This window comes from Pseudomonas sp. KH_024_B2, from assembly GCF_057839965.1.
Genome location: NZ_CM174502.1, coordinates 1346875 through 1459808, shown reverse-complemented (window position 1 = coordinate 1459808; position 112934 = coordinate 1346875). Strand labels below are relative to the sequence as shown.

Annotated in this window: 105 protein-coding genes, 7 tRNA genes, 6 pseudogenes and 1 riboswitch (2 of these 119 only partly in view); of the genes and pseudogenes, 40 read left to right on the top strand and 78 right to left on the bottom strand. The window is 58.0% G+C overall.

The genetic code is table 11. From position 1 onward, the window contains the following. Both AC3I0A_RS06885 and AC3I0A_RS06880 read left to right on the top strand, forming a co-directional pair. A protein-coding gene (locus AC3I0A_RS06885; RefSeq protein ID WP_489376889.1) for a carboxy terminal-processing peptidase crosses the window boundary here: on the top strand, positions 1 to 1267 show its 3' portion. It extends 815 nt beyond the left edge of the window; the window shows 1267 of its 2082 coding nt (coding positions 816-2082); its start codon lies off the left edge, out of view; it ends in the stop codon at positions 1265 to 1267. A 134-nt stretch (positions 1268 to 1401) separates the two neighbouring features. Next, a complete protein-coding gene (locus AC3I0A_RS06880; protein ID WP_489376888.1) occupies positions 1402 to 3180 on the top strand; it encodes a bifunctional diguanylate cyclase/phosphodiesterase in 1779 nt (592 codons plus the stop codon). Between the two features lie 165 nt (positions 3181 to 3345). Here AC3I0A_RS06880 and AC3I0A_RS06875 read toward each other — a convergent pair whose 3' ends face one another. The 5 genes and pseudogenes from AC3I0A_RS06875 to bamJ all read right to left on the bottom strand — a co-directional run bounded on the left by AC3I0A_RS06875 (position 3346) and on the right by bamJ (position 6060). Next, on the bottom strand, positions 3346 to 3774 hold the full coding sequence (locus AC3I0A_RS06875) for a tetratricopeptide repeat protein (RefSeq protein ID WP_489376886.1): 429 nt from the start codon (positions 3772 to 3774) through the stop codon (positions 3346 to 3348). Beyond that, complete coding sequence (locus AC3I0A_RS06870; protein ID WP_003179080.1) at positions 3775 to 4146, bottom strand: hypothetical protein; 372 nt, start codon at positions 4144 to 4146, stop codon at positions 3775 to 3777. Continuing rightward, entirely contained in the window at positions 4143 to 4484 is a 342-nt protein-coding gene (locus AC3I0A_RS06865) for a helix-turn-helix domain-containing protein (RefSeq protein ID WP_489376884.1), read from the bottom strand. Before AC3I0A_RS06865 ends, AC3I0A_RS06870 begins: the two co-directional genes overlap by 4 nt. Before the next feature lie 117 nt (positions 4485 to 4601). Next, a pseudogene (locus AC3I0A_RS06860) lies at positions 4602 to 5054 on the bottom strand (YkvA family protein); the annotation flags it as partial. A 292-nt stretch (positions 5055 to 5346) separates the two neighbouring features. Continuing rightward, positions 5347 to 6060 carry a BamJ family beta-barrel-assembly machinery protein gene (gene bamJ / locus AC3I0A_RS06855; protein ID WP_489376883.1) on the bottom strand — a complete coding sequence of 238 codons (714 nt, stop codon included), beginning with the start codon at positions 6058 to 6060 and terminating at the stop codon, positions 5347 to 5349. A gap of 270 nt (positions 6061 to 6330) precedes the next feature. Between bamJ and AC3I0A_RS06850 the strand changes: the two genes are divergently transcribed. The 4 genes and pseudogenes from AC3I0A_RS06850 to AC3I0A_RS06835 form a co-directional block, all read left to right on the top strand. Further along, a complete protein-coding gene (locus AC3I0A_RS06850) occupies positions 6331 to 8139 on the top strand; it encodes a di-heme-cytochrome C peroxidase (protein WP_489376882.1) in 1809 nt (602 codons plus the stop codon). A gap of 28 nt (positions 8140 to 8167) precedes the next feature. Further along, positions 8168 to 9301: a catalase family protein gene (locus AC3I0A_RS06845; protein ID WP_489376881.1), complete on the top strand. Its 1134-nt coding sequence runs from the start codon at positions 8168 to 8170 to the stop codon at positions 9299 to 9301. Positions 9302 to 9690: 389 nt separating this feature from the next. Then, complete coding sequence (locus tag AC3I0A_RS06840) at positions 9691 to 10005, top strand: helix-turn-helix domain-containing protein (RefSeq protein WP_489376879.1); 315 nt, start codon at positions 9691 to 9693, stop codon at positions 10003 to 10005. Between the two features lie 79 nt (positions 10006 to 10084). Next, positions 10085 to 10396 (top strand): annotated as a pseudogene (locus tag AC3I0A_RS06835) (catalase family protein); the annotation flags it as partial. 133 nt (positions 10397 to 10529) lie between these two features. Here AC3I0A_RS06835 and AC3I0A_RS06830 read toward each other — a convergent pair. Beyond that, on the bottom strand, positions 10530 to 11264 hold the full coding sequence (locus tag AC3I0A_RS06830) for a hypothetical protein (protein WP_489376878.1): 735 nt from the start codon (positions 11262 to 11264) through the stop codon (positions 10530 to 10532). A 22-nt stretch (positions 11265 to 11286) separates the two neighbouring features. After that, positions 11287 to 12054 carry a sterol desaturase family protein gene (locus AC3I0A_RS06825; RefSeq protein WP_489376877.1) on the bottom strand — a complete coding sequence of 256 codons (768 nt, stop codon included), beginning with the start codon at positions 12052 to 12054 and terminating at the stop codon, positions 11287 to 11289. Positions 12055 to 12087: 33 nt separating this feature from the next. On the opposite strand from AC3I0A_RS06825, the pseudogene AC3I0A_RS06820 reads away from it, so the two are divergent. Then, positions 12088 to 12377 (top strand): annotated as a pseudogene (locus tag AC3I0A_RS06820) (catalase family protein); the annotation flags it as partial. A gap of 15 nt (positions 12378 to 12392) precedes the next feature. On the opposite strand, the gene AC3I0A_RS06815 reads toward AC3I0A_RS06820, so the two are convergent. From AC3I0A_RS06815 to AC3I0A_RS06765, 11 genes are all read right to left on the bottom strand, one after another. Beyond that, complete coding sequence (locus AC3I0A_RS06815; RefSeq protein ID WP_489376875.1) at positions 12393 to 13361, bottom strand: type II secretion system F family protein; 969 nt, start codon at positions 13359 to 13361, stop codon at positions 12393 to 12395. 25 nt (positions 13362 to 13386) lie between these two features. Next, entirely contained in the window at positions 13387 to 14373 is a 987-nt protein-coding gene (locus AC3I0A_RS06810; protein WP_489376874.1) for a type II secretion system F family protein, read from the bottom strand. Further along, positions 14370 to 15806 carry a TadA family conjugal transfer-associated ATPase gene (locus tag AC3I0A_RS06805; protein ID WP_489376873.1) on the bottom strand — a complete coding sequence of 479 codons (1437 nt, stop codon included), beginning with the start codon at positions 15804 to 15806 and terminating at the stop codon, positions 14370 to 14372. The genes AC3I0A_RS06810 and AC3I0A_RS06805 overlap by 4 nt, the downstream gene beginning before the upstream one ends. Positions 15807 to 15809: 3 nt before the next feature. Beyond that, complete coding sequence (locus AC3I0A_RS06800) at positions 15810 to 17027, bottom strand: AAA family ATPase (protein ID WP_489376872.1); 1218 nt, start codon at positions 17025 to 17027, stop codon at positions 15810 to 15812. Continuing rightward, a complete protein-coding gene (locus AC3I0A_RS06795) occupies positions 17021 to 17515 on the bottom strand; it encodes a TadE/TadG family type IV pilus assembly protein (protein WP_489376871.1) in 495 nt (164 codons plus the stop codon). The genes AC3I0A_RS06800 and AC3I0A_RS06795 overlap by 7 nt, the downstream gene beginning before the upstream one ends. Then, positions 17515 to 18009, bottom strand: coding sequence for a TadE/TadG family type IV pilus assembly protein (locus AC3I0A_RS06790; RefSeq protein ID WP_489376870.1), 495 nt, complete (start codon positions 18007 to 18009; stop codon positions 17515 to 17517). Before AC3I0A_RS06790 ends, AC3I0A_RS06795 begins: the two co-directional genes overlap by 1 nt. A gap of 8 nt (positions 18010 to 18017) precedes the next feature. Further along, positions 18018 to 19358 (bottom strand): TadE/TadG family type IV pilus assembly protein, encoded by a 1341-nt coding sequence (locus AC3I0A_RS06785; RefSeq protein WP_489376869.1) that lies wholly within the window; start codon positions 19356 to 19358, stop codon positions 18018 to 18020. A 150-nt stretch (positions 19359 to 19508) separates the two neighbouring features. Then, the gene (gene cpaB, locus AC3I0A_RS06780; protein ID WP_489376868.1) at positions 19509 to 20333 is read right to left on the bottom strand and encodes a Flp pilus assembly protein CpaB; all 825 of its coding nucleotides are present in this window, start codon (positions 20331 to 20333) and stop codon (positions 19509 to 19511) included. 12 nt (positions 20334 to 20345) lie between these two features. After that, positions 20346 to 21668, bottom strand: a complete 1323-nt coding sequence (locus AC3I0A_RS06775; protein WP_489378442.1) for a DUF8689 domain-containing protein — start codon at positions 21666 to 21668, stop codon at positions 20346 to 20348. Positions 21669 to 21685: 17 nt separating this feature from the next. Further along, a complete protein-coding gene (locus AC3I0A_RS06770; RefSeq protein WP_489376867.1) occupies positions 21686 to 22204 on the bottom strand; it encodes an A24 family peptidase in 519 nt (172 codons plus the stop codon). Positions 22205 to 22229: 25 nt separating this feature from the next. Next, positions 22230 to 22436 carry a Flp family type IVb pilin gene (locus AC3I0A_RS06765; RefSeq protein ID WP_489378441.1) on the bottom strand — a complete coding sequence of 69 codons (207 nt, stop codon included), beginning with the start codon at positions 22434 to 22436 and terminating at the stop codon, positions 22230 to 22232. A gap of 448 nt (positions 22437 to 22884) precedes the next feature. On the opposite strand from AC3I0A_RS06765, the gene AC3I0A_RS06760 reads away from it, so the two are divergent. After that, positions 22885 to 23778, top strand: coding sequence for a helix-turn-helix domain-containing protein (locus AC3I0A_RS06760; protein WP_489376865.1), 894 nt, complete (start codon positions 22885 to 22887; stop codon positions 23776 to 23778). A gap of 135 nt (positions 23779 to 23913) precedes the next feature. On the opposite strand, the gene AC3I0A_RS06755 is transcribed toward AC3I0A_RS06760, so the two are convergent. From AC3I0A_RS06755 to AC3I0A_RS06740, 4 genes are all read right to left on the bottom strand, one after another. Further along, positions 23914 to 23990, bottom strand: a tRNA-Asp gene (locus tag AC3I0A_RS06755). A 19-nt stretch (positions 23991 to 24009) separates the two neighbouring features. Next, a tRNA-Val gene (locus AC3I0A_RS06750) sits at positions 24010 to 24085 on the bottom strand. A gap of 170 nt (positions 24086 to 24255) precedes the next feature. Further along, positions 24256 to 24332, bottom strand: a tRNA-Asp gene (locus AC3I0A_RS06745). A gap of 19 nt (positions 24333 to 24351) precedes the next feature. Continuing rightward, a tRNA-Val gene (locus AC3I0A_RS06740) sits at positions 24352 to 24427 on the bottom strand. Positions 24428 to 24589: 162 nt separating this feature from the next. Between AC3I0A_RS06740 and rdgC the strand changes: the two genes are divergently transcribed. After that, the gene (gene rdgC, locus AC3I0A_RS06735; protein ID WP_489376864.1) at positions 24590 to 25510 is read left to right on the top strand and encodes a recombination-associated protein RdgC; all 921 of its coding nucleotides are present in this window, start codon (positions 24590 to 24592) and stop codon (positions 25508 to 25510) included. A 282-nt stretch (positions 25511 to 25792) separates the two neighbouring features. Beyond that, positions 25793 to 26107, top strand: coding sequence for a quaternary ammonium compound efflux SMR transporter SugE (gene sugE, locus AC3I0A_RS06730; RefSeq protein WP_489376862.1), 315 nt, complete (start codon positions 25793 to 25795; stop codon positions 26105 to 26107). A gap of 126 nt (positions 26108 to 26233) precedes the next feature. On the opposite strand, the gene AC3I0A_RS06725 is transcribed toward sugE, so the two are convergent. Beyond that, entirely contained in the window at positions 26234 to 28108 is a 1875-nt protein-coding gene (locus AC3I0A_RS06725) for an MFS transporter (protein ID WP_489376861.1), read from the bottom strand. A gap of 84 nt (positions 28109 to 28192) precedes the next feature. Next, positions 28193 to 29344, bottom strand: a complete 1152-nt coding sequence (locus AC3I0A_RS06720; RefSeq protein ID WP_489376859.1) for a TDT family transporter — start codon at positions 29342 to 29344, stop codon at positions 28193 to 28195. 387 nt (positions 29345 to 29731) lie between these two features. Between AC3I0A_RS06720 and AC3I0A_RS06715 the strand changes: the two genes are divergently transcribed. After that, complete coding sequence (locus tag AC3I0A_RS06715; RefSeq protein ID WP_489376857.1) at positions 29732 to 33202, top strand: hybrid sensor histidine kinase/response regulator; 3471 nt, start codon at positions 29732 to 29734, stop codon at positions 33200 to 33202. Between the two features lie 180 nt (positions 33203 to 33382). On the opposite strand, the gene ltrA is transcribed toward AC3I0A_RS06715, so the two are convergent. From ltrA to AC3I0A_RS06700, 3 genes are all read right to left on the bottom strand, one after another. Continuing rightward, a complete protein-coding gene (gene ltrA / locus AC3I0A_RS06710; RefSeq protein WP_489372898.1) occupies positions 33383 to 34615 on the bottom strand; it encodes a group II intron reverse transcriptase/maturase in 1233 nt (410 codons plus the stop codon). 587 nt (positions 34616 to 35202) lie between these two features. Then, on the bottom strand, positions 35203 to 36567 hold the full coding sequence (locus AC3I0A_RS06705) for a DNA recombination protein RmuC (RefSeq protein WP_489378440.1): 1365 nt from the start codon (positions 36565 to 36567) through the stop codon (positions 35203 to 35205). Positions 36568 to 36742: 175 nt separating this feature from the next. Continuing rightward, positions 36743 to 37066: a sel1 repeat family protein gene (locus tag AC3I0A_RS06700; RefSeq protein ID WP_489376856.1), complete on the bottom strand. Its 324-nt coding sequence runs from the start codon at positions 37064 to 37066 to the stop codon at positions 36743 to 36745. Positions 37067 to 37980: 914 nt separating this feature from the next. Between AC3I0A_RS06700 and AC3I0A_RS06695 the strand changes: the two genes are divergently transcribed. The 3 genes from AC3I0A_RS06695 to AC3I0A_RS06685 all read left to right on the top strand — a co-directional run bounded on the left by AC3I0A_RS06695 (position 37981) and on the right by AC3I0A_RS06685 (position 40374). Then, positions 37981 to 38205 (top strand): hypothetical protein, encoded by a 225-nt coding sequence (locus AC3I0A_RS06695; RefSeq protein ID WP_007898912.1) that lies wholly within the window; start codon positions 37981 to 37983, stop codon positions 38203 to 38205. A gap of 271 nt (positions 38206 to 38476) precedes the next feature. After that, the gene (locus AC3I0A_RS06690) at positions 38477 to 38959 is read left to right on the top strand and encodes a hypothetical protein (RefSeq protein WP_489376855.1); all 483 of its coding nucleotides are present in this window, start codon (positions 38477 to 38479) and stop codon (positions 38957 to 38959) included. 143 nt (positions 38960 to 39102) lie between these two features. Next, positions 39103 to 40374 (top strand): OmpP1/FadL family transporter, encoded by a 1272-nt coding sequence (locus AC3I0A_RS06685; protein ID WP_489376853.1) that lies wholly within the window; start codon positions 39103 to 39105, stop codon positions 40372 to 40374. A gap of 277 nt (positions 40375 to 40651) precedes the next feature. Here the strand turns inward: AC3I0A_RS06685 and AC3I0A_RS06680 are convergent, their stop codons facing one another. The 4 genes and pseudogenes from AC3I0A_RS06680 to emhR form a co-directional block, all read right to left on the bottom strand. Continuing rightward, positions 40652 to 41281 carry a CoA transferase subunit B gene (locus AC3I0A_RS06680; protein WP_489376851.1) on the bottom strand — a complete coding sequence of 210 codons (630 nt, stop codon included), beginning with the start codon at positions 41279 to 41281 and terminating at the stop codon, positions 40652 to 40654. A gap of 2 nt (positions 41282 to 41283) precedes the next feature. Continuing rightward, on the bottom strand, positions 41284 to 41982 hold the full coding sequence (locus AC3I0A_RS06675) for a CoA transferase subunit A (protein WP_489376850.1): 699 nt from the start codon (positions 41980 to 41982) through the stop codon (positions 41284 to 41286). A 52-nt stretch (positions 41983 to 42034) separates the two neighbouring features. After that, positions 42035 to 42169: pseudogene (locus tag AC3I0A_RS06670) on the bottom strand (DMT family transporter); the annotation flags it as partial. Positions 42170 to 42337: 168 nt separating this feature from the next. Then, positions 42338 to 42970, bottom strand: a complete 633-nt coding sequence (gene emhR, locus AC3I0A_RS06665) for an efflux system transcriptional repressor EmhR (RefSeq protein ID WP_489376849.1) — start codon at positions 42968 to 42970, stop codon at positions 42338 to 42340. Positions 42971 to 43233: 263 nt separating this feature from the next. Between emhR and emhA the strand changes: the two genes are divergently transcribed. From emhA to AC3I0A_RS06640, 5 genes are all read left to right on the top strand, one after another. Continuing rightward, on the top strand, positions 43234 to 44391 hold the full coding sequence (gene emhA, locus AC3I0A_RS06660; RefSeq protein WP_489376847.1) for an efflux RND transporter periplasmic adaptor subunit EmhA: 1158 nt from the start codon (positions 43234 to 43236) through the stop codon (positions 44389 to 44391). A 3-nt stretch (positions 44392 to 44394) separates the two neighbouring features. After that, positions 44395 to 47559 (top strand): efflux RND transporter permease subunit EmhB, encoded by a 3165-nt coding sequence (gene emhB, locus AC3I0A_RS06655; protein WP_489376845.1) that lies wholly within the window; start codon positions 44395 to 44397, stop codon positions 47557 to 47559. Continuing rightward, complete coding sequence (gene adeC, locus AC3I0A_RS06650; protein ID WP_489376844.1) at positions 47556 to 49016, top strand: AdeC/AdeK/OprM family multidrug efflux complex outer membrane factor; 1461 nt, start codon at positions 47556 to 47558, stop codon at positions 49014 to 49016. Before emhB ends, adeC begins: the two co-directional genes overlap by 4 nt. Before the next feature lie 371 nt (positions 49017 to 49387). Further along, positions 49388 to 49597, top strand: a complete 210-nt coding sequence (locus tag AC3I0A_RS06645) for a hypothetical protein (protein WP_489376843.1) — start codon at positions 49388 to 49390, stop codon at positions 49595 to 49597. Then, the gene (locus AC3I0A_RS06640; protein WP_489376842.1) at positions 49572 to 50600 is read left to right on the top strand and encodes a glycosyltransferase family 87 protein; all 1029 of its coding nucleotides are present in this window, start codon (positions 49572 to 49574) and stop codon (positions 50598 to 50600) included. The genes AC3I0A_RS06645 and AC3I0A_RS06640 overlap by 26 nt, the downstream gene beginning before the upstream one ends. Positions 50601 to 50834: 234 nt before the next feature. Here AC3I0A_RS06640 and AC3I0A_RS06635 read toward each other — a convergent pair whose 3' ends face one another. The 8 genes from AC3I0A_RS06635 to ltaE all read right to left on the bottom strand — a co-directional run bounded on the left by AC3I0A_RS06635 (position 50835) and on the right by ltaE (position 58006). After that, the gene (locus AC3I0A_RS06635; protein ID WP_489376841.1) at positions 50835 to 51455 is read right to left on the bottom strand and encodes a methyltransferase family protein; all 621 of its coding nucleotides are present in this window, start codon (positions 51453 to 51455) and stop codon (positions 50835 to 50837) included. A 581-nt stretch (positions 51456 to 52036) separates the two neighbouring features. Then, positions 52037 to 52113: transfer RNA gene (locus AC3I0A_RS06630), tRNA-Arg, on the bottom strand. Between the two features lie 71 nt (positions 52114 to 52184). Then, positions 52185 to 52261: transfer RNA gene (locus AC3I0A_RS06625), tRNA-Arg, on the bottom strand. A gap of 108 nt (positions 52262 to 52369) precedes the next feature. Beyond that, positions 52370 to 52460 (bottom strand) — tRNA-Ser (locus AC3I0A_RS06620). Positions 52461 to 52522: 62 nt separating this feature from the next. After that, positions 52523 to 52711, bottom strand: a complete 189-nt coding sequence (gene csrA, locus AC3I0A_RS06615; protein ID WP_002554426.1) for a carbon storage regulator CsrA — start codon at positions 52709 to 52711, stop codon at positions 52523 to 52525. Between the two features lie 184 nt (positions 52712 to 52895). Then, a complete protein-coding gene (locus AC3I0A_RS06610; RefSeq protein ID WP_489376840.1) occupies positions 52896 to 54137 on the bottom strand; it encodes an aspartate kinase in 1242 nt (413 codons plus the stop codon). A 93-nt stretch (positions 54138 to 54230) separates the two neighbouring features. Beyond that, positions 54231 to 56855, bottom strand: coding sequence for an alanine--tRNA ligase (gene alaS, locus AC3I0A_RS06605; RefSeq protein ID WP_489376839.1), 2625 nt, complete (start codon positions 56853 to 56855; stop codon positions 54231 to 54233). 143 nt (positions 56856 to 56998) lie between these two features. Beyond that, positions 56999 to 58006: a low-specificity L-threonine aldolase gene (gene ltaE / locus AC3I0A_RS06600; protein WP_489376838.1), complete on the bottom strand. Its 1008-nt coding sequence runs from the start codon at positions 58004 to 58006 to the stop codon at positions 56999 to 57001. Positions 58007 to 58225: 219 nt separating this feature from the next. Continuing rightward, a riboswitch (FMN riboswitch) is annotated at positions 58226 to 58397 on the top strand. A gap of 122 nt (positions 58398 to 58519) precedes the next feature. On the opposite strand from ltaE, the gene AC3I0A_RS06595 reads away from it, so the two are divergent. Next, positions 58520 to 59029, top strand: a complete 510-nt coding sequence (locus AC3I0A_RS06595) for a 6,7-dimethyl-8-ribityllumazine synthase (RefSeq protein WP_489376837.1) — start codon at positions 58520 to 58522, stop codon at positions 59027 to 59029. Positions 59030 to 59183: 154 nt separating this feature from the next. Here AC3I0A_RS06595 and astE read toward each other — a convergent pair whose 3' ends face one another. From astE to acs, 14 genes are all read right to left on the bottom strand, one after another. Further along, positions 59184 to 60194: a succinylglutamate desuccinylase gene (astE, locus tag AC3I0A_RS06590; RefSeq protein ID WP_489376836.1), complete on the bottom strand. Its 1011-nt coding sequence runs from the start codon at positions 60192 to 60194 to the stop codon at positions 59184 to 59186. Between the two features lie 12 nt (positions 60195 to 60206). Beyond that, a complete protein-coding gene (locus tag AC3I0A_RS06585) occupies positions 60207 to 60494 on the bottom strand; it encodes a topoisomerase II (RefSeq protein WP_419118869.1) in 288 nt (95 codons plus the stop codon). Between the two features lie 64 nt (positions 60495 to 60558). Beyond that, positions 60559 to 61905 (bottom strand): N-succinylarginine dihydrolase, encoded by a 1347-nt coding sequence (astB, locus tag AC3I0A_RS06580; protein ID WP_489376834.1) that lies wholly within the window; start codon positions 61903 to 61905, stop codon positions 60559 to 60561. 277 nt (positions 61906 to 62182) lie between these two features. Then, on the bottom strand, positions 62183 to 63649 hold the full coding sequence (gene astD / locus AC3I0A_RS06575) for a succinylglutamate-semialdehyde dehydrogenase (protein WP_489376833.1): 1467 nt from the start codon (positions 63647 to 63649) through the stop codon (positions 62183 to 62185). Further along, positions 63649 to 64683, bottom strand: a complete 1035-nt coding sequence (gene astA, locus AC3I0A_RS06570; protein WP_489376832.1) for an arginine N-succinyltransferase — start codon at positions 64681 to 64683, stop codon at positions 63649 to 63651. The genes astD and astA overlap by 1 nt, the downstream gene beginning before the upstream one ends. A 107-nt stretch (positions 64684 to 64790) precedes the next feature. Further along, entirely contained in the window at positions 64791 to 65810 is a 1020-nt protein-coding gene (aruF, locus tag AC3I0A_RS06565) for an arginine/ornithine succinyltransferase subunit alpha (protein ID WP_489376831.1), read from the bottom strand. Positions 65811 to 66048: 238 nt separating this feature from the next. Then, on the bottom strand, positions 66049 to 67269 hold the full coding sequence (locus AC3I0A_RS06560; protein ID WP_489376830.1) for an aspartate aminotransferase family protein: 1221 nt from the start codon (positions 67267 to 67269) through the stop codon (positions 66049 to 66051). A gap of 375 nt (positions 67270 to 67644) precedes the next feature. Next, the gene (argR, locus tag AC3I0A_RS06555; RefSeq protein WP_489376829.1) at positions 67645 to 68625 is read right to left on the bottom strand and encodes a transcriptional regulator ArgR; all 981 of its coding nucleotides are present in this window, start codon (positions 68623 to 68625) and stop codon (positions 67645 to 67647) included. Between the two features lie 122 nt (positions 68626 to 68747). Beyond that, entirely contained in the window at positions 68748 to 69512 is a 765-nt protein-coding gene (locus AC3I0A_RS06550; RefSeq protein ID WP_489376827.1) for an ABC transporter ATP-binding protein, read from the bottom strand. Positions 69513 to 69539: 27 nt separating this feature from the next. Continuing rightward, complete coding sequence (locus AC3I0A_RS06545; protein ID WP_489376826.1) at positions 69540 to 70652, bottom strand: succinylglutamate desuccinylase/aspartoacylase family protein; 1113 nt, start codon at positions 70650 to 70652, stop codon at positions 69540 to 69542. Positions 70653 to 70654: 2 nt separating this feature from the next. Further along, positions 70655 to 71353 (bottom strand): ABC transporter permease, encoded by a 699-nt coding sequence (locus tag AC3I0A_RS06540; protein ID WP_489376825.1) that lies wholly within the window; start codon positions 71351 to 71353, stop codon positions 70655 to 70657. After that, positions 71350 to 72039 (bottom strand): ABC transporter permease, encoded by a 690-nt coding sequence (locus AC3I0A_RS06535; protein ID WP_489376823.1) that lies wholly within the window; start codon positions 72037 to 72039, stop codon positions 71350 to 71352. Before AC3I0A_RS06535 ends, AC3I0A_RS06540 begins: the two co-directional genes overlap by 4 nt. Positions 72040 to 72129: 90 nt before the next feature. After that, on the bottom strand, positions 72130 to 72903 hold the full coding sequence (locus tag AC3I0A_RS06530; protein ID WP_489376821.1) for an ABC transporter substrate-binding protein: 774 nt from the start codon (positions 72901 to 72903) through the stop codon (positions 72130 to 72132). A gap of 736 nt (positions 72904 to 73639) precedes the next feature. Then, positions 73640 to 75595 carry an acetate--CoA ligase gene (gene acs, locus AC3I0A_RS06525; protein WP_489376820.1) on the bottom strand — a complete coding sequence of 652 codons (1956 nt, stop codon included), beginning with the start codon at positions 75593 to 75595 and terminating at the stop codon, positions 73640 to 73642. A gap of 417 nt (positions 75596 to 76012) precedes the next feature. On the opposite strand from acs, the gene AC3I0A_RS06520 reads away from it, so the two are divergent. From AC3I0A_RS06520 to AC3I0A_RS06510, 3 genes are all read left to right on the top strand, one after another. Next, positions 76013 to 76276, top strand: coding sequence for a DUF2790 domain-containing protein (locus tag AC3I0A_RS06520; protein WP_489376819.1), 264 nt, complete (start codon positions 76013 to 76015; stop codon positions 76274 to 76276). A gap of 235 nt (positions 76277 to 76511) precedes the next feature. Continuing rightward, positions 76512 to 76679: a hypothetical protein gene (locus tag AC3I0A_RS06515; RefSeq protein ID WP_489378625.1), complete on the top strand. Its 168-nt coding sequence runs from the start codon at positions 76512 to 76514 to the stop codon at positions 76677 to 76679. Positions 76680 to 77259: 580 nt separating this feature from the next. Continuing rightward, the gene (locus AC3I0A_RS06510; RefSeq protein WP_489376818.1) at positions 77260 to 78510 is read left to right on the top strand and encodes a ribonucleotide-diphosphate reductase subunit beta; all 1251 of its coding nucleotides are present in this window, start codon (positions 77260 to 77262) and stop codon (positions 78508 to 78510) included. 200 nt (positions 78511 to 78710) lie between these two features. On the opposite strand, the gene AC3I0A_RS06505 is transcribed toward AC3I0A_RS06510, so the two are convergent. Both AC3I0A_RS06505 and AC3I0A_RS06500 read right to left on the bottom strand, forming a co-directional pair. Continuing rightward, positions 78711 to 79082, bottom strand: coding sequence for a type II toxin-antitoxin system VapC family toxin (locus AC3I0A_RS06505; protein ID WP_489376817.1), 372 nt, complete (start codon positions 79080 to 79082; stop codon positions 78711 to 78713). An 11-nt stretch (positions 79083 to 79093) separates the two neighbouring features. Next, entirely contained in the window at positions 79094 to 79339 is a 246-nt protein-coding gene (locus AC3I0A_RS06500) for a type II toxin-antitoxin system Phd/YefM family antitoxin (protein ID WP_489376816.1), read from the bottom strand. 88 nt (positions 79340 to 79427) lie between these two features. Here AC3I0A_RS06500 and AC3I0A_RS06495 point away from each other — a divergent pair. After that, positions 79428 to 79691, top strand: a pseudogene (locus tag AC3I0A_RS06495) (ribonucleotide-diphosphate reductase subunit beta); the annotation flags it as partial. A gap of 73 nt (positions 79692 to 79764) precedes the next feature. On the opposite strand, the gene AC3I0A_RS06490 reads toward AC3I0A_RS06495, so the two are convergent. Next, positions 79765 to 80577 carry an HNH endonuclease gene (locus tag AC3I0A_RS06490; RefSeq protein WP_489376815.1) on the bottom strand — a complete coding sequence of 271 codons (813 nt, stop codon included), beginning with the start codon at positions 80575 to 80577 and terminating at the stop codon, positions 79765 to 79767. Between the two features lie 414 nt (positions 80578 to 80991). On the opposite strand from AC3I0A_RS06490, the gene AC3I0A_RS06485 reads away from it, so the two are divergent. Continuing rightward, complete coding sequence (locus tag AC3I0A_RS06485) at positions 80992 to 81975, top strand: hypothetical protein (protein ID WP_489376814.1); 984 nt, start codon at positions 80992 to 80994, stop codon at positions 81973 to 81975. Between the two features lie 3 nt (positions 81976 to 81978). Here AC3I0A_RS06485 and AC3I0A_RS06480 read toward each other — a convergent pair whose 3' ends face one another. Both AC3I0A_RS06480 and bglX read right to left on the bottom strand, forming a co-directional pair. Further along, positions 81979 to 82341, bottom strand: coding sequence for a hypothetical protein (locus AC3I0A_RS06480; RefSeq protein ID WP_489376812.1), 363 nt, complete (start codon positions 82339 to 82341; stop codon positions 81979 to 81981). An 82-nt stretch (positions 82342 to 82423) separates the two neighbouring features. Continuing rightward, positions 82424 to 84703: a beta-glucosidase BglX gene (gene bglX, locus AC3I0A_RS06475; protein WP_489376810.1), complete on the bottom strand. Its 2280-nt coding sequence runs from the start codon at positions 84701 to 84703 to the stop codon at positions 82424 to 82426. Here bglX and AC3I0A_RS06470 point away from each other — a divergent pair. The 4 genes from AC3I0A_RS06470 to AC3I0A_RS06455 are packed head-to-tail and all read left to right on the top strand — an operon-like array spanning position 84702 to position 85806. Further along, positions 84702 to 84953, top strand: coding sequence for a hypothetical protein (locus tag AC3I0A_RS06470; RefSeq protein ID WP_489376809.1), 252 nt, complete (start codon positions 84702 to 84704; stop codon positions 84951 to 84953). The genes bglX and AC3I0A_RS06470 overlap by 2 nt on opposite strands. A gap of 29 nt (positions 84954 to 84982) precedes the next feature. Then, positions 84983 to 85300 (top strand): helix-turn-helix domain-containing protein, encoded by a 318-nt coding sequence (locus tag AC3I0A_RS06465; protein WP_489376808.1) that lies wholly within the window; start codon positions 84983 to 84985, stop codon positions 85298 to 85300. After that, positions 85293 to 85493, top strand: coding sequence for a type II toxin-antitoxin system RelE/ParE family toxin (locus AC3I0A_RS06460; protein ID WP_489376806.1), 201 nt, complete (start codon positions 85293 to 85295; stop codon positions 85491 to 85493). Before AC3I0A_RS06465 ends, AC3I0A_RS06460 begins: the two co-directional genes overlap by 8 nt. Beyond that, positions 85486 to 85806 (top strand): helix-turn-helix domain-containing protein, encoded by a 321-nt coding sequence (locus AC3I0A_RS06455; protein WP_489376805.1) that lies wholly within the window; start codon positions 85486 to 85488, stop codon positions 85804 to 85806. Before AC3I0A_RS06460 ends, AC3I0A_RS06455 begins: the two co-directional genes overlap by 8 nt. A 249-nt stretch (positions 85807 to 86055) precedes the next feature. Here AC3I0A_RS06455 and AC3I0A_RS06450 read toward each other — a convergent pair whose 3' ends face one another. Together AC3I0A_RS06450 and AC3I0A_RS06445 are read right to left on the bottom strand one after the other, a co-directional pair. After that, positions 86056 to 87606 (bottom strand): amidase family protein, encoded by a 1551-nt coding sequence (locus AC3I0A_RS06450; RefSeq protein WP_489376803.1) that lies wholly within the window; start codon positions 87604 to 87606, stop codon positions 86056 to 86058. Positions 87607 to 87743: 137 nt separating this feature from the next. Next, the gene (locus AC3I0A_RS06445) at positions 87744 to 88796 is read right to left on the bottom strand and encodes an MBL fold metallo-hydrolase (protein ID WP_489376801.1); all 1053 of its coding nucleotides are present in this window, start codon (positions 88794 to 88796) and stop codon (positions 87744 to 87746) included. Positions 88797 to 88976: 180 nt separating this feature from the next. Here AC3I0A_RS06445 and AC3I0A_RS06440 point away from each other — a divergent pair, with 180 nt between their 5' ends. Continuing rightward, positions 88977 to 89585: a TetR/AcrR family transcriptional regulator gene (locus tag AC3I0A_RS06440; protein WP_489376800.1), complete on the top strand. Its 609-nt coding sequence runs from the start codon at positions 88977 to 88979 to the stop codon at positions 89583 to 89585. Between the two features lie 180 nt (positions 89586 to 89765). Here AC3I0A_RS06440 and AC3I0A_RS06435 read toward each other — a convergent pair whose 3' ends face one another. After that, entirely contained in the window at positions 89766 to 90710 is a 945-nt protein-coding gene (locus AC3I0A_RS06435; protein WP_489378439.1) for a LysR family transcriptional regulator, read from the bottom strand. A gap of 25 nt (positions 90711 to 90735) precedes the next feature. Here AC3I0A_RS06435 and AC3I0A_RS06430 point away from each other — a divergent pair, with 25 nt between their 5' ends. Next, positions 90736 to 91455, top strand: coding sequence for a CTP synthase C-terminal region-related (seleno)protein (locus tag AC3I0A_RS06430; RefSeq protein WP_489376799.1), 720 nt, complete (start codon positions 90736 to 90738; stop codon positions 91453 to 91455). Beyond that, a complete protein-coding gene (locus AC3I0A_RS06425) occupies positions 91452 to 91775 on the top strand; it encodes an antibiotic biosynthesis monooxygenase family protein (protein WP_489376798.1) in 324 nt (107 codons plus the stop codon). Before AC3I0A_RS06430 ends, AC3I0A_RS06425 begins: the two co-directional genes overlap by 4 nt. 163 nt (positions 91776 to 91938) lie before the next feature. Here AC3I0A_RS06425 and AC3I0A_RS06420 read toward each other — a convergent pair whose 3' ends face one another. Then, positions 91939 to 92274, bottom strand: coding sequence for a DUF2025 family protein (locus AC3I0A_RS06420; protein WP_489376796.1), 336 nt, complete (start codon positions 92272 to 92274; stop codon positions 91939 to 91941). Positions 92275 to 92513: 239 nt separating this feature from the next. Here AC3I0A_RS06420 and AC3I0A_RS06415 point away from each other — a divergent pair, with 239 nt between their 5' ends. Together AC3I0A_RS06415 and AC3I0A_RS06410 are read left to right on the top strand one after the other, a co-directional pair. Further along, positions 92514 to 93641 carry a glycerophosphodiester phosphodiesterase gene (locus AC3I0A_RS06415; RefSeq protein WP_489376795.1) on the top strand — a complete coding sequence of 376 codons (1128 nt, stop codon included), beginning with the start codon at positions 92514 to 92516 and terminating at the stop codon, positions 93639 to 93641. Positions 93642 to 93742: 101 nt separating this feature from the next. After that, complete coding sequence (locus AC3I0A_RS06410) at positions 93743 to 94060, top strand: PepSY domain-containing protein (protein ID WP_489376794.1); 318 nt, start codon at positions 93743 to 93745, stop codon at positions 94058 to 94060. Positions 94061 to 94210: 150 nt separating this feature from the next. Here AC3I0A_RS06410 and AC3I0A_RS06405 read toward each other — a convergent pair whose 3' ends face one another. The 3 genes and pseudogenes from AC3I0A_RS06405 to AC3I0A_RS06395 all read right to left on the bottom strand — a co-directional run bounded on the left by AC3I0A_RS06405 (position 94211) and on the right by AC3I0A_RS06395 (position 96513). After that, positions 94211 to 94915 carry a methyl-accepting chemotaxis protein gene (locus AC3I0A_RS06405; protein WP_489378438.1) on the bottom strand — a complete coding sequence of 235 codons (705 nt, stop codon included), beginning with the start codon at positions 94913 to 94915 and terminating at the stop codon, positions 94211 to 94213. A 228-nt stretch (positions 94916 to 95143) separates the two neighbouring features. Next, positions 95144 to 95254 (bottom strand): annotated as a pseudogene (locus AC3I0A_RS06400) (hypothetical protein); the annotation flags it as partial. Between the two features lie 818 nt (positions 95255 to 96072). Continuing rightward, positions 96073 to 96513: a multidrug/biocide efflux PACE transporter gene (locus tag AC3I0A_RS06395; protein ID WP_489376792.1), complete on the bottom strand. Its 441-nt coding sequence runs from the start codon at positions 96511 to 96513 to the stop codon at positions 96073 to 96075. A gap of 89 nt (positions 96514 to 96602) precedes the next feature. Here AC3I0A_RS06395 and AC3I0A_RS06390 point away from each other — a divergent pair, with 89 nt between their 5' ends. Further along, entirely contained in the window at positions 96603 to 97457 is an 855-nt protein-coding gene (locus tag AC3I0A_RS06390) for a LysR family transcriptional regulator (protein ID WP_489376791.1), read from the top strand. Positions 97458 to 97543: 86 nt separating this feature from the next. Here the strand turns inward: AC3I0A_RS06390 and flgE are convergent, their stop codons facing one another. The 6 genes from flgE to AC3I0A_RS06360 form a co-directional block, all read right to left on the bottom strand. Further along, the gene (gene flgE / locus AC3I0A_RS06385; RefSeq protein ID WP_489376790.1) at positions 97544 to 98860 is read right to left on the bottom strand and encodes a flagellar hook protein FlgE; all 1317 of its coding nucleotides are present in this window, start codon (positions 98858 to 98860) and stop codon (positions 97544 to 97546) included. A gap of 30 nt (positions 98861 to 98890) precedes the next feature. Beyond that, complete coding sequence (flgD, locus tag AC3I0A_RS06380; protein ID WP_489376789.1) at positions 98891 to 99616, bottom strand: flagellar hook assembly protein FlgD; 726 nt, start codon at positions 99614 to 99616, stop codon at positions 98891 to 98893. A gap of 15 nt (positions 99617 to 99631) precedes the next feature. Next, complete coding sequence (gene flgC / locus AC3I0A_RS06375) at positions 99632 to 100075, bottom strand: flagellar basal body rod protein FlgC (RefSeq protein WP_489376788.1); 444 nt, start codon at positions 100073 to 100075, stop codon at positions 99632 to 99634. Between the two features lie 3 nt (positions 100076 to 100078). After that, the gene (flgB, locus tag AC3I0A_RS06370; RefSeq protein ID WP_489376787.1) at positions 100079 to 100486 is read right to left on the bottom strand and encodes a flagellar basal body rod protein FlgB; all 408 of its coding nucleotides are present in this window, start codon (positions 100484 to 100486) and stop codon (positions 100079 to 100081) included. 368 nt (positions 100487 to 100854) lie between these two features. Continuing rightward, positions 100855 to 101682: a protein-glutamate O-methyltransferase CheR gene (gene cheR / locus AC3I0A_RS06365; RefSeq protein ID WP_489376785.1), complete on the bottom strand. Its 828-nt coding sequence runs from the start codon at positions 101680 to 101682 to the stop codon at positions 100855 to 100857. Positions 101683 to 101694: 12 nt separating this feature from the next. Next, complete coding sequence (locus tag AC3I0A_RS06360) at positions 101695 to 102660, bottom strand: chemotaxis protein CheV (protein ID WP_489376784.1); 966 nt, start codon at positions 102658 to 102660, stop codon at positions 101695 to 101697. Between the two features lie 78 nt (positions 102661 to 102738). Here AC3I0A_RS06360 and flgA point away from each other — a divergent pair, with 78 nt between their 5' ends. The 4 genes from flgA (at position 102739) to AC3I0A_RS06340 (ending at position 105332) form a co-directional block, all read left to right on the top strand. Next, positions 102739 to 103500 carry a flagellar basal body P-ring formation chaperone FlgA gene (gene flgA, locus AC3I0A_RS06355; protein WP_489376782.1) on the top strand — a complete coding sequence of 254 codons (762 nt, stop codon included), beginning with the start codon at positions 102739 to 102741 and terminating at the stop codon, positions 103498 to 103500. Between the two features lie 150 nt (positions 103501 to 103650). Next, on the top strand, positions 103651 to 103977 hold the full coding sequence (gene flgM, locus AC3I0A_RS06350) for a flagellar biosynthesis anti-sigma factor FlgM (RefSeq protein ID WP_489376781.1): 327 nt from the start codon (positions 103651 to 103653) through the stop codon (positions 103975 to 103977). Positions 103978 to 104025: 48 nt separating this feature from the next. Further along, positions 104026 to 104493, top strand: a complete 468-nt coding sequence (locus tag AC3I0A_RS06345; RefSeq protein WP_489376779.1) for a flagella synthesis protein FlgN — start codon at positions 104026 to 104028, stop codon at positions 104491 to 104493. 92 nt (positions 104494 to 104585) lie between these two features. Then, on the top strand, positions 104586 to 105332 hold the full coding sequence (locus AC3I0A_RS06340) for a flagellar brake protein (protein WP_489376777.1): 747 nt from the start codon (positions 104586 to 104588) through the stop codon (positions 105330 to 105332). Positions 105333 to 105397: 65 nt separating this feature from the next. Here the strand turns inward: AC3I0A_RS06340 and AC3I0A_RS06335 are convergent, their stop codons facing one another. From AC3I0A_RS06335 to AC3I0A_RS06305, 7 genes are all read right to left on the bottom strand, one after another. Continuing rightward, positions 105398 to 106762, bottom strand: coding sequence for an MFS transporter (locus AC3I0A_RS06335; RefSeq protein WP_489376776.1), 1365 nt, complete (start codon positions 106760 to 106762; stop codon positions 105398 to 105400). 71 nt (positions 106763 to 106833) lie between these two features. Continuing rightward, positions 106834 to 108075 carry a glutamine synthetase family protein gene (locus AC3I0A_RS06330; RefSeq protein WP_489378437.1) on the bottom strand — a complete coding sequence of 414 codons (1242 nt, stop codon included), beginning with the start codon at positions 108073 to 108075 and terminating at the stop codon, positions 106834 to 106836. Positions 108076 to 108373: 298 nt separating this feature from the next. After that, a complete protein-coding gene (locus AC3I0A_RS06325) occupies positions 108374 to 109066 on the bottom strand; it encodes a sensor histidine kinase (RefSeq protein WP_489376774.1) in 693 nt (230 codons plus the stop codon). After that, positions 109063 to 110667 (bottom strand): response regulator, encoded by a 1605-nt coding sequence (locus tag AC3I0A_RS06320; RefSeq protein ID WP_489376773.1) that lies wholly within the window; start codon positions 110665 to 110667, stop codon positions 109063 to 109065. Before AC3I0A_RS06320 ends, AC3I0A_RS06325 begins: the two co-directional genes overlap by 4 nt. A 301-nt stretch (positions 110668 to 110968) precedes the next feature. Continuing rightward, positions 110969 to 111424, bottom strand: a complete 456-nt coding sequence (locus tag AC3I0A_RS06315; protein WP_489376772.1) for an RES family NAD+ phosphorylase — start codon at positions 111422 to 111424, stop codon at positions 110969 to 110971. A 59-nt stretch (positions 111425 to 111483) separates the two neighbouring features. After that, positions 111484 to 111906, bottom strand: a complete 423-nt coding sequence (locus AC3I0A_RS06310) for a DUF2384 domain-containing protein (protein ID WP_489376771.1) — start codon at positions 111904 to 111906, stop codon at positions 111484 to 111486. A gap of 234 nt (positions 111907 to 112140) precedes the next feature. Beyond that, positions 112141 to 112311: a hypothetical protein gene (locus AC3I0A_RS06305; protein ID WP_489378624.1), complete on the bottom strand. Its 171-nt coding sequence runs from the start codon at positions 112309 to 112311 to the stop codon at positions 112141 to 112143. 592 nt (positions 112312 to 112903) lie between these two features. On the opposite strand from AC3I0A_RS06305, the gene AC3I0A_RS06300 reads away from it, so the two are divergent. Next, positions 112904 to 112934: the 5' end (the start) of a VCBS domain-containing protein gene (locus tag AC3I0A_RS06300; protein ID WP_489376770.1), read on the top strand. It continues 6560 nt past the right edge of the window; the window shows 31 of its 6591 coding nt (coding positions 1-31); it begins with the start codon at positions 112904 to 112906; its stop codon lies off the right edge, out of view.

Here is a 112934-nt window from a genome sequence, read left to right as displayed (position 1 = left end):
GGACAAAACCAAGCAAGTCGCACCGGCGGACAAGATCATCGGCGTCGCCCAAGGCGACAAGGAAATGGTCGACGTGGTCGGCTGGCGCCTGGACGAAGTGGTCAAACTGATCCGCGGGCCTAAAGGCTCAGTGGTGCGTCTGGAAGTGATTCCGGCCAGCAATGCGCCGAACGATCAGACCAGCAAGATCGTTGCCATCACTCGCGAAGCGGTGAAACTGGAAGAGCAGGCGGCGAAAAAGTCGATCCTCAACCTGAAACAGGACGGCAAGGACTACAAGCTCGGGATTATTGAAATTCCGGCCTTCTACCTCGATTTCAAAGCCTTCCGTGCAGGTGATCCGGATTACAAGAGCACCACCCGCGATGTGAAGAAGCTGCTGACCGAACTGCAAAAAGACAAAGTCGACGGCGTGGTCATCGACCTGCGCAACAACGGCGGCGGCTCGTTGCAGGAAGCCACCGAGCTGACCAGCCTGTTCATCGACAAAGGCCCTACCGTGCTGGTGCGTAACGCCGATGGTCGGGTCGACGTGCTTGAAGACGAAAACCAGGGCGCGTTCTATAAAGGCCCGATGGCAGTGCTGGTCAACCGTCTATCGGCTTCGGCCTCGGAGATTTTTGCCGGCGCCATGCAGGACTACCACCGTGCGTTGATCGTCGGCGGCCAGACCTTCGGTAAAGGCACCGTGCAGACTATCCAGCCGTTGAATCACGGTGAGCTGAAACTGACTCTCGCCAAGTTCTACCGGGTTTCCGGGCAGAGCACCCAGCATCAGGGCGTGCTGCCGGATATCGATTACCCGTCGATCATCGACACCAAGGAAATCGGCGAGAGCGCCCTGCCTGAAGCGATGCCGTGGGATACCATCCGTCCGGCGATCAAGCCAGCGCTCGATCCGTTCAAACCGTACCTGGCGCAGTTGAAATCCGAGCATGACGTACGCACGGCCAAGGATGCGGAGTTCGTGTTCATTCGCGACAAACTGGCCCTGGCCCAGAAGCTGATGACCGAAAAAACCGTCAGCCTCAACGAAGTCGAGCGTCGCGCACAGCACTCCGATATCGAAGCCAAGCAACTTGTCATGGAGAATATCCGGCGCAAGGCCAAAGGTGAGGAGCCGCTCAAAGAGCTGAAGAAAGAAGACGAAGACGCGCTTGCGGCCGAACCAGACAAGACCAAGCCGGAAGACGACGCTTACCTGAGCGAAACCGGGCGAATTCTGCTGGATTACTTGAAGCTCAACACTGCGGTAGCAAAACACTGACCATGATGGCAATTTAATGTGAATGCTCCCCGGAGCGTCATCAAATAGTCATCATTCTGTCGTGAAATACAGGACCGGGCCGCGCTTCTACAAAGGAGAGCGGCGCCGGTCCTTTTTTATCGACAGAGAACGCCATGACCACCACCGAACAGCTGAGCGCCTTGAGTTCAATCCTGGCTCAAAGCGGTTTACACAGCCTGTTCCAGCCAATCATTTGTCTCTCCGAAAGACGCATTCTCGGTTACGAAGCCCTCAGTCGCGGGCCTTCCAATAGTCCGCTGCACTCGCCCGTCCCGCTGTTCGCCGTGGCCCGCCAGGCCGGCCGCCTCAGTGAGCTGGAATTGGCCTGCCGTCACAGCGCCTGCCGACGTTTCAACGAACAGAAACTGCCGGGCAAACTGTTCCTCAACGTCTCCCCCGAATCCCTGCTCGAAGCGGCTCACCAGCCAGGCCGCACGCTGCAACTGCTGCAAGACTTCGGTATCGAGCCGAGCCAGGTCGTCATCGAACTCACCGAACAAACCCCGACCGACGATTTCCAACTGCTGCAAAGCGCCCTGCATCACTATCGGGCCATGGGCTTTTCGATTGCCCTGGACGATCTTGGTGCGGGGTATTCCAGCTTGCGGTTGTGGTCCGAGCTGCGCCCGGACTACGTGAAGATCGACCGGCATTTCATCGACGGCATCCATCAGGACGCGCTCAAGCGCGAGTTCGTCGGCTCGATCCTGCAAATCGCCAAGGCCTCACGGGCGCAAGTGATCGCTGAAGGTATCGAACTGTCGGAAGAGCTCGCGGTGCTGATCGAAATGGGCGTGGATCTGGTCCAGGGCTACCTGCTCTGTCGTCCGCAGGAACATCCACCGCAGGATGCGCGAACCCTGATGCCCAAACACGCCAGCACGGTGGTGGCCCTGAACGATGAAGCCAGCGACCTCAGTGCCCTGCTCAACGAGCAACCGGCCGTGGCCCGGGACACGCCGACCGCTACGGTGCTGGAAGCCTTCCGGCGCCAAGCCAACCTCAACTCCCTGGCGGTGCTGGATGATCAGGGGCACCCCTGCGGGATCGTCCATCGCCATTCGCTGTCGGATGCGTTGCTCAAGCCTTTTGCCACCGACCTGTTCGCGCGCAAGCCCATCAGCCGGTTGATGAACGATGACTTCCTCGCCGTCGAGCTGAGCCAGTCACTGCAGCAGGTCAGCCGACTGATCACCAGCCGCGCCCGGCAACGGATCGAAGAGGACTTCATCATCACCGAGGGCGGCGGCTACCTGGGGCTGGGACGAGTGATCGACGTCCTCAAGCTGATTACCGAGTTGAAGATCCAGCAGGCCCGCTACGCCAATCCACTGACCCTGTTGCCGGGTAACGTGCCGATCCAGCAGTGCCTGGCGCGGCTGCTGCAACAGGCTCGTGAGTCGGTGATCTGCTATGTGGACATCGACAGCTTCAAACCCTTCAACGATATCTACGGCTATGGCCGTGGCGACGAAGTCCTGCTGTGCCTGGCGCAGTGTCTGAATGATCGCGTCGACCCGAGCCGCGACTTTGTCGGGCATATCGGCGGTGATGATTTTCTGCTGGTGCTGGGCCCTGACGATTGGCGCAAACGTCTCAACCAGTTATTGGACGATTTCCACAGCCAATGCCGGCGCTTCTATCGCAGTGAACACCTGGAAGCAGGCTGCTTTATCGCGCCTAACCGCCAGGGGATCCGTCAGGAATTCCCGCTGCTGTCGCTGTCCATCGGCGTCGTGCATTTGTATCCACAGGCCTGTGGACAACTCGACTCCAGCCAACTGGCGGAGCTGGCTTCACAAGCCAAGCATCACGCCAAGAATGTGCCGGGGCACAGTATTTATGTGATCGACAGTCTGGAAATAGGGTTGCCGGTGGTGGAGGGGTTTTAAGTTATCTGGCGAGATTGGCGGTGATTGATCTGACGTCTTCGCGGGCAAGTCGGATCGCCGCACCGCCGCTCCCACATTTGCTCTGAAGTGATCACCCAATAGTGTTCACACCGGAGATCCCCTGTGGGAGCGGGCTTGCCCGCGAATGCAGGAAGCAAGGTCACATCAGATTGAATGATTGTCCTCGGCCCCAGAACCACCGTTCGACTCCAGCTCCTTGAGCTTGATCTCAGCCAACGGATGCCCAGCCTTGGCCGCCATCGTCCACCAACGGGCCGCCTCAGCCGCGTCAGGGGCCTTGCCGGGTGTTCCGGCCAGGCTGATCACGCCCACTTGATACGCCGCCTTGCCATCCCCAGCCAGCGCCGCCAGGCGCAGCAAACGCACGCCCTCTTCGCGAGCACCAAGGCCTTGGCCACGGAAGGTCAGGATATGACCGTAAAAGCTCTGGGCACCGACATCCCCCAGATTCGCCATGCGCGCGAACTGACCTTCGAGCCAGTGCCAGCCACGCGGCTGTCGCACGAACCACGACCAATGAAACAGCCTGCGCGCCAACCAGTAACTGGCGCGCGCTTTAAGTCGCCAAAGCACTCAGGCCTCCGCGGATTCGGGATACTCGTATTCGAAAACCCGCACCACTTCGGATGCATGCCAGGAAGCCGCAGCAACCCCGTCGGAAGGACCGGAAAAACGCCCGAGGCGCTCGACACACTCGAAGAAGCCAGTGCGCGGCAAGCGGCTGGCACCCTGGCTGATCACCAGCGAGCTGCGCAACGGCTGTTCTGCCCGGGCATCCAGCGCTGCCAGATGTTCCAGAGCGGCGGTCAGGGTTTGCATGGCCGGACTGGGTAACTGCAATCGCTCAAGCAAGGCCCTGTAAGTCAGTAGATGACGCTGGCGGCGAGCTTGATCGAGCTCCCCCAGCAACCCGTCCCAATGTTGTCGACTGATGCGTACGCTCACGTTTCGTCCCTCCATCCCGGCACCGCCAACTCCCAGGCCAGGCTGCGGCGAATCGCGGCGTCGGGTTGACGCTCACCGCTTTCAATCAAGGCCAGATAAGACGGGCTGATGCCTACCGTGCGGGCCAGCGCCTCAATGGCGATGCCCTTCCCTTCGCGCAAACTGCGTAGTTGATCCAGACCTGGAAGAATCTGGTCGGGTGCTGCCGCGGGACGGACTGTTGCTTCTCGCGGCGATTGTTCGGTGACGCCTGCAGCTTTTAACAAAGCTTGATATTGAGCCCATGGCAGAACCGCATACTCGGGCTCCCCATCGCGTGCAATTATCTGAATATCCATTACTACCCCGTAGGACAACAACACTTAGCAAGTCGGCACTTTTCCTTTGAAGTGTAATCCTAACAGCCGCCAAGGTCGCGATGGGGTATCAATCTGCGGATGAGCCTGAATCGGCTCGTTTTTTTTCGGACCTTGCAGTTGGAGTTGCTCCGGTGTGTCCGGCAACCGCTCAACCACTGCCAGCTTTTCCGGCGCCTGACGGGCGCGCCAGGTACGGAAGGCGTTCAGTTCATCGTCGAGGACTTTCATCAGCCAGGCCAGCACGGCAATGTCGTCGAGCATGCCGAACAGCGGAATGAAATCCGGGATGGCATCCAGCGGGCTGAGGAAATACATCAGGCCCGCGACGACCGACAGCAGCGCCTTCGGGCTGATGGCCCGGTACTCGCCACGCCAATAGGCCAGACACAGCGCCTGTAACAATCGCAGGTCATCCTTGAGCTTGCCCAGACGGTTGCCTTGACTCGCGCCTTTGCTCGCCACGGCAAAGAGCAAGGTCGGCAAACGTCCTCGGCTGAGCAGTCTTCCCGCCATTGGCAGGAAACGAGCGAAATTCCAGGGTGCTTTCATCATCCCTCCCACTGAAATGTTATCCACACAAATTGTGGATAACCTTGTGAACAGAGCCGCTTTTAACGCCTGAAAGGCCCATTGCATAAGGGCTGAACTCAGATCGGGCGTTTTTTACTCACATAAAAAAACCCCATTATTTCATTGACTTGGCTACCCGACTGAGTCTAACACCGGCAACCTCAATGTATGACTCTAGCCTGTGGAGTCCGTTCGCTTTCTTGCCCGCCTCCAATCGCCAGATGCAACAACGCCCCGTATGGACGGGGCGTTGTTTTATAGCAGACGCCAGTTACTTGGCGGCGCCTTCTTTGGCCGGATCCTTGATCGCGATCAGCTCCAGATCGAATACCAGCACCGAGTTGGCCGGAATCGTCGGGCTTGGGCTTTGCGCGCCGTAAGCCAGTTCGCTAGGGATGTACAACTTGTACTTCTCGCCAACGTGCATCAATTGCAGGCCTTCGACCCAACCCGGGATCACACCGCTCACTGGCAAGTCGATCGGGCTGCCGCGCTCGACGGAGCTGTCGAAAACGGTGCCGTTGGTCAGCTTGCCGGTGTAGTGAACAGTCACTACGTCAGTCGACTTGGGCTGAGCGCCATCGGCTTTCTGCACCACTTCGTATTGCAGACCGGAAGCGGTGGTAGTGACACCCGGCTTCTTGGCGTTATCTTCGAGGAATTTCTTGCCGGCGGCTGCCGACTCTTCACTCATCTTGACCATGCGCTCTTCAGCACGCTTCTGCAGTGCAGCGAAGGCTTCGACCAGTTCGTCGTCTTTGAGCTTCTGTTCTTTCTTGCCGATGGCATCTTCAATGCCCTGGGCTACAGCTTTGGAGTCCAGATCATCCATGCCTTCCTGAGCAAGGCTTTTGCCCATGTTCAGGCCGATACCGTAGGAAGCTTTTTGCGCCGGGGTTTTCAGCTCTACGCTGGTCTGCGAGTCACAACCCGCGAGTACCAGGCCAACCAGGGCCACCGCCGCCGCCAACCGATGCTGTTTCATGCTATTTCCTTGTTCATGCGCCTAAAGGGCAATCGAGAGTAAAGTCGCGAGCTTATCAGGCGGCCACGACCAATGGCTACCGGCATGAGAGCCGGAGATTTCCGATAAGTTCAGGTCTTTAAACGCATTTTGCCGCATTGGCCAACTTTGACCGTCGGCCCGAACGCACAACCAGACAGGTCGCTTCGCACAGCATTCGCGGTAATGGCCACTTGCCGCACGCCTTGAGCTAAGGCATAAGGGGACCATAAACCGACAAGGATGTTTATCTTGCGCCAGCTATCCCGCGTGTTACTGCTGATCGTCGCCCTGCTCTGCCTCGGCCTGGTCATCGTGCTGTATTACGTCGCCAACCCGAAACTGCCCGGTTATGTACCCGTCAAACAGGTGCATTACCTTGAACAGTGGAACGCCGCCGACCGCCAGACCTATTACTTCACGCCCCAGGGCACTCAGGTCAAAGGCCTGCGCTACGACTGGTTCAGCGCGCTCGAACTGCCGTTCTCCGAACAGCGTTTCGCCGCCCCGGAGTACCTCGCCCGTTTCGGCTTTCTCGTCGACCCGGCGCAGAAAGCCAACCCGAACAATCCCGGCAACCTGCCGGTCGGCTTCGCCCGCCATCAGAATCCTGGCAGCAAAGAAGAGTTTCTGGATATTACCTGCGCCGCCTGCCACACCGGTGAGCTGCGCTATAACGGCCAGGCTGTGCGGATCGACGGTGGTTCGGCCCAGCATGTTCTACCGTCCAGCGTTCCCACGCTACGCGGCGGAAGCTTCGGCCAGGCCCTGGTGGCCAGCCTCGCTTCTACCTATTACAACCCATGGAAGTTCGAACGGTTTGCACGCAATGTCCTGGGTGAGGACTACGATGCGCAACACCCGCAACTGCGCACAGCGTTCAAAGAGTCGCTGGATACCTTCCTGAGCGTTGCCTGGAACGACACCCATCGCGGCCTCTACCCGACCGAAGAAGGCCCCGGTCGCACCGATGCGTTCGGGCGCATCGCCAACGCCAGCTTCGGCGATGCCATTTCTGTGGATAACTATCGGGTCGCCAACGCCCCGGTGGATTATCCACAGCTGTGGGAGATGTGGACCTTCGACTGGGTACAGTGGAACGGCTCGGCTCAACAGCCGATGGCACGCAATATCGGCGAAGCCCTTGGGGTCGGCGCTACGCTGAATTTCTTCGATGCCGCAGGCCAGCCTCTCAAAGGCGACGCTCGTTACCCCTCAAGCGTGCGCGTGCGCGACCTGCACCTGATCGAAGAAACCCTGCAACGGCTCAAGCCGCCGGCCTGGCCCGAAGCGCTGCTCGGCAGCATCGACAAGCCTTTGGCCGCCCAAGGCCGGACGCTGTTCACTGAAAACTGTGCTGGCTGCCACGTACCCTCTGTGACGCAAAGCAATGGCCGTCCCCTGCAAACCTTGAAAATGTTGCCAGTGAACGTGATTGGCACCGATCCAGGCGCCGCCAACAACATCGCCGACCACCGCTTCGATCTGACAGCCCTGCAATGGGATCCGGCGGAGCTGGCGAGTCTGGATGTCAAACTGCATCCAACCCCCACCGAGCCTCTGGACCTGAGCCAACTCTCAGTGGCCAAAGGCCTGGCCTACGTCACCGCCTTCGTCGAGAACCGCGCTTACCGCGATGCGAATGTCACACCTGCGCAACGCCCGGCTCTGGATGGATTCGGCCTGCCGATCGGGGTTCGTGAATTGCGCGCTTACAAGGCTCGACCGCTGGCGGGCGTCTGGGCCACTGCGCCGTTCCTGCACAACGGTTCGGTCCCGAGCATCTATCAACTGCTTTCGCCGCAGGATGAACGGGCGACCAGCTTCTATAAAGGCACGTTCGAATACGATCCACGCCATCTGGGCTATCGCACCGAAGCCTTTACCAATGGTTTCGTGTTCGACACGCGGATCACCGGCAACCACAACAGCGGTCACGAGTTCCGTGCCGGTGAGCGTGGTAACGGGGTCATCGGACGCTTGCTGCAACCCGAAGAGCGCTGGGCCTTGCTTGAGTATCTGAAGGTGCTCGGCGGCCCGCTGGAATCGCAATTGCCATGACTATCGCTTGCGTAAAAAGGACTTTCCCATGTTGACCACCCTCTGGCTGCGTATCGGCGCTCTGTTGGGCAAAATCCTGCTGTTGCTGCTGTGGTTCGGCCTGCTTTGCTGGGCGCTGGCCAGCGCCTGGTTCGCTTGGCATCACAGCGGCGCGGTCTCGACCGAAGAGCAAATCCCGCCGGGCGAAGCGGCGATGACCCAGGACATCATCCAGACCGCCGTGCGCATCGTTGACCAGCACCGTGAAAACACGCGCTATCTGCGTGACGCCCATGCCAAGGCTCATGGTTGCGTCAAAGCCGAAGTTCAGGTGCTGCCCGATCTGCCAGCGCCGCTGCGTCAGGGCGTATTCGCCGAAGCCGGCAAGACCTGGCAGGCAACCCTGCGCCTGTCCAACGGCAACGCTTATCCGCAGTTCGACAGCATCCGGGATGCCCGGGGCATGGCGATCAAATTGTTGGATGTTCCCGGTAAGCAGCTGTTGAAAGAACAGCAGAGCCGTGGCGAGCAGGACTTCGTGATGTTCAATCATCCGAACTTCTTCGTCAGCGATGTCGCCGAGTACCGTCAGAACGTCGCCGCGCAGGCCGATGGCAAGAAAGCCATGGCGTTCTTCCCGAGCTGGGACCCGCGTGGCTGGCAGGTTCGCCATCTGTTTATCGCGCTGGCAACGCTGGCGCCAGCGCCTGCCAGTCCGACCCAGACCACCTACTTCTCGGTGTCGCCCTACAAGTTCGGCAGCGCCAATGCCAAGTTCCGCGTCGCGCCGGATCCCGAAAGCTGCCCGATCTATAACCTGCCAACGCAGAATCAGGCACTGCCGAATTTCCTGCGCAGCGCACTGAATCAGCAATTGTCGACCGATCGGGTCCCGGCGTGTTTCGTCCTGCAGATCCAGCGCCAGGATCCGGCCAACTACATGCCCATCGAAGACACCAGCGTCGATTGGCGTGAAAAAGACGCGCCCTTCGAGACCGTGGCACGGATCAAGATCCCGGCCCAGGACTTCGACACCCCGGTGCTGAACCTGCAATGCGACAACCAGTCCTTCAACCCATGGTTCGGCCTGGAAGCACACCGGCCGATTGGCGGTATCAATCGTCTGCGCAAGGCGGTGTATGAAGCTGTCAGCGATTATCGGCATACTCGCAATGCGGAGTAATCGACACGAGACCGTCAACGGTGAACATAAAAAATGGAAACATCGACAGTACAGTCAATCAAACTGACAATTATCTCTGCCACGGGCCTATCAAAGGATGCCCTGCATATCTACGCAGGCCTGGCCCTGCTGCTAGGCGCCTGTGGATTGTTTAGAAAGCCGTTGAGCTCGGTTGCCTGCTGGCTGATAGTCTTGATCTTCGCATGCACTAACGAGCTATTTGACATGCGTGACGATATCACCGGCCTGGGATACTGGCGTTGGCAGGCCAGCCTTCATGACGTTGTGAACACTCTCTTCTGGCCCACAGCGCTTTCACTGCTACACCGTTTTAAAGTGCTGGGTAGAAACCCGGCATAAGACGCAGAGTTGAAAACACGAGGTACCCAATGAAAAAGCGCGATCTGTTTGCAGAAATGATGCAGGGCGTCAGCGAAATGGCAGCGCAGCGCGAAGGCAAGATCACTCTTCGCCAGAATACCGTGGAGGACAAGCCTGCTCCCGAGGTGTCCGCACAAGAGATTGTGGCGCTACGCGGGAAGCTGCACATGTCCCAAACAGTCTTTGCCAGGCGCATACGCACCAGCCCAGGCACTTTGCGGAACTGGGAGCAAGACAAATCAAAACCCAATGCCCAGGCCGCTCTGTTGATCAAACTGGTGGAAAAATTCCCTGACATGGTTGATCGGTTAGGCGCTGTGTAAAAGCCTGGCCATCATTGTTGAATCAGACGCTACAAAAAAAGCCCCGCCTTCGATGTGAAGAGCGGGGCTTTTTTCTCTGCAATTGTCGACCGATCGGGTCCCGGCGTGTTTCGTCCTGCAGATTCAGCGTCAGGATCCGGCCAACTACATGCCCAGCGAAGACACCAGCGTTGAATGGCGTGAAAAAGACGCGCCCTTCGAGACCGTGGCACGGATCAAGATCCCGGCCCAGGACTTCGACACCCCGGCGCTGAACCTGCAATGCGACAACCAGTCCTTCAACCCCTGGTTCGGCCTGGAAGCACATCGGCCGATTGGTGGTATCAATCGTCTACGTAAGGCGGTGTATGAAGCTGTCAGCGATTATCGGCACACGCGCAATGCCGAGTAATCGACACGAGACCGTCAAGGGCGAACATCGAACTTTGAAGTTATTTGGTTAATTTTCCGGAAGCCAATCGAGTTCCTCCACCTCCTCACAGGCGGGCACTACGGTCACTTCGCAAAGGCCGCAGGTTTTTGTGTCAACCTGGCCCCAATGAATACCCCAGGATCGGCTGCAGAAAAATATGCGTGCTAACGTGGGCTGTTTCTGCCGTTACAAAGCCATACCGCCAGTAGAGGAAGCCCCAAAGAATGCCTACCAGTATGAATCGCACGGCGACGTAGAGTAAAAAAATTGGCGTTATGTGCGGCGGATAAAAACCTGCTGCGTTGAGCAGCATGGGGATGGTCTGGGCGAGAATAATGGCGATCCAGTAAGCGGTTTTGGGGGGTAGTCCTTGCGAGTCTCGCCAAGCAAGCCCTATGCCCCATACCACAGCAGACATGAAAAATAGTTGGTAAAGAATGGTTTCGTTGAACGCGCGCAGCATGAAGTAAATCATGCGCTCGGATAGGGTGAACTCGGAAAAATAAGCAACGTAAGGCGGCGGTAGCAGGTGCCTGAATACTACGACGTCGATGGTCGCGATGTATATTGTGACGAGCAGCCCAATACCAAAAGCGACAGCAATAGGATGACCAAGATCATGGGACGCCAGTCGAAGGCCGGTGCGCTGCGCAAAAAAAATCCCCGAGGTAGTGAGTGCAAGAAACAGCGCGACGCGAATCCACGGCATATCGCCGGTGACGGCGTTGAAGACAATATCGAAACCTGCCATTGACGCAATTACCGCACCGACGAGCAGAAGCGTGCCGGCCGGTAGCCAGCTCGAACGAGGTGAGCTTTTTGAGAGCGCTTGGATACGCATAGTCATGTTCGCCTGCACCTGATCCGTGCTACTTCGCCCGGACGGGCCAGATAATCGCATCGATCAGGCCGGACGGCGGTTTCTTGTCGTCGAGGCCGGAGGGTGGAAACTCCCCCGCGCGCGGCTGGCGGTAGGTGCCGAACAGCACGTCGAAGATCGGAAACAGCCCTGCGAAATTGCAGTTGCAGTGCTCAGGCAGCGCCGAGTGGTGAATGCGATGATATTGCGGCGAGTTCAGAGCGAACGACATGCGGCCGAAGCCAATTCGGATATTCATATGGGAAAACACATTGTAGAAACTGATGGCCGCGTATAGGCCGAAGATGGCGGAATTTGCTTTGAAGATCACTCCGGCCAGCATGAAGATCGTCAGCATCTTAATCCCGTGTTCAGCCCAATGATGCCGGCTGGTTGTGGTTGCGTTTAGCGCCGTATCGCTGTGGTGGAACGAATGCATGGCCCACATCACCGGAAAGCGATGCTGCGCACGATGGAACAGGTACTCCATGAAGTCGAGCGTGAAAGCATAAAGCAGAAAGCCGAACAGTAGCCCCCATCCAGTGTTCGGCAGATCGATCCAGCCTCCGCCTGCAGCATTGACGGCGACAACGGTGGCAACGGAGACGAGCGGAATAATTGCGGCCTGCGCCAAGGCGTACAACAGCGTGTAGACCAGATTAAAGCCAACCGACTTTAATGGTTGCACCTGGGCTGGATTGATGCGCTCGATGAGAAGGGCGATCACGATGATGGCCAACAGCGGGATGGTACCGAGTAAGGCGGCTTTAATGTCCATTATGACCCGATCCTCTAAAAGTAGTGTCTTTCGGCGTGTTTCGTCTTGCAGATCCAGCGTCAGGATCCGGCCAAATACATGCCCATCGAAGACACCAGTATTGAATGGCGTGAAAAAGACGCGCCCTTCGAGGGCGTCGCGCGGATCAAGATCCCGGCACAGGACTTCGACACCCCGCGCTGAACCTGCAATGCGACAACCAATCCTTCAACCCCTGGTTCGGCCTGGAAGCCCATCGGCCGATTGGCGGGATCAATCGCCTACGCAAGGCGGTGTACGAGGCCGTCAGCGATTACCGGCACACCCGCAACGCGGAGCAATAAATCGGAAACCAAGCCTTATATCTTCCCGAAGACTTTAAGCACCCCGATGAGTGCAGGACCGATGGCCACCAGGAAGAAGCTCGGCCACAGACAGAAAATCAGTGGGAATACCAGTTTGGTGCCGATTTTCGCTGCCTTCTCTTCGGCAAGCTGGGTACGTCGGTCGCGAAACTCTTCGGCATAAACACGCAGGGTAGCGCCAACACTGGTGCCAAAGCGGATGCTCTGCGCCAGCAAGCTGACCAGCCCACGAATGTCCTCAAGCCCGGTGCGTTCGGCCAGGTGTTTCAGCGCTTCCGTACTAGGAATGCCGGCGCGGATTTCAGAGTTGACCAGCGCCAGTTCCAGGGCCAGTTCGGGCTGGCTGACCGACATCTCATCAGCCACCCGTTCGATGGCCTGGGGCAAGGCCAGGCCCGACTCCACGCAGACCACCATCAGGTCCAGGGCATCCGGGAAGGCCACGAGCAGCCGAGTCATCCGTGCCTGCTTGCGCTTGTCGACATAGATTGCCGGCACCAGCCAACCCACACCCAGTGCCGCAATCACCAGACAGATACCCATGATCATCGACAGCTTCGGGATAAATGGCAAAGCCAGAAGCGTAAGACCCAGCAGTATCAATGGCGACAGCAGACGAATCGCCCAGTACATCTGTACTGCCGCGGGCGAGCGATAACCCGCGTGCGTCAGCAACATTCGGGTGGGCGAGGCCTTCCCCTGCTCACCGGAGGCAAAGCGCTGGCCCACCTGTTCCAGCAGCAATTGCAGGTTACTCGGCGCATTCTGCCCGAGGTTCTCCCCGCCATGACCGCGTTTGATCAGCGCAAGACGGCGCTGCACCGGATCTTGCAACCCCAACGCCAGCAATGCCAGGGTAGCCGCAGCGAGCACCACGCACAGGCCGACAGCCCCAACGAACAACAGGCGCGCCAGTTGTTCGTTGCCCGCCACACGATTGAGTAGACTTAGCAGATATTCCATGATCTCACCCTACGGCTGTTTACGACTAAACCTGAATCCGGATGATTTTGCGTATCCAGAAAATCCCGATCAGCATGGCAACAAAAGCCCCCACGATCAGTTTCTGGCCTATGGGTTCCTTGATAAGCATGGGCAAATAGGTCGGGCTCGAGAGCACAATTGCCGCCGCCAATACAAAGGGCACGGACACCAGTACCCAGCCCGACATACGTCCCTCGGCCGAGAGGGTCTTGACCTTGCGCTGAAAACGGAAGCGCCCACGAATCAGGCTGCTCAAACGCTCCAGCACCTCTGTCAGGTTGCCACCCGTTTCGCGGTGGATCAGCACCGAGGTCACCAGCATCATCACGGTCATGCTCGGCATGCGTTCCAGCAGGCCCAACATGGCTCGGCGCACATCATTGCCGTAGTTGATATCGGCGAAGGTCAGGCCGAACTCATGGGCCACCGGCCCCTGATGCTCCTCGGCCACCAGTTGCAGGGTCTCGTTGAACGGGTGCCCGGCACGCAAGGCCCGGCACATGGCATCCAGTGCATCCGGCAGTCCCTCCTCGAACTGCGCAAAGCGCTTACCGCGGTCGCGGGAGATCTTCAGCACCGGCAGCCAGAACACGACCGCGGCCGCCGGAACAGCCACCCACCAGAAGTGCGTAAACAACCAAAGCCCAAGACCCGCCGCTGTCGCCAGGATCAGCCCGAGTAACAGCACCCGATAGGCACGATACTCATGCCCGGCTTGCTCGATCATCTGCTCCAGCGCCTCCATCGCCGGCAACTGCTCCAGCCAGGCTTCCAGCGGCGACAGCCGCCGCAGGTATTTCTGCCGCAGCACCGTCTGCATATTCGGCAGGTTGCTGGCCCGTTCCAGCAGCTCAAGGCGGCTGCGGATCCGTTTACGCACCTGGCTGGCCTCACCGAACACCGGCACCACCAGCCCCTGGCTGAGGAGGAATATGGCGGTGAACACCATGCCAAGGAACGCCAGGATAAATTCACCGGGGATCTGACTCATGACTGCCCCTCCATCCATTCCGGCCGGAACAGGTTGAGCGGTAGCTCGATACCCCGTTTGGCCAGCACATCGCGAAAGGCCGGCACCATGCCGGTGGGGCGGAACTCGCCCAGTACCTCACCGTGTTCGCCTATGCCAGAGCGGACAAAAGCGAAGATCTCGGTCATGGTGATGATTTCACCCTCCATGCCATTGATCTCCTGCACGCTGATCAGCCGCCGCGTGCCATCCTCCTGACGCTCCAGCTGGATCACCACACTGAGGGCCGAGGCGATCTGCTGGCGCATGGCCTTGATCGGAAAGGTCGCACCGGTCATCGATACCATGTTCTCGATCCGCCCCAGGGCATCGCGCGCGGTATTGGCGTGGATAGTGGTCAGCGAGCCATCGTGGCCGGTGTTCATCGCCGTCAACATATCCAGCGCCTCGGCACCGCGCACCTCACCGATCACGATGCGGTCCGGGCGCATACGCAAGCTGTTGCGCACCAGTTCGCGCTGGCCGACCTCGCCACGGCCTTCGATATTCGACGGACGGGTTTCCAGGCGCACCACATGGGGCTGCTGCAGCTGCAACTCGGCCGAGTCTTCGATGGTGACGATCCGCTCGTTATGCGGAATGAAGCTGGACAGCACGTTGAGCATGGTGGTCTTGCCGCTGCCGGTACCACCGGAAATCAGCACGTTCAGCCGCCCCCGGACGATGGCCTTGAGCATCAGCGCGATGGCCGGCGTCAGGGTGCCCATCTTCACCAGACTCTCGGTGTTGAGCAAATCCACCGCGAAACGCCGGATCGACATACTCGGCCCGTCGATGGCCAGGGGCGGGATAATGGCGTTGACCCGCGAGCCGTCCTTCAGACGTGCGTCCACCAGCGGCGAAGATTCATCGATGCGCCGCCCCAGGCTGGAAACGATACGGTCGATAATATTCAGCAGATGCTGATCGTCGCGAAAGCGCACATCGGTTCTCTGCAGCTTGCCGAAGCGTTCGACATACACTGAGGCATGCCCGTTGACCAGAATATCGGACACACTGTGGTCGGCCAGCAGCGGCTCCAGTGGCCCGAGGCCAAGCACCTCGTCGGTGATCTGTTTGATGATCAACTGGCGGCTGACGGCACTCACCGGCGCCGAAGACTCATCGAGCAAGCGCTGGCTGATCTCGCGGATCTGCCGCCCGGCCTCAGCCGGTTCCAGGGAATCGAGCAATGACAGGTCCATGACCTTGAGCAACTGCTGGTAGGTCTTCTCCCGCCACTCGATTTCCATCGGGTTGAGCTTGGTTTTGGTCTCATAGAGTACGTCCGGCACACTGGCCTCCCAGGCCATTAGCTCACTTACGCATGCCTCACCGTTGACGGGTGCTTCCTGCCCGTCTGCGGGAACATTCTTGCCGGACTGACGCAGGCGATTACGAAATTCGCTGAGCATGACTTACCCTCCGAACAGACGGCTAAAGGTGCGTTTAAGTAAACTCTGCTCGTTGGCCTCGATCCCGATCAGATTCTGGCTCAGCTCGCGCAGGGCGACAGTGACAGGGGAACGCGGCGTATGGACCGCCAGTGGCACCCCGGTGTTCTGGCTTTCGCTGACCACCGCATAGTCATTGGGCAGTTTCTGCGGATCCGTGCAGCGCAGGGCCTCGGCAATATCCTTGAGGCTGACCGGCGAGGTCTTGTTGTAGCGGTTGACCACCACCTGCAGGCGACTACCCTGCACTCCCAGGTCGTCACGCAGGATGCGCGTCAGGCGGGTGCCGTCCTTCAAATGGCTGAGACTCTGCTGCACCACGATGTAGATCTGGTCGGCCTGCTCCAGGGTGACGCCGGTGAGGTGGTCGATCTGCCGCGGCAAATCCACCACCACCCAGTCATAGGTGCTGCGTGCCAGGCGCAGCAGGGTTTCCAACTGTTCCAGGCGCACGTCCTGCGCCAGGAACAGCTCTCCGGCACGCCCGCCGAGCACATGCAGGGTCGGACTGAAATGGCTGCAAAAGCCGCGCAAGGCGACACTGTCCAAGCCCTCGACCTGCCGCAGAACCTCCACGTGGCAGTGCGTCGGCTGCACATCCAGGCAGTGGGCTACGCTGCCGAACTGCAGGTCCATATCCAGCAGCAGGGTTCTGCCGCCACGAATACTGAGCTGGTGGGCCAGATTACAGGCCAGCATGGTGGCGCCAGAGCCACCCTTGGCATTCATCACCGCAATCAGTTTTCCGTCCGTCACCTGCCCCGCCTGGACCTCTATCAGCATCCGGCCGAGTGCCGCCAGCAACTCCTCTGGCGCCACCGGCTCGGGCAGAAAGTCCCGGGCGCCGGCCTGCATCGCCAGGCGCATGCCCTCGAGCTCATCCAGAGGCCCACACACCAGCAACGGTGGACGCTCCTGAGCAGGACGCTGCAACAGGGCCGCCAGCTCATCGCGCCACAAGTGGCTGACGCGCAGCAAGAGGAAATCAGGCATCTGCTCCAGCCCATACAACGGATCGGTATGGCCGTTGCTCACCAGCCGCGTACTCACCTGCAGATTTGGCAGGCGCTGGCTCAAGGTTTTCAGCTGTTGCAAGGCCTCGGCATCGCGGCTACTGATCAGCAGGCGCGGGCCTTGCTTATGGGCAGAAGTGGTAACGGGAACTTCTCTGGTACTTAACATGGCGTGATATCCCCCGCCTCGGCATGACGGCCGAGGCTTTCGCGAGGCATGGTCGATCTGAATGCTGGCAAGGTGAACACCCCACCGAACCCGGGTATAAGCAGGTTGAAGCTGAAGTTCGCCACCCGTAACTGGACATATCGGATGGCGCGAAACCCGTTGACGCCGGTGAGATCGTTGGGACTGGCCACCGTAGCGCCGTTCACGTCCAGGTAAGTCAGGCTCAGATCGGCCGTAGCCAGGTTACCGATCAGGCTGCTGGCGCCACTGTCGGTGGCCGCATTGAAGATCGCCCGGCGCAGAATGATCGGGTCGCTGATATCACACACTGCCGCCAGGCGAGCGCCACGGCGTACGGTTTCATTCAGCGCATTGACGGTGAAATACAACCGACCCATTTCCAGCACGCCGAACAGCAACGTGAACAGCAGCAGGCCGATGATGGCGAACTCGACCACATACACCCCACGCATACGCTTGATGTTCATCACAAGGCCCTCATCACGACAGTCGAGGTCAACGCAATGCCGAGCGGCACTGCATTGCCAAAAAAGCCTGGCAATGCATTGCCGATCACCGGCTGGAAGGTGTAGGTGATGCTCACCTGTACATAGCCGATACCTGCATTTTTCTCAGGGACAGTTGTTACATCAGTGACCGAAACTTCGTTGGTGGTCAGCCCCGGCACGGCCGGGAGGTTGCCATTCGGGTTGGTAGGCGTGCCAAAGACGGCGACGCTCTGGGTCCGGGACCGCAGAGTGGAGTCCAGAACGACCGTGCCAAGGGTAGCGTTCCAGGCCTGGCCGGCGACAAAACGCCCGGCATCACGGCTGGCCTGCAGCAGGCTGTTGTATTGAAACAGCAAGCGGCCGAACTCGCCGATCGCGAACAGCAGCAACAGCAACAGCGGCAGAGTAATAGTCAGCTCCACCATCGCGACCCCACGCTGGGCCTGTGGCCGCTTGAATGCACGATGTCCCATAAAACCTCCTACGAGTCAGTGCTCGGCGTCGCGATGCCATTGATATAGGTCTTATAGAGCTGAATGACCTGCGGACCGGTGTCAGTCCAGGGGTTGGGACCGGACACGTTGTCGCCTTCGCACTGTTTGATGAACTGACCGAAGAGCTGCGACTCGTTGCCCTTTTGACTCATCGGCTGCAGCACGAAAAAGCAGGCGAAGCCGAGCACCGGTACCGAAGCCGTCCCGCCGTCCGTGCCACTGCACTGACCGACCACGATCTTCAGCATGCGCCGCTCGAACGCTCCACTGGACTCGCAGCCGCTGACCGCACCCGCGGCACAGGCCGCAGAGCTCTGCACCCAGTCGTTGTAATCGAGCAATGGGCGGCTGGCGGTGGACAGATTGCCGTCAGTGGAGGTGATCGGCAGATTGTCATGCTCGATCCGGGGCGGCGCTTCACTATCGTCGTATTTCAGCTCTGGCGAGTTGTAGCTCGTCACCAGGTCCGGCGGATAGTCCGTGGCGTTGAGGCCACCTGTATACTCGCCGAAGCGCGTATTCATGCCCTGAACGGCAGGCCCCACGGTATTGCCCGGCTTGGTCTTGACTTGCTCGCCGATGGTGTTGCACTGCATGATCCCGCCCGCCAGCCCGTCTCTGATGGTATTGCCACCGGAACCAAAATCGAGCAGTTGGAAATTGCCAGGGCCGATCGGCGAGCTATCGTCTGCCCCGGTTTTCAACAACTGCAGATCACCGAAGTGATAACCCCAGATATTACCGGTACTCGGGTTGTACTGAGCGGGATCACCGCAGACCATCAGCGGCGAGACATCACAGGGGCTGGTCGGGCTAGGTCCGGCGGTGGCGATGGCCGCTACGGCCTTGTTCGGGGAACCGCCTGCTGCTTGAAAAACACCCCAGAAAAACTTGGACAAGGGGTAGTTCGATACCGTTACTCGCACATATTTCGCATCAGCCGGCCCAGGAAAATCGAAAGGCCCATAGACGCTCGAGGCCAGCTCCACTGTGGCGAAGTCGGCGACACTATTGGCAATGGCGGTGGCCAACTCCTGGTTGCCCATGGCATTGGCATTACGTGTCAGCGTAGCGCGCGCATCGCTTTGCACCTTGGTGGCTGCACCGGTTGCGCCGTACACCATCATGAGCGTCTTGGCCCCGCTCAGCGCCGCCGCATCCACCGCATTTTGCAGGCGTGTCTTGTTCACCAGCATATGGCCGCCGTCCAGCGCCAAAGCACCCATCAGCAGGATGGAAGCCAAGGCAATCACGACCAGCACTATCACCGCCCCGCGCTGACCTTTCGGAAATGCGGTGAACGGCCGTTGGATACGGGGTCTCATCATCAAGCCCTCATGCTCTACCGAGATTGATCTGAATCGGCTGGCCGGCCGTGACCTGCAGGGTACGTACGCCTGCCAGAGCAGTGCCAAACTTTCCGATATTTCGCGGGGGTGTCTCCTGGCGCAATGCCTACAAGGATTGCGCCAAGGGACTTACAGCTTGGTTCTCACTTCAGTGACCTCGATGCCGCGAATCACAGTGATACCGCTACTTTCACCGCCGCCGACACGTTTAACGCGTACTACCGGTTTTGGCGCTGGAGCTGGAGCTGGAGCCGGAATCTGGGCCAGTGCAACCGGCTGAACGATCGCCGGTTTTTTCAGGTTATCCAGCGGATTGCGCAGGGCCAGTTGCAGCTTCCCTTCGGTCATCCCTTTCACCAGAATTTCCGTCTGTTCCGGGCTCATCTCCAGGGTTACCGCGCGCACCACCACCGGCTGGGTCTTGTCGGTGCTGGCAGTCTGGTCAACCGCCAGCACGCGCAGATCCTCGAGAATGGTTTTGGCCTCGGCATTATTGTTATTGCCGTTACCCTGTTTGGTCGCCAGCACGTCGACCCGATTACCCGGCAAGAGGAACCCACTCACCCCGACCACATCATCCACGCGCAACGATATGGCACGCTTGGTGGGTTCGATCAGCGAGGCCAGGGTGCTGCCACCGAGGTGCTCGGCCAGGCGCGCGCCACGCAGAATGTCACCGCGCAGCATGGAGAACGTGGCGATCTTGCCCACCACCTTGTCGGTGGAATCGAAGGCATCCTCCGGCACCGTATCCTTGGGCATACGCACCAGCGTGACCTGCTGGGCCTCGACCATCTGCCCGAACGAAATCTCCACCGTGGCCACCACCACGCTCTGCAGGTTATCGTCCGGGCTGGCATTGAGCCGTGCGCTTAGCCAGGTGTTGGCCATCCATGCGGCGCCCAGGCCAAGGACCAGGGACAAGGCAATCAGGGTGAGAGTACGAGAACTCATGTCGGTATCTCCTTATCCAAGAAAGTCGAGCTGAACGAAGTAGTTGCGCCAGGCCCATTCCAGCTCCTGCGGCGACAGCGGCCCGGAGCCCCCCAGGTAACGCTGGCGGTCGAGCGCCATGCTCAACAGGTCGCGGGGGTGGCAAGGCACCAGGGGCATGTTTTCGGATTCGTAGAGTTCCCGCAGCACATAGTTCAACAGCAGAGGGTCATAGGGAACGCCCAGCCGTTCGGTTTCCTGACGCCAGATTCGTTCGTAATCAACGGGTTCCAGGTAGCCGAATTGCAGCTTGTAGCCAATTCGCCGCAGGAACGCCTCATCGGCCAGCTCCAACGGGTTGAGGTTGGTGGAGAACACCAGGATCAGGTCGAACGGCAGTTCGCAGTGCCGCCCTCCGCCAAGGTTGAGGAAGTCACGTTTTTCCTCCATCGGCACGATCCAGCGATTAAACAACGCGGCCGGGGCCATGCGCTGGCGGCCCATGTCGTCGATGATGAACAGGCCATTACTGGCCTTGAGCTGCAAGGGGGCCTGGTACTGGCGAGTAGAGGGGTCGTAGCGGACATCCAGCTGTTCCATGCTCAATTCACCGCCGGTGATGATGATCGGTCGCTTACAGCAGAGTAGTCGACGATCGATCCCTTCACTGAGCAGCAGACTCTTCTGCGGTTCGTCATTATCCAGGCGCTGGTGGACCTGAGGATCGAAGATCTCGATCACCGCTTCATTGATCGCGATCGCATGGGGTACCCAGATGGCTTCGTCAAACAGACGGATCAACCGGCTGCTGATATAGGTCTTGCCGGTACCTGCCGGCCCGTAAATCATGATGGCGCGCCCTGAGTTCATCGCCACCCCCAGTTGATCGAGCATGCTGTCGGCGAGCACCACTGCGCCGAAAGCGCCATGCATGTCCTCCGAGCTGATGCGACCATGGTGGATGGTCTGCATTTTGATCAGCGAGCGATAGGCACTCACTGGATAGGGCGCCGCGCCAATATAGCCGCTGCGCGCCAGGGCATCGCGGGCGGCACAGCGGCCGCGCTCCGTCAGGCTGTAGCGCAATGCCTGGCCACCGCTCTGGCCGAGGATCTCGACGCGGCCATCCTTGCGCAGAAAGGCCAGAATCTCTTCCAGTACCGCGCCGGTCAGCGCCAGGCGCTCCACCAGTCGCGACAGGTCCAGCACGCCGGCATCGTGCAGATGCTTGCAGACCAGATCACCGAGAAAGTTGTCCGCCAGGCCGGTCTCACGGATAGTGCGCGGCTGCGGAGCCAACTGCTGCACCGCTTCCCGCTCGTCGGGGTAGACGTTGTTGTCGCTGATGGCGTACATCATAGTGTTCTCCCGAACTACTGGCCGAAGGGCAGCCAGAAGACGCTGGTTAAAGTGCCGAGCAGAATCGCGAGCGAATAAGGAAAAGGCTTGCCTGCTACTTCATCGGCTTGCGGCGCAAAATAAGCCCGGGCCCTCAACATCAGCCAGTAGCGCCCGAAGGTCTGCTGTATCTGACCGCGCACGAGCACAATCAGGAGCCCGCACAAACCACCTGCCATCAGGCTGAAAAGCGCAGCCCAGAGTGCGTCGTGCGGAGTGAGAAAGGAGCCGACCATGGCCATCAGCTTGACGTCGCCGGCAGCCATCCCCCCCAGGGCGTACATCGGGAGAAATATGGCAAAACCGATCAGCATGCCCAGCAATCCATAACCCAGCCCGGTTACTCCAGAGGTATAAGCCTGACCGGCCACCCCCAAACCCAGCCCCAGCAATATCAAGAGGTTGGGAATACGGTGGTGACGAAGATCGCTCACCACCGCCATGCCCAGCAGCCCCGGCAGCAAAACGGTGGTAACCAGCTGCTCGATGGACATCGCCGTATCTCCCGACCAAGAACTATTACGCAGCAGTTGTACACGCAACGTTAGCATTGACGGCTTTACACAGATCCTCGATGTTGAGTTTCACTTCTGTTCCAAGAGTCACGAACGCTGCGGCAACAGCTACCGTAATCAACCCGCCCGCCACCGCATATTCCACAATGGTCAGACCATCTTCGTCGTTGATGAATTTCAGCACCGAAGTCTTGATAGTTTGCAGATTCATTTCGCCCACCTCATTTGTAATCAGTTGAGTGTTGGTCTTCTCAAAGACGGTGCTGAATGCACTGCCTGGTTGAAACCTTAGTTGGGAGGGCAATAGAAGGGTTAGGAGTTTTTTGTCGATCATCAGGAGTTTTTTGCTGTCATTGCCAAGACAACAAAAATAGTAAAGGCACCGTTTTTGACGGCAACGGAAAGCGTAAGAAAAGGAATAACTTACGAATGAATCTGCAACTGATTCGCAAGCGACGAGCGGTCAATCCCGGGCCCATCGAAAAAGGAAAGGGTGCGCTGGATTCTGGCCCCCTCAGCAAGGTATAGAGCGTAACGAACTATATTTTTAGTTTTTTATCAGGATTTGATCCTACGAGTCATGGCACAGTGATGATACTGCTGAACGAAGAAGAACAAATAAGAAGAGAAAACGAGGCACAGGAATAAGGATCAAGGAAATGAAGCCTGACTCGGGCAAAAAACCCTTCCTTTTATGGTTCGATCTCACTCGAGATCGATCGGCTGAAGAACTGATCGCGCAATTTCGCTCAGCCTGCGTTTGTCGGCTGGCAAAAGACTCCAGCTTTTCCGAGCAGGATTATGCCCAACCACCGGACATGATCTGCATGCATTATGATCGCCCCGACATGCCCGGCCTCAGCCTGTTGCTGGAGATCAAACACACCCTGCCCTCTGTGCCTATCGCCATGTTCACCGTGCAGCACTCGGAAGAGCTGGCTGTCTGGGCCATGCGTTCGCGGGTCTGGGAGTACATGGTGCTGCCCCTCTCGGACGCCGAGATCAGCCGTTTTCTGCACGCCCTGGAGCAGCTCTGCGAGTTGCGCCGTAACTCTGGTTCCCAGATCAAGAAGACCGTGATCGAGCATGGCCCGTCCCTGCCGGACAGTATCCGGCTGACCGCAGAACATCAGAAGCACCAGGCACTCAATAAGGTGCTGCTGTACATCGAGCAGCATTTTCGCGACAACGTCGACCAGAAAGAGCTGGCAAAGCGCTGCGGCATGACCACATTTCGCTTCAGCCGTCTGTTCAAGGAAGTGAAAGGCCTTGGCTTCATGGACTACATCCTGAACAAGCGCATGGACTACGCCAAGGAGCTGCTCGACAACAGCCAGATGCCCATCACCAGCATCGGCTATGAGGTCGGCTTCAAGGACCCGTCCTACTTCGCCCGTGCCTTCAAGCAATTCGCCGGCTGTACGCCCAGCGAATACCGCCTGGCGCGCCGCGCCGGAACGCCTATACCTTTACCGGTAAAACCAAGGCCGGTAGTGGAGGCTATACCGTCAGAGGTGATCGACAGCCTGCTGTTACGCAGCAACGAGGCCTGACGCGTCCGATATAGAACCGAGTCAACCCCCGGAATCATCCGCGGCACAAAAAAGCCAAACCCCAGACGGCAAAAAGCCCGCGCAAGGCGGGCTTTCTGTGGTGACCTGGCGTTCAGCGTTCCAGGTGACCGAATATGGCGCAGCGGACGGGACTCGAACCCGCGACCCCCGGCGTGACAGGCCGGTATTCTAACCGACTGAACTACCGCTGCGCGTAACACTTGAAGCGAATGGTGGGTGATGACGGGATCGAACCGCCGACCCTCTGCTTGTAAGGCAGATGCTCTCCCAGCTGAGCTAATCACCCTTCACTTTCGGTGTGGGCGCATTCTCTCACAAAAAATCATAACGTGCTGATTTAAATAAAAAAATATTCAAAAAAACCGAAAGTTTTTCATGAAAGGCAGACAGCAAAAAGCCCGCACAAGGCGGGCTTTCCGTGGTGACCTGGCGTTCAGCGTTCCAGATTACCGAATATGGCGCAGCGGACGGGACTCGAACCCGCGACCCCCGGCGTGACAGGCCGGTATTCTAACCGACTGAACTACCGCTGCGCGTAACACTTGAAGCGAATGGTGGGTGATGACGGGATCGAACCGCCGACCCTCTGCTTGTAAGGCAGATGCTCTCCCAGCTGAGCTAATCACCCTTCACTTTCGGTGTGGCGCGCATTCTACGTAGCGCCCCCTACTCTGGCAAGCACTTTTTTAAATAGTTTTTTCAGGCCTTCCAAAGGCTTAGCTGAGGGTTGGCCTATCACGCTGCGAAGAGAATAATGCCCTCCTTTTGTATAGAAGGAGAGATTCACCCCATGTGGTTCAAAAACCTGCTTATCTATCGCCTGACCCAAGATCTGCCTTTTGATGCGCAGGTGCTGGAAACCGCACTGGCCACCAAACTGGCCCGTCCATGTGCAAGCCAGGAGTTGACCACCTACGGTTTCGTCGCGCCATTCGGCAAGGGCGAAGATGCACCTCTGGTGCATGTCAGCCAGGACTTCCTGCTGATCGCCGCGCGCAAGGAAGAACGTATTTTGCCAGGCAGCGTCGTACGTGACGCCCTGAAGGAAAAGGTCGAAGAGATCGAAGCCGAGCAAATGCGCAAGGTCTACAAGAAGGAGCGCGATCAGCTCAAGGATGAAATCATCCAGGCCTTCCTGCCCCGCGCTTTTATCCGTCGCTCGGCCACCTTCGCAGCCATCGCGCCAAAACAGGGCCTGATCCTGGTCAACGCTTCCAGCCCGAAACGTGCCGAAGACCTGCTGTCGACCCTGCGTGAAGTGATAGGCTCGCTGCCGGTTCGCCCGCTGACCGTGAAAATCGCCCCAAGCGCGACCATGACCGACTGGGTAAAAACCCAAAAGGCTGCGGATGGCTTCTTCGTGCTCGACGAATGCGAACTGCGCGATACCCACGAAGACGGCGGCATCGTGCGCTGCAAGCGTCAGGACCTGACCAGCGATGAAATCCAGCTGCACCTGAGCACCGGCAAAGTGGTGACTCAGCTATCCCTGGCCTGGCAGGACAAATTGTCTTTCGTGCTCGACGACAAGATGGTGGTCAAGCGCCTGAAGTTCGAGGATCTGCTGCAGGATCAAGCGGAACAAGACGGCGGCGACGATGCCCTCGGCCAACAGGACGCCAGTTTCACCCTGATGATGCTGACCTTCGGCGAGTTCCTCCCGCAACTGTTCGAAGCCCTGGGCGGCGAAGAGCTTCCGCAGGGGATCTAAGGTAAGCGCAGAACCTGTGGCGAGGGAGCTTGCTCCCGCTCGGGTGCGCAGCAGCCGCAAAACCTGTGGATGCGGTGTGCCTGCCAAAATGCGATCGCAGGTTTTAGGGCCGCTTCGCGGCCCAGCGGGAGCAAGCTCCCTCGCCACAGGGTATTGAGCAAGCCAGGGAAACTTGATCCTCAGGTTTATAATGGGCATTATACTGCGCATCGCGAGGACGACCTCGCGGCTCAATCGAGTCATTAATCTGGGGACGACCCCGTCATTCGATGGAGGTCTTCAATGTCCTGGATCATTCTGTTTTTTGCCGGCCTGTTCGAAGTGGGCTGGGCCGTCGGCCTGAAATACACCGACGGCTTCAGCCGCCCTCTTCCCACCGCCCTGACCGTTGCCGCCATGGCTGTCAGCCTTGGTTTGCTTGGCCTGGCCATGAAAGAGCTGCCGCTGGGCACCGCTTACGCGATCTGGACGGGTGTTGGCGCGGTCGGTACGGTGATCGCCGGGATCATTCTGTTTGGTGAGTCGATGGCGCTGTTTAGGCTGGCCAGTGTGGCGTTGATCATTACCGGGTTGGTTGGGCTCAAGGTCAGCGCTTAGGCATCCGACCCCTTCGCGGGCAAGCCCGCTCCCACACTGGACCTGTGCTGATCACAAAATTGCGAACACGCCGAAGATCTAATGTGGGAGCGAGCTTGCTCGCGATGAGGCCCGCATAAACACTATCTATCTAACGGCCCCACGCAATTGCCCAACCACCCCCTGCAAATGCGCCGGCTCTGCGACTTCAACCGCTACCGCAGGCCCCGCCACCAGCGTCACCCGCGACCACAGTCGACGGAACAAGCCCTTGTCCGGATCGCGACTGAAGAAACTCCCCCACAACCCCTGCAAGGCCAACGGAATCACTGGCACTGGCGTCTCTTCCAGTATCCGGGTCAATCCGCCCTTGAACTCATTGATCTCGCCATCGGCGGTCAACTTGCCTTCCGGAAAAATGCACACCAGTTCGCCGTCTTTCAGGTACTGGGCGATCCTCTTGAAGGCTCTTTCGTAGATCAGAATATCTTCCTGGCGCCCGGCAATCGGAATAGTCCCGGCGGTGCGGAAGATAAAGTTCAGCACCGGCAGGTTGTAGATTTTGTAATACATCACAAAACGAATCGGCCGACGCACCGCGCCGCCAATCAGCAAGGCGTCGACAAACGACACATGGTTGCAGACCAGCAGCGCCGGGCCTTCGTCGGGGATCAGGTCGAGGTTGCGGTGCTCGACGCGGTACATGGAGTGGCTGAGCAGCCAGATCATGAACCGCATGCTGAATTCGGGGACGATTTTGAAGATGTAAGCGTTGACGCCGATGTTCAGCAGCGACACCACCAGGAACAGCTGCGGGATCGACAGCTTGGCGATGCTCAGCAACAGGATCGAGACAATCGCCGAGACCACCATGAACAAGGCATTGAGAATGTTGTTCGCCGCGATCACCCGCGCCCGCTCGTTCTCGGCGGTGCGCGACTGAATCAGCGCGTACAGCGGCACGATATAGAAGCCGCCGAAGATGCCCAGGCCAAGAATATCGATCAACACCCACCAGGCGGGGCCGGAGCTGAGCACTGCGATCCAGTCATTGGTCTGGACGTTTTGCGCGATGCCGCCGGAGTGCCACCACAGCAGCAGGCCAAACACCGTCAGACCGAACGAGCCGAACGGCACCAGGCCAATCTCCACTTTGCGTCCGGAGAGCTTTTCGCAGAGCATCGAACCGGTCGCGATGCCCACCGAGAACACCGTGAGAATCAGCGTCACCACGGTTTCGTCGCCGTACAGCCATTCTTTGGCGTAGGCCGGAATCTGTGTCAGATAAATCGCCCCGACAAACCAGAACCACGAGTTACCGACAATCGAACGAGACACCGCGGGTGTTTGTCCCAGCCCCAGACGCAAGGTGGCCCAGGATTGGCTGAAAATATTCCAGTTCAGGCGCATCTGCGGGGTAGCGGCTGCAGCGCGAGGAATACTGCGACTGGCCAGATATCCCAGTACCGCAACACCGACAATCGCCGTGGACACGATCGGTGCGTAATGACTGGAAGACATCATGATCCCGGCACCGATGGTCCCGGCCAGAATCGCCAGGAAGGTGCCCATTTCCACCAGGCCGTTACCGCCCACCAGCTCTTCTTCGTGCAACGCCTGGGGCAGGATCGAATACTTCACCGGACCGAACAGCGCCGAGTGAGTGCCCATGGCGAACAGCGCTACCAGCATCAGCGACAGGTTATCGAACATGAAGCCCACCGCGCCGACCGCCATGATCGCGATTTCACCGAGTTTGATCAGACGGATCAACGCGTCCTTGGCGAATTTTTCGCCAAATTGCCCGGCCAGGGCCGAAAACAGAAAGAACGGCAGGATGAACAGCAACGCACAGAGGTTGACCCAGATCGAGCGGTCACCCTCGATCGTCAGCTTGTACAGAATGGCGAGGATCAGCGACTGTTTGAAGAGGTTGTCGTTGAACGCCCCAAGGGATTGCGTAACAAAAAACGGCAGGAAACGCCGTTTGCGAAGCAAGGTGAACTGCGACGGGTGACTCATCTTCCATGTCCCTGAGTGGCTTGGATGCTGTTATTGGAATATCGATCTTCGATCCAGGCCACAACCTTACCTAATCTTTGCAAGTTATTTCGTTAATCCTGCAATGCACGGTGAAACAAACAACTCACCTTTATAGGCGCCTTGTACGGTTCGTTTCGACACGATCAGCCACATGATCGCCAATGCGACCACCAAAACACTGCCAAATACACTGAAGAACGTCAGGTTCAAGGTGCTGGCCAGTTTCAAAGTAGCCAGAGCATAGACGCCCAGCGGGAAAGTAAAACCCCACCAGCCAAGGTTGAACGGGATCCCTGCACGCATATAACGAAGGGTGATCAGTACCGCGATCAGCATCCACCACAGCCCCAGGCCCCACAGCGTAATCCCGGCCACCAGCCCCAGCCCGGCGGCGATTTCGCCGATGCCCGGCAAACCGTTGGCGGCGAAGATTGCCGGTGCATCGGCGCCCAACAGCAACATGCCCAGCACCCCGGTACCAATCGGTCCAAGCGCCAGCCAGCTCGAGGCGGCCATATTTTCGTGGGGCAGTTTATGCAAGGCCATACGCAGCAACAGAATAGTCAGGATGCTGAAGGCCACCGGCAGCGAAAACGCCCACAACACATAGCTGGTGATGAGCACCACGAACTGCGAATGAGCATCGAGCAGATGCGGTGCCAGCAAACCGCCGCTGGCCGCTGCGACTTCCGCCGCCACCACCGGCAGCAGCCAGACCGCGGTCATCTGGTCGATGCTGTGTTCCTGGCGGGTGAACATCATGTACGGAATCAACACACCGCAGGCCAGCGACATGGCCACGTCCAGCCACCAGAGCGCTTCGGCCAGTTGCACTACGCCCTCGCCCCAACGCGGTACGCCAAACAGCAGAAAGCCGTTGATGATGGTCGCGAGCCCCATGGGGATGGTGCCGAAAAACATCGACACCGTGGAATGCCCGAAAATCCGCCGCGCCTCATCGAAGAACAATGCCCAACGCGCGGCGTAGAGACCGCTGAACAACACAAACAGCACGATATTAAACAGCCACAAACCTTCGGCAAAAGCATACAAACCGGGAACTTTCACCGGCAATTGGGCCAACGCCAACGCCAGCACACCGGTGCCCATGGTCGCGGCGAACCAGGTGGGGGTGAACTGGCGGATGGCTTCACGCGGATGCTGCAAATGGCTCAATGGGCGCAAACCGCTGTTGATGCTGTTGGGGCATGTCATGGTGAACTCCTGTCCTCTCGTGAGGTGGAGTCCATGATGGAACCGATTCGAATATCTATATAACGGGTAATATCTCTAACTGTTATCTACTTAATAGATATATGTTTGCGCTGGGCCGATAACCCGATAGCGCCTGTTCCAATCGCGAGCAAGCTCGCTCCCACACAGGACCTGCGTTAGCCACACATGGTGGGCACACCGCAAATCAAATGTGGGAGCGAGCTTGCTCGCGATGAGGCCGGCACAGGCCACAAAGATTCAACTGACACCCTCCCCCGCGACACCAGATCGCCCTGAGACCTTGGTCGACACTGACTAACCCTGAACATCATGCGAGACTGTCTGATCGGGCTGAAGCGCCCGGGGTGTCTTTTGCCTGGAGTTCCCATGACGCTGTCCAGCGGGCTGATCGCCGCCGTTGCCCTGGCCTATATGGCCGTCTTGTTCGCCATCGCCTTTTACGGTGACCGGCGCAGTGCGCCGTTGCCGCCGCGGCTGCGTGCCTGGGTGTATAGCCTGTCGCTGGCCGTCTACTGCACCAGCTGGACCTTCTTCGGTGCGGTGGGCCAGGCCGCCGAACAACTCTGGTCATTTCTGCCGATCTATCTGGGGCCGATTCTGCTGCTGGTGCTGGCGCCGTGGGTCCTGCAGAAAATGGTGATCATCAGCAAGCAGGAGAACATCACCTCCATCGCCGACTTCATCGCCGCGCGCTACGGCAAGTCACAGTCATTGGCGGTGGTGGTCGCCCTGATCTGCATGGTCGGCGTGCTGCCGTACATCGCCTTGCAACTCAAAGGCATCGTGCTCGGCGTGAACCTGTTGATCGGTGCCGGCGCCGACGCCATGGGCACCCGCGCTCAGGATACGGCGCTGGTTGTCTCGCTGATTCTGGCGTTGTTCACCATCGTTTTCGGCACACGCAACCTCGACGCCACGGAACACCACCGCGGCATGGTCATGGCGATTGCCTTCGAATCGCTGGTCAAGCTGTTTGCCTTTCTCGCGGTCGGCGCCTTCGTCACTTACGGCTTGTATGATGGCTTCGATGACCTGTTCGATCAGGCCATGCTCGCACCGCGCCTGGAACAGTACTGGAAAGAAACCATCAACTGGCCGTCCATGGTGGTGCAGACCGGCGTCGCGATGATGGCGATCATCTGCCTGCCGCGGCAGTTCCATGTGACTGTGGTGGAGAATATCGAGCCGCAGGACCTGCAACTGGCCAAGTGGGTGTTCCCGGCCTATCTCGCACTGGCTGCGCTGTTTGTGGTGCCGATCGCGCTGGCCGGGCAAATGCTGTTGCCCAGCTCGGTGCTGCCCGACTCTTTCGTGATCAGCCTGCCACTGGCCCAGGCCCATCCGGCGCTGGCGTTGCTGGCGTTTATCGGCGGAGCGTCGGCGGCCACCGGGATGGTGATCGTCGCCAGCGTCGCACTGTCGACCATGGTTTCCAATGACATGCTACTGCCGTGGCTGCTGCGCCGGAAAAACGCCGAGCGACCGTTCGAAGTGTTCCGTTACTGGATGCTTTCGGTACGCCGGGTGAGCATCGTGGTGATTCTGTTGCTGGCGTACGTCAGCTATCGGCTGCTCGGTTCGACGGCGAGCCTGGCGACCATCGGCCAGATCGCCTTTGCTGCCGTTACCCAACTGGCGCCGGCGATGCTCGGCGCGCTGTACTGGAAGCAGGCCAACCGTCGTGGCGTGTTTGCCGGGCTGGCCACCGGGACCTTCATTTGGTTCTACACCCTGGTCCTGCCGATTGCCGCCAACAGCCTCGGCTGGTCGCTGAACAGTTTCCCCGGGCTGGCGTGGCTGCACGGCAATCCGCTGAACCTGCCAATCACCCCGCTGACCCAAGGTGTAGTCCTGTCGTTGGCGGGTAACTTCACGTTGTTCGCCTGGGTCTCGGTGCTGTCGCGCACCCGGGTTTCCGAGCACTGGCAGGCCGGACGCTTTATCGGTCAGGAAATCAGCGCCCGTCCCCGCGCCCGCTCGATGCTGGCCGTGCAGATCAACGACCTGCTCAGTCTGGCGGCGCGTTTTGTCGGCGAAGAACGGGCACGGCAGAGCTTTATCCGCTTTGCCTACCGCCAGGGCAAAGGCTTCAATCCGAACCGGAATGCCGACGACGAATGGATTGCTCACACCGAGCGCCTGCTGGCCGGCGTGCTCGGCGCATCGTCGACGCGTGCCGTGGTAAAAGCCGCCATCGAAGGCCGGGAGATGCAACTCGAAGACGTAGTGCGCATCGCCGACGAAACCTCGGAGGTGCTGCAATTCAACCGCGCCCTGCTGCAAGGCGCGATCGAGAACATCACCCAGGGCATCAGCGTGGTCGACCAATCGCTCAGGCTGGTGGCCTGGAACCGGCGCTATCTGGAGCTGTTCAACTACCCGGATGGGCTGATCAGCGTCGGTCGGCCGATTGCCGACATCATCCGCTACAACGCCGAGCGGGGTCTGTGCGGCCCCGGTGAAGCCGAGGTGCACGTGGCTCGCCGCCTGCACTGGATGCGCCAGGGCCGGGCGCATACCTCCGAGCGTCTATTTCCCAACGGTCGAGTGATCGAGCTGATCGGCAACCCCATGCCAGGCGGCGGTTTTGTCATGAGTTTCACTGACATCAGCGCATTCCGCGAAGCTGAAAAAGCGCTGACCGAGGCCAACGAAGGCCTCGAACAACGGGTCACGGCGCGCACCCATGAGCTATCGCAACTGAACGTCGCGCTGACCGAAGCCAAGGGCACGGCAGAGTCGGCCAACCAGTCGAAAACCCGCTTCCTCACCGCCGTCAGCCATGACTTGATGCAACCGCTGAACGCCGCGCGACTGTTCTCTGCCGCCCTCTCCCATCAGGACGACGGGCTATCCACCGAGGCTCAGCAGTTGGTGCGACACCTGGACAGCTCACTGCGTTCGGCCGAAGACCTGATCAGTGATTTGCTGGACATTTCGCGCCTGGAAAACCGCAAGATCAATCCGGATCGCCAGCCGTTTGTACTCAACGAGTTGTTCGATGCCCTGGGTGCCGAATTCAAGGCCCTGGCACAGGAACAAGGTCTGAAGTTTCGCCTGCGCGGCAGCCATTTGCGGGTCGACAGCGATATCAAACTGCTACGGCGGATTCTGCAGAACTTCCTGACCAATGCCTTTCGCTACGCCAAAGGTCCGGTATTGCTGGGCGTTCGACGCAGAGACGGAAAACTCTGCCTGGAGGTCTGGGATCGCGGGCCGGGTATTGCACAAGACAAACTCCAGGTGATCTTCGAGGAATTCAAACGCCTCGACAGCCACCAGACCCGCGCCGAGAAAGGCCTGGGACTGGGGCTGGCGATTGCCGACGGGCTTTGCCGGGTACTCGGGCATCAGCTGCAAGTGCGCTCCTGGCCAGGCAAGGGCAGCGTGTTCAGCGTGAGTGTGCCGCTGGCTCGCGCGCAAATCAGCGCCCCGGCCAAAGTCGCCGAGCTGAACGGCAAACTGCCGAGCGGCGCGCAAGTGCTGTGCATCGACAATGAAGACAGCATCCTGATTGGCATGAACAGCCTGCTGACGCGCTGGGGCTGTCAGGTCTGGACCGCTCGTAATCGAGAAGAGTGCGTCGCGTTGCTCAGCGAAGGCATTCGTCCGCAGTTGGCGTTGGTGGATTACCACCTGGACGACGGCGAGACCGGTACCGGCTTGATGGCCTGGCTGCGCACCCAGCTCGGAGAACCGGTGCCCGGCGTGGTGATCAGCGCCGACGGCCGACCGGAAATGGTCGCCGAGGTGCATGCAGCGGGGTTGGATTATCTGGCCAAACCAGTGAAACCGGCGGCGCTGAGAGCGTTGTTGAGTCGGCATTTGCCGTTGTAGCGATTCAAATCAAGTTCCAATGGCGCCTGTTCTGACGCCTTCGCGGGCAAGTCGGATCGCCGCACCGCCGCTCCCACAGGGATTTCGGTGCTCTTGATTGGGTGGAGGCAACGGGCTTGTGCCCGTTACCCCTCCCACACCACCGGACGTGCGGTTTTCCGCATCCGGCGGTTGAACAGCTCAGCAAGGTGCTGAGGCGAAGTCCTGCGGCGTCCACAGTCCCCAGCGACGCATCATGTTCAGACTCATCGCCTGCTGCATCACCGGGTGGCGCGCCGCTCGCCAGGCACCGTCGTGGAAGCTTACTCGCGCGAGTTGCCGGCTTGCGATACCAAGCCCGCGCAGTTTGCGCATTCGTCCCTCACGACTGTGCCAGCGCTGCCAGAAACATTTGCGCATATGTCGGCGAGTCCATTGCGATAACCGCTTGAAGTCGTCCTTCACCCAGCGGAAGTATTCGTACCACCCCCGGATGTAACGTCCCCATTGAGCCACGAGTTCGGTGCTCGTCAGACTTTGCCTGGCCGACCACAGCTCGCGAACTTTCTTGCGGTATTTCTTCACGGTCTTGCCGGACAGTTGGCCATTCCCTTGTTCGTCGATGTTGTAACCAAGGAAGTCGCGATCCCAAGGCCGTCCCGTTCCACTCTTGCTGGCACTCACTTTGAGCTTGAGGTGTTTCTCTATCCAAGCCGTCACACTGCCCAGCACGCGATCCGCACTGCGTTCGCTGGTGACATAAATCACCAGGTCGTCGGCGTAGCGACAAAAGCTCAGCCCTCGGGCTTCCAGCTCTTTGTCCAGTGCATCCAGATAGAGGTTGGCAAGCAGCGGGCTTAGCGGGCCTCCTTGCGGAGTTCCGGCCGTCCTTTTGACCCGCTGACCGTCCAACAGCATATCCGCTCGAAGCGTCTGACCGATGTAACTCATCAGCCGCTTGTCACGGATATCCCTGGATATGAGGCTCATCAACCTGTCGTGATTGACCTGATCGAAGAAGGCTTCGATGTCGATATCCACGACCCAGGTCTTGCCTTCCAGGACAAAGGCCTTGGCGGCTCGTATGGCATCGAGATTGCTCCTGCCTGGCCGGAAACCGTAGCTGTGTTCGCTAAATTTGGCATCCCACAGCTGCGTCAGGTGCTGCTGGACCGATTGCTGGATCAAGCGATCCTGCGTATTCGGAATGCCCAACAGCCGCTCCCCGCCTTGCGGCTTGGGGATCCTGAGACCTTTGACAGGACCCGGTTTATAGGTCCCGTCCAGAAGCTTGCTCTTGATGGCCGGCCAATGCGTTTGAAGGTGTGCGGTGAGTTCGTCGGTAGTGATTCCGTCGACCCCTGGCGCCCCTTTGTTCGACCGGACCTTCTTGAGCGCTCGGTGCATATTCTCCTTTTCGACAATCGTTTCCATGCAGGTTTCGCTCAACACGTCTCTATTCCCGTTCCGTCTGCCTGCTGACTCGCCCCTTCCTTGCGCGCATTGGTCGAGGTCCACCCGACTTTCCCACGCACGGCCTTCCCGCTACGTGCCACATGGCATTTCCGGGTGCGGTTTCAAAGGGCTCTCGCTTTGTAGGCAGTAGTCTATGGTGAGTGTTTCTGTTCTTCAGCCCTTCGCTCCAGATCCATTACGACCCTTCTTCACTACTACGGCATCTGCTGACTTCTCGCGGGCTACGCCCGCGAGATCTCCCCGGGTAAGGTGCCAAAACCTTCGGCTCGGGCCGCCAAGCTCTACCTGATGCGTCTTTCGGTGACGGTTGGATTTCGTGGCTCCCAGCACACTTATCGCCCGCATCCGGCCTCGCTGCTTGTTCGTGTTCCTGCGGTCGCGCCTTTGCTACACGCTTCTTTCAGGCTGGCCTCGCGGCTTCCCCCTTGCGTTTCGCTACAGTTCTCGTCACTCATTCTGGTCACCACTTTTCAGGTGACTGGCTTTGGCCCATGCCGGGCACACTGGGAGCGGGCTTGCCCGCGAATGGCTTTAGGGCCTGCCCGCTACTCCGGCAACGCCACCAACCCGTCCGCATCAGTCATCGCCCGCTCCAGCAGGTCCGTCGGCAGGCTCTTGCTGGCCCGTGCCCCCAGCAGCTTGAGCTGCTCGCTGCGGCTGACCAGATTGCCACGGCCTTCGGTCAGCTTGTTGCGTGCAGCGCTGTAGGCCTTGTCCAGTTGTTGCAGGCGATTGCCTACCTCGTCCAGGTCCTGAATGAACAGCACGAATTTGTCGTACAGCCAGCCGGCGCGTTCGGCGATCTCCCGTGCGTTCTGGCTTTGTCGCTCCTGCTTCCACAGGCTGTCGATCACCCGTAACGTCGCGAGCAAAGTAGTCGGGCTGACGATCACGATATTGCGGTCGAAGGCTTCCTGAAACAGATTCGGCTCCGCCTGCAAGGCCGCGGAAAACGCCGCTTCGATCGGCACGAAAAGCAGAACGAAATCCAGGCTGTGCAAACCTTCCAGACGCTTGTAGTCCTTACCGGCCAAGCCTTTGACGTGGTTACGCAAGGACAGCACATGCTGTTTGAGCGCCGTTTGACCTATCACTTCGTCATCGGCGACCACGTACTGCTGATAAGCCGTGAGGCTGACCTTGGAGTCCACCACCACCTGCTTGTCACCTGGCAACATGATCAGTACATCGGGCTGAAAGCGTTCGCCATCCGGGCCTTTCAGACTGACCTGTGTCTGGTATTCGCGGCCCTTCTCCAGACCTGCATGTTCAAGCACTCGCTCGAGGATCAACTCGCCCCAGTTGCCCTGGGTTTTCTGGCCCTTGAGCGCCCGAGTGAGGTTGGTCGCCTCGTCGCTCAGGCGCAGGTTCAGTTGCTGCAGACGCTCCAGCTCCTTGGCCAGGGAGAAACGCTCGCGGGCTTCGGCTTGATAGCTTTCTTCAACACGCTTTTCGAACGACTGGATGCGCTCTTTCAGCGGATCGAGCAACTGACCCAGGCGCTGCTGACTGGTCTCGGCAAAGCGCTGCTCACGCTCATCGAAAATCTTCCCGGCCAATTCCGCAAACTGCGCACGCAACTCATCCCGCGAACCTTGCAGATCACTCAGACGTTGTTGATGGCTTTCCTGTTGTTCACGCAGCTCGGCGTTGAGTGACGCCGCCTGGGCGTCCAACCGACGCAATTCGCTTTCCTTACTGGCGCGTTCAAGGCTCCAGGCATGAGCCGCATCGCGAGCGTTGTCGCGCTCGATCTGCAACAGCTCGACTTCACGGCGAACTGCGGCCAGATCGGCCTGTTTGGTGGCATTGGCCTGGCTCAGGTCGCTGATTTCATCACGACTGGCATCGAGCTGGGCATTCAGCCCCTCTTGCGCGAGTTGAGCCGTACTCAGGCGCTCCTCGAGCAGCGACAGCTCGGATTGCCGGGCACTCAGGCGTCGCTGTAACTGCCAGGCCAGCATCAATAGCGGCAGCGCAGCCCCCGCCAGCCCCAGCAATACACTGGTCAAATCCATAGCCATAACCACTCCTGCCGATGGAATAAAGCACGAAGGTTAACCAAGGCACCGGGCCAGGGACAGCTCAGTCTTCGATCTGACCGAGTTCCCGCTGGGCGAGCCGATCGCCTGCGCGGGCCGCCTGGCGCAGCAGCTCATGGCCGATCCGCCGATCCCGGGCATTGCCGCATTCGCGGCACATCAACTGCCCCAGGCGGCTTTGCGCGGCCACCACGCCTTCTCGCGCCGGCTGCTTGAGCAAACGTCCGGCAAAGTGTTTGACGTTGGGGTTATCGCCCAGACGCGGACTGTCGAGCAGCCACATGGCAACACGCAACGCCAAGCGCTTGGGTTGGGTAACCTCTTGGGGTGCGGAGGTAACAGAGAGTGATACTGAGCGAAACTTCATAAAGCACTGCGGGGCAGATCGGAAGGCGCGCCACTCTACTCCTTTTTTCGTACGGGTAAAGTCGAAAAAAACCCTGCACGCCCGTGCTAGAGCAAGCGCTTGGGACAATCCACAGAAGCTGTGGATAACTCAGTGGACAACCCTTCCGCAACTCCCTCAAACCCGTATGGAATGGGGCCCGCAGTCAAACTGACGATTTTTTCACCAGTAAAAAAAACCGATGTTTTTCATTGACTTAAATTTCTGCTACAGGCAGCGACGGATCAAGAACCCTAGGTGACAGCACTGTGACAGGCCGCACAACAAATGTGCACAAGTCCCCTCGAAGCAGTTATATCAATGCGCTTTTTTGGCACACTGTGTAGGAAAAACTCAGTGGCAAACACCCCAAAACCGAGTCAGCACCGAACCCCTCCGTTCCTTGTCGGCTTTTAGGCGATTGTTGATTTTTTTGCCTAACACACTTCCAATCCAGAATTCAATGCGTTAGTATCCGCGGCGTTAGTACCAAGCTGAAAGTCAATTACGGTCGAACAAGTCCCCCGGTATACCTTCCCTAAAGAGAAGCCACTACCGACAACACGGGATCGACCACCTCGATGGTTTCCAGGTAAAACTTGCGACGACACTGCCTTTGAATTGAATGCAAAGGGTGTTGCGAAGTGCTCATACTCTGACCGAACCAACCTGCAGATTGATCAGGATCTTCACCCCGGGCCCAGAACCTTTGCCCTTGATGTGTTGCCTGCCCTCCTAAGTACCTACCTGCCAGCCCAAGCGCGCATCAATCAAAGCGCTTCTAACTGGCTGCTTTGTTCCAGTCAGGTTCTTCGTCAGACCAATGGTGGTCGACGTTACTGGAACGTTTTAACGTTGCACGGTTCTTATCCGTGTACATTTGCAGGAACACCCATATGTCTACTCAAATCCATACTCAGGATGCCATTCGCACCCTCACCAACGCTTTTGCACCAATGAATTGCCTGATCATGGCCGCTCGCAAAGGCTGCTTCAGCTTCACTCTGGTCAACGAACACGGCATCGCTCGTCACAGCGAACGCCTGTACCCCGATCAATACTCCAGCGCCGAGCCGCTGCAGGCCGTGATCGAGCGTACCCGTCAGGCACTGGTTGCCTGATACGCCAGAACGCTGAAAACCCGGAACCCTGCCTGAAAAGCAGGGTTTTTTATTGCCCAAAGTTTCTGTTTCACCCGAACCGGCCTAAGCACCAACGGGTATAACGCTTATAACTCGAAGCCAGAAATATTTTAAAAACAGTCCTTTACAGCAAGAATATGACACTACACTTCAACTCAAGCGGCCTGGTCCGCTTCCGGCGAGTCTGAAACCGATCCACTGCTGCCAAGCCCTCAGATCTCGCCGACTCATTACGCGTTTGGAGGGCTTCATGGGTATCGCCGCCAGCGAACTGTGTCGTTACGTAATCCGCCCGACGTTGATCTACCTCGGGTGCCACAGTCCGACCGCCGAATCATTGCTGCTGGGTATCGCCGCCAGCCAATCCGCACTCGGCTCCGCCCTTCACGACCGCCGTGGACATGGCCTGTACCGTATCGCCGAACCGCGCCACAAGGCACTCTGGGACGATTACCTGGCCCTCGACCCCGAGCGTGCCAGCCTGGTTCGCGGACTGGCCAGCCAACATGCCTTTCTTAGCGGACCGCACCTCGAACTGACCGTTAACCTGCGTTACGCCACCGCCATTGCCTGGCTGCTGGTAGAGGAACAGAACACGCCCCTGCCTCAAGCTGATGACCTGCTTGGGATGGCCAGGATCTGGCGCCAGACATTTCACCCTCAAGGCCGCCTGAGAGACTTCACTTGCGCCTGGCAAACCTGTGTATCCCCCCTGAACCAAATCGCCTGCTGAGCGGAAATCGCGAGATTTCGCGATTTCCTTCGAATATGGTCTGATTGTCCTACAAAACCGCTCTATCTCAAGCGATACAGCCTATGGCGCTGGAGCGAAAATGTTGGTAATTTTCGCGCCGGTGATCATCAGGAACTCTAATAATGAAAAAAGTAATGCTCAAAACCACCCTTAGTCTTGCCGTTGCGTTGGCATCCACCCAGATTTTCGCAGCTGGCTTTGCCATCAACGAACAAAGCATCAGCGGGATGGGTACTGGTTTCGCCGGGCGTTCTTCTTCTGCCGATGATGCAAGCACCATTTTTGGCAACCCTGCCGGCATGTCGCGCCTCAAGCGCGAACAAGTCACCGGCGGTGTCGCCCTGCTCGATGCTCACACCGACATCAGCAATGCCAGCTCCAGCCCTAACAGCGGCAGCAACGACGGCGACATGGTGCCGTTCATTGCGGTCCCTATGGGCTACTACGTCAAGCCAATCGATGAGCATTGGGCTTTCGGTATCGGCATGTACGCACCGTTCGGCCTGATAACGGACTACGAGAAGGGTTTTGCCGGCCGTTATTTCGGCAGCAATAGCGAGGTCAAGGTGATGACCCTCCAGCCGACCGTCAGCTATGCATTCAACGACAAGGTTTCCATCGGTTTCGGTCCGACCATCAACCGTATTGAAGGCACCCTGGAATCCAATTTGTCGCTCACCCAGACCCAACCGGACGGCGAGGTCAAGATCAAGGGTGACGACACCGCGCTGGGCTACAACATCGGCGTCCTGGTGCAAGCTACTGACAGCACTCGCGTGGGCCTGACCTATCACTCGAAAGTGAAGTACAAGCTTGAAGGCGACACCAAGGTCAATTACGGCCTGCTGAGCCGGTTTGGCCAGAGCACCAGCCAGAAGTATGATGCCTCGCTGGATGTCACCACCCCCGAATCGGTGGACTTCTCGGTTACTCACGAGCTGAACGACCAGTGGACCCTCTACGCAGGTAGCACCTGGACGCGCTGGAGTCGCCTGAAAGAAATCACCGTCGAAAATACCGGTGTGCCAACGATTCTGGCCGGTCAATTCGAGACCATCACAGAAGAACAAAACTGGCACGACACCTGGGCTCACGCCATCGGCGCTTCCTACAAGCTGAACAAACAATGGGTGCTGCGTACCGGCCTGTCGGTTGACCAGGCGCCCACCAACAACGTCGACCGCTCCCCGCGCATCCCGACTGGCGATCGGACGATCTTCAGCGTCGGTGCCGGCTGGAGCCCAACTGACGACCTGACCATCGACGTCGCCTATTCCTACCTCAAGGAAGACGACGCCAAGATCAACAACAGCAACGACCGCGGCCAGTCCTACAAGTCCACGTACTCCAACTCGGCTCACGGCCTGGGCTTGGGCGCGACCTACCGCTTCTGATTCATCGCGAGCTGAATTGAAAAGCCCCGCGCTCTTGTACAGAGGCGGGGCTTTTTTGACGGAGCGATTTGTAAGGCAGCAGGTTTAAGGTTGTTCAGTTAACAGAAATCTATGGTCGGACGATCAACTGTGGCGAGGGAGCTTGCTCCCGCTGGGCTGCGCAGCGGCCCTAAACCTGCAAGCCGGCTCTGCCAGACACACCGCATGTACAGGCTTTACGACTGCTGCGCCCGAGCGCGGACCGGCCGGCGGGAGCAAGCTCCCTCGCCACAAGTGCTCAGGCATTGAGCGGACACCCGGTCGCCGCCTGCAGCTCTTCCATACTCACACCTGCCGCCAGCTCGACCAGCTTCAGGCCTTGCTCCGTCACGTCCAGCACCGCCAGATCAGTAATGATCCGGTCGACGACTGCGACTCCGGTCAGCGGCAAATCGCAGTGCTTGAGCAACTTGTGACTACCGCCCTTGGCGGTGTGTTCCATCAACACCACCACGCGTTTGACGCCAGCCACCAGATCCATCGCCCCGCCCATGCCCTTGACCATCTTGCCGGGGATCATCCAGTTAGCCAGATCGCCCTTCTCCGATACCTGCATGGCACCGAGAATCGACAGATTGATGTGGCCGCCCCGGATCATGGCAAAGGAATCGGCGCTGTTGAAAAAGCTGCTGCCAGGCAAGGTGGTGATGGTCTGCTTGCCAGCGTTGATCAGGTCCGGATCAACCTCATTGTCCAGCGGGAACGGGCCGATACCGAGCAGGCCGTTCTCGCTCTGCAACCAGACGTCCATGCCTTCAGGGATGTAGCTGGCCACCAATGTAGGCAAACCAATACCGAGGTTGACGTAGAAACCGTCCTGCAATTCCCGGGCGGCGCGCTGCGCCATTTCTTCACGAGTCCAGGCCATGATCAGGCGCTCCGCACAGTGCGTTGTTCGATGCGTTTTTCCGGGCTGGCGTTGAGCACCAGACGCTGCACATAGATTCCCGGCAAGTGGATCTGATCGGGGTCCAGCTCGCCGGTCTCAACGATCTCCTCCACCTCGACCACACAGACTTTCGCCGCCATGGCAGCCAGCGGGTTGAAGTTGCGGGCAGTCTTGTTGAACAGCAGATTGCCGGACTTGTCGGCTTTCCAGGCTTTGACCAGCGCTACGTCGGCGCGCAGCGAGCGTTCCATCACGTACCACTCGCCATCGAACTCGCGGGTTTCCTTGCCTTCGGCCACTAAAGTGCCGTAACCGGTTTTGGTAAAAAACGCCGGAATGCCCGCACCACCGGCGCGAAGTTTTTCCGCCAGGGTGCCCTGCGGAGTGAACTCCAGTTCCAGCTCACCGGCCAGATACTGACGTTCGAATTCTTTGTTCTCGCCAACATACGAGGAGATCATCTTGCGGATCTGCCGGGTGGTCAGCAGCTGACCCAGGCCAAAGCCATCGACGCCGGCATTGTTACTGATCACCGTCAGTTCGCGCTTGCCGGTATCGCGCAGGGCGGCGATCAAGGCTTCAGGGATACCGCACAACCCAAATCCACCCACCGCGAGGGTCATGCCGTCTTCGACGAGACCCTGCAGAGCGGATTCAGCACTCGAGTAAATTTTGTTCACTTATTATTCCTCGAATTCACCAAGACATCGTCAGCTTAGCCCTTGCGCTGCCTCGCGCCCACACCACCATGACGATGGGATAAAACACCGACAGATACCTGGACAACGCGTCGTGACTTGCGAACAGCAGAACCGCGAGGCAAATCAGTGCGATGCCTTTGACCGGCTGCTCAGTTCCCTTGAACAACGGGGGCTTTCACACTCATTTACACACTCGCAACAATTTCCCTACAAAATACATAGCTCGCTACCTATCAAGACAGCGCTAGCCCGTATATAAAGGCACCCCATCAAAACAAGGCATCTTCGCTCGCCTTTAGCATTGACATAACTGGATCCGATTACGCATTTTGTCTTAATTGCGCAGTGCCGGACTAAAGCGCAGCATATCCAACCCGGTATCGACCCAGCGTTCCGCGTCCGTATGCAGTTGAAAACTGTCAGGCGCCAGGAGCCATTGGTACAGGATGCCGTCGACGAACGCATGAATGCTGATTGCAGCTCGTGCGGTATCCAGATTCTCGGGAAGCTGCCCGCGATTCACCGCATTACGCAACGCCAGCCCGATACGCACATTGCAATCCAGGCTGACAGTGCGGCGCTGCTGACGCAGATCGCACATTTCATCGGTGAATTCGCACTTATGAAACAGAATCTCATTAATGCGTCGGGTCTTCGGGTCCAGGGCAACTTGATGAAACAAATGAATCAGCAGCTTGCGCATGCAGCCCAACGGGTCGAGCTCCGCTTCATTTTCGCTGGCCCTGGCCATCTCATCCAGCGGCTCATGCAAGGTGTCGAGCATGGCCCGAACCAGATCCGCCTTATTGCTGAAATGCCAGTAGATAGCCCCACGCGTGACACCGGCCAGCGCCGCGATATCCGCCAGCGTGGTACGCGCTACACCCCGCTCATAAAAGGCTTTCTCTGCCGCTTCGAGTATCTGGCTACGGGTTTCTTGAGCTTCCTCTTTGGTACGACGGACCATAGCAGTACAACCTCGATCAGGGTGCTTCAACGATGCTTGAAGATCATCTGAAAAAAAAATGGGGCGAAGTCTATTGGGTCTCGTCCCCGGCCTCAATTCCACCTTTAACGACTTTTGTAGCGGGATCGATACTCAGCCAAGGTATTTACAAACAACCATGAACGTAAGTATATTCCTTAGCAAGCTACTTATCCACTCAGCGCACTTTTTTTACCCTTCCACCTTTCTTGTGCGCTTTTTGCGCGCCTGACCCGAGGTTCTCCATGCAATTCAAGCCAGCTGTTACCGCTCTGGTTACTGCCGTCGCCCTGGCATCGCTGCTCAGCGGATGTAAAAAGGAAGAGGCAGCACCTGCCCCACAAGCCCCTCAGGTCGGCGTAGTCACCCTTCAACCACAAGCCTTTACCCTGACGTCCGAGCTTCCTGGGCGCACAACGGCGTACCGCATGGCGGAAGTCCGCCCTCAGGTCAACGGCATTATTCTCAAGCGTCTGTTCAAGGAGGGCGGCGAAGTCAAAGCCGGCCAACAGCTGTACCAGATCGATCCGTCGGTCTATGAAGCCACCTTGAAAAGCGCCGAAGCGAACCTGCAGTCGACCCGATCGATTTCCGATCGTTATAAACAGCTGGTCAACGAGCAAGCCGTCAGTCGTCAGGAATACGACACCGCCGTCGCCAATCGTTTGCAATCGGAAGCCAGCCTGCAAAGCGCACAGATCAACCTGCGCTACACCAAGGTGCTGGCGCCGCTGTCCGGGCGTATTGGTCGTTCTTCGGTCACCGAAGGTGCATTGGTCAACAATGGCCAGACCGACGCCATGGCGGTGATTCAGCAACTCGACCCGATCTACGTCGACGTCACTCAGTCGTCGGTAGAATTGCTCGAACTGCGCCGCGAACTGGAAAGCGGGCGCCTGCAAAAGGCCGGCGAGAATGCGGCCATGGTCAAGCTGACCCTGGAAGACGGTAGCCAATACGAACAGAACGGCAAACTGGAGTTCTCCGAAGTCTCGGTCGACGAAACCACCGGCTCCGTGACCCTGCGCGCGGTGTTCCCGAACCCCGATCACACCCTGCTGCCGGGCATGTTCGTCCACGCACAGTTGCAGTCAGGCGTGAACGCCGCAGCGATTCTCGCCCCGCAACAAGGCGTGACCCGTGACCTGAAAGGCAGCCCAACCGCTCTGGTGGTTGGCCCGGACAACAAGGTCGAACTGCGTCAGCTCAAGGCCAGCCGCACCGTCGGTAACCAATGGCTGATCGAAGACGGCTTGAAGGCCGGTGACCGCCTGATTACCGAAGGCCTGCAATTCGTCAAACCGGGTGTTGAAGTCAAGGCCAGCGAAGCGACCAACGTTGCGACGAAAAAACCGGCCACTGCGCAGGCAACAGTCAAAGTTGCAGGCGGCAAAGGGGAGTAAACCATGTCGAAATTTTTTATCGACCGTCCGATTTTCGCCTGGGTAATTGCCCTGGTGATCATGCTGGTCGGGGCTTTATCGATCCTCAAATTGCCGATCAACCAGTACCCGAGCATCGCGCCGCCGGCTATCGCCATTTCCGTGAGCTACCCAGGCGCGTCCGCACAGACCGTGCAGGACACCGTGGTTCAGGTCATCGAGCAGCAGCTCAACGGTATCGACAACCTGCGTTATGTGGCGTCGGAAAGTAACTCCGACGGCAGCATGACCATTACCGCGACCTTTGAACAAGGCACCAATTCCGATACCGCGCAGGTTCAGGTCCAGAACAAGCTGAACCTGGCCACCCCGCTGCTGCCGCAAGAAGTTCAGCAGCAGGGCATCCGCGTGACCAAGGCAGTGAAAAACTTCCTGCTGGTCATCGGTGTGGTCTCGCAAGACGGCAGCATGACCAAGGACGACCTGTCCAACTACATCGTTTCCAACATGCAGGACCCGATCTCGCGGACCGCAGGGGTCGGTGACTTCCAGGTGTTTGGTGCCCAGTACGCCATGCGTATCTGGCTCGACCCGGCCAAGCTGAACAACTTCAACCTGACGCCGGTGGACGTGAAAACCGCCATCGCCGCGCAGAACGTCCAGGTGTCGTCCGGGCAACTCGGTGGCTTGCCGGCGCTCCCTGGCCAACAACTGAACGCCACCATCATCGGCAAGACTCGCTTGCAGACCGCCGATCAGTTCAAGGCCATTCTGCTGAAAGTCAACAAAGACGGCTCGCAAGTGCGTCTGGGTGACGTCGCCGATGTCGGTCTCGGTGGCGAGAACTCCAGCATCAGCGCCCAGTTCAACGGCGCCCCGGCTTCCGGTCTGGCGGTCAAACTGGCCAACGGTGCCAACGCCCTCGACACCGCAAAGGCCTTGCGCAAAACCATCAGCGACCTGGAACCGTTCTTCCCTGAAGGGATGAAAGTGGTGTTCCCGTACGACACCACTCCGGTGGTGACCGAGTCGATCAAGGGTGTCGTTGAAACCCTGGTCGAAGCGATCGTGCTGGTGTTCCTGGTGATGTTCCTGTTCCTGCAAAACTTCCGCGCTACCGTTATCACCACGATGACGGTGCCGGTGGTATTGCTCGGTACTTTCGGGATCCTCGCGGCCTTTGGCTTCAGCATCAACACCCTGACCATGTTCGGTATGGTGTTGGCCATCGGCTTGCTGGTGGACGATGCCATTGTCGTGGTGGAAAACGTCGAACGGGTCATGAGCGAGGAAGGCCTGTCGCCCAAGGAAGCCACCAAGAAGTCCATGGGGCAGATCCAGGGCGCACTGGTCGGTATTGCCCTGGTGCTGTCGGCGGTACTGCTGCCAATGGCGTTCTTCAGCGGCTCGACCGGGGTGATCTACAAACAGTTCTCGATCACCATCGTTTCGGCCATGGCGCTGTCGGTATTGGTCGCGCTGATCTTCACTCCGGCGCTCTGCGCCACCATGCTCAAGGCGATTCCGAAAGGCGAGCACGGCGTACCGAAACGCGGCTTCTTCGGCTGGTTCAACCGCAACTTCGACCGTGGCGTGAGAAGCTACGAGCGCGGTGTCGGCAACATGCTCAAGTACAAGGCGCCGTACCTGCTGGCCTACCTGATCATCGTGGTCGGCATGATCTGGCTGTTCACCCGCATCCCTACCGCGTTTCTGCCGGAAGAAGACCAGGGCGTACTGTTCGCCCAGGTGCAGACCCCGGCCGGCTCCAGCGCCGAACGGACTCAGGTGGTGGTCGACGAGATGCGCGAGTTCCTGCTGCGCCCAAGCGCCGAAGGCGGTGAAGGCGATGCGGTCAGCTCGGTGTTTACCGTGACCGGTTTCAACTTCGCCGGTCGTGGTCAGAGTTCGGGTATGGCGTTCATCATGCTCAAGCCATGGGATGAACGCTCCGCGGAAAACAGCGTGTTCAAGCTCGCAGCCCGTGCCCAACAGCACTTCTTCACCTTCCGCGACGCCATGGTGTTCGCCTTCGCGCCACCGGCGGTACTGGAATTGGGTAACGCCACCGGTTTCGACGTGTTCCTGCAGGACCGCGCCGGTATCGGTCACGACAAGCTGATGGCGGCACGTAACCAGTTCCTCGGCATGGCAGCGCAAAGCAAGGTGCTGTCGCAGGTGCGCCCGAACGGCCTGAACGACGAGCCGCAATACCAACTGACCATCGACGACGAACGTGCCAGCGCCTTGGGCCTGACCATGTCGGACATCAACACCACCCTGTCGATCGGCCTGGGCAGTAGTTATGTCAACGACTTCATCGACCGCGGTCGTGTGAAGAAGGTCTACGTACAAGGCCAGCCCGGCTCCCGTATGAGCCCCGAAGACATCAAGAAATGGTACGTGCGCAACGCCAGCGGAACCATGGTGCCCTTCACCGCTTTTGCCAAGGGCGAGTGGATTTACGGTGCGCCCAAGCTGTCACGCTACAACGGTGTGGAAGCCATGGAAATCCTCGGTGCCCCGGCGCCCGGTTACAGTACCGGTGAAGCCATGGCCGAAGTCGAGGCTCTGGCCGCCAAACTGCCGGCCGGTGTCGGTATTTCCTGGACTGGCCTGTCGTACGAGGAGCGCCTGTCCGGCTCACAAGCGCCGGCGCTGTACGCACTGTCGTTGCTGATGGTTTTCCTCTGCCTGGCCGCACTGTACGAGAGCTGGTCGATTCCGATCGCGGTCATGCTGGTGGTGCCATTGGGGATTATCGGTGCCCTGCTCGCTACCAGCCTGCGCGGCCTGTCCAACGACGTGTACTTCCAGGTGGGCTTGCTGACGACCATCGGTCTGGCATCGAAAAACGCCATTCTGATCGTCGAGTTCGCCAAGGAGCTGCATGAACAGGGACGCACCCTGACCGAGGCGGCCATTGAAGCCTGTCGGATGCGTCTGCGACCGATCATCATGACCTCGCTGGCCTTCGTGCTCGGCGTGGTGCCACTGGCAATCTCCACGGGCGCGGGTTCCGGCAGCCAGCATGCGATCGGTACCGGGGTAATCGGCGGTATGATCACCGCGACTGTTCTGGCGATCTTCTGGGTGCCGCTGTTCTTTGTCACTGTGTCCGCCATGGGCAAAAGAAAAGTCGCGGACGAACCTGACACCCCTTCAACTGCAAACGAGGCTGGCCAATGAGCAAGTCGCTACTCTCCTTAGCAATTACCGCATTTGTACTCGGTGGTTGCTCGCTGATACCTGATTATCAGCAGCCAGAAGCGCCAGTGGCGGCGCAGTACCCGCAAGGTCCCGCGTACTCGCCAGCGGAGGCCGCCAACATGGCGGCCACTGAACAGGGCTGGAAGCAGTTTTTTCACGACCCGGCACTGCAACAGTTGATTCAGACCGCACTGCTGAACAACCGCGACCTGCGTGTCGCGGCCCTGAACATCGACGCCTATGCGGCTCAGTACCGCATTCAGCGTGCCGATCTGTTCCCGGCAGTCTCGGCGACCGGTAGCGGCAGCCGTCAGCGTGTGCCGGCGAGCCTGTCGCAAAGCGGTGAAGCGGGCATCACCAGTCAGTATTCAGCGACTCTGGGTATCAGCGCCTATGAGCTGGATCTGTTTGGTCGGGTTCGTAGCCTCAGCGAGCAAGCGCTGCAGACCTACTTCGCCACTGAAGAAGCGCGTCGCAGCACTCAGATCAGCCTGGTGGCCAGCGTGGCCAATGCCTACCTGACCTGGCAGGCCGACAAGGAACTGCTGAAACTGACCCAGGAAACCCTGAGTGCCTACGAGCAGAGCTACAAACTCACCTCGCGCAGCAACGAAGTCGGTGTGGCCTCGGCCCTTGACCTGAGCCAGTCGCGGACCTCCGTGGAGAACGCACGAGTGCAGCTGGCGCGTTATACCCGTCAGGTAGCACAGGACGAAAACAGTCTCACGCTGTTGCTGGGCACCGGGGTGCCGGCCAACCTGCAGGGCAGCCAGCCGCTGGCCGACGATCTGCTGAGCGAAGTGCCGGCCGGCTTGCCTTCGGACCTGCTGCAACGTCGTCCGGACATCCTCGAGGCCGAACACAAGCTCAAGGCTGCCAACGCCAACATCGGCGCGGCACGGGCAGCGTTTTTCCCGAGCATCAGCCTGACGGCCAACGCCGGCACGGCGAGCCCGGACCTGTCCGGTCTGTTCAAAGGGGGTTCGGGGACCTGGTTGTTCCAGCCGCAAATCAATCTGCCGATCTTCAATGCCGGCAGCCTGAGAGCGAGCCTGGATTACTCGAAAATCCAGAAAGACATAACCGTGGCGCAGTACGAAATGTCCATCCAGACCGCCTTCCAGGAAGTCTCCGATGGCCTGGCCGCACGCCAGACCTTCAACCAGCAGTTGCAGGCCCAGCGTGACTTTGTCAGCGCCAACCAGGACTACTACCGTCTGGCCGAGCGTCGCTACCGGATCGGTGTCGACAGCAACCTGACCTTCCTCGATGCCCAGCGCCAGTTGTTCAGCGCGCAGCAAGCATTGATCACCGATCGTCTTGCGCAGCTGACCAGCGAGGTCAATCTGTACAAGGCCCTCGGTGGCGGCTGGCACGAACAGACCGCGAAGAACGAGCCGGTTGTTGAAGAAGCACCGAAGTTGAAGCTGTTTTGACAGTTCACTTAGGGATTGTTGACCAATCCCCAACCAACAAAAAATCCGGAATCTGATAAAGATTCCGGATTTTTTTTGCCTGTTGCACAGGATATGGAAACGGTTCTGGACGTGAACGAACAGCCGCCAGGTCCTTGAACAGGTGACTTGGAATGCAAAGGGAGAAGATACCTTGAACAAGATACGGCGAGCCCGTGAGGCAATGACCTCAAGGCTGGCGGGTAAGTTATTTCTAAAACAGTAAACTAGCGGGGCAAATGGTTAATTTGAGCTAACGGTTATTCGCGTAGCGGTTGCTATCTTGAAAAGCGCTGCTAAGGTTCTATGTGGGCTGATAAAGGGGCTCATAAAGTCTATGGAGCAAGGGGCGAATGAAAGACAAAATGACAACTACTACATGCAAAGTAAGCCCCGAGCTGACCAGATTGATTATTTTTACATGCGTGGCTTTTTTGGTGTTTATGGCGTTCGACTTCCAAAATCCCACCCTGTTTAAAAAGGAAAAGATTTTGACGGACTTTGATGCATTCTATGCTTCAGGGAGAATGTTTTTGGATGGCACCATTGATAATGGCATATAATTATCAGGCGTTTCTTGAGGCGCAGAAATCACTGTATGGAACAAATGGCTCCATGCTGTGGTTATATCCACCTCAGTTTAATTTGATTACTGCAATGCTATCTACACTTCCGGCCGGATTGGCATATTTAATGTTTTCCGGAATCACGCTGGCGCTTTACGCTTTCGTCATTAGATTAATATCCCCAGGCTATCTTGGCAGTGTCCTTCTGGTGATTTTTCCTGCCGTCATCGTAAATATAAGATCAGGCCAGAATGGTTTCCTTACAGGGGCAATTGCAGGGCTGTTTTTTTTGGCATTCATGAAGCAAAGAGCAGTGGCAGGAATACCTCTCGGCATGATGATTATAAAGCCGCACCTCGCTATTGGCATGACGGTGCTTACCTTGGCTAGAAAAAGATGGTCTGTTGTTGGAGGTGCGATCCTGACAGTAGTAATTACCACTATAGTGGCCACCCTTGTTTTAGGCTCAAATATATGGGTTGCGTTTGCTGAAAGTGCAAAGACCACGAGCTACTTCTTAGAGCTGGGGGCTTTCCCGTTGTTCAGGATGACATCGATATATGCCACGCTGCACAAATTCGGAGTTCCGTCCGCCACAGCGCTTGCCATTCAAATAGTCGTAGCCATCATAGCGTGCTCGGCAATAGTTATAGCCTGTTCAAAAGTAAAATCCCAAAAAAACCTGATTGGGATAACCGCTATCGCCTCACTATTTGTAAGTCCATATAATTATGACTATGACTTGACGTTACTAGGGATTGCTGCTGCCGCGCTCCTGCCTGACATCGCAGCCCGAGCAAAGCCTTTTGAGATATTTTCCTTGCTTTCATTGTCTTGGATTTCCTGCGGGTGGGGGTTTCTGGAAACCTGGCTTGCAGAAAAGAAAGGTGTGGATTTTGAAGTAACATCCATTGGCCCCTCCTATGCACTTTCCAGCATCGCGCTTGCCCTTCTAACTGCTTGGGCTCTGCACATTATCAAGAGGCTGCCGCGGACATAAAAAACAAAATATAGATGTTTTGCGAGCCCCTATTTTTCATACTTTCCTTTAGGGAGAGCCAGAAAAAGTGAATGGCCATTACTTCCACAGTTTGCTGTTTTAGAAATAACTTACCCACCAGCCTGTGAGGTCATCGCCTCACGGGCTCGCTGTATCTTGTTCGGCACACGATTTCACCTCTGCGGTTGCTCCTGACCAGATGGTCATGTAATCGTATTAGCCAACACTTTGAGACTAAAATATGAATGGAACAAGCCGATAACGAACACCCTGCATATATTCTCGATACAAGGGATCAAGAGAAAGATGCGCTTCCTCTCGAAATATTCGCACGATCAGAAAACCGATAGTTGCTGCATAAATAGCTACATTCGCTAGCGATGTATTTGTCAATACATAGCCCGTAAACGTCAGACAGTAACTGGCATAGATCGGGTGACGCACCACGCGATACATCCACGCAGTTTTGATAACCCGCTTTGCTGCAACGAGTGCAAAGCTGCGATTTAGAGACATTATGCCCAGCATCTGAATTGTCACCCCCACAACTATCAGATAACTTGCCAAAGGGAGTACCCCCCAATCCCCCGGGCGAAAAAAAAACGGAAAAAAAGTCCCACCCACCGCTACAAACCAGTCGACAGGAATGACCGAAACGGTCTTTGGATCGCTTCGAAAAATGTACAGAACTGCTGTCAGCGTTTCGGAGAGACAGAACAAAAGTAGCACCCACCTATACGTTTCCAGAAATTGAGCAAAATGAGCATAAGCAAAAACACTCCATATCCCCGCCAGGACAACTCCGCTATAAAATCCGAGCCGTTTCGACTGCAGTACTGCAGACAATGAACTCATGCCACACACTCCCGCCTGGAAAGTAACCAAAATCCGTGTTGAGGCGCCCTGGTTTGTGCACCCCTAATCCACTGACATTTTCGATGCTGCGATTGCGTCATCACTGATCATCATAGCCTTGGCTAGCGATTACGCCTGGCCCTCAGCTCTGCTTTTTTTACAGAGATGATTGATTCACCCGTCTTGCTCCACCTGAAGGGCTTGTTGAAGGAGCACCGAAGCTGAAGCTGTTCTGCTTGCTCCACAGAGTTCGAGCGCTAACTCTCGTAGCAGCTGACGAGGCTGCGAAGCGGTCGTAAATCAGACAACACGCTCTTTCAGGTAAACCGCATGCACAGGATTTGCGAGGACTACGTCCTCGAACGCAGCCTCGCAGGCTCGGCAGCTGCTACGGCGCCCGGACAAGCACTCACAGCATGTTTGGGGTCATTGACGAGCATTCCATTGCCGAACCTGTGGCGCCTGCCTGTCACGCCACACAGGAGCGTCTACCGGTATCCCGCATCGACACCAAACCCTTCCATAAAAACTGCACAAAAAAAAACGCCCCGAGCCGTTAAGCTTGGGGCGTTTTTCATGTTTGGTGCACTCGACAGGATTCGAACCTGTGACCGCTCGGTTCGTAGCCGAGTACTCTATCCAGCTGAGCTACGAGTGCATTTTGTGTTTGATAGACCAGACCACCCTGGTTGAAGCAAGCTGCTCACATTACTGCAAACAACTCTTAAATGGTGCACTCGACAGGATTCGAACCTGTGACCGCTCGGTTCGTAGCCGAGTACTCTATCCAGCTGAGCTACGAGTGCATTTGTTGCCGCGCATTATAGGCCGTTGAATCTTTTTGTAAAGCGCTTTTTTCTAGTAATTTCAACAACTTACCGAAGAAGCCAGATTACAACGTACTAAATAAATAATGGCGGAGAAGGGGGGATTCGAACCCCCGACACCCTTTTGAGGTGTACTCCCTTAGCAGGGGAGCGCCTTCGGCCACTCGGCCACCTCTCCGCAACACGGGGCGTATCTTAACCAACCTTTTCCCCGTTTGCAAACATAAAAAACGATAAAAATTAATGGCTTGGTTCTTCGTCCTTCTCTTTCTTGATACGCAGGTAAATTTCTTCACGGTGAACAGCCACCTCTTTGGGGGCGTTGACACCAATGCGCACTTGATTTCCTTTGACGCCGAGCACGGTCACAGTGATTTCGCCATCACCAATAATCAGGCTTTCTGCGCACCGACGAGTCAGAATCAGCATACCTTTCTCCTCACGCATTTCATTTCAGGGACAACAGTCTGCAAAAAAAAGGCATTCGACCTACAACCAAAGCGGTCGCAGCCTGCATGCCTAAGTATTGACTAGCACGAGCAAAAGAACAGTTTTCCGTCGCACCGATCAAAAAAACGAAGGGCGCGGATAGCCGCGCCCTTCGGGTAACGCATCACTCGCCCTGTCGGGCCGGTGCGTCCAGTTCGAAAGCCGTGTGCAGAGCGCGCACAGCCAGTTCCAGGTACTTCTCTTCGATGACCACCGAAACCTTGATTTCCGAGGTCGAGATCATCTGGATGTTGATGCTTTCTTTAGCCAGCGCTTCGAACATGCGGCTGGCGACGCCTGCGTGAGAACGCATGCCCACGCCGACAATCGACACCTTGGCAATCTTGGTATCGCCCACGACTTCACGCGCACCGATTTCACGCGCGGTATTTTCCAGGACCGACTGAGCCGCCTGGTAATCATTGCGGTGAACCGTGAAGGTGAAGTCGGTGGTGTTATCGTGCGCCACGTTCTGCACGATCATGTCGACTTCGATGTTCGCGGCGCTGATCGGCCCAAGAATCTTGAAGGCCACGCCCGGGGTGTCTGGCACACCACGGATGGTCAGCTTGGCTTCATCGCGGTTGAAGGCGATGCCGGAAATGATCGGCTGTTCCATGGATTCCTCTTCATCAATAGTAATGAGGGTACCCGGACCCTCCTTAAAGCTGTGCAGGACGCGCAGCGGAACGTTGTACTTGCCGGCAAACTCGACCGCACGGATCTGCAACACCTTGGAACCGAGGCTGGCCATTTCCAGCATCTCTTCGAAGGTGATCTTGTCCAGGCGCTGAGCCGCAGACACGACACGCGGGTCAGTGGTGTAGACGCCGTCCACATCGGTGTAGATCTGGCACTCGTCAGCCTTCAGGGCAGCGGCCAGCGCCACACCCGTGGTATCGGAACCGCCACGACCGAGGGTCGTGATGTTGCCGTGCTCGTCGACGCCCTGGAAACCGGCGACCACCACCACACGACCGGCTTTCAGATCACCACGAATCTTCTGGTCATCAATTTGCAAGATACGCGCTTTATTGTGCGCGCTATCGGTCAGAATCCGCACCTGATTACCGGTGTACGAAACCGCCGGCACACCGCGCTTGATCAGCGCCATGGCCAACAGTGCGATCGTCACTTGCTCACCGGTAGAGACGATCACATCCAGTTCACGGGGAACCGGTTGATTGTCGCCACTGATTTGCCTGGCCAGATCGATCAGGCGGTTGGTTTCGCCACTCATCGCGGACAGCACAACCACCAGGTCATCACCGGCTTCGCGGAACTTCTTAACCTTGTCAGCGACCTGCTCGATTCTCTCGACAGTGCCAACCGAGGTGCCTCCAAACTTCTGTACGATCAAAGCCATTTCAAAGCCGCCTCAGCCCATGAAGGGCCCCCATTAATCATTCAAACTGCAGCTCCGGAGCCCGCCACTAGACGACGGGCCCGGCATGGAGCCTTAGATACCCTGCTCTACAAACGGCACGGTCAGAGCCAGTGCTGCATCCAGCGCGCCAGCGTCGATACCGCCGCCTTGCGCCATGTCCGGACGACCACCGCCCTTCCCGCCCACTGCCGCAGCGGCTTGCGTCATCAAATCACCGGCTTTGAGTTGGCCAGTCAGGTCTTTGGTCACGCCTGCAACCAGAACGACCTTTTCCTCATGGACACTGCCGAGCAGGATCACTGCGCGGCCGAGTTTGTTCTTCAATTGATCGACCAAGGCCAACAGCGCCTTGCCGTCCTGACCGTCCAGACGCACGGCCAGCACTTTCACACCTTTGACATCCAATGCCTGCGCCGACAGATCGTCACCGGCTGCGCTGGCGGCCTTGGCTTGCGCCTGCTCGAGTTGTTTCTCCAGCAGACGGTTGCGCTCAAGCACCGCCAACAGTTTGTCGATCAGGTTGTCGCGACTGCCTTTGACCAGGCTCGCGGCTTCCTTGAGTTGCTCATCAGCGGCGTTCAGATACGCCAGCGCCGCAGCACCGGTGACCGCTTCAATACGACGAACGCCCGAAGCCACACCGCCTTCGCTGATGATTTTCAGCAGGCCGATGTCGCCGGTGCGATTGGCATGAATACCGCCACACAGTTCGACGGAGAAATCGCCACCCATGCTCAGCACCCGCACGCTGTCGCCGTACTTCTCGCCAAACAGCGCCATGGCGCCTTTTTGCTTGGCGGTTTCGATATCGGTTTCTTCGGTTTCGACCGCGGTGTTGTTACGCACTTCGCGGTTGACGATGTCTTCCAGGGCCTTCAACTGCTCTGGCTTGATCGCTTCGAAGTGGCTGAAGTCAAAGCGCAGGCGCTGACTGTCGACCAACGAACCTTTCTGCTGCACGTGCTCGCCCAGAACCTGGCGCAGCGCGGCGTGAAGCAAGTGAGTCGCGGAGTGGTTCAGCGAGGTGGCATGACGCACGTCGGCTTCGACCTGAGTCTCAACCGGCGTACCGACGATCAAGCTGCCCGAAACCAACACACCGTGGTGCAGGAACGCGCCACCGGTCTTGGTCGTGTCGCGCACGTCGAAGCGTGCAACGCCGGCCTGCAGGAAGCCGCAATCGCCAATCTGGCCGCCCGACTCAGCATAGAACGGGGTCTGGTCAAGCACCACCACGCCCTCTTCACCTTCGCTCAGCACGTCGACCGATTGCCCGTCTTTATAGAGCGCAACCACTTTGGCCGAACCGCTGGTGGCTTCGTAGCCGGTGAACTCGGTGGCCACATCGACCTTGACCAGGCTGTTGTAGTCCATACCGAACGAACTGGCGGAACGCGCGCGCACGCGCTGGGCTTCCATCTCGCGCTCGAAACCTGCTTCGTCGATGGTCAGGCTGCGTTCACGGGCGATGTCGCCGGTCAGGTCCATCGGGAAGCCATAGGTGTCATACAGCTTGAACACCACGTCGCCCGGAACCACGTTGCCTTTGAGCTCGGCCAGATCCTGTTCGAGAATCTTCAGGCCCTGCTCCAGGGTCTTGGCAAACTGCTCTTCTTCGGCTTTCAGGACGCGCTCGATGTGCGCCTGGCCCTGTGTCAGCTCAGGGAAAGCCTCACCCATCTCGGCGACCAGCGCCGCAACGATCTGATAGAAGAAGCTGCCCTTGGCGCCCAGCTTGTTGCCGTGACGGCAAGCGCGACGGATGATCCGGCGCAGCACGTAGCCGCGACCTTCGTTGGACGGCAGCACGCCGTCAGCGATCAGGAAACCGCAGGAACGAATGTGGTCGGCGACCACTTTCAACGACGCCTGGTTGTCGTTGGTGCAACCGATGGCCTTGGCCGAAGCGCTCAGCAGGCTTTGGAACAGGTCGACTTCATAGTTCGAGTGAACGTGCTGCAGAACGGCACTGATCCGCTCCAGGCCCATGCCGGTATCCACCGACGGCGCTGGCAGCGGATGCAGCACGCCATCAGCCGTACGGTTGAACTGCATGAACACGTTGTTCCAGATTTCGATGTAACGGTCGCCGTCTTCTTCCGGTGAGCCCGGCGGGCCGCCCCAGATGTCGGCGCCGTGATCGTAGAAAATCTCGGTGCAAGGGCCGCACGGGCCGGTGTCGCCCATGGTCCAGAAGTTGTCGGACGCGTACGGCGCGCCTTTGTTGTCGCCGATACGGACCATACGCTCGGCCGGAACCCCAATGTCCTTGGTCCAGATGTCGTATGCCTCGTCATCGCTGGCGTAGACGGTGACCCAGAGCTTTTCTTTCGGCAGGTTCAGCCACTTCTCGGAGGTCAGAAAGTTCCAGGCGTAGGTGATGGCATCACGCTTGAAGTAATCGCCGAAGCTGAAGTTACCCAGCATTTCAAAGAAGGTGTGGTGACGAGCGGTATAACCGACGTTTTCCAGGTCGTTGTGCTTGCCGCCTGCGCGTACGCACTTCTGGCTGCTGACGGCGCGGGTGTAGGCGCGCTTTTCCTGGCCCAGAAAGCAGTCCTTGAACTGGTTCATCCCCGCGTTAGTGAACAGCAGGGTTGGGTCGTTGCCCGGAATCAAAGAGCTTGAGGCTACACGGGTGTGGCCTTGCTCTTCGAAGAAGCGAAGGAAGGCTTCACGGATTTCTGCGCTTTTCATTAGGTTCTTCCACGGAGACTGCGGCCAAAGGCCAGTGCAAAACGTCAAAAGACGGAGCGACGGCAAAGGGCCGCATTATATCGGCCCTGCGCTTTGGGTACAGCGTGTTTATACGATAGAAACGGCCAATTGGACCGCTAGCATTACCATTTCCGGGAAAACTCGGCAAATGTGGCGACGACCTGCTCGATCTGCGCCCGGCTGACGTCCAGATGGGTGACCATCCGCAACCGCGGGGCGGCACTGAGTTTGATCCCGCGCTCACCGGCAAAAGCCTTTAATGCTTCGGCTTTGTCGTCGACCTGAACATAAACCATATTGGTCTGCACCGGTTCAACCCTGTAACCCGCCTCGCGCAAGCCTTCAGCCAGCAACCGGGCATTGGCATGGTCATCGGCCAGACGCTGCACCTGATGATCCAGCGCGTACAGTCCCGCCGCCGCGAGAATACCGGCCTGACGCATGCCGCCACCGACCATCTTGCGCAACCGCCGCGCCTTGCCGATCAACCCGGCCGTGCCGCACAACACCGAACCAATCGGCGCACCGAGACCTTTGGACAGGCAGACCGACACCGAATCGAAATGCCGGGTGATTTCCCGTGCATCGACACCCAGCTTGACCGCCGCGTTGTACAACCGCGCGCCATCCAGGTGCAGAGCGAGGCCATGCTCATGGGTAACGCTGCGCGCCCGGGCCAGATACTCCAGTGGCAGGACCTTGCCTTGCATAGTATTTTCCAGCGCCAGCAAGCGCGTGCGGGCGAAATGGAAGTCGTCCGGCTTGATCGCGGCGGCCACCTGCGCCAGGTCCAGCGAACCGTCGGCCTGGACCTCCAGCGGCTGCGGCTGGATCGACCCGAGCACTGCTGCGCCGCCGCCTTCGTATTTGTAGGTGTGTGCCTGCTGGCCGACGATGTATTCGTCGCCGCGCTCACAATGGGCCATCAACGCCAGCAGGTTGCTCATGGTGCCAGTGGGCACAAACAGCGCTTGAGCAAAGCCCAGGCGCTGGGCCAGTTCGGCTTCAAGCCGGTTCACCGTGGGATCTTCGCCATACACGTCATCACCGGTGGCGGCCGTTGCCATTGCGTGGAGCATCCCGGCAGTCGGTTGGGTCACTGTGTCGCTACGAAGATCGATAACGCTCATGGAACGGGCCTCGGCAATGGGACGCGAACGTCGCCGCTAACTAAACGGGAAAATCCCTTTCGAACTCGATTACTGAGGTCATCGCACTCGATAGTCAAGGATCCAGGCAAGAAAAGCCTGTTCAAGCCAACGGAAAATTCGATTCATATCATCAGAATGCAACGATGCGCTGTTCAGAAATATATGTTAAAAACTCACCGCCGCCAGAAATCCTGGTGGCAACGTTCTCAGGGCGGGGTGCAACTCCCCACCGGCGGTAATTGCGCGCAATGCGCATAGCCCGCGAGCGCTTGGTGACACGAACAGCTTCGGCAGTGTGCGTCGGCAAGGTCAGCAGACCCGGTGTGATCCCGGGGCCGACGGTCATAGTCCGGATGAAGAGAGAACGGGATTGGCGCCAAAGGGCCGTCTCAAGGTATTCGTGCGTGTCACTGCACGATCGATCTGAACGTACCCTTAAATCCCCTTCGATTCATAACGCCCTGTTTTTCACACAAACAGGAGTCAGAACAGATGCAACCCACCGCAATCGATAGCAAAAGCAAAAGCCACCACGGCGAGCGCGTCGCGTTTATTCAGGCCTGCTGGCACAAGGACATTGTCGATCAGAGCCGTAAAGGCTTCGTCGCCGAAATGCTCGTCCAGGGCTATCAGGAAAGTGATATCGATTTCTTTGAAGTCGGCGGCGCCTTTGAGATTCCGCTGCACGCCAAGCTGTTGGCCAAATCCGGCCGTTACGCCGGCATCGTCGCTGCCGGGCTGGTGGTGGATGGCGGGATCTACCGCCACGAGTTCGTCGCCCAGTCGGTGATCAGCGGCCTGATGCAGGTTCAGCTGGAAACCGAAGTGCCGGTGTTCTCGGTCGTACTGACCCCACACCACTTCCATGCGGGCGAAGAACATCAGAAGTTCTTCTTCGAGCATTTTGTGCATAAGGGTCAGGAAGCGGCGAAGACCTGTGCGGATACGCTGCACAAGATGCGTGCGTTGCGTCGCACTGAGCCGCGGGCGGTAGCGGTTTAAGGCTCAACCTCGCTCTCACAGAATGACACAACACCTGTGGGAGCGAGCTTGCTCGCGATAGCGGTTTAGCATTCAACAATGATGTTGACTGTCAGTCCGCTATCGCGAGCAAGCTCGCTCCCACATTAGTTTTGTGTTGGGATTGAGATTTGGGTCAGGCCAGGTTTTCGCCGGTGGTCGGCACTATCAGAATCCCCGCCCGCAACCCATTCTTCACCTTCGGGTTAGGGAAAATGATTCGCGCGCCCTCTTCTTCGACGATCCAGCGTGTCTGCGCGATATCTTCGGCCAGCAGATAACCCACTTCCAGCTCCGAGAAGTTCTCGACATCCGCCGGCAGATGCAGGTGAAAGGTATCGCTGTGCTTGATGATTTCTCGCGCCACGCTGAACAACTGCAAGCCGTCCAGCCCTTCGTCGGAAAACGATGGCTCGCTGCCTTCGATGATCTGCTTCAGACGAATTTCCAGACGTTCGACGTTAACCCCTTCGTTCTGCCCGAATGGCCGGGCTTTACCCAACTCAAGGGTGAAGGACTCGGCGCCAAGCTTGTCGTAGGTATAAGAGCTGAAAACGATGGAGGGTTTGTTCTGCAACAGCACCGCTTCCATACCGGCGGCGCGCAAGCGAACCAGTTCCTGGCGTGAATGCTGGCGACCTTCTTTCCAGGGATACAGCGCGAACTGCTCGATCTTCGAGCCGCGAATCGCGGTGTGCAGGTCGTAGTGCAAGCGACTGCGATCCGGCACGCTGAAGAAGCTCGTCGCCAGGCGTTCCAGTTCGCAAGCGCGCAAGGCTTCCGAACCACTCGTCAGTTCGTGACGGCCATTGAACAGCCGGTTGACGTCCTGCTCGATATAACGCTCGCCGAGGCGCATGGCCTCGGGGTTGCCGAACAGGAACAGAATACGTGCGCGTGGCTTCAACTCACCACGGGCGATGTCATGCAACAGACGGTCGAGCAACTCGATAGGAGCTGTCTCGTTGCCGTGGATGCCGGCCGACAGCAGCAGGTCCATGCCATTGTCGCGAGCCTCGGGGGGCCGGACTTCCAGCGCTCCTTCGCTCAGCCAGCGCATTCGCACGCCTTCGACAGTCAGTTGAGTCTTCTCCGCCGGTTCGCGGCCGGCGAGGGTCAGTTCAAGCAGTTTGCCGAGGGCGAGCATAGAACGATTTCCTTAGTGGTCGTGCGCGCAATCAGGGCCGTGCACGTGGTCTTCGTCACCGACTTCAGCCGGTTCCATTTCCAGTTGCAGACTTACCAGATTAGTCGCCAATGGGCGCAACAGTATGTTGGCGTATTCAGCGTCGCCTTCTTCAACGTCCACGCCGATCAGCAACTGGCCGCGGCCGTCGTGCTGGATCCACAATTCCTTGCCTTGCCACATCACCGCAACGCGGGTGCAGGAAGTTTCCAGCTGAGTGCCGTCGGTGTCTTCAAGGATCAGCTGCAGGGTATCGCTCATTATTACGCTCTCATCTGGGAATGAAGCTGCGCGTGCGGCTCTGTTTGAACCGCACGCGGGGCTTTCAATTGATCTGGAATGGATAAACCGCGCCCAGTTTAAGGATTTGCGTCAGTTCATCCAGTGCCGTCCGGCACTCAAGCAACAATTGCGGGTCCGCCAGATCGGTTTCGCTCAAGCGGTCGCGGTAGTGCTTGTCGACCCATTGGGTCAGCGTGTCGTACAACGGCGCGGTCATGATAACCCCTGGGTTGACCGCCGCCAGCTCGGTTTCATTCAGCGCGACACGAAGACGCAGGCACGCCGGGCCACCGCCGTTCTGCATGCTTTGCTTGAGATCGAAGACTTTCACTTCGCGGATCAGCCCACCGGAGCTGGTCAGCCCTTGCAGGTACTGCCAGACGCGGTCGTTGTTCTGGCACTCTTGCGGCACGATCAACAGCATCGAACCGTCGGCACGCGACAGCAGCTGGCTGTTGAACAGGTAGGAACGCACCGCGTCTTCTACCGACACCTGGGAGCGCGGCACGCAGATCGCCTTGAAGTTAGCGCCGCGTTTGGCCAGCTTGCCGTGCAATTCAGCCAGCATTTGCTCGGTGTCGAGGAACGCATCCTCGTGATAGAACAGTGCCTCGCCGTTGCCCACGGCGATCACGTCGTTATGGAACACACCCTGATCGATGACCGACGGGTTTTGCTGGGCGTAGACCACACCGTCATCGCTCAAGCCGTGCAGGCGGGCGACCGCTTGCGAAGCTTCCAGAGTCTGGCGCGCCGGGTATTTTTGCGGGGCCGGGTAACGGGTGTCGAACGCACTGCGACCGAACACGAAGAACTCGACGCCGGCCTCGCCGTATTCACGGCAGAAGCGCGTGTGGTTGGCCGCGCCTTCATCACCGAACTGCGCCACTGCCGGCAACGCCGCGTGGTGGGCGAAGTGCTTCTGGTCAGCGAACATCGCCCCCAGTACGCGGCTGGTGGTCGGGTGTTCGATGCTGCGGTGGTATTTGCAGTTGAGGTTGGCGGCGGTGAAATGCACGCGACCGTCAGCGGTGTCCGCGCCCGGGCTGACCGTGGCGGCGTTGGCCACCCACATGCTCGAGGCCGAGCAGCTGGCGACCAGCAACGGCATCGCCTCTTTAGCAGCCTGTTCGATCACTTGCGCGTCAGTACCGCTGAAGCCCAGCTTACGCAGTCCTGCCACATCCGGGCGCTCTTGCGGAGCGAGCACGCCTTGTTGAAAGCCCATTTCCATCAGCGCTTTCATTTTCGCCAGGCCTTGCAGCGCCGCTTCCTTCGGGTTCGAAGATTGCTGGCTGTTGCTCTGGGACGCGACGTTGCCGTAGGACAGACCGCCATAGTTATGGGTCGGCCCCACTAGACCGTCGAAATTGACTTCATAGGATTTCATCAGCGAGGCTCCACGAATCTGTTGTTATAGGCATCAGTATCTATTCATTAACACCGCGTCGCGGCCTTCGCGGGCAAGCCAGCTCCCACAGGGGTTTTTGCATCGTCCTTGTAGGAGCAGGTTTGCTATTCCCACAGGGGTTTTGCATCATCCTTGTGGGAGCAGGTTTGCCATTCCCACAGGGGTTTTGCATCATCCTTGTGGGAGCAGGTTTGCCATTCCCACAGGTACAGTGCAGCTCTTGTGGGAGCGGGCTTGCCCGCGAAAAGGTCAGCGCTTACGAAAGCCGTACACCGGGTGTCAGCGCCGTCGGCAACGTCAGGCTCGGTGTTTCCAGCGAGGCCACCGGGTACGCGCAGTAATCCGCTGCGTAATAGGCACTGGCGCGATGGTTGCCCGAGGCGCCCACGCCGCCGAACGGTGCGCTGCTCGCAGCCCCGGTCAGCTGCTTGTTCCAGTTGACGATACCGGCGCGGCTTTCCAGCCAGAACTGCTGATAACGCGCCTCGGAATCCGACAGCAAACCGGCCGCCAGGCCATATTGAGTATCGTTGGCTTCAGCGATCGCCGCTTCAAAATCGGCGTAGCGGATCACTTGCAGCAACGGACCGAACAGTTCTTCGTCCGGGCGATCGCTGACTGCGGTGACGTCGAGAATGCCTGGTGTCAGCAACGCGGCCTGAGCCTGTGGCTGAGTCATTTCCAACAGCGCCACAGCGCCGTTGCCGAGCAAGTGCTCCTGAGCATCCATCAACGCACGGGCGGCGCCGAGGGAAATCACCGAGCCCATGAATGGCGCCGGTTGCTGATCGAACGCGCCGACTTCGATGGTCGAGCTGACCGCCACCAGACGCGCCAGCAGCGTGTCGCCCCAGGCGCCTTGCGGCACCAGCAAGCGGCGAGCACAGGTGCAACGCTGACCGGCAGAAATGAACGCCGACTGAATAATGGTGTAGACCGCGGCGTCGAGGTCCGCGACCTGATCGACCACCAGCGGGTTGTTGCCACCCATTTCCAGCGCGAGGATCTTGTCCGGGCGACCGGAGAACTGATGATGCAAATGGTTGCCGGTGCGGCTGGAACCGGTGAAGAACAAACCGTCGATGCCCGGATTGGCCGCCAGGGCGATCCCGGTTTCGCGAGCGCCTTGCAGCAGGTTCAGCACGCCAGCCGGCAAACCCGCTTCGATCCAGCACTTGACCGTCAGCTCGGCGACTTTCGGGGTCAGCTCACTCGGTTTGAACAGCACGCTGTTACCGGCCAGCAACGCCGGAACGATATGCCCGTTCGGCAAGTGACCCGGGAAGTTGTACGGGCCGAACACCGCGACCACACCGTGGGGCTTGTGGCGCAATACCGCGGTGGCGTCGCCCAATGGGCCGCTCTTCTCGCCGGTACGCTCGCGGTAGCTTTGCACCGAGATGGCGATCTTGTTGATCATGCTGGTGACTTCGGTGGCCGACTCCCACAGCGGTTTACCGGTCTCTTCACCGATGCAGCGAGCCAGTTCGTCGGCGTGGTTTTTCAGACTGGCGGCAAAGGCTTCCAGCACGCCGATGCGATCTTCCAGCGAACGTCTGCCCCAGCCCGGAAAAGCCTGGCGGGCAGCCTGCACCGCAGATTCGACTTGTGCCGCGTTAGCGCCGTTGCCGGACCACAAGACCTGCTGGGTCACCGGGTTCAGCGATTCGAAAGCTTCGCCCTGGCCTTCCAGCCATTCACCTGCGATATAAAGCGTGCTCATTACTTCGACTCCCGAGAAACTGGCTGGGCTGACAACGGCACGGCACGTACCTGATCGCCCGCAGTGAGTTTAAGACGTTTGGCCGTCAACTGATCGACCACCAGGGTGCCCGCGGCGAAGCGTGCTGGAGCGGCAGTGATCCGGCAGTCTTCGCGCTTGCGGTTGTGAATCAAAAATGGCGTGGCGTCGTCACCCGGGGTACCGATGGCCAGCACCAGTGCCTGACTGTCGCGCACTGCGCGAATCTTGCTGGTTTCGCATTCCACGGCCGGGCCGGCGTCGAAGATGTCGACGTAGCCTTGATAACTGAAGCCTTCACTCTTGAGCATGGCCAACGCCGGCTCGGTGTCGGGGTGAACCTTGCCGATCACCTTGCGCGCATCCTCGGAGAGGAAGCAGGTGTACAGCGGGAACTTGGGCATCAACTCGGCGATGAAGGCTTTGTTGCCGACACCGGTCAGGTAATCGGCCTGGCTGAATTCCATTTTGAAGAAGTGCCGACCCAGGCTTTCCCAGAATGGCGAGCGTCCGGCTTCATCGGACACGCCGCGCATTTCGGCGATGATCTTGTTGCCGAACAGTTGCGGGAATTCAGCGATGAACAACATCCGCGCCTTGGCCAGCATGCGGCCGTTGAGACCACTGCGGTAATCGGCATGCAGGAACAACGAGCACAACTCGGAATTGCCGGTCAGGTCGTTGGCCAGAAACAGCGTCGGGACCTCGCGGTAGATATTCAGCTCCTGGGAAGCGCTGACGGTCAGACCGACCCGAAAGTTGTACCAGGGCTCACGCAGGCCAACCGCGCCGGCAATCGCCGAAATGCCGACGACACGACCGTTGTCGTCTTCGAGTACGAACAAATAGTCCGCATCACCGCGCTCGGCTTCGCCGCGAAAAGTCTTTTCCGCCCAACCGACCCGATGCGCCAGGCGCTCTTCGTTGGCCGGCAAGGTGGTCAGACCGGTGCCAGTGCTGCGGGCCAGGTCAATCAGAGCGGGTAAATCGCTGCTGCGTACGGGACGAACGATCATGCTATCTCCTCAAACGGGCCGCTTGCGCCACCCGTGAAACTCGCTGCTTTCCAGGATTCTTTCCAGGCACTCTTTCCAGGCACTCTTTCCAGACATGGCAGCAGGCGTTAAACCGCCACCAGGCGCACGCTGGCACCTTCGCCGACGCCAAGGGCTTCGGCCGCTTCAAGATCCAGGGTCACGGGCTTGCCCGGCGCGTAGTCCAGCTCCAGCAATACCGCGCGGTAATCCTGCAACTGGGCGTTGGCCACCAGGTATTGACGACCGGCGCCTTTGACCGGTTCGCCGATTTTAACCGGGACCACACGGCTCTGGGCGATCGAACGGATCCCGGAAACGCGGGCGTGCAGGGTCGGACCGCCATCGAAGATGTCGATGTAATGATCGGTCTCGAAGCCTTCGCGCATCAGGATGTCGAAGGTGATCTGTGCCCGTGGATGCACCTGACCCATCGCCTCTTGGGCGGAGTCGGGCAACAGCGGCACGTAGATCGGGTAATGCGGCATCAGTTCGGCGAGGAAGGTCCGGCTTTTCAGCCCACACAGACGCTCGGCGGCAGCATAGTTAAGGTCGAAGAAGTTACGGCCGATGGCATCCCAGAACGGCGAATCGCCATTCTCGTCGCTGTAACCGACGATCTCGGTCACGACCGAATCAGCGAAACGCTCCGGGTGGCTGGCGACAAACAGCAGACGGCCACGGGAGTTGAGTTCCGACCACGCCGACCCCACCAGCTCCGGGACCACATAGAAGCTGGTCAGCAGGCTGTTGCCGGTCAGGTCATGGCACTGGGAGAGCACATGGATCTTGTTATGAATCTTCAGCTCACGGGAGGCGTGAACGAAGGTTTCATTACGGAAGCTGTAGAACGGCTCGGAGTAACCGGCCGAGGCCACGATTGCCGAGCAGCCAACCAGCTTTCCGCTGGCCGTGTCTTCAAGGACGAAGAAATAGCTTTCTTCACCGTTGAAGCTGACTTCGGCGGCAAACGAGGCTTCGCTTGCTGCGATCTTGTCGCTCAGGCGTTCGACATCGTCCGGCAAGGACGTGACACCAATCGGGCTGTCCGCAGCCAGACGCTGTACCTCGCCCAGATCAGCCATTTGCGCGGGGCGCATCACCAGCATGGTGTCACTCCTTACTGAAAAACAGGTCGGTAAAAATGCCGACTCGGGGAAAAAAATGCCGGGCAGGCCCGGCACAGGAATTTGGCTCAACGCCTATTACAAGAATAGGCGCCGAGAGGTACTACGGCCTGTATCCGATCCTTGTAGGAGCGAGCTTGCTCGCGATGGGGGGATAACAGTCGACATCAATGTTGAATGTCGGTCCGCTATCGCGAGCAAGCTCGCTCCCACAGGGGGATCAGGCTTGAGTCAGTTTCGCCACGGCGCGTTCGAAACGCTCCAGGCCCTGCTCGATATCAGCGTCTTCAACCACCAGGCTTGGCGCGAAACGAATGACGTCCGGGCCGGCCTGCAGGATCATCAAGCCTTCACGCTCACACGCGTTGAACACGTCTTTGGCCTTGCCTTTCCAGGCATCGCTGAGCACGCAGCCGATCAACAGACCGAGACCACGAACTTCAGTGAACAGGCCGTATTGCTTGCCGATCTGCTGCAGACGGGTCTTGAACTTGTCGTGCTTGGCTTTGACGCCGTTCAGCACTTCTGGCGTGTTGACCACATCGATCACTGCTTCCGCCACGGCGCACGCCAATGGGTTGCCGCCGTAAGTGGTGCCGTGAGTACCGACTACCAGGTGTTTGGCCAGCGCTTCGGTGGTCAGCATGGCCGCGATCGGGAAACCGCCGCCCAGGCTCTTGGCGCTGGTCAGGATGTCCGGCGTCACGCCGTAATGCATGTAGGCAAACAGTTCGCCGCTGCGGCCCATGCCGGTTTGCACTTCGTCGAACACCAACAGCGCGTTGTGCTCATTGCACAGCTCGCGGGCGCCTTGCAGATAAGCCAGCTCGGCCGGCAATACACCGCCCTCGCCCTGGATCGGTTCCAGCACCACGGCGCAGGTCTTGTCGGAGATAGCGGCTTTCAGCGCTGCCAGATCGTTGAACGGCACGTGAGTGATGCCAACGATCTTCGGGCCGAAGCCGTCGGAGTACTTGGACTGCCCGCCCACGTTCACGGTGAACAGCGTGCGACCGTGGAAGCTGTTCAGTGCGGCGATGATTTCGTATTTTTCAGCGCCGAAGCGGTCATGAGCAACACGACGAGCCAGCTTGAAGGCGGCTTCGTTGGCTTCGGCGCCGGAGTTGCAGAGGAACACACGATCGGCAAAGGTGGCGTCGATCAGCTTATGGGCCAGGCGCAGGGCCGGCTCATTGGTGAACACGTTGGACACGTGCCACAGCTTGTTCGCTTGTTCGGTCAAGGCACCGACCAGCGCCGGATGCGCATGGCCCAATACGTTAACTGCGATCCCGCCGCCGAAATCGATCAGCTCACGACCCGACTGATCCCAGACTCGGGAGCCGGCGCCGCGCACAGGAATGAAAGCAGCAGGCGCGTAGTTGGGAACCATTACCTGGTCGAAATCGGCGCGTTGCACCGGAGCATGCTCAACGGACATCGGAGTCTCCTGAAGAGGAACGCCCGCCTGAAACTGGCGAGCGATGGGGGGATTGTAAGGACAGTTTTCAGCTTGGCCTTGCCGCCAAGCGACAACTTCTTATAGCGCCAAACCCGGTTTTGCCCGGGTTTATGGCAATGCGACAAATAGCGTCGCAAAGGCGCAGTTTAAACTGCTGGCGGGGATTAGCGGCAGGGTTGGGGAATTTGATTTGCGCAGGGTTGGGAGGTGTGGTGCCTGTGACGGCCTCTTCGCGAGCAAGCTCGCTCCCACATTAGATCTTCGGCGTGTGCACTATCTGCAATACACAGGAGATCAAGTGTGGGAGCGAGCTTGCTCGCGAAGGCTATAGCAACGACACAACAAATCTTGAAACTAACCGCGCTCTGAAGGCGCCGACGACAATTCAAACGGGCTGCTGCTGCGTCGCTGGTTGCGATCTTCCCGCGGGGTGGCGCCGAAGAAGTTGCGATAGGCGCTGGAGAAATGCGGCCCCGAGGAGAAGCCGCAGGACAAACCGATCTGGATGATCGACTTGCTGGTCTGCATCAACATCTGCCGGGCCTTGTTCAGGCGCAGTTCCAGGTAGTACTGGCTCGGCACGCGGTTGAGGTACTGCTTGAAGATCCGCTCCAGTTGTCGACGGGACACGCACACATGCTGGGCAATTTCGTCGGTGGTCAGCGGCTCTTCGATATTCGCTTCCATCAGCAACACGGCTTGCGTGAGCTTGGGATGGCTGGAGCCCAAACGATTCTGCAGCGGAATGCGCTGACGCTCGCCGCCCTCGCGAATCCGCTCCACCACCAATTCTTCGGACACTGCACCCGCCAGTTCGGCGCCGTGATCACGGGCCAGCACCGCCAGTAACAGATCGAGTACCGACATCCCGCCGCAAGCGGTCAGGCGATCGCGATCCCAATCGAACAGATGGCTGGTGGCGATGACTTTCGGGTAGCGCTCGGCGAAATCATCCTGCCAGCGCCAATGCACCGCAGCGCGATAACCATCGAGCAAGCCCAGTTGCGCCAGCGGGTAGACACCGGCGGACAAACCGCCGATCACACACCCGGCGCGCACTTGCTGCTTGAGCGCACTGCTGAGCGCCGGCGCAATGCCGGTCGGCGGTTCGTCCGCCAGCAGAAACAGCTTCTGAAAACCTTCGAGCTTTCCGGCCCAAGGTTCGCCCGGCAATTGCCAGGCCCCAACGGCTGGCAGTTCGGCCTGCAGAAACGAGAGTTCGTAAACAACCTCCGGATGCACGCGCTGAGCAACACGCAAGGCCTCCTCAGCCAGCGCCAGCGTCAAGGCTTTAGTGCTGGGCCAAATCAGGAAACCAATTCGATGGGCAGTCATGGCGTGCAATCCGAAGCGAAAACAGTGTTAAAAGCCGAAGGCGGCAGCAACCAAATTAGACCATCTGGCGCGCGGTGCGCAGCATGACCTAATTGGGTGCGTAACGGGAGCATTAAAGGGTATTACTTCAAGCTGCCCGACAGGAACTGTTGCAGACGTTCGGATTGCGGGTTGACCAGCACTTCACGCGGGTTGCCGCATTCTTCCACGACACCTTTGTGCAGGAACACCAGCTGGTTCGACACTTCGCGAGCGAAGCCCATTTCGTGGGTGACCACGACCATGGTCCGGCCTTCCTGAGCCAAGGCCTGCATCACCTTGAGCACGTCGCCGACCAGTTCCGGGTCGAGCGCCGAAGTCGGTTCGTCGAACAGCATCACTTCCGGTTCCATCGCCAGCGCACGGGCAATCGCTACGCGCTGCTGCTCGCCGCCGGACATGTGACCCGGGTACGCGTCCTTACGATGGGACACACCCACTTTGGCCAGATAATGTTCGGCCTTTTCCCGGGCTTCTACCTTGGACATGCCGAGCACGTGCACCGGCGCTTCCATGATGTTTTCCAGCGCGGTCATGTGCGACCACAGATTGAAATGCTGGAACACCATCGACAGCCGCGAACGCATACGCTGCAGTTGTTTTGGATCGGCGGCCTTCAGCGCGCCGTCCTTGTTCGGTACCAGCTTCAACTCTTCGTTGTTGAGCAGAATCTTGCCCGCGTGGGGCTGCTCGAGCAGGTTGATGCAGCGCAGGAAAGTACTTTTGCCGGAGCCACTGGAGCCGATGATGCTGATCACATCGCCAGCTTGAGCTGCCAGGGACACGCCCTTGAGCACTTCGTGACTGCCATAGCGTTTATGCAGGTCTTGGACTTCAAGTTTGTACATGCGGTCGGTTCTCACAAAAACAGTCAGTCAGTCGTTGAGCAAGCGCCCGTGACGCAGCGCTTCGCGCCCCGCCACCTTGGCCAGCCAGAAACCAGGTTGGGCGTAACGTAGCCGTTCTACGGCAAACAACACGCCGGACGTGCCAGCACAGACGATGCTGACCTGATCGGATAATGGATCAATCACTTCAAAAATCGGCTCGCCCGCTTCGACCCAGCTACCGGCCGGACGCAGAAAGCTCACCACGCCGGGATGCGGCGCAAACAGCAACTCAGTCCCTTCGAACGGCATCGCTTCGCACGCTTCCTGCTGCGCGGCCGGCCACTCACCGGCGATCAAACCTTGCTCGGCGAGGAACGCCAGAATGCCTTCGGCGTGAGCCTCGGCTTGCGGACGACCGGTATCGGCCTGACCACCCAACTCAAGGGTAGTCGCCAGGCAGGCCAGGGGAATCTGCGCCTGCGGGAACATCCGCGACAAGTGCAGCCACGGCAGCGAACAGGCTTCGTCAAAGGAGTTGCCGCCGGAATCTTCCGTCAACAGCCCGACCCGCACATTCAAATGCGCAGCCAGCGAACGCCATTGCGGCCAGTGTTGCGGCAAGGCGTACATGTGCAGCGCGGCCTCGGCATCGCAATGCAGATCGAGCACCACATCCGCGGTGCACGCATGGCTCAGCAGGACTCGCTGCATGCCTTGCAACTGACTGGAAGCCGGTGGCAGTGCCGCCAGGACATCGCTCATGGCCAGGCGGATCAGCTCGATATTGGCATGCGGATCGTCACCCAGGCGCCCTTGCAGTTGCGCGGCCACCGGCTCGCTCAACTCAAAGAAGTCCCGGTTGAAATTCTTGCCACTGCCAAACTCGAAACGCCCTTGGTGGCTGCCTTGCAGCAGCTGACCGAGGCCCAGCGGGTTCGCCACCGGCACCAGTTCGATCACACCGTTCAAGGCGCCCTGCGCTTCCAGCTCGGCCAGGCGCTTTTTCAGCTCCCAGGCTGTGCGCATCCCCGGCAGTTCATCAGCGTGGAGGCTGGCCTGGATATAGGCCTTGCGCTCGCCGCTGCCGAAGCGGAACACCGAGATATGGCGTTCGCTGCCCAGATGGCTCCACGGCAATGAATGATCGATACGTTCCATGATCAGGCCTTGCGCGGGGCCATGTAGCCCAGCCAGCGATGCTCAGCCATCTTGAACAGGCGCACCAGAATGAACGTCAGGCACAGGTAGAACGCGCCTGCGGTGATATAGGCTTCGAACGGCAAGTAGTACTGAGCGTTCACCGTGCGCGCGGCACCGGTGATGTCGATCAGAGTCACGATGGAGGCCAGACTGGTGGTCTGCAGCATCATGATCACTTCGTTGCTGTACTGCGGCAGCGCCCGGCGCAGGGCCGACGGCAGCAGGATGCGGCGATACAACTTGTAGCGCGACATGCCCATGGCCTTGGCCGCTTCGATCTCGCCATTGGGGGTAGCACGCAGGCTACCGGCGATGATTTCGGCGGTGTAAGCGCTGGTATTGATGGCAAATGCCAGGCAAGCGCAGAACGTCGCACTCGACAGCCAGGGCCACAGGAAGCTTTCCCGTACCGCTTCGAATTGCGCCAGCCCGTAGTAGATCAAAAACAGCTGCACCAGCATCGGTGTGCCACGGATCACGTAGGTGAAGAGCCAGGCGCTCATGTTCACGACCGGCTGTTTGGACACGCGCATCAGCGCCAGCGGCAAGGCCGCCAGCAGACCGAACAACAGTGACAGTGCGAGCAGTTTCAGGGTGGTCAGCAAGCCGCCGAAGTACAGCGGCAGAGCCTCCCAAATGACGTTGTAGTCGAAGATCATAGATCAGCCGCCCTTACGCCTACCGAGTAGCGCTTCTCAAGGTGACGCAATGCCAGCAACGAGACACTGGTGATCACCAGGTACATCGCCGCCACTGCGAGGAAGAAGGTGAAAGGCTCGCGAGTGGCATCTGCCGCCTGCTTGGCCTTGAACATCATGTCTTGCAGACCGACCACCGAAATCAGCGCGGTAGCCTTGGTAAGTACCAGCCAGTTATTGGTGAAGCCCGGAATCGCCAGGCGAATCATCTGTGGCACCAATACCCGGAAAAACACCTGGAAACTGTTCATGCCGTACGCCATGCCGGCTTCGGCCTGGCCCTTGGGGATCGCCATGAAGGCCCCGCGGAAGGTTTCCGACAGGTACGCACCGAAGATGAAACCCAGGGTGCCGATACCGGCGGCCAACGGATTCAAGTCGATGTAATCGTCAAAACCAAACATCGGCGCGACGCGGTTGAGCAAGTCCTGACCGCCGTAGAAAATCAGCAGGATCAGCACCAGATCGGGAATCCCGCGGATCACCGTGGAATACAGATCGCCCAGCCAGGCCAGCCAGCGTACCGGCGACAGGCGCAATGCGACCCCGATCAGACCCAGAACAATGGCCAGGGCCATGGACGACAAGGCGAGCTGAAGCGTCAGCCATGCGCCATCGAGGATGACAGCCCCGTAGCCTTTCAACATGATTCAGGTCCTCGAAAGTTGGGATGAAAAAATGGCGCAAACCTCAGAGATCCTGCTGCTTGCGCCATTTCGGACTTACCTGCGAGGTATTTACTTGCCGTAAATATCGAAGGCGAAATACTTGTCCTGGATTTGCTTGTACTTGCCGTTTTCACGAATGGCCGTGATCGCGGTGTTGATCTTGTCTTTCAACGCGTCGCCTTTGCGTACTGCGATGCCGATGCCGTCGCCGAAGTACTTCTCGTCGGTGAACGCCGGGCCAACGAACGCGAAGCCTTTGCCGGCATCGGTTTTCAGGAAGCCGTCATCCAACAGCGTAGCGTCTGCCACGGTGCCGTCGAGGCGACCGGCCGCTACGTCCAGGTAGATTTCGTTCTGCGAACCGTAAGGCTTGATTTCAGCACCCAGCGGAGCCAGGACTTCGCGAGCGAAACGCTCGTGGATCGAACCGCGCTGCACGCCGATGTTCTTGCCTTTGAGCTCGGCCAAGCTATCGCTGACCGCAGTACCGGCCTTCATCACCAGACGAGCCGGGGTGTTGTAGTACTTGTTGGTGAAGTCCACGGACTTCTTGCGATCTTCAGTGATCGACATGGACGACAGGATCGCGTCGATCTTGCGCACTTTGAGTGCCGGGATCAGACCGTCGAACTCTTGCTCGACCCACACGCACTTGACCTTCATCTCTTCGCACAGCGCGTTGCCGATGTCGTAGTCGAAACCAACGATGCTGCCGTCCGGCGCTTTCGATGCGAATGGAGGGTAAGCCGCCTCGATGCCAATTTTCAGAGGCTTTTCATCGGCGAATGTCGGCAAGGACAGCACGGACAGTGCCAGGGCGCCAAGAAGCACGAGTTTCTTCATCGTAGGACTCCATCGGTAAAGGGCGAAAACGGCAGAGTGAGCAACAGCCCAATATGCAAATGGGTGGAAACGCAAAGCGCTGCTGCGTCTTCGGAATCTCGTGCTGAATTCAACATTGAATTCAACTTTAAATTCAACGCGAGCAACGACGAGCGAGTGATTGGCATTCTAACGACAGGCCCGAAGCCGATATTTCTTCAATGCGACAACAATTTACAGAAGCACTGAAAAACCCGGTCGAGCACATTGACAGCCTCGCAAGGTTATGCGAGAGCAAAAGACAGACAACCGATCTATAATGCAAATAGCGGGCCCATTATTCGCAAACCCTTCTATTCCGGCAAGCGTAGCGTGCTGTCTTATTTTTCATGTGGGTTAAGAGGCCCGAAAGCGGGGCTTTACGTTTCGCTTCGCCCCGAAATCGGTCGCGGGGTTACACATTTGGTTACTTGAGTAACAACAGGAAGGTTCCTACCGGGAAAACCGATAATTATTGGTTCGGAGCCCCTGCTCCACCGGCGCCTGACCAACCGCTATCGCGAGCAAGCTCACTCCCACACTCGATCTGCGCTAGACCACTATGGTGCGATCAACGCAGAACTAATGTGGGAGCGAGCTTGCTCGCGATAGCAATAGACCAGCCACCCCAAACCTCAAGCCGATCAAAAATCCCAACCCACAAAAAAGCCCCACCCGGCTCAACACCGGATGGGGCTCGATGACTCAGAACTCTCGCTTACGCGACGTTCATAGTCCTGTGAGTATCGATCAAATGCTGCACCACACCCGGATCAGCCAGGGTGGAGATATCGCCCAGACCGTCATATTCCGCGGTAGCAATCTTGCGCAGGATTCGGCGCATGATTTTCCCCGAACGGGTTTTCGGCAGGCCCGGCGCCCACTGGATCACATCCGGCGAGGCAATCGGACCGATCTCTTTGCGCACCCAGTTCTTCAACTCCAGACGCAGCGCTTCGCTCGGCTCTTCGCCACCGTTGAGGGTGACGTAGACATAGATGCCCTGCCCTTTGATGTCATGGGGCACACCGACCACCGCCGCTTCGGCGACTTTCGGGTGAGCGACCATCGCGCTTTCGATCTCGGCGGTGCCCATGCGGTGACCGGAGACGTTCAACACGTCATCCACACGACCGGTGATCCAGTAGTAGCCGTCCTCATCGCGGCGAGCGCCGTCGCCCGTGAAGTACATGCCGCGGAAGGTCTTGAAGTAGGTGTCGACGAAGCGGTCATGGTCGCCGTACAGCGTGCGCGCCTGGCCCGGCCACGAATCGAGGATCACCAGGTTGCCCTCGGCGACGCCTTCGATGATGTTGCCCAGGTTGTCCACCAGCGCCGGCACCACACCAAAGAACGGACGTGCCGCCGAACCCGGCTTGAGCGCGTGAGCACCCGGCAGCGGGCTCATCAGCGTGGCGCCGGTCTCGGTCTGCCACCAGGTATCGACGATCGGGCAACGCGACTGACCGACGTTCTTGTAGTACCAGTCCCAGGCCTCCGGGTTGATCGGCTCACCGACCGAACCCAGCAGACGCAAGCTGCTGCCATCGGCGCCTTCAACAGCGGCTTTACCCGAAGCCATCATCGCGCGGATCGCGGTCGGCGCGGTGTAGAGGATATTGACCTGGTGCTTGTCGACGACCTTCGCCACCCGGGTGATATCCGGGTAGTTCGGCACGCCTTCGAACAGCAAAGTGGTCGCGCCATTGGCCAGCGGGCCATAGACAATATAGGTGTGGCCGGTGACCCAGCCGACGTCGGCGGTGCACCAGTAGACTTCGCCCGGACGATAGTCGAACACCCGCTCATGGGTCATCGCGGCGTACAGCAGATAGCCGCCAGTGGTGTGTTGCACACCCTTGGGCTTGCCGGTGGAACCTGAGGTATAAAGGATGAACAGCGCTTCTTCAGCGCCCATCTCTTTCGGCGCGCACACAGTGCCCGCCACTTTCATCAAGTCTTCGTACCAGATGTCGCGATGCTGGTTCCACTTGATGTTGCCGCCGGTGCGCTTGCACACGATGACCTTCTGAATGCTGCTGGTTTCCGGATTGGTCAGCGCATCGTCGACGTTGGCCTTGAGCGGGATTTTCTTCCCGGCACGAAGACCTTCGTCAGCGGTGATCACCACTTTGGATTTGCAGTCGATGATCCGACCGGCCAGGGCTTCCGGCGAGAAACCACCGAACACTACCGAATGAATCGCGCCGATCCGGGTGCACGCCAGCATGGCGACCACGGCTTCGGGAATCATCGGCATATAGATAGTCACCACGTCGCCGCGGTGCACATCCTGGCCACGCAGGGCGTTGGCGAACTTGCAGACTTGTTCGTGCAGCTCGCGATAGGTGATCTTGCGGCTCTCGGCAGGGTCATCGCCCTCCCAGATGATCGCGACCTGATCGCCGCGCTCGGCGAGGTGGCGGTCCAGGCAGTTATAGGAGACGTTCAGGGTGCCGTCGGCGAACCATTTGATGTCGACATGGTGGTCGTCGAAGGAAGTCTGCTTCACCGTGGTGAAAGGTTTGATCCAGTCGAGGCGCTTGGCCTGCTCGCGCCAGAAGCCGTCAGGGTTGACCACCGACTGCTGGTACATGGCCTTGTAGGTCGCCTCATCAGTCAGCGTGTTGGCCGCAACCTCGGGACGAACGGGATACAGAGAAGCCGCACTCATCTTTCTTACCTCGGTGGATAGTTGTTGTTTTATGGCTCCAGTTGTAGCCGGGGCGGGCCTATAGAACCATTCGACGATGGTAGTAACAAGCCCCTACAAAATGTCGTATTTCCCCCCTCGAGCGGCTCAAGCCCGGAACTCGCAGCGGTTTTCACCCTGCTAAAAAAGGCTCGTTTCAATGGCTGCAAGGTCGATTTTCAGGGGGATTGTTACAGAATTTGCCAATAGTCTTTATCAAAAGCACGGCTATATGAATGACCACCACCGGCCTAAAATCAACCTCGCCAACAACGGCAACGTGATTAACCCAGTTGCAGCCCCCACGAAGGCCCGTTAATCCAGATTCGCTTCTCAAGTTCCACACGCAGCCTCAAAAGGGTTGCGCGCGCCCTCACGACCCGAGAAAGGTAAATTGAAATGAAAACTTTATTAGTTCTGGCCCTCAGCAGCCTCTGCGCCACCGCCATGGCTGATCAGATCCCGACAAACGTCGCCAGCCAGCAGGCACCTATAGAGGAATACACCTACTCCTCCGACCTGGACATCGCCAAAGTTGTCTCGATGAGCGAAGTTCCGAATGTCTGTGAAATTGTCCCGGCCCGCATGGAATATGAAGACTCCAAAGGTCAACGGCATATTCTGCAATACAGCGTAATGGGTAATGGTTGCCTTAACGGTTAATCAACCCGGTTAGACCCAGACTCTCTTACCACGGCCGACCACGGTACTCGCACTCAGCTGATTCTTCACCGTTCGATCCACCGCGCCCTGACTACAGAGGCATAGAGCGTTGAACACAAAGCATCGATATATTCGATTATTTTAAGCATTTATTTGCGCTTTTTAATCGAAACAGTACGAGTAGTATGAGCTTCACACCCACTGAACAAAACGAACACCACCCGGAGCTACCCTCATGAAAACCAAACTGATCATCGCCCTGACCCTCTCCGTACTGGCTGCCAACACCTTCGCCGCCGACGGTTATGACCGCACCATCGCTGCCGATGGCTTCGACCGCACTGGCGCTGCCACTCTCGCTGCCGATGGCTCCGACCGCACTGGCGCCAACCGCCTCAGCTAATAGCTGACCGCGACGTCACAGCCCGGCCTCGGCCGGGCTTAGTTGTTTCTGAATGTCCAAAAAAACCCACAACACCGCACAACCTGTGGGAGCGAGCTTGCTCGCGAAGACCGCGCAGCGGTCATGCTAAAAGCCACCCAAATTTCCCGCCCTTGCACAACGCCCACGCCAACAAAAAAACTTCCCCCATCCCAACACCCCGCAAACCCTTGCCCTACCTCAACAAAGCCCAACCCACCCCTCCCGCCGAGACAATCGACCACGCCTGCCCTGAAAAAACTGGCTGAAATACCCTGATAAAAACCCTTATACTGGAGCAGTCAAAAGGGCTTGAAATATCCCCTAGTCGGGCTATAAACCCACGCTGATTCAGCCTTCAAAGGCCATAGGGAAAGGCCCAGCGCCCGCCTCCCATCAGCGACTTCGGGGTCAACCCCAACCAAATTTATGTTTTTTGCGTGCGTTCACCGCCACTGCACTCAACAATCCTTTAGATCCAAAGCGGCCAATAGCCGTGTGACAACCCACCATAAGTGTTTTTCACACGGCCATCTGGCCCTCACGCAGGAGACGACACGTCATGCTGAGCTGGGACGAATTCGACAAAGAAGATGACGGCGAAGTCGCCGTAAAAGGCGCCAACGCCGGCCACGCTTCTGAAGCCAACATGGACCGCCTCGACAGCGCCGGCGGTGCCGCAGCTCAAGAAGCCCGCGCCGTAACCGCCAGCGACTCCGCCGCGATCATCCGTGCCAAGGCCGCGCTCGATAACCTTGACATCGCCGAAGGCCTGGCCGAGCTCGAAGGCGCTTCCGCCCGTGTTGCCGTCGACGAAAAGCGCATGATCAACTGCCGCGCCGACCTCAACCAACTCGTCCCGTTCAAATACGACTGGGCCTGGCAGAAATACCTGGACGGCTGCGCAAACCACTGGATGCCGCAAGAAGTCAACATGACCGCCGACATCGCCCTCTGGAAAGACCCGGAAGGCCTGACCGACGACGAGCGCCGCATCGTGATGCGCAACCTCGGCTTCTTCTCCACCGCCGACTCCCTGGTTGCCAACAACCTGGTCCTGGCCGTATACCGCCTGATCACCAACCCGGAATGCCGCCAGTACATCCTGCGCCAGGCTTTCGAAGAAGCGATCCACACCCACGCCTACCAGTACTGCATCGAATCGTTGGCCATGGATGAAGGCGAGATCTTCAACATGTACCACGAGATCCCATCGGTCGCGAAAAAAGCCACCTGGGGCCTGAAATACACCCGTTCGATCTCCGATCCGAAGTTCGAAACCGGCACCGTCGAAACCGACAAAGAACTGCTGCGCAACCTGATCGCCTACTACTGCGTTCTGGAAGGCATCTTCTTCTACTGCGGCTTCACCCAGATCCTCTCCATGGGCCGCCGCAACAAAATGACCGGCGTCGCCGAGCAGTTCCAGTACATCCTGCGCGACGAATCCATGCACCTGAACTTCGGCATCGACGTGATCAACCAGATCAAAATCGAAAACCCACACCTGTGGGACGCCGAAATGAAGGAAGAAGCTTCGCAGATGATCCTGCAAGGCACTCAACTCGAAATCGAATACGCCCGCGACACCATGCCGCGCGGCGTACTGGGCATGAACGCCGCGATGATGGAGGACTACCTCAAATTCATCGCCAACCGTCGTTTGTCGCAGATCGGTTTGAAAGAGGAATATCCAGGCACCACCAACCCGTTCCCATGGATGAGCGAGATTATGGACTTGAAGAAAGAGAAGAATTTCTTCGAGACTCGGGTTATTGAGTATCAGACCGGTGGGGCGTTGAGCTGGGATTGATTCCTGGAGCTAGCCACGATTTGCCGGTCGTGATTTGAATCGGTGGATTGGAAAAACTAAAAAGCCCTGAACGTGTTCAGGGCTTTTTAGTTTGGGAGAAGAACGCACGACCCCGTAGCAGTTGCCGAAGGCTACGTCAGAGGGCGAAGCCCTCGCAAAACCTGAATCCCATATCCCCCGGTAAAACCCACCTCCACCCATCACAACCGCGCCAAAACCACCCGCACCCCATACTGCGGAATAATCCCATCCGCCGTCACCAACTCCAGCCCTTCCGCCTGAGCTTGGGCAATCAACATCCGATCAAACGGATCGCGATGAATCTCCGGCAACTTCCCCGCCTGCTGCCCATGGAAAAGCGAAATCGGCAGCTTGGTAAAACCCTCATCTTCAACCAACACCTCCAGATCCTCTGGAGCCTCCAGCATCCCTTTCGCCTGCTTGATTGATATCTCCCAGATCGAAGCTGCGCTTACCAGCACCTGATTACGTGGCTCACCAATCATCTGTCGAGCAATGGCACCCAACGCAGGATCATCAGACAGCCACCAAAGAAACGCATGGGTGTCCAACAACAAGCGCCTCATAGACTGCCCTCGAATCCATCGATGATGTCTTGCGGCGTCTTATCAAAATCCGCAGACATCCGAATCTTCCCCTTCAACCGCCCAGGCTTGCGCACCCGAGGTGTATCGACATGAGGCAGCAAATCCAGATAAGGCTTGCCGGCTTTGGCGATCACGACCTTGTCGCCATGCCATACACGTTCAGCAAGCTGGGAGAGTTGGGATTTTGCTTCGTGCATGTTTACTTGGACTAATTCACTCATAATGCACCTCGACTGGTTAGCTAAGTAAGCCTAAGACGAAGACTCTTGGCAGACAAGCCCCAGAGGTAACCGCCCGTCAAAAACGACGGTTCAAGGCAATCAACTGGAAATCGAATACGCTCGAGACACCACGCCGCGCGGCGTACTGGGCATGAACGCCGCTAGGATGGAGGACTACCTCAAATTCATCGCCAACCGTCGCCTGTCGCAGATCGGTTTGAAAGAAGAATACCCAGGCACCACTAACCCGCTCCCTTGGGTGAGCGAGATTATGGACTTGAAGAAAGAGAAGAATTTCTTCGAGACGCGGGTTATTGAGTATCAGACTGGTGGGGCTTTGAGCCGGGATTGATTCTGGCCTGAGATGCTTGCTTGAAGTGTGAGGCAGGTATCCAGCAAGATTTTCCTCACACCACCTAACTTCCTTAGGTCAAATCGTCGAAAACCCACCGACCATGGAGTATGCTTTTCAGTTGCTCGACGCTCAGCAGCGTATCCGGCTTCTTATGAACAACCGCGTGGCAGTTTGCGCAGAGTGTAATCAGGTCGGTCGCTGGATCGACTGGCTGATCCTCCTCATATTCGGAAATGGGCTTCACATGGTGCACATGGATAAAGCCTTTTGCATGCTCGCCATACACCTTCTCGAAATCAAAACCACAAGCTTTGCAGCTGAGCCCATGAATAGCTATTGCCTGACGCCGAAGCTTTCGACAGCGCTCATACTTCACACCGAAATATGTGATTTTTTTCCCTTCGGTACCGGTGGCCCTAGTCTCAAAGTCCTGCGCACCATCGGTTAGGCTGGAGTCGTCGACCTGATCCGACTTCAGCACCGCATGGCCGTAGATGCTGTCAAATACGGCTTGATCAATTGCCCGGACACCGTTACGCCAGTAATTATCCTTGAGCTTTGGAGGAATCGGCTCAAGGTACTCTCCATCAACTTTGTTCGGAACTGCAGATTCAAAGGGTTTAAAGCCCTCAATGACTGCAAACAAGTCACCTTTTGTGCTGTTCTTGTCTGCATGCACCCTCCCTATTCGAGCAACACCAAAATAATGAGGGTTGGCGCTCAGACGCTGATCCGAAAAAGCCTTGTTTGTCATTTTACCTTTGTAATACAGCACCGCGGTTCCTTCGGTAAGAATCGCTCTGTACTGCTTCGGGAAGTGGTAACGGTCCCCTGTTTGATCGGCCCACTTCGATTCATCATTTTCGACAATGACAGCTGGCATCCATTCATCCTCTTAGCAGAGGATGAAGCCTACCAAATAAAGAGAAAACTCCTACACGATCAGCGAAAGAATTCTACGGCTCTCGATCAGTAAATGAGAAATGTCGCTCAAGCAGTATTGTCAAAATCCGCAGATATACGAATCTTCCCCTTCAACCGCCCAGGCTCGCGCACCCGAGGTGTATCGATATGAGGCAGCAAGTCCAGATAAGGCTTGCCGGCCTTGGCGATCACAACCTTGTCACCACGCCATGCACCCTCAGCGAGTTGGGAGAGCTGGGATTTAGTTAAGCGATGAGGTGTTGTCCATTCGCCGCAGCGTTGAACCGAGCATGGGTGACGAATGTAAAACAGTTGATGCGCCCCACTCTTGCACCCGCTATTAATAGACCACTTCTCAAGGACCCGAGCGCCCATGAAATTCGACGTTGCCTACTGCCTCAGCCTCGACGACAAGCTATCGATCTATGACGTACGCGATCTGAATTTCGACGAGACTATGGCGTTCGACTCGGCCAAGGAGCGCTTTCAGTGCCCCAATGACGCCTGTCGGGCGGCGTTTGATGCCGAAAACGTACTGGGGACGTTCAACGCCAAGAACGTCAATTACATCCGCACGCCGCACTTCAAGAATGCGCCCAGCACCCGGCATGTCGAGGGTTGTCCTAATGGCAAGGCGTTGGCCTCTGGAGTGGATGCCGAAGATGCGGAAATGGATGACGAGCGGGAGGAGCATTTCCCGTCAGAACTGTTGCTGACCCGTCGTCAGTATGTGCGCAAGCCATCCAGCCCAGAGACGAATGCCGATGCACCCCGTGACATTCCCCAGCCGTCGTCTACAAGCAGCGCCACGCCCCAGGCTTCGAAGGACAACACCCCGGACAAGACCAGCGTCTTCGCCCATCCGGTGGAATGCTTTGTGTCGAATTTCGATGACAAGGACACCCTCAAACGCATGCCGCTGAAGATTGGCGAGCATACGGCGTCTTATGGGTCGTTCTTCAAGAAGATCGAGTATCTGCAGGACAACAAGAGGCTGATTTACTGGGGCAAGATCAAGGAGATCAAGGATTACACGCAGAGCTTTCGCATCGATTTCGAACAAAAGGTCTGGTTCAAACAACCGGACGAGGTGAAGAAGAAGCCTTACTCGGTCAACGTTTACTTGAGCAAGAAGCTGATCGACACCTACCGCAAGCGCAAAGCGTTCCTGGAAGAGATCAAGCACGCCATCGACAGCGAGCAGGAGTTGTATTGCTTCTTTTATGGGGTTCAGCCTGCGTTGAAGCAGGTGCCGAGCAAGAAAAACCCCGAGCAGACGTTCGGGGTGTTCAGTGCCAATATTGAGAACCTGGATCACTTTATTATTCGTGAAGCCCCGGGGTTGGCGGCGAAGTAGGTATCAGTCCGGTCGCACGATCTCTTCAACCCACTCAAGTTCGTAGGGCTGACGAACAACATCAGCAATTTCCTCATGGGCTTCTTCGCTGAGATCCGAAAGCTCCGCGTCGGTCAATAGGTCATGCATGACCATCATTCTCAACGCCATGAGCGCACTGGAGCGGCTATACAGGTCGAAGGTCTGAACGATGTCTTTGTCCCGATCACGGGTGAGACGGTAGAGCATTCCGTATCGGGCGTGAGGCGGCAGCGCGCTGTGTTGGGCGATAGTTTCGGCATCGGCGAGAACACCCAGGCAGAAACGATCGAGCGCAAGTTTGCGCAATTCCTTGAACTTCCTCCAGTCACTTTCAATGATCGGCATGGCAATCTCCTGTGAAAAGTCTGAATAGCCGCTAATGCCAGTCAGTTAAGCCGTCTCGCTTTAACTGACTGGCATTAGCCACTTACAACAACTCAAAACTCTGCTCCTTCACATTCTGGGAATCCAGACCGATCTGCACCCGGAACTCGCCCGGCTCGGCGGCGTATTCCAACTGGGCGTTGAAGAACTTCAAGTCGTTCTCATCAATGCTGAAGTGGACCGCTTTCTCCTCTCCGGCCTTGAGCATGATTTTTTGAAAGTTCTTCAGTTCTTTGACCGGACGGCTGACGGATGCAACGACATCGCGGATGTACAGCTGAACCACTGTTTCGCCGTCGCGCTGGCCGATGTTTCGCACGGTGACGCTGGCATTGACGTTGCCGTTGTCGTTGCTCTGCAGTGTTTGAGACGACAGGGTGACTTCAGACAGGCTGAAATCGGTATAACTCAGCCCATAGCCGAAGGGGTAAAGCGGACCATGGGATTGATCGAAATATTGCGACGTGTAGTTGCGAAGCCCACCCGCTATGTAGGGGCGACCGGTGTTCAAGTGACTGTAGTAATTCGGGATCTGCCCCACGGAGCGTGGAAAGGTGATGGGTAATTTGCCGGACGGGTTGTAGTCACCGAACAATACATCGGCAACGGCGTTGCCTCCCTCGGAGCCGCTATACCAGGTTTCCAGAATCGCATCAGCCTGTTTCTGCTCCTTGCCGATGGACAGTGGCCGGCCGTTCATCAATACCAGTACCAGCGGTTTGCCGGTGGCTTTCAGGGCGGAGATCAATTCACTCTGGCGCCCTGGCAGATCGAGGCTGGTTCGACTGGCCGCTTCATGGGACATACTGCGGGGCTCACCCACCACGGCAATCACCACATCGGCTTGCTGTGCAGCCTTGACCGCTTCGTCAATCATTTCTGCTGCCGGGCGAGCGTCGTTCGCGATTTCGGACACTCCCTGGTATTCCAGGTATTTAACAACCTCCTGATCCTCCTCGAGATTGGCGCCTCGGGCATAGATCAGCGCGCCCTGGTTCATCGCGTTTTTCAGCCCGTCGTAGATCGTCACCGATTGCGAGGCCACGCCGCTTGCAGACCAACTGCCCATGATGTCGACGGTACTTTTTGCCAACGGGCCTATGAGCGCGATCGCAGCCTCTTTTTTCAGCGGCAAGAGCCCATTTTCATTCTTCAGCAGCACCAACGTCTTGCGTGCCACCTCACGGGCCTGCGCTCTGTGCAGACGGTTTTCGGCGTTGCTATCAACGGGGTCTTCACTGGCAACGCCGATGCGCCGGTAAGGGTCTTCGAACAGCCCCAGGTCGTACTTGGCACCCAGGACTTCGCGCACCGCGTTATCGATATTGCTCTGGGAAATAGCGCCGGACGCAAGCAGCCCGGGTAGCTCCGGACCATAGGAGGCGTCGTTCATGCTCATATCAACACCGGCCCTGATGGCGAGCCTGGCAGCTTCGCGGTGATTCTTCGCAACACCATGCTGAACCAGATCGGTTATCCCATTATGGTCGCTGATGACCAGCCCCTTGAAGCCCCATGCTTTGCGAAGCAGGTCTTGCATCAACCATGAATTGGAAGCGGCTGGCACACCATTTATCGAGTTAAGCGCCACCATCACCGCTCCCGCGCCACCATCGACCGCCGAACGATAAGGTGGCAGGTAGTCCTGGTACATCCTCGCCAGGCCCATGTCGACGCTGTTGTAGTCGCGTCCACCCTCGACAGCACCATACAACGCGAAGTGTTTGGCGCTGGCCATGATGCTGTCCGGTGCATTCAGGTTTTCGCCCTGGTAGGCCTGAACCATCGCTTTGGCAATGCGCGAAACCAGATAGGTGTCTTCACCGAAGCCTTCGGAAGTGCGTCCCCAACGAGGATCACGAGCGATATCTATCATCGGTGCAAAGGTCATATCGATACCGTCCGCACTGGCTTCTTTCGCCGCCGTTCGACCGCTCAACTCGATAGCGTCCATATCCCAGCTGGAGGCCAATGCCAGGCCAATGGGAAAAATGGTTCGATGGCCGTGTATCACGTCCCAGCCGAAAAACATCGGTATTTTCAGGCGGCTTTGTTGAGCCGCGTCCTGCATGGGTCGGTTTACGTAACGGCTCACAGAGCCGTACGTAGCACCGATTCGCCCGGCGGTAATCTCTTGGCGTATCTTTTCGGGAGTCATGTTCTCATCGATAGCGATCAGTCGTAGTTGCCCGATTTTTTCCTCCAGGGTCATCTGATCTATCAGGTTGGTCACAAAGGCATCTTTGTTTGACGATGCCATATCGGCCAGGACCGGCAGACTTGTAAAACCGATCAGGGCACACAGCAGACGTAATCTTTTCATGATTGCCTTCCCTGTGGCGCATACCACCTGCTTGCCTTTGAAACGCCACCTTCCTTGTATTGAAAATCAGAAAGCTGACGTTCAATCATTGCTGCTGACGGGTGTTGAAAGCCCATTGAGCTTTCCGATCCCGCATAGGAATAGCGTAGTCGGTCCAAGGCTCCTGCCTGAGCGAAAAAATCGAATCGATCAAAAAAATGAGTTTGATCCGGGCATAAAACAACTGTACAAAAACACAGTATTTTGTTGAATCGCCACTTTCGAGCCCCGGAGAAAACCATGGCCTCTCTTGCGATGAAAATCACCCTGGAACGTATCGCCCTTTATCAATTCACCCCCGAACACTGCGCACAAGCCCGCGAGGTATTGGGCTGGAGCCTGGAGCAGCTTTCTCAGGAGTCCGGGGTTTCAGTAGCCGCCATCCAGCGGTTCGAGGCTCACGGCGAGTTGCTGGACGTCACTCGGCTGGCCCTGGCGTTTCGACTCGAAGCAGAAGGCCTGGTGTTTTTCCCGGGCTTTGCGCCGGGCAGAGGGATGAACGTCAAAGGCTCCACGCCTGATCCGGTTGGGCGGGCTGATTATGCGATGATTGAGTGAACACCTTTCCTTCGTTGACAGTTATACCTATTTAGGTATATTTTCCGTCCGGTTCGGTACGGCCATTTATGTACTTCACTGTTTCCAGAAAAAGTCGACCAAGGGCATCGAAACCGCACACTGCGATATAGATCTGATCAAGAAAAGACTTCGGGCGGCTCAAGATCATGCAAAAGGATCAGAACATGATTGAAATCGAAGAAAGCACCGGTAACGTCTACGAAGACCTGGGGCATGCCGACGCCAATGAGATGCGGGTCAAAGCCCAACTTGCCGCGAAGATCGGCGAAATCATCAAGGCACGACATCTCACTCAGGTTCAGGCGTCAGAAATCCTGGGGCTGTCACAACCGAAACTCTCCGAGATGCTTCGAGGCAAGTTTCGCGGTATCAGCGAAGCGAAGATGATGGAGTGCCTTTCCCGATTGGGACGCGATGTGCAGATCATCGTCAAATCGGCCCCAGGATCAAGGCGCGAAGGTCGGATTGAGGTAGTTTTCGCTTGAGTCACCAGTTACCTCAGACAGAATGGATTTGACCCTGTTTCCTGGTGCACTGACAGCTATGTCTATCCAGCGTATCAATACCCAATCGCTTGGCCAGTGCCAGACCCAACGTAGTAGTGCCGGAGCCGGAGGCACCGAAAAGGTGGATTCTGTATGCCATGGTCCGTTCCTGACGAGGTTGCTTCCAGTTTGGATGAACCATGGTAACTCCCCCGGCTCCTTCGTTGGCAGCAGGCTTCGGCCAACCCGCTATTGCGACCTGAAGGTCGGGGCTCGCCACGCTAATGAGGCTTGCTCATAGCTATAGGCAAATGCCAGGAGCCTGGCATCGCTCCAGCGCTCCCCGTAAAAGAAAACCGAGGCCGGTAAACCTTCAGCGTCTATACCCGAGGGCACCATGATGCCTGGGTAACCGGCCAAGGGGACGACGTTCATCGCAGGCGATTCAATATCTGCCATCAATGCCTCCAGGTTATGCTTTGCCATTAAGTCATCGATGACCTTTCCATTTTCGCTGTTGATTGACAGCCAAAGATCGTTATAGAGCGCCTCGTCGAAAGCGATACTGCTTAATCCTTCGATCACCTCTTGCCCATAGCCCTCAGGCCCCGGATTGTTCCGATTGAAATCGATAAGGTCCTGCACAGATTGAATGGCAAGACCGGTACGACTCGACAGGTAAGCAGGAAGTTCGCGTTTGAATCCCATAAACATCGCCTGCTCGACACGCGCGCCATTATCGGGTTCGTGTATTTCTGTCGGAATCAAAATGGCGCCTGCCGCACGCATGGTGTCCAGCGCCAGGGCAAATTGCGGATCCTTTTTCGAAGCATCGCTACCTGGCTCGAATTTATTTGGATAACCGATGCGTCGCCCTTTCAGGGCGCCTGAAGTCAGGGTTGCGGTGTAGTCCTTTTCGCCATCTGGAACACTGGCACTGGCCGAATCAGCAGGATCAAAGCCTTGCATCGCATTCAACAACAGTGCGGCATCAAACACCGTGCGTGTCATGGGGCCGGGGGTATCCAGTTTGCGCGTCACCGGAATAATGCCAGTTCGGCCCAGCAGCCCCACCGTTGGCTTAAACCCGACGACTCCATTGGCAAAGGCCGGGCAAACAATCGAGCCAGAGGTTTCCGTCCCCACCGCCAACGGGGCAAATCCTGCGGCAACGCCAGCGGCAGAACCGGTACTGGAGCCACAGGCAAAACCATCGAGTAGATGGGGATTCTTCGTTTGCCCGCCCCGCCCGCTCCAACCATCGGGTAAACCGTTCCCGCGGAAGTTCGCCCATTCACTCAGGTTGGTCTTCCCCAGAATGATCGCCCCTGCGTCTCGCAGCTTGCGAACGATAAAAGCGTCTTGCGCCGCCGGTTGCCCCACCATTGCCAGCGACCCAGCGGTCGTCTGCATCCGGTCACCGGTATCGATGTTGTCCTTGAGCAACACAGGGATGCCATGCAGAGGGCCACGAATTTTCCCCTGCTGACGCTCACGATCCAATACGGCGGCAATCAGGAGCGCATCCGGGTTGAGCTCGATGATGGCGTTGATCATCGGCCCTCGTTTATCCAGGGCACTGATTCGATCCAGCAGGTGCTCGACCAACGCAACGGACGTCAGTCCGTTGCGGGTCATTTTTTCACTGATTTCGCTGACGCTGGCGTATTCAATGCCTTCCAGCAAAGGACGGTTGGTATCGGATTTTTGGGCATGACTCACGCCCCAAGCGCCCAGAAACGTACTGAACACGGCAATCTGTATGGCTGCCGCCAAACCATTTTTCAAGAATCCCTTCATGTGTAGACGTCCTGTCAAAGCTGAATGATGAGTGATTGATTTCCACTCCGCCCATCAGCCTAGGACTGACTCCGAGGATGGTCGTCTAACGGACACCACTCTCGTCTGTACGAATGTTCAACCCGACTCGTAGCTCCTCAGGTCAGGGCGCTGTACTCAGTCGACGTCTCCACCTCTAACCACCACGCCCGGCCACGGTTTGGCTGCGACAGCGTAAAAGCTTCACCCATTTGCGGCGTGGTGATGGACACATTGCGCTCCCAGGCCAGGGCCAGGATACGGTCGAAGGGTTCGTGCCAGGCGTGCATCGACAGATCGAAGGTGCCGTTGTGAATCGGCAGCAACCAGCGGCCTTTGAGGTCGATATGTGCCTGGAGGGTTTGCTCCGGCTGCATATGGATATGCGGCCAATCGACGTTGTAGGCACCGGTTTCCATCAGCGTCAGGTTAAACGGGCCGTACCGCTCGCCGATGCGTTTAAAGCCATCGAAATAGCCGGTATCACCGCTGAAGAAGATCCGGGTGTCGCCATCGATCATGACCCAGGAGGCCCATAAGGTGCTGTTGCCATCGAACAGGCCGCGGCCGGAAAAATGCTGCGATGGCGTGGCGATGAAGCGAATGCCATCCACCTCGGTGCCCTGCCACCAATCCAGTTGACGCACCTTGCTGGCGTCGATGCCCCATTTGATCAGGGTGTCGCCCACGCCCAGTGGCGCAAGGAAATACCTGGTTTTGTCGGCCAGCTTGAGAATGGATTGATGGTCGAGGTGGTCGTAGTGATCGTGGGAAAGGATCACCGCCTCGATAGGTGGCAGCTCTTCCAGGCTGATGGGCGGCTGATGAAAGCGCCGTGGGCCGGCCCATTGCACCGGCGATGCACGCTCGGCGAAGACCGGATCGGTCAGCCAGAACTTGTCGTGCAGCTTGAGCAGCACGGTCGAATGGCCGAGACGATACACGCTGTGATTCGGCGCGGCGAAAAGCGCTTCGCGGGTCAAGGTTTGAACCGGGATAACGCCGACCGGGCGGGTATTGCGCGGTTTGTGGAACAGCATGTTCCAGAATATCCGCAAGGTTTTGCGCAAGCCTTCGCGCGGCACTGTCGCGTGGTTGCGATAATGACCTTCGTCCTGCAAAGACGCTTTGAGATTGGGGGCGCTGTCGGTGCGAGATGAGAAAGTGGCCATGATTGATAGGACTCCAGGAAAATCGGTGAGGCGATAACTGGCCAATGCATGCACGCTTGGGCCGCAAACTCTATTTTTACCGCGCAATTACACTGCACGGTGTAGTTTCAAGATTGCAACAAACCGGAGAGCAAGTAAACTGCAGAGTGTAATTTCCATTTTCGCCACCGAAGCCTATTTATGACAGCTCCATTGCGCCTCACCGACCGTAAACGCGAAGCCATCATCCAGGCGGCCATTGTCGAATTCCGTGCCAGCGGTTTCGACATCACCAGCATGGACAAGATTGCCGCCACGGCCGGAGTTTCGAAGCGCACGGTGTACAACCACTTCCCCAGCAAGGAAGAGTTGTTCGCCGAAATTCTGCATAAATTGTGGACCAGCATCAGCGCGCAACAGGATACGGTCTACCGCCACGATCTGCCGCTGCGCGAGCAACTGGAGGAGTTGTTACGGGCCAAACTGCAGCTGCTGGCGGACAACCACTTCCTCGACCTCGCGCGCGTGGCGATCGCTGCTACCATCCATTCTCCCGAGCGCGCGCAGGACATGGTCGCGCGGCTGGGTGAGCGTGAGGAAGGCCTCACTGCATGGATTCGCGAAGCCCAGGCCGACGGCAGATTGAAAGCCGTCGACCCGTGTTTCGCCGCACAGCAGGTACACGGGCTGATCAAGGCTTTCGCCTTCTGGCCGCAAATCTCCATGGGCCAGCCAGCGTTGTCTGCAGAAATGCAGACTACCGTCGTGGCGTCGGCGCTGGACATGTTCCTGGCGTGCTATCAGCTGTAGCCCTGCCCAGTCGTTGAGAATTACCAGAATCCATCGGATCTGCGAAAGAACGCTGATTAATCCGCTTGGAATAAATGACAATATTCATGCGGTTTATCCGACACGCAGCGACGCCAAAAAAAACACAACAAAGTGTTTCTGAAGTGCAGAGCTTGAAGCATCCCCCCTGGAGCGACAGCACTAAGGCAAGCGCACCGTACGCGCCAGCTCATCGAACAGCGTCACCACCGAGCGCAAGGCACGGCAATCCGGACGGGTCAGCAGCCACAGGCTGGTGTCGTAACCAAGCAGGGGTTCACTCAAGGGGTGCAGCCCCGATTCGCCGATCAGGAAATCGGGGAGCGCCGCAACCCCCAACCCGGCACGCACCAGTTCGGTGACCGAAAGCATGCTATTGCAGCGATAACCTGGCAGCACGCCGGGCAACTGCTGACGACGCCACGCGACGGTCGGGTGATCGGGCAGGAAGTCATCCGGAGCGATCCAGACCAGTCGGGACAGATCACCGGGATCGACTGATTGCAGATAGGCCGCACTGGCGCAAACCCGATATGACACCAGGCCCAGACGCCGCCCGACCAGATGCTCTGGCGGCGTACTGGTCAAGCGCAGGGCGATATCGGCATCGCGACGGCTGAGGTTGGCAAAATCGTTGGAGGTGCTCAACTCGATGACCAAGGCCGGATAGGCCGGCATGAACTGCGCCAGCGCCGGCAAGAGCAAACCTTGCAGGACCGAATCGGTGCAGGTCAGGCGGACCGTGCCGCTGATGACTTCCCCACCCTGCTCCACGCCAATGCGCGCCGCTTCCAACGCTTGCTCGGCACGTTCAGCCTGTTCGGCCAAGGCTTGCGCCATGGTGGTCGGCAGATAGCCCGCACGGCTTTTTTCGAACAATTCCTGACCCAGGGCGGCTTCCAGTCTGCGCACCGCACGGAACACCGTCGACACATCGACCCTCAACAGCGCGGCAGCGCGAGCCAGAGAACCTCCACGCACCAGCGCCAGGATCAGCGACAGGTCTGGATAATCGAGCTGATAGTGCGTCGATGCATTGAACACTTGGGAAAACGCCAATATTGATTGCGTGAACGCCAATCTATAGTGGGCTCCAGGAATCAACAAGCCTCGTTCGCACCGGGAGAACCCCATGGAAACCACTTCACAAACACCCCCTATCCAGATCGCGCTGATCGGTGACTACAACCCCGAAGTCATCGCCCACCAGGCCATCCCGCGGGCGCTGAGCATGGCGACCGAGAGCGCCGGTCTGAAGGTGAGGTTTGAGTGGTTGCCTACCGATAGCATCACATCGGTCAGTCCGTTGAACGGCTTCGACGGTTTCTGGTGTGTGCCCGCCAGCCCGTACCGCAACAGGGATGGCGCACTCTTGGCGATCCGTTATGCCCGTGAACAGCAACGACCGTTTCTGGGGACCTGCGGCGGCTTTCAACATGCGCTACTCGAGTACGCACGCAATGTGCTCGGCTGGGCCGATGCCGAGCATGGCGAGACCTCACCAGACGCCGAACGCGCCTTGCTCACGCCGTTGAGCTGCTCATTGGTCGAGGTCGTTGACAGCATCCGTCTGGTTGAAGGTTCGCTGATTGCCGACGCCTATGGCGCACTGGACATCCGCGAGGGCTATCACTGCCACTATGGCATCAATCCCGAGTTTGAAGCGCAGCTACTGACGCAAAATCTGCACGCCACCGGACACGACTCGGCGGGTGACCTGAGGGCCGTCGAGCTGCGTGGTCATCCGTTCTTTGTCGCCACCTTGTTCCAGCCTGAACGTGCCGCATTGGCCGGTACGATCCCGCCGCTGGTCAGCGCATTTCTCACGGCCTGCGCGGGGTACCCGGGATGATCGCCAAGACGCCAGCGACGCCCTACTTCGCAGTGATTTTCACCTCGCTGCGTACAGAGGGGGATCAAGGTTACGGGCGAGCCGCCGAACGCATGGTCGAGCTGGCTCGCGAACAACCGGGGTTTCTCGGGGTAGAGTCGGCACGAGGTGAAGACGGGCTCGGCATCACTGTGTCCTACTGGGCCAGTGAAGCCGCGATCCTCGCCTGGAAACAGCACGCCGAGCACACCGAGGTTCGCGAACAGGGACGCTCGACCTGGTATGAGGCTTGTCATACCCGAGTGTGCAAGGTTGAGCGGGCTTACTTATTCGAAAAATAGTCGAGCGCTGCGGTGTTCTTCAAATCGCTTCGCGAGCAAGCTCGCTCCCACATTGGATCTGCGTCGCAGCACAATTTTGTGAACGACACAGGTCAAGTGTGGGAGCGAGCTTGCTCGCGAAGAGGCCAGACCAGTCAACCTTTTCCTCGAAGCAAGCACCCCCTCAACCCGTCACCGGCTGCACCAGACTGCGCAACGCGGAAATTTCCGGCACATCCTCGCGGCGCATATACACCCGCAGCGGCTCGGTGATATTGATCCGATCGTCGATGTTCTGATCCAGCAGCAACTGGATCAGCTCCCGTTTGAGGGTCATGGTCTGACCGTCGGCAGGTTGCCAGACGAACTCGCTGGTAGGGATGATCGCGTCATCGGCGACGTCCATGCCGAAAGAGTCTTCGCTGAAGCGAACGATGTGCTGAGCGGTCTTGCGATTGAAACCGACGAACCCTTTGAGTTGGTCGGCGGCCTGACAGATAAGCTCGGAAGTGATGCGCATGGTAAACCTCACTGCAGGTCCCTAAGGACGGGTGATCGATGGTTTACACGCAGGGCAAGAGAACGGGTTTCCCTCTTGACGGGGAAACTGCCGAGCCAAAGAGTACTGCAAAGGACTGCACAAAAGCGCTGAAAAAATCCCCCGGACACAGGTTTATGTCGGTTTGGCGATAGCACAAGCGCCACTCAGTTGCTAAAACATACTTCTTTGAAATCGCTCTCTACGAAAGGACTTCGAATATGCCTGCCACCTTCCGCAAAAGCGCCCTGCTGCTGAGCCTGATGCTCGGCCTGGCCCAGGCACAGGCCACCAGCCAGCCGAGCCCGACCGCTCTGGCCACTGCAACGGGCATCCCGCATCCGGCAGTGATTGCCCACCGTGGCGCGTCCTTCGATGCGCCGGAATCTACCGCCGCCGCTTACAAACTGGCGCGTGATCTGGGTGCCGATTACCTGGAACTGGACCTGCAACGCAGCAAGGACGGCGTACTGTTCGCCCTGCACGACAACAACCTGCAGCGCACCACCGACGTCGCGAGCAAATTTCCCGAGCGCAAGGACAGTCCTGCCAACGAGTTCACGCTGGCCGAACTGAAAACCCTGGATGCCGGCAGCTGGTTCAACCAGGCGTACCCGGATCGCGCTCGTGCGGCCTATGTCGGCCTGAAAATCCTGACCCTCGATGAAATCATCGATATCGCTCAAGGCAACCCGCAGCACAAACCCGGGTTGTACATCGAAACCAAAGAACCAAAACAGTTTCCGGGTCTGGAACGCGACCTGAAAGATAAATTGCAGGACCGCGGCTGGCTGAGTCCGGTGGGTTCGAAACTGGCGAAAAGCGCTATCGCGGTCGGCCAGGGCAAAGGCAAGGTCGTGCTGCAAACCTTCGAGAAGAGCAGCCTGGAACTGCTGCAAAAAGAAATGCCGCAGGTACCGAAAATCCTTCTGTTGTGGGTCGGCGAAGGCAGTATCGAACCCAAGTCCAACGTCACTTTCGCCGCCAGTGGTGAAAAGGATAAGGCGGCGTACTACGCCAAACAGGAGCCCAGGGACAAAGCCGAATTCGAAAAATGGGTCGACTATGCCAAGGCTCAAGGCGCCATTGGTACCGGGCCGTCGGCAGTCCTGAGCGAGGGTGGCGATCAAAGCTATTCGGACCTGGTGCAGCCGTGGATGAACACCTTCACTCACGACAAGGGCCTGTTGGTGCATGTCTACACCATCGACGAACCGGTGGATTACCGCAAGGTGATGGACGCCGGTGTCGATGGCATCTTCACCAACCGCGCCTCCGAGCTGCTCAAGTACTTCAAACGCCCGGCTGCGGCCAGCGTCGCGCAGTTGCTTGAGAAGAACGGCTATTGAGTGAAAAACGGCGCAAAGCGTAGAGGTGGAATTAAGGGTGAATTAAGTTCGGCTGGTTAACCTGATCCCACTTGAACAGCTCACCCCCAAGGAATGAACTCATGAATACGTTGACTGCCCTGTTTGCCGCTGCTGCCTTGACCCTGACCACCGGCCTGGCCCAGGCTGACGTGCGCCCCGATCTAATACCGGGCCTGCTCAAAGCCGGCACCGTCATGGATCTGGAAAAGCTCAACCAGGCCGCTCTCGCCCAGCATCCAGGCAGCACTGCAGCCAGTATCATCGACACCGAACTGGAACATACCGCCGCCGGGGGTTACGTCTATCAGGTCGACATACGCGACGCCAAAGGTGTTGAGTGGGACGTGGACCTCGACGCCAAAACCGCTCAGGTGCTGAGCAGTAAACAAGACAAGTAAGTGAATCACGACAAAAAGCCGCGCAACCTTAGGGTCGCGCGGCTTTTTTGCGTTTTAAGCTGCGTTGACCCTACTTTCAGCATTACGCCGAGGTGCTGACCAACGAGCCCGACGTGCTGCTGTCCGACTCCTGCAAGGCTTGCAACAGCGCTATGCGCTGAGACGTGCGGTCACTTCATTCAACTGCCCCGACAACCCGTGCAAATTCCGGCTCGCCGCTTCGGTACGTTGCACGTTGTCCAGATTGCTACTGGCGATAGTGGTGATCTCGGTGAGGTTGCGTGAGATGTCTTCAGCCACCGAAGTCTGCTCTTCGGCGGCGGTGGCGATTTGTCGGTTCATGTCGCGAATCGCTTCCACTGCAGCGGTAATCCGCTCCAGCATGGCGCCGGCCTGAGTCACTTGCTCGACGCTTTCTTCACTGCATGACTGGCCACTTTCGATGGCCTGGGCCGCATCCACCGCACCGGTCTGCACCGTCTGGATGATCTGATTGATCTCGATGATCGATGCCGCGGTGCGCTGAGCCAGGCTGCGCACTTCGTCGGCGACCACGGCAAATCCGCGTCCGGCCTCACCGGCCCGGGCTGCTTCGATGGCGGCGTTGAGCGCCAGCAGGTTGGTCTGCTCGGCGATCCCGCGAATCACTTCCAGCACCTTGCCGATCCGCCCGCTGTCGGTTTCCAGACGACGGATGACCGTGGCGGTATTGGCGATTTCGCCGCGCATCCGGGTGATGGTGTGAATGGTTCCCTGCATGACCTTTTCACCCTGCTGAGCAGAGTGATCGGCATCGTCGGCGGCACGCGCGGCATCGGCGGCATGGCGGGCGACTTCCTGGGCAGTGGCGGACATTTCATTCATCGCCGTGGCGACTTGATCGGTGCGGTTGAATTGCTCGTTGGTGCCGTGAGTCATCAGGCCGGCAATCGAATTCAGCTCACCACTGGCACTGTCCAGATCCGACGCGCTGCGCTGCAAGCGGTTGAACGTTTCGGCGAGAAAATCACGCAACGTATTGGCCGCAACAGCCAACTTGCCCAGTTCATCCTGACGGTCGCTCGCCACGCGCTCGGCAAACCGACCCTGGCTGAGCTGCGCAACGTATTCGATCAACTTGCGGATCGGCTCCACCAGATTGCGGTTGACCAGCCACAGGCTGAGCAGACCGATCAACAGACCCGAGGCCAGCATCACCACAATCCCCAGCAGCACGGTGCGATCGGCATCGGCACTGATCAGGATCGATTGCTCGGTACCCTGCTTGCGCAGTTCGCTGACCAGTTCACTCATTTGCTCGCTGGTAGCGCGGTCCACGCCTTTGACCGCGTGGTCACCCGCAGTCGGGTCCGCACCGGCGGCAACGTACGCGTCACGGCCCTTCTGGTAGGCCGTGCCCAGTGCACGGTGTTCTTCGCGCAAGCGTTCGATGCGAGTCTTGAGTTGCCCGTCGATCCCTGACTGGTTCGCCAACTGGCCAAGAATGCCCTGGACGTCCCGTTGACGGTCTTCGAATTGAGTCCAGTATTTACTCAAGTCTTGCGGTTGCTTGCCACGTAGCAGGACGTTCTTCCACTCCTGAACCTGCGCCTTGAATTGCAGGTTGGCTTCGTCGATCAGTTGCGAGGTGTGCAGCGGGCCCTCGATCAGGTTGCGATAGTTCTGAACACCGCTGGAAAGAAAGTGAAAGCAGGCCAGGGCGATCAACAGCATCGCGAACAGGCTGCCGCTCAGCAGTGCCAGGATTTGAGCTCTCAGGGATTTGTGCAGAAACATCAAGTGGGATCTCATGACAGGGATGGAGCACGCCACAAAGGGGGCATGTATGACGTACGAACATCCCTGTCAGCGCCTTTGGCTCACGACCAAAAACGAGGAACTCAATGTAAGCGCTATCGGCGCCGCAGAGGCGTTCTTGAATCGATCCGATCACCGGTCAATGAGCAAATCCATCGCTCTAATGCCAACAGAACGTCGAACACAAAACCTGTCCGCCAGACTAGAGATTTATGTTATTCGCGACATAACTCTCGACGCAGCATCACCCTCTCCCGCACCACGTCATACGCCCAGTGGTAGACGTAGGTATACGGCAGGAAAAACAGCAACACGCCGAGGTCCAGAATCAGTGCCTGCAACAGGCTGATGTTCAGCCACCAGGCTATCAGCGGCACGCTGACCGCCACCAGACCGCCCTCGAACAACAACGCGTGCAGCACGCGAGTCCAACTGCTCTGAGTCATGCCGAGGTGCTTGAGCAAGCGGTCGAACAGGCCGTTGAACAATACGTTCCAGCCCAGGGCAATCAGGCCGATGGCGATGGTCGCGACACCCATGTCGACGACTGGCTTGTCCATCACCCAGGCGAGCAGCGGGGTACACAACAGGACAGCGAGCAGTTCGAAACCGGTGGCCTGGAAAATACGTTCAGTGATGGATTTATTGGTGCTCATGGCTGGGCTCCCTAAGTGACGATGGTTGCCATCATCACCTTCGAGATCGATACTTCATAACCAATAACCATCGATCAAGGCGATAGTTCATGGCCTCTCACGAAGTGTTACTGGCCTTTGTCCAAGCCGCGACCCAAGGCTCGTTCTCCGCGGCCGCACGCAAACTGGGCAAGAGCCAGTCGACCATCAGCGCGGCCATCGCCAGCCTGGAAATCGATCTGGACGTGATGCTGTTCGATCGCAGCAGCCGTAAACCGGGCCTCACCCCCGCCGGGCACGTGATGCTGCAGCGCGCCGAAGACATCCTTGCCGCCACCAGCCGGCTGGAAATAACCGCGAGCCAGCTGTCACAAGGCTTCGAACCGAAGCTGACCGTGGCCATTTCCGACACTTATCAGTCCGACCGTTTCGAGGCGAGCTTGAGCGCGTTCGAGCAGCGTTACCCGGACCTGGAACTCGAATGCCTGATCGCCGAATGCGACGATCTGATCGCGCTGGTCCAGCGTGGCCGGGCGCAGATTGCCTTCGCCGAGATGCAACCGAACTACCCGGCAGACCTTGCCAGTTCGACAGTCGACGAACGCACGGAAATTGCTCTGTTTGTGTCTCGCGATCACCCACTGGCGGCGCTGAAGAAGGTCGACAAAGACACCTTGCAACAACATCGTGAGTTGCGTCTGGCGACCATCATCAACCCTTATGAGAACCGCGCTCAGGGCCGGGTCTGGTCGGCACCGAGTTATTTGATGCTGCTGGAAATGGCTCAAGGCGGGTTCGGCTGGGCACCCCTGCCACGCTGGCTGGTGGGCCGCTTTGGCGCCGGTTCGCTTCAGGAACTCAAGGTGCGCGGCTGGCCGCGACCGGTGGCGGTGGATGCGCTGTGGTCGCGTCTGCATCCGCCGGGACCGGCGGGGAGTTGGTTGTTGGGGAAGATGCTGGAGTGATACCGCTTGTAGAACTTGTTTAGCAACGCCCACAAAAAACCCCTGCATCGAGGGGCTTTTTGTGAAGCGCTATCAACCAACCGGCATCAGGTCATCTGGATGATGGTCTGCATGATGGTGCTTTGGGTCGAGATGGTCTTGGCGTTGGCCTGATAGTTACTTTGCGCCTTGATCAGGTCCACCAGCTCGTTGGTCAGGTTGACGTTGGACTCTTCCAGAGAGTTGGAAACCACTGAACCCAAAGTGCCAACTTCCGGTGCATCGTAGCCCGGGATACCCGAGGCGAATGTTTCTTTCCAACCGCTGCCGCCAACCGCCTGCAGACCTTGTTCGTTGGTGAAACTGGCCAACGAAATCTGACCGATCGCCTTGGTCTGGTTGTTGCTGAAGTTGGCGAGCAGAACACCACTGCCGTCGATGGTCAGGTTGGTGATCTGGCCAGTGGCATAACCATCCTGAGCAGGAATCGAACGAGCGGTATCGGCGTTGAACTGGGTGGTGTTGGTCATGGAAATCGTGACGCCAGCCGCGTTGGCGTTCGCGCCGTTGGCCGTCCATACGCCGTTGGTCACTGTGCCGGGAACCCAGTTGCTCAGTACCAGATTATTCCCGGTGTTAGGGACTAGAGAAGGCGGCGTAATGACCGAGACAAACTGACCCGCAGAGTCGAAGTTTATGGTCGAAGCCACTGGAGCGACAGCCGTTGGGTTACTGCCTGTCGCATCCGGATTGCGACCGTCGACCAAGGTGTAGGTCTTCCAGGTATTAGCCGCCGTCTTCACCATGTATTGATCCATGGTGTGCTGGTTACCCTGACTGTCAAAGATCGGGGTACTGAATGACTTGGTATAGGTATCGGTGTCGGTCGGATCGAAGGGCAGCGTCACCTGATTGATAACAGCCGCAGTCGAGTTCAGGTTGATGGTCGACGAAACGGTGCTGGTGGTCTTGGGTGCCAGATTGGAAGTATCGATCCGCAGGTCAGTCAACACGCCGTTGATGATCTTGCCATTGGCATCCGCAGCATAACCTTGCAGGCGAGCGGTGCCGCTGGAGTTGGTGACGTAGCCGTCCTTATCGGTCTTGAAAGTACCGGCGCGGGTGTAAGTCAGCGAGCCGCTATCGCTCAGGACGAAGAAACCGGAACCCTGGATGCCCATGTCCAGGACATTGCCAGTGTTGTTCACATCACCCTGGCCGAACTGCTGGGAAACGTTGGCCAGGGTTACGCCGTTACCGATGGTCTTGCTGCCCGAGCCCAGCTTGGTGGCCGAGTAGACGTCGGCGAATTCCGCACGGGACGATTTGAAGCCGGTGGTCGCGACGTTGGCAATGTTGTTGCCGGTAACGTCCAGTTGTTTGTTGGCTGCATAGAGACCGCTAAGGCCGATATTGAAAGACATATTCCACTCCTTGTGCCGCGTTAGTCGGCTCTATAGGCCAATAGTTTGTACTTTGGACAGGGCAACAGCGCCCAGGCCTGCGAGGTTGAGCATCATCTCGCCGCCGGTCTGACTCAAGGTCACGCTGTTGACGGTCGCAGGCAGATAGGTGACCAGGTCGGTCGCGGTGTCATCGATGGAAGCACTGGCCTTGAAGGTGTAAGTACCCGGATCGACCTTCGTGCCCGCCGTGTTGGTGCCGTCCCAGACGAAGGTGGCATTGCCCGCGGCCTGACTGCCCAGATCGATGGTCTTCACCGCATTGCCATCTTTATCGGTGATGGTCACGGTAGCGCCGGCAACCGACGCCGGGATCACCGCCGTGCCCGTCAGGCTCTTGGTCGTGTCGACATAGGTCGATCCGGTTTGTACAACCACCGAACGCCCCACCAACGAAGACGCCTGCAAGGCCTGCGACGACTTGAAGCTGCTGGAAATCGCGGTGACCGAGTCGTTCAGGGTGGTGATGCCCTCAAGGCTGCTGAACTGTGCCAGCTGAGCCACGAACGCGCTGTTGTCCTGCGGATCGAGCGGGTTCTGGTTTTTCAGCTGGGTCACCAGCAATTGCAGGAAAGCGTCTTTACCTAATGCCTTATCACCGGTTGTACTGCTGGTCGCAGCCGCCAAACCATCAGTGGTGGTACTGGTTGCGGTCTTGGAGGAGTTGGCGAGAATCTGGTTGAGAGTCAGGCTACTGGTGGAATCGGTAACAGCCATCTGAGTCGCCCCTTATCACTGACCGAGGGTCAGGACCTTCTGCATCATGGTTTTGGCGGTATTCATCATTTCTGCGTTGGTCTGGAACGAACGACTGGCGGAAATCATGTCAGCCATTTCCTCAACCACGTTGACGTTTGGGTAGTAGACATAACCCTTGGCGTCAGCAGATGGGTGGCTCGGCTCGTAACGCGCTTCGAGGTTGCTCTGGTCTTCGACCACTCCCAGCACCTGCACGCCCTGGCCGGCGGCATCCTGGTTCTGGAACAGCGAATCGCTGCCACCGCTCTGGCCGCCCTGGAACATGGTGGCGAACACTGGATGACGGGCGCGATAGGTCTGGTCGATGCTCGAAGAGACCGTTTCGGCGTTGGCGATGTTACTGGCGACGGTGTTCAAGCGAGTGGTTTGAGCACTCATGCCGCTACCGGCAATATTGAAAACACTGGCTAGCGACATGGATTACTCTCCGCGCAGGGCTGACACCAGCCCTTTGAATTTGCTGTTGAGCAGCGTGAAGCTGGCCTGGAAGTTGACCGCGTTTTCCGCGTACGCTGATTGTTCAAGCTGGGCGTCCACGGTGTTTTGGTCAATCGACGGTTGCATCGGCGTGCGATACAGCAACGACTCGTCGCCATTGCCCAGACCTTCGGCTTCGATATGACGGTTATTGGTCATGTTCAACGCGAAAGTGCCGCTCTTGGTCTTTTCATTCTGCGCGGCAAGCACGGCAGAGAAGTCCAGATCCCGAGCCTTGTAGTTCGGGGTGTCGGCGTTGGCAATGTTGTTGGCCAGAACTTCGGCACGCTGAGCGCGAAAGCCCAGAGCCTGTTCATGGATACCGAGCGCTTTATCGAAGCTGATGCTCATGTCGGGTGACCTTTGGGTGACCGGTTTTTTCGTACGAGGAACATAGCAAGCGTCGTGCCAATTTACCAAAGGCCATAAACCGGGGCTTTGCGGGCATCGGCAAGGCGGCAATGCCAGAAAAGCGGCAACTGATTTCCGCCGCCTGCCGCTTTTCTGCCGCTGCTCACAGTCGGGAGAACAACACCTGACCCTGTGGGAGCGAGCTTGCTCGCGAAGGCGTCGTGTCAGTCGACATCTGCTTTGACTGGCATACCGCATTCGCGAGCAAGCTCGCTCCCACATTGGATAGGTGTGGTCCCGAGGGAAATTGGCAGACATAAAAAAACGGGAGCCCCCTGAGGACTCCCGTTTTGGTGTAGCCGGCCAAATCACTTCGCCTGGTAAATAATCCCCGGGCTGCACTGGACCATCTGGTAGTGATCCGGCAAACCGTTCAGCGCTTCGGAGGCGCCGAGGAACAGATAGCCGCCCGGCTTCAAGGTGCTGTGAATCCGCAGCAGGATGTCCTTCTTCACCTCGGCGGAGAAGTAGATCAGCACGTTGCGGCAGAACACGATGTCGAACTTGCCGAGGCTCGCATAGCTGTCCAGCAGGTTGAACGAACGAAACTCCACCCGACTCTTGATCGGCGCCTTGATCGCCCAACGGCCCGCCCCTTTGGGGTCGAAGTAGCGCTGCAGCCGCTCTGGAGAGAGGCCACGACCTAGAGCCAGGCTGTCGTATTCGCCGGTCTTGCAGTTGTTCAGCATGGTGCCGGACAAATCGGTGGCAACGATCTGCACCCCCATTTTCAGCTGACCCATGTTGGTCCGCTCGAACTCATCGATCGACATGGACAACGAGTAAGGTTCCTGCCCCGACGAGCACGCCGCCGACCAGATTCGCAGGCGCTGGCCAGGGCTAGCCTTGATCGACTCGGGCAGCGCCTTGTTCTTCAAGACTTCAAACGGGTAGGTGTCACGAAACCAGAGGGTTTCGTTGGTGGTCATGGCGTCCACCACCATCTCGCGCAAACCGCTGCGCGGCTGGGTCTGAATGCGCTGAACCAGCTCACCCAAGGATTTGATACCCTGCTGTTCCATCAGTTTATTGAGACGGCTCGACACCAGATATTGCTTGTTCTCACCGAGCAAAATGCCACAGGCTTTTTCCAGGAAGACCCGGAACTGTTCGAAATCCAAATTACCCGTAGACAATGATGCCGCCTCTTAAATCGTATTGACCGCCAGGAGCAAACGCTCCTGGCTGATATCTGCTGCCTTGATCCGGTCGACTACCCGGGATGCCAGGTCATCAGGACGGAATTTGGCAAGGAAGTCATCGGCACCGACTTTCTTCACCATCGCCTGATTGAACACGCCTGACAACGAAGTATGCAGGATGATATGCAGCTTTTGCATGCGAGGGTCATTGCGGATCTCGGCCGTGAGGGTGTAGCCGTCCATTTCAGGCATCTCGATGTCGGAAATCATCATCACGAATTCTTCTTCCGGCTTCTTGCCCTCGTCGACCAGCTTGCGCAGGTAATCCAGCGCCTGTCGGCCGTCATTCAACGCGACGACCTCGACGCCGATCGTCTGCAGGCAACGGGTGATTTGCTTGCGCGCCACCGACGAATCGTCAACCGTCAGCACCCGCAGGGAAACCGCCTTGTGCCGGGTTTCAACGTCCACCACACCCACTGAAATGGTTTCCGGGGTTGGCGACACTTCAGCCAGAACCTTCTCGACATCGATGATTTCGACCAACTGATTGTCGACCCGGGTCACCGCCGTCAAGTAATGATCGCGACCCGTGCCCTTGGGCGGCGGATGGATCTCCTCCCAGTTCATGTTGACGATGCGCTCGACCGACCGGACCAAAAAGCCCTGGGTCTTGGTGTTGTACTCCGTGATGATCACGAAGGGATTGCTTTGATCTTTCAACCCGCCCGAGCCGGTCGCCATTGCCAGATCAAGGATCGGAATGGTCGCCCCCCGAATATTTGCGACACCGCACACAACAGGACTGGACTTGGGCAACAGGGTCAGCTTGGGGCATTGCAGCACCTCCCGAACCTTGAACACGTTGATCCCATACAGCTGCTGGCCGTCAAGACGGAACAACAACAGCTCAAGGCGATTCTGCCCTACCAGTTGCGTGCGCTGGTTAACCGAATCCATTACACCAGCCATGCCCAGACTCCTACACCAATGCTTAAGATCCGACGCACATTCATCACTAAACGGCACGGGGCTTGCTTTTTAACCGTTATGAACGCCAAAACGACATTTTTCCGACGCCTGACCGCAAACTACCGCAAATTACTCTGCGCGCTGTCGGCCGTCTGCCTGTTCAACGCTGGCAGCCCTGCCCTTGCTGATTCGGTTACCTTGCCTGATCTGCTTATCGGCGTCACTCAAGGCTTTCTTGAGTTCACCGTTGAAGATTATTTGGCAACCAGCCAGACGCAAGGACGCTACGAAATCCAGGTCAACCAGCTCGACCCTCGCTTGCGCCTGCCGGTATGCGACAAGGAATTGACAGCGACGCTGGAGAGCCCGGCTCAACCTTTGGGTCGCGTCACCGTACGGGTGCGCTGCGACGGAGCGTCTCCCTGGACGGTCTTCGTGCCCGCTCAAGTGCGCCTGTTCCGAGAGATCGTGACCACCACTCGCCCCCTTAAACGCACGGGGATCATCAATCCCGAGGACGTCACCCTGCGCGAGCGGGACATCAGCCAGATCAACCAGGGCTATCTGACGTCTGTCGATCAAGCCATCGGGCAGAAACTCGTCCGACCCATGGTCAGCGATCAAGTCATTACCCTTGTCCACCTGGAACAAGCGGAGGTCGTGCGCAAAGGTGATCAAGTGGTGATCTCCGCCCGCAGCGGTACGCTCAATGTGCGAATGCCCGGCGAAGCCCTGTCCAATGGAGGCATGAGCGAACAAATCAAGGTCAAGAATCTGAACTCTCAACGGGTGATCAAAGCGCGTGTGACCGCGCCAGGCCAGGTGGAAGTCGCCTTGTAGGAAACTGGCGCTATGCTCGGGTGTTCCCTAAACTGTGCCTCAAGCAAGGCAGGTGCCGACGCGCGCCGGCTCATTGATAATTGAGCCTAAAGTTTTTCCGGGTATGGCCGAAAACATGGCAAGCGTCCAAATACCCAGAGGTTCTCCATCATGATCATCGATTTCAATCGATTAAACAGCTCCCCCACACTCACAGGCAGTACGCGTACCAGCGGCAGCAAGGAAACCGGCGACGCCGGCAAATCCGCGCCGGTGAATACCCCGACCGAACAGGTCAGTACCAGCCAAAGCGGGGAATCGGTCCACCTCAGCGATGAGGCTCAACAGTTGCAGAAGGTCACTGACAAGCTGCGCGATCAACCCGCTGTCGACAACGCCCGTGTGGCCGAGTTGAAGCAAGCGATTGCCGATGGCAGCTATAAAGTCGACAGCAACCGTGTAGCCAGCAAACTGCTCAACTTCGAAGCCCAGCGCTAGCCAATGGCCTGCGCCAGGCTTTTGGACGCTTAAAACCCAAGGCCAGCCATGCACGACACTCATTTACTGCAACTGATCACTGACGACTTTGCTCCTGCGGAGCACCTGCTGGAGTTGCTGCAAGCCGAATCCCTGGCGTTGCACGGTCGCGACATGCCACTGCTCGAAGATATTCTCGCGCAGAAACAGGCCCTGATCATTCTGCTTGAACAGCATGGCCGTTTACGCAGCCAGATTCTCGTCAGCCTCAACCTGCCGGCCAATCGCAGCGGCCTGGAACAGCTTGCCGGGCAATCGTCCATTGGCAACCAGCTGCTGACTCAGAGCGATGAGCTCAACCAGCTTCTGGCCAAATGCCAGGCAGCCAACGAACTCAACGGTCGCTCGATCCAGGTTCAGCAAGCCACCACCGCCAATCAGTTGAAGATCCTCACCGGCGGCGAACCTCCTGCCCTTTATGATGCCCGCGGATCAACCTCCAGGCTGGCGAAGCCGCGCCCACTCAGTCAGGCTTGAAATCAGAGATAAATGCGCTCTATCAAGGCGCGAAACATGCTGGCAAAATGCCGGCTATTGCGTGTCGTATTTTGCCTGGAGATTGATGAACCGTGTTCAATGCCCAAAACGCGGAAGATGCTCCGCAGCCACCGAAGGTGCTCACTACCCCTTTGGAAATCGCCGCCAACCTGCGGCTGCTGCAAGAGAGCCATGATCCACTGATCATCACTTTCCATGAGCGCACTCAGCGCTTTCAGAGCTATCTGGTCGAAGTCGATCGAGACAGCAGCATGATCGCCCTGGACGAAATGATTCCTCGCGACGGCGAGCGCTTTTTGCTCAATGGCGAAGCGTATCGCGTCGAGGGCTTCCACGACGGCGTGCGGATCGCGTGGGACGGCAATGGCTCGCTGACGATCGACGAATCCAATGGCGGTCGCTGCTATCGCGGCGCAATGCCTGTCGAAGTGGTCTATCACCAGCGGCGCAATGCCTTTCGTGCAGCGCTGAAACTGGCTCAACTGGTCAACATCGAACTCGGCGGCGAAAAACTCAAAGCCCCGGTCAACGGCAAGCTGCTGGACATTTCGGCCACCGGTTGCAAGTTGCGCTTTGATGGCGATATCTCCGACCGCCTGCAACTGGGCGAGGTCTACGACCGCTTCATTGCCGCCCTGCCCTTCGGCAACATGACCGCACCGGTCGAATTACGCTATCTGCATCACGAAGAGCGAATCGACACCACCTTCGCCGGGGTGCGCTTCCACAACATGAGCGGCCTGGTGCAACGGCAGGTCGAGCGTTTTGTCTATCAGCTTCAGCGTGAAGCACGGCGCTTCGATAAAGACGATCTCTGATCCTGACCCGTCAATAAAAAACGGGCAGTCCCTTTCGGTGACTGCCCGTTTTTCGTTTCCAGGGTCTAAGGCCTGGCCTCAGTGAAACTTTGTGGCTGCTCCGGATCCGGCTCCTCGGGCGTTACCTCCACTTCGGACTCCACTTCCGGCTCAGGCTCAGGGCTTACATGGTTCTGCATCTGATCATGTACAACCTGCTCGTCGACCCGCGGGTCAAGGCAAGCCACCAATGGCGAACTCGACATACTGTCTGGCATGGCCACGTGATGCAGAGGCGCATCCTCGACCTGATGCAGGTTGGTCACAGCCTTCGGCCGAATACGCCACACCAGCACCAGGGCGAAAAAGCTGAAGAACGCATAGAGCATCTGGCTGCCGAACAGCTTCATCAGCACACCCGCCGCCAGCGGCCCGATGCTTGCGCCGACACCATAAGTCACCAACAGCATCGCCGTCAGCGACACCCGTCGATCGCCTTCGACATGGTCATTGGAAAACGCCACCGCCAAGGGATACAGGCAGAACTGCACCAATGAGCAGAGGAAACCGGCGATAAACAGCACTTCAAGCGTCACCTGAGGCATGACCGCCAGAGGCAACGCGGCCAGCGCCAGAAAAGTCGCAAAACAACGGATCAGCAGCGCCCGATCATAGCGATCCGACAACCAGCCCAGCGGCCACTGCACCACTAATCCGGCAAAGATGCAGCTACCCATGAACAGGCCGACCTGCTCCGTGGAAAGCCCCTGCTGGGAGGCATACAGCGGTGCCAGGCCGTAGAACGAACCGACGATCAACCCCGACCCGAGCACGGTACTCAAGGACTGCGGGACACGCTTGATAAAGAACCGCGGCTCCATCGGTGCCGGATGCAATGGCGCCGGGTGAATGCGCCGGGTCATGGCCACGGGCACCAGACACAAGGCAAAACACAGGGCCACCAGCATCAGCAATTCCAGTCCCAGCTCCGGGTGCATGACCAGAATCAGCTGACCCAGAACCAGCCCCAGGTAGGACGCAATCATGTAGCCGCTGAACACCACGCCGCGCTGTTTGGCGTCGGCCTGCTCATTCAGCCAGCTCTCGATGACCATGTACTGACACATCATGCCCAGGCCGACGATCACCCGCAGAAACAGCCAGGCCGGTAACCAATCCACCAGCCCATGGCCCAGCACCGCCGCACCGACAATCCCGGCGCAGGTCGCATAAGCCCGGATATGCCCGACCCGGGCAATCAGCCGGTGGCCGATTTTCCCGCCCAGCACCAGGCCGAAATAGTTGGCTGCCATCAACGCACCGACCCACAGACTGTCGACATGGTCGGCGGCCAGGCGCAACGCCAGGTAAGTACTGAGCAAGCCCGAGCCGATAAGCATCATCAGCGAGGCGAAATAAAGCGCTCGAAAGGATTTCCAGATTTGGCGCATCGGCGTTCCGAGCGGCTCCTTGAATTGGGTATCGGGCTATCAGCAAAGATAGCCCGACGGCGACGGGTCGGTTATGCCTGGGCAGCTAAAACACGCCGCTCCCAGGGAGTGATTTCATCGTAGAAACTGCTCAGTTCCATGGTCTTCGAAGCAATGTAGCCTTCGATGAACTCTTTGCCGAACAGTTCCTTCGCCAACTGGCTACGTTTCAGACGCTCAAGCGCCGCATGCAAGGTACAAGGTAACGACAAACTTTCCGGCACTTCGAATTCGCCCTGGATCGCCGGGGTCGGCTCCAGCTCGTTTTCTATGCCGTGAAGCCCGGCAGCGAGGCTCGCGGCAAGCGCCAGATAAGGGTTGGCATCAGCACCCGGCAACCGATTCTCGACCCGTCGCGCCACCGGCGAACTCGCGGGAATCCGCAAGCCCGCGGCCCGATTGTCGTGGGACCAGCAGGCATTGTTCGGCGACGCGTAAGGATGGCACAAGCGCTGATAAGAGTTCACGTTCGGCGCAAACAGCGCGGTGAAATCCGCCAGCGCCGCTTGCTGCCCGCCGATGAAATGGCGGAAGGTCGCGGTTGGCTCTCCGGCCTTGTCGCTGAACACGTTGCGCCCGGTACCCAGCTCCACAATGCTTTGGTGAATATGCATCGAGCTTCCCGGCGTGTGCGCCAGCGGCTTGGCCATACAGACCACTGTCAGACCATGCTTGAGCGCGACTTCCTTGAGCAAGTGCTTGAACAGGAACGTCTGGTCAGCCAGCAGCAACGGATCGCCGTGCAACAGATTGATTTCGAACTGGCTGATGCCCATCTCATGCATGAACGTATCGCGCGGCAAGCCCAGCGCCGCCATACATTCGTAGACTTCACTGAAGAACGGCCGCAAGCCGTTATTGGAGCTGATACTAAAGGCCGAATGTCCTGACTCGCGGCGTCCGTCCAGACCCACAGGCGGCAGGAATGGCTGGGTCGGGTCGGTGTTCGGGGCGAATACGAAAAACTCCAGCTCGGTCGCCACCACGGGCGCCAGGCCCCGCGCCGCGTAACGGGCGATAACCGCTTTAAGCTGGCCGCGAGTCGAGAGACGGGAGCTTTCACCGGTCAACTCGTCCGCATCGCAAATCGCCAACGCCCGCGGCTGCTTGCTCCAGGGCAAACGATGAATATGTTTGGGATCAGCAACAAGCGCCAGATCGCCGTCATCGCTGCCGTAAAAACGCGCCGGCGGATAACCGCCCATGATGCATTGCAGCAGCACACCCCGCGCCATCTGCAACCGCCGCCCCTCGAGGAAACCCTCGCAGGTCATTACCTTGCCACGTGGCACACCATTAAGATCCGGAGTGACACATTCAATCTCATCAATGCCCGTCAATCGCTGCGCGAGTGACTTGTGGCCATCGGTCGTCATGACTCAATCCTGTGTTGTGCAAGCCGCGAACGGCGACCCGTACAAAATACGCACCACCCGTTCAGGATTTCAAGCAGGCACAGGCGAAAAGCAGCGATATATGACGCAGGTCAGCCATGAAGTGAAGGCTGAAACGATAATTCAGGATTTCGCAGGGCAGGTTTTGCCGTCAGCGGCGCCATTCAAGGCACGCCATTCAAGGTAGATAGAGGCTGAACAACCCGCCGCCCAAGGGGCCGCCATTGCTGATCGCGGTACGCCCACGCACACCGTTGCGCTGATGCAGTTCAGCAATACGCGCGGCGAAGTACAGGCCCAGGCCGGTGCTGCCGCTGCTCTGGTTGATGCCTTGCAGGTAATCCGCCTGACGCTCGATCATCTGCGGCGGGTAACCGTCCCCATCGTCGTTGATGCTCACCACCAGTTGCCCGGCCTCATCCTGCACGCTGATCAACAGAGCATGGCGGGCATAGCGGATAGCATTATTGATGCTGTTGGCCAATACGGTGGCGATCAGCTCCCGATCGAAGAAACCGAGGGGGCTCAAGGGATCGACCTCACAGGTCACGACGATGCCGCGGCTTTTGAACACCTCCTGGTGACAGGCCAGCTGCGCTTCGATGAAGTCATCCAGCTCATGGTAATCAGGCTGCAATGGCAGCTGATTGACCCCCAGTTTGTACAGCCCCAGCAACTGCACCAGCATGCCATTGAGGTGCGCGAACTCGTACTCGATAACGCCCTGCTCGGCGGTTTGCCGCTGGGCGTCTGGCAGACGTGCGAGCCATTGAGCGTGAGCCTGCATGAGCATGGCCAGGGAATTCTTCATGTCGTGTACGGTGGAGGCAATCACCGTAGAAAAATCGAGCCCCTGGTCACTGTCGTTCATTCGCCAAAGGCCTTGCTTCGCAGCTTCTGGTAACGCGGATAGCGCGTGTCGCTCTCGGGAATCATGCCAACCATTTTCAAGCAGGCCCGACACTCTTCGAGCAAGGCCGTGTCGGAACTGGCATCGGCCCCGTGCAACAGCGATTGCGCCATATTCAAGGCAATACTGATGTTCTTCGGCTGCAACAACAGCGCGCCGCGGAACAGCGCCCGGGCTTCGGTCAGAGTGCCCGCCTTGTAACTGCGCACGCCTTGACGGTTCAGGTCGGCGGCGGCGTTACCGGCATTGAGAATCGCCGGGTCGTCGGTCAGCTTGGCGATGCCTTGCATCACCACCGGGTCGTCACCGTAGATTTCCGCACAGTTTTTCAGCATGGATGCACCGGCCTCTGCCTGACCCAACTGCTGGAGTTGTTTGGCGACCAACAGCGCCGCTTCGGCGCTCATGAATTGCTCCATGCCCTCAAGGCGGGCCATCGCCTGCTCCGTCAGTTTCTCGGCGGTTTCGGCATCGTTGAGCAACAAGCTGGTGGCTTTCATCAGCCGTGCACGCACCTGCAGCCCCGGATCGTTGACGTTATCCTTGGCAACCGCGCTCAGGGTCTGATTGATTTCCAGCCGGGTCCGGGTATCCAGGCCTTTCTCACTGCCTTTACTGATCAACGCCTGGGCCAGACCGAGATTGCTCTCCGGGTCCTTGAAACGCGACTGCTGCCCTTGGGCTACGGCCTGGCGATAGGCTTTCGATGCACTTTCAAAATCTTCGTTGGCCAACGCCAGCTTGCCGAGCAGCGATTGTCGGCGCACCGCCAGAGGCGACAAACGAACGGCTTCCTCCAGCACGCTCTGTGCGCGTTTGGTGTCCCCTTGGGCGACCAGCACATCGGCCATTCCGTCGTAGAGCGCCGGCATCATCGGAAAAGTCTTCAGCGCCGTTTCGTACAGGGTCTGTGCCTGGCTGACCTGGCCTCGCTTGAACAGCGACCAACCCAACCCGGCATAGGCCCAGGGCAAAGGGCGGTCCGCCAGAATGGTATTGAGAAAGCGCTCCAGCGCCTCATGCTGATTAAGGTCGCGCAAAGCATCAGCCCTGAAACGCAGGCACAACGGCGCAAACCGTGGCTCTTGCTTGCACAGAGCCGCACAGGCTGCCAGGACTTCAGTGGGCTTGCCCCGGTCGAGGGCTTGCAGAATCGGCTTGAGCAAATTCTTGCGTTGCACCAGCTTCTCCAACCGCTGAGCCAGACCCGCGCGATTGAAGGGTTTGGTCAGATAAGCGTCCGGCTCATGCTCAAGGGCACTGAGCACCATGGCCTGGCTGGTCTCGGCAGTGACCATGACGAACACGCTTTCATGGCTGATCAGCTTGTCGACCATCAGGTCTTCGAGCACCTGCTGACCGTTCTTCCTCCCGTCCCCAAGATGGTAATCCTGCAGGACGAAGTCGTAGCGCTTCTGCGCACACATGCGCAGCGCCTGCTCACCCGTGTCGGCAGTGTCTACGTCCTTGACGCCCAACTCGCGCAACATGGACCTGACTGAAGTGCGGAAATCAGAGAAATCATCGACGATCAAAAAGCTTTTTTGTTGGTACGCCAGCATCGAAGATTCCAGCCAAGTAAGAAGATGAACCCAAAGGAAGATGCAAGGACGAGCTCAGCTTCGCTGCCCATTTTGGCGCGCAGATGATAGCCAGTAGCTATGAGCTATCAAGCAATTTCTCACAACCCTGCCATTCCTCTTGCCTGCCGCACGCTTTGGGCTCGATCTACGGGTTTCCCTGGCATTCGGACAGCAGGAGAGAACGGCTGCCCATCGGGTTATCGGCCGGTTGTGGTGTTCCCTTATAGGTGTTGGGTAAGTAATGCTTATTTATCTGGCGGAGCGCTTTGGCCACAAACTTTTAGCGCCAGGATGCCTGCGAGGTCGGCAGATCCCCGTTCGGGTCGTAAACGGTAATGCTGTCATTGGCGCCAAGCGCTTCTGTGTAGATGACTAGATTTACCCCATCAGGACTGGCCTGTGATGGGAAAAGCAGTCCGGCACACCCCGTCTCCAGCACCCAGTCTCCGAGAGTCCAACTTGGCGGCTCAATACCCTGGTCAAATCGCAGCGCGCGCCAGTCGCAGTAGAACTCCTGCCAGAGCATGTCCCAGCCATCTTCAAACCCGGCCGAGAAGTCAGCCACGCGGGCTAGACTCACTTGGTACGAGACCATCAATCCTGGCGGTAGAATCGATGCTGTTTGCTGATACTCGGCGATGGCGGTAGCGGTATCCGCGGCGAGGTAAAGCGCCGGAAGATCCTTGCGGTTTGCGCGGCCGCCTTGCTTGGCTGCACCACTTCCAGAGGTGGGCATGTAAGCCCACCTGGGAGAGTGCATACGGAAAAAGGGAATCGATACCAGCGAAGTTTCCTTCATCCTTGGGAACCAGCCTCAATCGATTCGAGGTAAGCCAGCAGATTCGAGGTTTTACCCTCTGCCACCACCTGTTCAGCGGTATGGTAGCGGAAAGCGCGCAACGGCTCGTTTTTGAACCAATAGACCGCCTTTGGCAGATTGCCGGTGACGTCCTCTGCTGCTCGGATCACCTGCAAGCATTCACGCATGAATGTCTGAGCTTGCTCATTGTCCGGAGCGCGTTGCAGGGTTGAACGATGCACGCCGGCAAAATGGGCCAGCTGCTGCATGCTGATTCGCAGGACACTGGTGAAAACCTGGCTGGACAGGCTCAACGTTCCTGGTATTTGCAGCGCTTTCATAAATTCAGAAAAGTTTGGCGGCAGTTTGGCGACCTTATTTTCGTCGGCCAAATGCTGTTTAGCAGATGCGGCAGACATAATCTTTGCTCCATAGATGCAACATAAATACGACAATAATGCGCCATATTTGCTTGTCGTCAAGTCCCACTTTAGTCCCTGAAGCGGTTTTTTTGGGCTCGAACAGAGCGGTTGCGTTCTGCTAAGAGATTGCCAAAACTCGAGTTCCGCCTGAGTAACCTCATACTCAATCAGGGTCGAATCGTCGCTGAAATCTTTGCTGCCGCCCGACAACACGCCCCCGCCGCCGAGGTTCTACCAAACCACAACCAACGCCAACGCCAACGGATTGACCCCTGAGTGCCGAAACCAGCGGTCCTCATAGGTCACCAGCGCCTCCAGATAATCAGGTGAGACTTCCTCCGCGCCAAACACCCTCGGCATCGGCAAAGTGCCAGAGGGGGCACGCCAGTGTTGAGTGTCCATGGCCTTCCCGGCCCCTTCGCCAAGAATAAATCGACAAACTATTGACACTGTATCGACACAATTACACCTACCGTCGGAATATTGGCACCTTGCACCTTTCCCTTGGGGTAACGCCTTTACAAAGCCTGACCCGACAGCTAAACAAACATCAAACTGATATCAGGAAAGGCCGTATCCCTGAATCAGGGTCACACCAAGACACGGCCCCACCCAGCCATTATTTCAGGAGTCCCTTTCACATGGGTGCTCTCAGTTTAATGCGTGCCATGCCCAGCGCAGCCACAGGCTCGGTCCCACGTTCGCCCAATCTGTCCTGCGATCCGCTGCTCAAGCGCGGCGAACTTCTCCACCCCCGTGATACCGCCGCCCCTCTCCCGGCAGCGCCCATCCCGTCAGGCCCGGCAGTCAACTGCCCAGCTGGCCGACGATGTCCGGCGGCCGCCTCGCACCGCTCCTGAACGACCCTGAGCGGTACACAAACGGGGCTTCGCCCCAATCGCCTCACAGACATCGGATAAGGAAGAGTCCGTTTTGTGGCTGTTAGCAGTCCGTAACGATTCTTATAAGAACTGGCATTTTCGGGAGAAAAGACATGGCTGACAGCACAATTACCACAAGCGGCT

Coding starts and splice junctions, on each gene's coding strand:
- AC3I0A_RS06880 (WP_489376888.1), top strand. CDS start 1,402: ATGACCACCACCGAACAGCTGAGCGCCTTGAGTTCAATCCTGGCTCAA.
- AC3I0A_RS06865 (WP_489376884.1), bottom strand. CDS start 4,484: ATGGATATTCAGATAATTGCACGCGATGGGGAGCCCGAGTATGCGGTT.
- bamJ (WP_489376883.1), bottom strand. CDS start 6,060: ATGAAACAGCATCGGTTGGCGGCGGCGGTGGCCCTGGTTGGCCTGGTA.
- AC3I0A_RS06845 (WP_489376881.1), top strand. CDS start 8,168: ATGTTGACCACCCTCTGGCTGCGTATCGGCGCTCTGTTGGGCAAAATC.
- AC3I0A_RS06840 (WP_489376879.1), top strand. CDS start 9,691: ATGAAAAAGCGCGATCTGTTTGCAGAAATGATGCAGGGCGTCAGCGAA.
- AC3I0A_RS06830 (WP_489376878.1), bottom strand. CDS start 11,264: ATGACTATGCGTATCCAAGCGCTCTCAAAAAGCTCACCTCGTTCGAGC.
- AC3I0A_RS06825 (WP_489376877.1), bottom strand. CDS start 12,054: ATGGACATTAAAGCCGCCTTACTCGGTACCATCCCGCTGTTGGCCATC.
- AC3I0A_RS06815 (WP_489376875.1), bottom strand. CDS start 13,361: ATGGAATATCTGCTAAGTCTACTCAATCGTGTGGCGGGCAACGAACAA.
- AC3I0A_RS06810 (WP_489376874.1), bottom strand. CDS start 14,373: ATGAGTCAGATCCCCGGTGAATTTATCCTGGCGTTCCTTGGCATGGTG.
- AC3I0A_RS06805 (WP_489376873.1), bottom strand. CDS start 15,806: ATGCTCAGCGAATTTCGTAATCGCCTGCGTCAGTCCGGCAAGAATGTT.
- AC3I0A_RS06800 (WP_489376872.1), bottom strand. CDS start 17,027: ATGTTAAGTACCAGAGAAGTTCCCGTTACCACTTCTGCCCATAAGCAA.
- AC3I0A_RS06795 (WP_489376871.1), bottom strand. CDS start 17,515: ATGAACATCAAGCGTATGCGTGGGGTGTATGTGGTCGAGTTCGCCATC.
- AC3I0A_RS06790 (WP_489376870.1), bottom strand. CDS start 18,009: ATGGGACATCGTGCATTCAAGCGGCCACAGGCCCAGCGTGGGGTCGCG.
- AC3I0A_RS06785 (WP_489376869.1), bottom strand. CDS start 19,358: ATGATGAGACCCCGTATCCAACGGCCGTTCACCGCATTTCCGAAAGGT.
- cpaB (WP_489376868.1), bottom strand. CDS start 20,333: ATGAGTTCTCGTACTCTCACCCTGATTGCCTTGTCCCTGGTCCTTGGC.
- AC3I0A_RS06775 (WP_489378442.1), bottom strand. CDS start 21,668: ATGTACGCCATCAGCGACAACAACGTCTACCCCGACGAGCGGGAAGCG.
- AC3I0A_RS06770 (WP_489376867.1), bottom strand. CDS start 22,204: ATGTCCATCGAGCAGCTGGTTACCACCGTTTTGCTGCCGGGGCTGCTG.
- AC3I0A_RS06765 (WP_489378441.1), bottom strand. CDS start 22,436: ATGAATCTGCAAACTATCAAGACTTCGGTGCTGAAATTCATCAACGAC.
- AC3I0A_RS06760 (WP_489376865.1), top strand. CDS start 22,885: ATGAAGCCTGACTCGGGCAAAAAACCCTTCCTTTTATGGTTCGATCTC.
- rdgC (WP_489376864.1), top strand. CDS start 24,590: ATGTGGTTCAAAAACCTGCTTATCTATCGCCTGACCCAAGATCTGCCT.
- sugE (WP_489376862.1), top strand. CDS start 25,793: ATGTCCTGGATCATTCTGTTTTTTGCCGGCCTGTTCGAAGTGGGCTGG.
- AC3I0A_RS06725 (WP_489376861.1), bottom strand. CDS start 28,108: ATGAGTCACCCGTCGCAGTTCACCTTGCTTCGCAAACGGCGTTTCCTG.
- AC3I0A_RS06720 (WP_489376859.1), bottom strand. CDS start 29,344: ATGACATGCCCCAACAGCATCAACAGCGGTTTGCGCCCATTGAGCCAT.
- AC3I0A_RS06715 (WP_489376857.1), top strand. CDS start 29,732: ATGACGCTGTCCAGCGGGCTGATCGCCGCCGTTGCCCTGGCCTATATG.
- ltrA (WP_489372898.1), bottom strand. CDS start 34,615: ATGGAAACGATTGTCGAAAAGGAGAATATGCACCGAGCGCTCAAGAAG.
- AC3I0A_RS06700 (WP_489376856.1), bottom strand. CDS start 37,066: ATGAAGTTTCGCTCAGTATCACTCTCTGTTACCTCCGCACCCCAAGAG.
- AC3I0A_RS06695 (WP_007898912.1), top strand. CDS start 37,981: ATGTCTACTCAAATCCATACTCAGGATGCCATTCGCACCCTCACCAAC.
- AC3I0A_RS06690 (WP_489376855.1), top strand. CDS start 38,477: ATGGGTATCGCCGCCAGCGAACTGTGTCGTTACGTAATCCGCCCGACG.
- AC3I0A_RS06685 (WP_489376853.1), top strand. CDS start 39,103: ATGAAAAAAGTAATGCTCAAAACCACCCTTAGTCTTGCCGTTGCGTTG.
- AC3I0A_RS06680 (WP_489376851.1), bottom strand. CDS start 41,281: ATGGCCTGGACTCGTGAAGAAATGGCGCAGCGCGCCGCCCGGGAATTG.
- emhR (WP_489376849.1), bottom strand. CDS start 42,970: ATGGTCCGTCGTACCAAAGAGGAAGCTCAAGAAACCCGTAGCCAGATA.
- emhA (WP_489376847.1), top strand. CDS start 43,234: ATGCAATTCAAGCCAGCTGTTACCGCTCTGGTTACTGCCGTCGCCCTG.
- emhB (WP_489376845.1), top strand. CDS start 44,395: ATGTCGAAATTTTTTATCGACCGTCCGATTTTCGCCTGGGTAATTGCC.
- adeC (WP_489376844.1), top strand. CDS start 47,556: ATGAGCAAGTCGCTACTCTCCTTAGCAATTACCGCATTTGTACTCGGT.
- AC3I0A_RS06645 (WP_489376843.1), top strand. CDS start 49,388: ATGAAAGACAAAATGACAACTACTACATGCAAAGTAAGCCCCGAGCTG.
- AC3I0A_RS06640 (WP_489376842.1), top strand. CDS start 49,572: ATGGCACCATTGATAATGGCATATAATTATCAGGCGTTTCTTGAGGCG.
- AC3I0A_RS06635 (WP_489376841.1), bottom strand. CDS start 51,455: ATGAGTTCATTGTCTGCAGTACTGCAGTCGAAACGGCTCGGATTTTAT.
- csrA (WP_002554426.1), bottom strand. CDS start 52,711: ATGCTGATTCTGACTCGTCGGTGCGCAGAAAGCCTGATTATTGGTGAT.
- AC3I0A_RS06610 (WP_489376840.1), bottom strand. CDS start 54,137: ATGGCTTTGATCGTACAGAAGTTTGGAGGCACCTCGGTTGGCACTGTC.
- alaS (WP_489376839.1), bottom strand. CDS start 56,855: ATGAAAAGCGCAGAAATCCGTGAAGCCTTCCTTCGCTTCTTCGAAGAG.
- ltaE (WP_489376838.1), bottom strand. CDS start 58,006: ATGAGCGTTATCGATCTTCGTAGCGACACAGTGACCCAACCGACTGCC.
- AC3I0A_RS06595 (WP_489376837.1), top strand. CDS start 58,520: ATGCAACCCACCGCAATCGATAGCAAAAGCAAAAGCCACCACGGCGAG.
- astE (WP_489376836.1), bottom strand. CDS start 60,194: ATGCTCGCCCTCGGCAAACTGCTTGAACTGACCCTCGCCGGCCGCGAA.
- AC3I0A_RS06585 (WP_419118869.1), bottom strand. CDS start 60,494: ATGAGCGATACCCTGCAGCTGATCCTTGAAGACACCGACGGCACTCAG.
- astB (WP_489376834.1), bottom strand. CDS start 61,905: ATGAAATCCTATGAAGTCAATTTCGACGGTCTAGTGGGGCCGACCCAT.
- astD (WP_489376833.1), bottom strand. CDS start 63,649: ATGAGCACGCTTTATATCGCAGGTGAATGGCTGGAAGGCCAGGGCGAA.
- astA (WP_489376832.1), bottom strand. CDS start 64,683: ATGATCGTTCGTCCCGTACGCAGCAGCGATTTACCCGCTCTGATTGAC.
- aruF (WP_489376831.1), bottom strand. CDS start 65,810: ATGCTGGTGATGCGCCCCGCGCAAATGGCTGATCTGGGCGAGGTACAG.
- AC3I0A_RS06560 (WP_489376830.1), bottom strand. CDS start 67,269: ATGTCCGTTGAGCATGCTCCGGTGCAACGCGCCGATTTCGACCAGGTA.
- argR (WP_489376829.1), bottom strand. CDS start 68,625: ATGACTGCCCATCGAATTGGTTTCCTGATTTGGCCCAGCACTAAAGCC.
- AC3I0A_RS06550 (WP_489376827.1), bottom strand. CDS start 69,512: ATGTACAAACTTGAAGTCCAAGACCTGCATAAACGCTATGGCAGTCAC.
- AC3I0A_RS06545 (WP_489376826.1), bottom strand. CDS start 70,652: ATGGAACGTATCGATCATTCATTGCCGTGGAGCCATCTGGGCAGCGAA.
- AC3I0A_RS06540 (WP_489376825.1), bottom strand. CDS start 71,353: ATGATCTTCGACTACAACGTCATTTGGGAGGCTCTGCCGCTGTACTTC.
- AC3I0A_RS06535 (WP_489376823.1), bottom strand. CDS start 72,039: ATGTTGAAAGGCTACGGGGCTGTCATCCTCGATGGCGCATGGCTGACG.
- AC3I0A_RS06530 (WP_489376821.1), bottom strand. CDS start 72,903: ATGAAGAAACTCGTGCTTCTTGGCGCCCTGGCACTGTCCGTGCTGTCC.
- acs (WP_489376820.1), bottom strand. CDS start 75,595: ATGAGTGCGGCTTCTCTGTATCCCGTTCGTCCCGAGGTTGCGGCCAAC.
- AC3I0A_RS06520 (WP_489376819.1), top strand. CDS start 76,013: ATGAAAACTTTATTAGTTCTGGCCCTCAGCAGCCTCTGCGCCACCGCC.
- AC3I0A_RS06515 (WP_489378625.1), top strand. CDS start 76,512: ATGAAAACCAAACTGATCATCGCCCTGACCCTCTCCGTACTGGCTGCC.
- AC3I0A_RS06510 (WP_489376818.1), top strand. CDS start 77,260: ATGCTGAGCTGGGACGAATTCGACAAAGAAGATGACGGCGAAGTCGCC.
- AC3I0A_RS06500 (WP_489376816.1), bottom strand. CDS start 79,339: ATGAGTGAATTAGTCCAAGTAAACATGCACGAAGCAAAATCCCAACTC.
- AC3I0A_RS06490 (WP_489376815.1), bottom strand. CDS start 80,577: ATGCCAGCTGTCATTGTCGAAAATGATGAATCGAAGTGGGCCGATCAA.
- AC3I0A_RS06485 (WP_489376814.1), top strand. CDS start 80,992: ATGAAATTCGACGTTGCCTACTGCCTCAGCCTCGACGACAAGCTATCG.
- AC3I0A_RS06480 (WP_489376812.1), bottom strand. CDS start 82,341: ATGCCGATCATTGAAAGTGACTGGAGGAAGTTCAAGGAATTGCGCAAA.
- AC3I0A_RS06470 (WP_489376809.1), top strand. CDS start 84,702: ATGATTGCCTTCCCTGTGGCGCATACCACCTGCTTGCCTTTGAAACGC.
- bglX (WP_489376810.1), bottom strand. CDS start 84,703: ATGAAAAGATTACGTCTGCTGTGTGCCCTGATCGGTTTTACAAGTCTG.
- AC3I0A_RS06465 (WP_489376808.1), top strand. CDS start 84,983: ATGGCCTCTCTTGCGATGAAAATCACCCTGGAACGTATCGCCCTTTAT.
- AC3I0A_RS06455 (WP_489376805.1), top strand. CDS start 85,486: ATGATTGAAATCGAAGAAAGCACCGGTAACGTCTACGAAGACCTGGGG.
- AC3I0A_RS06450 (WP_489376803.1), bottom strand. CDS start 87,606: ATGAAGGGATTCTTGAAAAATGGTTTGGCGGCAGCCATACAGATTGCC.
- AC3I0A_RS06445 (WP_489376801.1), bottom strand. CDS start 88,796: ATGGCCACTTTCTCATCTCGCACCGACAGCGCCCCCAATCTCAAAGCG.
- AC3I0A_RS06440 (WP_489376800.1), top strand. CDS start 88,977: ATGACAGCTCCATTGCGCCTCACCGACCGTAAACGCGAAGCCATCATC.
- AC3I0A_RS06430 (WP_489376799.1), top strand. CDS start 90,736: ATGGAAACCACTTCACAAACACCCCCTATCCAGATCGCGCTGATCGGT.
- AC3I0A_RS06425 (WP_489376798.1), top strand. CDS start 91,452: ATGATCGCCAAGACGCCAGCGACGCCCTACTTCGCAGTGATTTTCACC.
- AC3I0A_RS06420 (WP_489376796.1), bottom strand. CDS start 92,274: ATGCGCATCACTTCCGAGCTTATCTGTCAGGCCGCCGACCAACTCAAA.
- AC3I0A_RS06415 (WP_489376795.1), top strand. CDS start 92,514: ATGCCTGCCACCTTCCGCAAAAGCGCCCTGCTGCTGAGCCTGATGCTC.
- AC3I0A_RS06410 (WP_489376794.1), top strand. CDS start 93,743: ATGAATACGTTGACTGCCCTGTTTGCCGCTGCTGCCTTGACCCTGACC.
- AC3I0A_RS06405 (WP_489378438.1), bottom strand. CDS start 94,915: ATGTCCGCCACTGCCCAGGAAGTCGCCCGCCATGCCGCCGATGCCGCG.
- AC3I0A_RS06395 (WP_489376792.1), bottom strand. CDS start 96,513: ATGAGCACCAATAAATCCATCACTGAACGTATTTTCCAGGCCACCGGT.
- AC3I0A_RS06390 (WP_489376791.1), top strand. CDS start 96,603: ATGGCCTCTCACGAAGTGTTACTGGCCTTTGTCCAAGCCGCGACCCAA.
- flgE (WP_489376790.1), bottom strand. CDS start 98,860: ATGTCTTTCAATATCGGCCTTAGCGGTCTCTATGCAGCCAACAAACAA.
- flgD (WP_489376789.1), bottom strand. CDS start 99,616: ATGGCTGTTACCGATTCCACCAGTAGCCTGACTCTCAACCAGATTCTC.
- flgC (WP_489376788.1), bottom strand. CDS start 100,075: ATGTCGCTAGCCAGTGTTTTCAATATTGCCGGTAGCGGCATGAGTGCT.
- flgB (WP_489376787.1), bottom strand. CDS start 100,486: ATGAGCATCAGCTTCGATAAAGCGCTCGGTATCCATGAACAGGCTCTG.
- AC3I0A_RS06360 (WP_489376784.1), bottom strand. CDS start 102,660: ATGGCTGGTGTAATGGATTCGGTTAACCAGCGCACGCAACTGGTAGGG.
- flgA (WP_489376782.1), top strand. CDS start 102,739: ATGAACGCCAAAACGACATTTTTCCGACGCCTGACCGCAAACTACCGC.
- flgM (WP_489376781.1), top strand. CDS start 103,651: ATGATCATCGATTTCAATCGATTAAACAGCTCCCCCACACTCACAGGC.
- AC3I0A_RS06345 (WP_489376779.1), top strand. CDS start 104,026: ATGCACGACACTCATTTACTGCAACTGATCACTGACGACTTTGCTCCT.
- AC3I0A_RS06335 (WP_489376776.1), bottom strand. CDS start 106,762: ATGCGCCAAATCTGGAAATCCTTTCGAGCGCTTTATTTCGCCTCGCTG.
- AC3I0A_RS06330 (WP_489378437.1), bottom strand. CDS start 108,075: ATGACCTGCGAGGGTTTCCTCGAGGGGCGGCGGTTGCAGATGGCGCGG.
- AC3I0A_RS06325 (WP_489376774.1), bottom strand. CDS start 109,066: ATGAACGACAGTGACCAGGGGCTCGATTTTTCTACGGTGATTGCCTCC.
- AC3I0A_RS06320 (WP_489376773.1), bottom strand. CDS start 110,667: ATGCTGGCGTACCAACAAAAAAGCTTTTTGATCGTCGATGATTTCTCT.
- AC3I0A_RS06315 (WP_489376772.1), bottom strand. CDS start 111,424: ATGCCCACCTCTGGAAGTGGTGCAGCCAAGCAAGGCGGCCGCGCAAAC.
- AC3I0A_RS06310 (WP_489376771.1), bottom strand. CDS start 111,906: ATGTCTGCCGCATCTGCTAAACAGCATTTGGCCGACGAAAATAAGGTC.
- AC3I0A_RS06305 (WP_489378624.1), bottom strand. CDS start 112,311: ATGGACACTCAACACTGGCGTGCCCCCTCTGGCACTTTGCCGATGCCG.